General features: G+C 62.2%; 112 protein-coding genes and 2 pseudogenes (1 of these 114 running past the window's edge). 67 read left to right on the forward strand and 47 right to left on the reverse strand.

Features of this window, described 5'->3' with window-relative positions:
* From betA to betI, 3 genes and pseudogenes are all read right to left on the reverse strand, one after another.
* Positions 1 to 1027, reverse strand: the 5' portion of a protein-coding gene (betA, locus tag HX898_RS21720) for a choline dehydrogenase (RefSeq protein ID WP_180195699.1). 623 nt of this gene lie to the left of the window's left edge; only the first 1027 of its 1650 coding nucleotides appear in the window; its start codon is at positions 1025 to 1027; its stop codon lies off the left edge, out of view.
* A gap of 171 nt (positions 1028 to 1198) precedes the next feature.
* Positions 1199 to 2662, reverse strand: a complete 1464-nt coding sequence (gene betB / locus HX898_RS21725; RefSeq protein ID WP_180195700.1) for a betaine-aldehyde dehydrogenase — start codon at positions 2660 to 2662, stop codon at positions 1199 to 1201.
* Positions 2663 to 2820: 158 nt separating this feature from the next.
* Positions 2821 to 3411, reverse strand: a pseudogene (gene betI, locus HX898_RS21730) (transcriptional regulator BetI); the annotation flags it as partial.
* Positions 3412 to 3549: 138 nt separating this feature from the next.
* Here betI and HX898_RS21735 point away from each other — a divergent pair.
* The 4 genes from HX898_RS21735 (at position 3550) to HX898_RS21750 (ending at position 7675) form a co-directional block, all read left to right on the forward strand.
* Positions 3550 to 4098: an HdeD family acid-resistance protein gene (locus HX898_RS21735; protein WP_180195702.1), complete on the forward strand. Its 549-nt coding sequence runs from the start codon at positions 3550 to 3552 to the stop codon at positions 4096 to 4098.
* Between the two features lie 218 nt (positions 4099 to 4316).
* The gene (locus tag HX898_RS21740) at positions 4317 to 4559 is read left to right on the forward strand and encodes a type II toxin-antitoxin system ParD family antitoxin (RefSeq protein WP_138328617.1); all 243 of its coding nucleotides are present in this window, start codon (positions 4317 to 4319) and stop codon (positions 4557 to 4559) included.
* A gap of 113 nt (positions 4560 to 4672) precedes the next feature.
* Positions 4673 to 6550: an EAL domain-containing protein gene (locus HX898_RS21745; RefSeq protein ID WP_138328616.1), complete on the forward strand. Its 1878-nt coding sequence runs from the start codon at positions 4673 to 4675 to the stop codon at positions 6548 to 6550.
* Positions 6551 to 6676: 126 nt separating this feature from the next.
* Positions 6677 to 7675, forward strand: coding sequence for an NAD(P)H-quinone oxidoreductase (locus HX898_RS21750; RefSeq protein ID WP_180195703.1), 999 nt, complete (start codon positions 6677 to 6679; stop codon positions 7673 to 7675).
* Positions 7676 to 7802: 127 nt separating this feature from the next.
* Here the strand turns inward: HX898_RS21750 and HX898_RS21755 are convergent, their stop codons facing one another.
* Positions 7803 to 9248 carry an MFS transporter gene (locus HX898_RS21755; RefSeq protein WP_180195704.1) on the reverse strand — a complete coding sequence of 482 codons (1446 nt, stop codon included), beginning with the start codon at positions 9246 to 9248 and terminating at the stop codon, positions 7803 to 7805.
* A 101-nt stretch (positions 9249 to 9349) separates the two neighbouring features.
* On the opposite strand from HX898_RS21755, the gene HX898_RS21760 reads away from it, so the two are divergent.
* On the forward strand, positions 9350 to 9973 hold the full coding sequence (locus tag HX898_RS21760; protein ID WP_180195705.1) for a metalloregulator ArsR/SmtB family transcription factor: 624 nt from the start codon (positions 9350 to 9352) through the stop codon (positions 9971 to 9973).
* A gap of 25 nt (positions 9974 to 9998) precedes the next feature.
* Here the strand turns inward: HX898_RS21760 and HX898_RS21765 are convergent, their stop codons facing one another.
* Positions 9999 to 11210 carry an MFS transporter gene (locus HX898_RS21765; RefSeq protein ID WP_180195706.1) on the reverse strand — a complete coding sequence of 404 codons (1212 nt, stop codon included), beginning with the start codon at positions 11208 to 11210 and terminating at the stop codon, positions 9999 to 10001.
* 231 nt (positions 11211 to 11441) lie between these two features.
* Between HX898_RS21765 and HX898_RS21770 the strand changes: the two genes are divergently transcribed.
* The 3 genes from HX898_RS21770 (at position 11442) to HX898_RS21780 (ending at position 13934) form a co-directional block, all read left to right on the forward strand.
* Positions 11442 to 11780 (forward strand): hypothetical protein, encoded by a 339-nt coding sequence (locus HX898_RS21770; protein ID WP_180195707.1) that lies wholly within the window; start codon positions 11442 to 11444, stop codon positions 11778 to 11780.
* Positions 11781 to 12059: 279 nt separating this feature from the next.
* Positions 12060 to 13067 carry an asparaginase gene (locus HX898_RS21775; protein WP_180195708.1) on the forward strand — a complete coding sequence of 336 codons (1008 nt, stop codon included), beginning with the start codon at positions 12060 to 12062 and terminating at the stop codon, positions 13065 to 13067.
* 126 nt (positions 13068 to 13193) lie between these two features.
* Positions 13194 to 13934 carry a hypothetical protein gene (locus HX898_RS21780; RefSeq protein ID WP_180195709.1) on the forward strand — a complete coding sequence of 247 codons (741 nt, stop codon included), beginning with the start codon at positions 13194 to 13196 and terminating at the stop codon, positions 13932 to 13934.
* On the opposite strand, the gene HX898_RS21785 is transcribed toward HX898_RS21780, so the two are convergent.
* Positions 13909 to 14664, reverse strand: coding sequence for a DeoR/GlpR family DNA-binding transcription regulator (locus tag HX898_RS21785; protein ID WP_180195710.1), 756 nt, complete (start codon positions 14662 to 14664; stop codon positions 13909 to 13911). The two genes, HX898_RS21780 and HX898_RS21785, sit on opposite strands and share 26 nt — an antisense overlap.
* A 140-nt stretch (positions 14665 to 14804) precedes the next feature.
* Here HX898_RS21785 and HX898_RS21790 point away from each other — a divergent pair, with 140 nt between their 5' ends.
* Both HX898_RS21790 and HX898_RS21795 read left to right on the forward strand, forming a co-directional pair.
* Entirely contained in the window at positions 14805 to 15161 is a 357-nt protein-coding gene (locus tag HX898_RS21790; protein WP_012756560.1) for a hypothetical protein, read from the forward strand.
* 375 nt (positions 15162 to 15536) lie between these two features.
* The gene (locus HX898_RS21795; protein WP_180195711.1) at positions 15537 to 16157 is read left to right on the forward strand and encodes a glutathione S-transferase family protein; all 621 of its coding nucleotides are present in this window, start codon (positions 15537 to 15539) and stop codon (positions 16155 to 16157) included.
* Here the strand turns inward: HX898_RS21795 and HX898_RS21800 are convergent.
* Complete coding sequence (locus HX898_RS21800; protein WP_180195712.1) at positions 16142 to 16507, reverse strand: MmcQ/YjbR family DNA-binding protein; 366 nt, start codon at positions 16505 to 16507, stop codon at positions 16142 to 16144. The two genes, HX898_RS21795 and HX898_RS21800, sit on opposite strands and share 16 nt — an antisense overlap.
* Positions 16508 to 16817: 310 nt before the next feature.
* The gene (locus HX898_RS21805; RefSeq protein WP_180195713.1) at positions 16818 to 17012 is read right to left on the reverse strand and encodes a hypothetical protein; all 195 of its coding nucleotides are present in this window, start codon (positions 17010 to 17012) and stop codon (positions 16818 to 16820) included.
* A gap of 174 nt (positions 17013 to 17186) precedes the next feature.
* Here HX898_RS21805 and HX898_RS21810 point away from each other — a divergent pair, with 174 nt between their 5' ends.
* Positions 17187 to 18083 (forward strand): LysR substrate-binding domain-containing protein, encoded by an 897-nt coding sequence (locus HX898_RS21810; protein ID WP_171599302.1) that lies wholly within the window; start codon positions 17187 to 17189, stop codon positions 18081 to 18083.
* A 3-nt stretch (positions 18084 to 18086) separates the two neighbouring features.
* On the opposite strand, the gene HX898_RS21815 is transcribed toward HX898_RS21810, so the two are convergent.
* Positions 18087 to 18752, reverse strand: a complete 666-nt coding sequence (locus HX898_RS21815; RefSeq protein ID WP_180195714.1) for a glutathione S-transferase family protein — start codon at positions 18750 to 18752, stop codon at positions 18087 to 18089.
* Positions 18753 to 19245: 493 nt separating this feature from the next.
* The gene (locus HX898_RS21820) at positions 19246 to 20613 is read right to left on the reverse strand and encodes a TIGR03808 family TAT-translocated repetitive protein (protein ID WP_180195715.1); all 1368 of its coding nucleotides are present in this window, start codon (positions 20611 to 20613) and stop codon (positions 19246 to 19248) included.
* Between the two features lie 254 nt (positions 20614 to 20867).
* Between HX898_RS21820 and HX898_RS21825 the strand changes: the two genes are divergently transcribed.
* Complete coding sequence (locus HX898_RS21825; protein WP_138387800.1) at positions 20868 to 23165, forward strand: EAL domain-containing protein; 2298 nt, start codon at positions 20868 to 20870, stop codon at positions 23163 to 23165.
* 105 nt (positions 23166 to 23270) lie between these two features.
* Here the strand turns inward: HX898_RS21825 and HX898_RS21830 are convergent, their stop codons facing one another.
* Positions 23271 to 24242: a glycerophosphodiester phosphodiesterase family protein gene (locus tag HX898_RS21830; RefSeq protein ID WP_180195716.1), complete on the reverse strand. Its 972-nt coding sequence runs from the start codon at positions 24240 to 24242 to the stop codon at positions 23271 to 23273.
* Positions 24243 to 24346: 104 nt separating this feature from the next.
* Here HX898_RS21830 and HX898_RS21835 point away from each other — a divergent pair, with 104 nt between their 5' ends.
* The 10 genes from HX898_RS21835 (at position 24347) to HX898_RS21880 (ending at position 32956) form a co-directional block, all read left to right on the forward strand.
* A complete protein-coding gene (locus HX898_RS21835) occupies positions 24347 to 25153 on the forward strand; it encodes an alpha/beta hydrolase (RefSeq protein ID WP_180195806.1) in 807 nt (268 codons plus the stop codon).
* 88 nt (positions 25154 to 25241) lie between these two features.
* Positions 25242 to 26252 (forward strand): ligase-associated DNA damage response exonuclease, encoded by a 1011-nt coding sequence (locus HX898_RS21840; protein ID WP_138328598.1) that lies wholly within the window; start codon positions 25242 to 25244, stop codon positions 26250 to 26252.
* A 234-nt stretch (positions 26253 to 26486) separates the two neighbouring features.
* The gene (locus tag HX898_RS21845; RefSeq protein WP_180195717.1) at positions 26487 to 28112 is read left to right on the forward strand and encodes a cisplatin damage response ATP-dependent DNA ligase; all 1626 of its coding nucleotides are present in this window, start codon (positions 26487 to 26489) and stop codon (positions 28110 to 28112) included.
* A 179-nt stretch (positions 28113 to 28291) separates the two neighbouring features.
* Positions 28292 to 29212, forward strand: a complete 921-nt coding sequence (locus tag HX898_RS21850) for an alpha/beta fold hydrolase (protein ID WP_138328596.1) — start codon at positions 28292 to 28294, stop codon at positions 29210 to 29212.
* Between the two features lie 181 nt (positions 29213 to 29393).
* Positions 29394 to 30200 carry a L,D-transpeptidase gene (locus HX898_RS21855; RefSeq protein WP_180195718.1) on the forward strand — a complete coding sequence of 269 codons (807 nt, stop codon included), beginning with the start codon at positions 29394 to 29396 and terminating at the stop codon, positions 30198 to 30200.
* Positions 30201 to 30376: 176 nt separating this feature from the next.
* Positions 30377 to 31111, forward strand: a complete 735-nt coding sequence (locus tag HX898_RS21860) for a L,D-transpeptidase (protein ID WP_003557650.1) — start codon at positions 30377 to 30379, stop codon at positions 31109 to 31111.
* Between the two features lie 350 nt (positions 31112 to 31461).
* Positions 31462 to 31671: a cold-shock protein gene (locus HX898_RS21865; protein WP_003546468.1), complete on the forward strand. Its 210-nt coding sequence runs from the start codon at positions 31462 to 31464 to the stop codon at positions 31669 to 31671.
* Positions 31672 to 31923: 252 nt separating this feature from the next.
* Entirely contained in the window at positions 31924 to 32208 is a 285-nt protein-coding gene (locus HX898_RS21870; protein WP_180195719.1) for a cold-shock protein, read from the forward strand.
* A gap of 78 nt (positions 32209 to 32286) precedes the next feature.
* Complete coding sequence (rpsU, locus tag HX898_RS21875; RefSeq protein WP_003546477.1) at positions 32287 to 32526, forward strand: 30S ribosomal protein S21; 240 nt, start codon at positions 32287 to 32289, stop codon at positions 32524 to 32526.
* A 205-nt stretch (positions 32527 to 32731) separates the two neighbouring features.
* Positions 32732 to 32956, forward strand: coding sequence for a hypothetical protein (locus HX898_RS21880; protein ID WP_138328594.1), 225 nt, complete (start codon positions 32732 to 32734; stop codon positions 32954 to 32956).
* Positions 32957 to 33027: 71 nt separating this feature from the next.
* On the opposite strand, the gene HX898_RS21885 is transcribed toward HX898_RS21880, so the two are convergent.
* A complete protein-coding gene (locus HX898_RS21885) occupies positions 33028 to 33513 on the reverse strand; it encodes a MarR family transcriptional regulator (protein ID WP_138328979.1) in 486 nt (161 codons plus the stop codon).
* A gap of 124 nt (positions 33514 to 33637) precedes the next feature.
* On the opposite strand from HX898_RS21885, the gene HX898_RS21890 reads away from it, so the two are divergent.
* Positions 33638 to 34060, forward strand: coding sequence for an organic hydroperoxide resistance protein (locus HX898_RS21890; protein ID WP_003546481.1), 423 nt, complete (start codon positions 33638 to 33640; stop codon positions 34058 to 34060).
* A 90-nt stretch (positions 34061 to 34150) separates the two neighbouring features.
* Here the strand turns inward: HX898_RS21890 and HX898_RS21895 are convergent, their stop codons facing one another.
* On the reverse strand, positions 34151 to 34597 hold the full coding sequence (locus tag HX898_RS21895; protein ID WP_062940776.1) for a MarR family winged helix-turn-helix transcriptional regulator: 447 nt from the start codon (positions 34595 to 34597) through the stop codon (positions 34151 to 34153).
* 88 nt (positions 34598 to 34685) lie between these two features.
* Between HX898_RS21895 and HX898_RS21900 the strand changes: the two genes are divergently transcribed.
* The 3 genes from HX898_RS21900 to HX898_RS21910 all read left to right on the forward strand — a co-directional run bounded on the left by HX898_RS21900 (position 34686) and on the right by HX898_RS21910 (position 36825).
* Positions 34686 to 35414, forward strand: coding sequence for a thioredoxin family protein (locus tag HX898_RS21900; RefSeq protein WP_180195720.1), 729 nt, complete (start codon positions 34686 to 34688; stop codon positions 35412 to 35414).
* Positions 35415 to 35499: 85 nt separating this feature from the next.
* Entirely contained in the window at positions 35500 to 35967 is a 468-nt protein-coding gene (locus HX898_RS21905; protein WP_138328592.1) for a DUF1579 domain-containing protein, read from the forward strand.
* 78 nt (positions 35968 to 36045) lie between these two features.
* A complete protein-coding gene (locus HX898_RS21910) occupies positions 36046 to 36825 on the forward strand; it encodes a VOC family protein (RefSeq protein ID WP_171599310.1) in 780 nt (259 codons plus the stop codon).
* 57 nt (positions 36826 to 36882) lie between these two features.
* Here HX898_RS21910 and HX898_RS21915 read toward each other — a convergent pair whose 3' ends face one another.
* Positions 36883 to 37500: an outer membrane protein gene (locus HX898_RS21915; protein ID WP_180195721.1), complete on the reverse strand. Its 618-nt coding sequence runs from the start codon at positions 37498 to 37500 to the stop codon at positions 36883 to 36885.
* Positions 37501 to 37665: 165 nt separating this feature from the next.
* Positions 37666 to 39192, reverse strand: a complete 1527-nt coding sequence (locus tag HX898_RS21920) for an ABC-F family ATP-binding cassette domain-containing protein (protein ID WP_180195722.1) — start codon at positions 39190 to 39192, stop codon at positions 37666 to 37668.
* 383 nt (positions 39193 to 39575) lie between these two features.
* Here HX898_RS21920 and HX898_RS21925 point away from each other — a divergent pair, with 383 nt between their 5' ends.
* Positions 39576 to 40073 (forward strand): metal-dependent hydrolase, encoded by a 498-nt coding sequence (locus HX898_RS21925; RefSeq protein WP_180195723.1) that lies wholly within the window; start codon positions 39576 to 39578, stop codon positions 40071 to 40073.
* A 7-nt stretch (positions 40074 to 40080) separates the two neighbouring features.
* Here HX898_RS21925 and HX898_RS21930 read toward each other — a convergent pair whose 3' ends face one another.
* Both HX898_RS21930 and HX898_RS21935 read right to left on the reverse strand, forming a co-directional pair.
* Positions 40081 to 41673, reverse strand: a complete 1593-nt coding sequence (locus tag HX898_RS21930; protein ID WP_180195724.1) for an ABC-F family ATP-binding cassette domain-containing protein — start codon at positions 41671 to 41673, stop codon at positions 40081 to 40083.
* Positions 41674 to 42006: 333 nt separating this feature from the next.
* Complete coding sequence (locus HX898_RS21935; RefSeq protein WP_138328586.1) at positions 42007 to 43572, reverse strand: helicase HerA-like C-terminal domain-containing protein; 1566 nt, start codon at positions 43570 to 43572, stop codon at positions 42007 to 42009.
* 224 nt (positions 43573 to 43796) lie between these two features.
* Here HX898_RS21935 and HX898_RS21940 point away from each other — a divergent pair, with 224 nt between their 5' ends.
* Positions 43797 to 44189, forward strand: a complete 393-nt coding sequence (locus HX898_RS21940) for a hypothetical protein (protein WP_138328585.1) — start codon at positions 43797 to 43799, stop codon at positions 44187 to 44189.
* Positions 44190 to 44360: 171 nt separating this feature from the next.
* Here the strand turns inward: HX898_RS21940 and HX898_RS21945 are convergent, their stop codons facing one another.
* Complete coding sequence (locus tag HX898_RS21945; RefSeq protein WP_138328584.1) at positions 44361 to 44675, reverse strand: type II toxin-antitoxin system RelE/ParE family toxin; 315 nt, start codon at positions 44673 to 44675, stop codon at positions 44361 to 44363.
* Between the two features lie 3 nt (positions 44676 to 44678).
* The gene (locus tag HX898_RS21950; protein ID WP_138328583.1) at positions 44679 to 44945 is read right to left on the reverse strand and encodes a type II toxin-antitoxin system ParD family antitoxin; all 267 of its coding nucleotides are present in this window, start codon (positions 44943 to 44945) and stop codon (positions 44679 to 44681) included.
* A 164-nt stretch (positions 44946 to 45109) separates the two neighbouring features.
* Here HX898_RS21950 and HX898_RS21955 point away from each other — a divergent pair, with 164 nt between their 5' ends.
* A complete protein-coding gene (locus tag HX898_RS21955) occupies positions 45110 to 45565 on the forward strand; it encodes an NUDIX domain-containing protein (RefSeq protein WP_138328582.1) in 456 nt (151 codons plus the stop codon).
* 77 nt (positions 45566 to 45642) lie between these two features.
* On the forward strand, positions 45643 to 45984 hold the full coding sequence (locus HX898_RS21960) for a hypothetical protein (protein WP_138387786.1): 342 nt from the start codon (positions 45643 to 45645) through the stop codon (positions 45982 to 45984).
* Between the two features lie 32 nt (positions 45985 to 46016).
* Here HX898_RS21960 and zwf read toward each other — a convergent pair whose 3' ends face one another.
* The 3 genes from zwf to HX898_RS21975 form a co-directional block, all read right to left on the reverse strand.
* Positions 46017 to 47525 carry a glucose-6-phosphate dehydrogenase gene (gene zwf, locus HX898_RS21965; protein WP_138387785.1) on the reverse strand — a complete coding sequence of 503 codons (1509 nt, stop codon included), beginning with the start codon at positions 47523 to 47525 and terminating at the stop codon, positions 46017 to 46019.
* Between the two features lie 138 nt (positions 47526 to 47663).
* A complete protein-coding gene (gene tam, locus HX898_RS21970; RefSeq protein WP_180195725.1) occupies positions 47664 to 48434 on the reverse strand; it encodes a trans-aconitate 2-methyltransferase in 771 nt (256 codons plus the stop codon).
* Between the two features lie 125 nt (positions 48435 to 48559).
* The gene (locus HX898_RS21975; protein ID WP_029874296.1) at positions 48560 to 49834 is read right to left on the reverse strand and encodes a hemolysin family protein; all 1275 of its coding nucleotides are present in this window, start codon (positions 49832 to 49834) and stop codon (positions 48560 to 48562) included.
* Between the two features lie 761 nt (positions 49835 to 50595).
* Here HX898_RS21975 and HX898_RS21980 point away from each other — a divergent pair.
* The 4 genes and pseudogenes from HX898_RS21980 to HX898_RS21995 all read left to right on the forward strand — a co-directional run bounded on the left by HX898_RS21980 (position 50596) and on the right by HX898_RS21995 (position 54407).
* A complete protein-coding gene (locus tag HX898_RS21980) occupies positions 50596 to 52977 on the forward strand; it encodes a methyl-accepting chemotaxis protein (RefSeq protein WP_180195726.1) in 2382 nt (793 codons plus the stop codon).
* A gap of 70 nt (positions 52978 to 53047) precedes the next feature.
* Positions 53048 to 53377, forward strand: a pseudogene (locus tag HX898_RS21985) (AAA family ATPase); the annotation flags it as partial.
* Positions 53352 to 53822: a GNAT family N-acetyltransferase gene (locus HX898_RS21990; protein ID WP_180195727.1), complete on the forward strand. Its 471-nt coding sequence runs from the start codon at positions 53352 to 53354 to the stop codon at positions 53820 to 53822. The pseudogene HX898_RS21985 and the gene HX898_RS21990, both read left to right, overlap by 26 nt.
* Before the next feature lie 75 nt (positions 53823 to 53897).
* On the forward strand, positions 53898 to 54407 hold the full coding sequence (locus HX898_RS21995) for an AAA family ATPase (RefSeq protein ID WP_180195728.1): 510 nt from the start codon (positions 53898 to 53900) through the stop codon (positions 54405 to 54407).
* Positions 54408 to 54466: 59 nt separating this feature from the next.
* Here the strand turns inward: HX898_RS21995 and HX898_RS22000 are convergent, their stop codons facing one another.
* Positions 54467 to 54934, reverse strand: a complete 468-nt coding sequence (locus HX898_RS22000) for a cupin domain-containing protein (protein ID WP_180195729.1) — start codon at positions 54932 to 54934, stop codon at positions 54467 to 54469.
* A 434-nt stretch (positions 54935 to 55368) separates the two neighbouring features.
* Here HX898_RS22000 and HX898_RS22005 point away from each other — a divergent pair, with 434 nt between their 5' ends.
* Positions 55369 to 56187, forward strand: coding sequence for a sugar phosphate isomerase/epimerase family protein (locus HX898_RS22005; protein WP_180195730.1), 819 nt, complete (start codon positions 55369 to 55371; stop codon positions 56185 to 56187).
* A 69-nt stretch (positions 56188 to 56256) separates the two neighbouring features.
* Here the strand turns inward: HX898_RS22005 and HX898_RS22010 are convergent, their stop codons facing one another.
* On the reverse strand, positions 56257 to 57300 hold the full coding sequence (locus HX898_RS22010) for a zinc-dependent alcohol dehydrogenase family protein (protein WP_180195731.1): 1044 nt from the start codon (positions 57298 to 57300) through the stop codon (positions 56257 to 56259).
* A 349-nt stretch (positions 57301 to 57649) separates the two neighbouring features.
* Here HX898_RS22010 and HX898_RS22015 point away from each other — a divergent pair, with 349 nt between their 5' ends.
* On the forward strand, positions 57650 to 58537 hold the full coding sequence (locus HX898_RS22015; RefSeq protein WP_180195732.1) for a branched-chain amino acid aminotransferase: 888 nt from the start codon (positions 57650 to 57652) through the stop codon (positions 58535 to 58537).
* Positions 58538 to 58859: 322 nt separating this feature from the next.
* Here HX898_RS22015 and HX898_RS22020 read toward each other — a convergent pair whose 3' ends face one another.
* The gene (locus HX898_RS22020; protein ID WP_180195733.1) at positions 58860 to 59762 is read right to left on the reverse strand and encodes a LysR family transcriptional regulator; all 903 of its coding nucleotides are present in this window, start codon (positions 59760 to 59762) and stop codon (positions 58860 to 58862) included.
* 134 nt (positions 59763 to 59896) lie between these two features.
* Between HX898_RS22020 and HX898_RS22025 the strand changes: the two genes are divergently transcribed.
* The 4 genes from HX898_RS22025 to nadE all read left to right on the forward strand — a co-directional run bounded on the left by HX898_RS22025 (position 59897) and on the right by nadE (position 65212).
* On the forward strand, positions 59897 to 61138 hold the full coding sequence (locus HX898_RS22025; RefSeq protein ID WP_180195734.1) for an HlyD family secretion protein: 1242 nt from the start codon (positions 59897 to 59899) through the stop codon (positions 61136 to 61138).
* Between the two features lie 77 nt (positions 61139 to 61215).
* Entirely contained in the window at positions 61216 to 62835 is a 1620-nt protein-coding gene (locus HX898_RS22030) for an MDR family MFS transporter (protein ID WP_180195735.1), read from the forward strand.
* 30 nt (positions 62836 to 62865) lie between these two features.
* Positions 62866 to 64071 (forward strand): adenylate/guanylate cyclase domain-containing protein, encoded by a 1206-nt coding sequence (locus HX898_RS22035; protein WP_180195736.1) that lies wholly within the window; start codon positions 62866 to 62868, stop codon positions 64069 to 64071.
* Between the two features lie 307 nt (positions 64072 to 64378).
* Positions 64379 to 65212, forward strand: a complete 834-nt coding sequence (gene nadE, locus HX898_RS22040; protein ID WP_180195737.1) for an ammonia-dependent NAD(+) synthetase — start codon at positions 64379 to 64381, stop codon at positions 65210 to 65212.
* A gap of 34 nt (positions 65213 to 65246) precedes the next feature.
* On the opposite strand, the gene gstA is transcribed toward nadE, so the two are convergent.
* Complete coding sequence (gene gstA / locus HX898_RS22045) at positions 65247 to 65930, reverse strand: glutathione transferase GstA (RefSeq protein ID WP_138328548.1); 684 nt, start codon at positions 65928 to 65930, stop codon at positions 65247 to 65249.
* A 115-nt stretch (positions 65931 to 66045) separates the two neighbouring features.
* Between gstA and HX898_RS22050 the strand changes: the two genes are divergently transcribed.
* Positions 66046 to 66660: a TetR/AcrR family transcriptional regulator gene (locus tag HX898_RS22050; protein WP_180195738.1), complete on the forward strand. Its 615-nt coding sequence runs from the start codon at positions 66046 to 66048 to the stop codon at positions 66658 to 66660.
* On the opposite strand, the gene HX898_RS22055 is transcribed toward HX898_RS22050, so the two are convergent.
* Complete coding sequence (locus HX898_RS22055; protein ID WP_180195807.1) at positions 66657 to 67889, reverse strand: multidrug efflux MFS transporter; 1233 nt, start codon at positions 67887 to 67889, stop codon at positions 66657 to 66659. The genes HX898_RS22050 and HX898_RS22055 overlap by 4 nt on opposite strands.
* Positions 67890 to 68222: 333 nt before the next feature.
* Between HX898_RS22055 and HX898_RS22060 the strand changes: the two genes are divergently transcribed.
* Positions 68223 to 68567, forward strand: coding sequence for a nuclear transport factor 2 family protein (locus HX898_RS22060; protein ID WP_180195739.1), 345 nt, complete (start codon positions 68223 to 68225; stop codon positions 68565 to 68567).
* Positions 68568 to 68637: 70 nt separating this feature from the next.
* Here the strand turns inward: HX898_RS22060 and HX898_RS22065 are convergent, their stop codons facing one another.
* From HX898_RS22065 to HX898_RS22075, 3 genes are all read right to left on the reverse strand, one after another.
* Positions 68638 to 69369 (reverse strand): sulfite exporter TauE/SafE family protein, encoded by a 732-nt coding sequence (locus tag HX898_RS22065; RefSeq protein WP_138328544.1) that lies wholly within the window; start codon positions 69367 to 69369, stop codon positions 68638 to 68640.
* A gap of 60 nt (positions 69370 to 69429) precedes the next feature.
* Complete coding sequence (locus HX898_RS22070; protein ID WP_138387753.1) at positions 69430 to 70083, reverse strand: class I SAM-dependent methyltransferase; 654 nt, start codon at positions 70081 to 70083, stop codon at positions 69430 to 69432.
* Positions 70084 to 70357: 274 nt separating this feature from the next.
* Entirely contained in the window at positions 70358 to 70684 is a 327-nt protein-coding gene (locus tag HX898_RS22075; RefSeq protein WP_138328542.1) for a hypothetical protein, read from the reverse strand.
* Positions 70685 to 70909: 225 nt separating this feature from the next.
* Between HX898_RS22075 and HX898_RS22080 the strand changes: the two genes are divergently transcribed.
* Entirely contained in the window at positions 70910 to 71512 is a 603-nt protein-coding gene (locus HX898_RS22080; RefSeq protein ID WP_003557728.1) for a superoxide dismutase, read from the forward strand.
* Positions 71513 to 71624: 112 nt separating this feature from the next.
* Positions 71625 to 72470: a metallophosphoesterase gene (locus HX898_RS22085; protein WP_171599335.1), complete on the forward strand. Its 846-nt coding sequence runs from the start codon at positions 71625 to 71627 to the stop codon at positions 72468 to 72470.
* 368 nt (positions 72471 to 72838) lie between these two features.
* Here the strand turns inward: HX898_RS22085 and HX898_RS22090 are convergent, their stop codons facing one another.
* On the reverse strand, positions 72839 to 73531 hold the full coding sequence (locus tag HX898_RS22090; protein WP_138387750.1) for a YafY family protein: 693 nt from the start codon (positions 73529 to 73531) through the stop codon (positions 72839 to 72841).
* Positions 73532 to 73658: 127 nt separating this feature from the next.
* On the opposite strand from HX898_RS22090, the gene HX898_RS22095 reads away from it, so the two are divergent.
* The 3 genes from HX898_RS22095 to HX898_RS22105 all read left to right on the forward strand — a co-directional run bounded on the left by HX898_RS22095 (position 73659) and on the right by HX898_RS22105 (position 75976).
* A complete protein-coding gene (locus HX898_RS22095; RefSeq protein ID WP_180195740.1) occupies positions 73659 to 74294 on the forward strand; it encodes a LysE family translocator in 636 nt (211 codons plus the stop codon).
* Between the two features lie 191 nt (positions 74295 to 74485).
* Positions 74486 to 74926, forward strand: coding sequence for a cytochrome c (locus HX898_RS22100; protein WP_180195741.1), 441 nt, complete (start codon positions 74486 to 74488; stop codon positions 74924 to 74926).
* A gap of 135 nt (positions 74927 to 75061) precedes the next feature.
* Positions 75062 to 75976, forward strand: coding sequence for a cytochrome c (locus tag HX898_RS22105; protein ID WP_180195742.1), 915 nt, complete (start codon positions 75062 to 75064; stop codon positions 75974 to 75976).
* Positions 75977 to 76102: 126 nt separating this feature from the next.
* Here HX898_RS22105 and HX898_RS22110 read toward each other — a convergent pair whose 3' ends face one another.
* The gene (locus tag HX898_RS22110) at positions 76103 to 76732 is read right to left on the reverse strand and encodes a glutathione S-transferase family protein (RefSeq protein WP_180195743.1); all 630 of its coding nucleotides are present in this window, start codon (positions 76730 to 76732) and stop codon (positions 76103 to 76105) included.
* A 183-nt stretch (positions 76733 to 76915) separates the two neighbouring features.
* On the reverse strand, positions 76916 to 77410 hold the full coding sequence (locus HX898_RS22115; RefSeq protein ID WP_180195744.1) for a GNAT family N-acetyltransferase: 495 nt from the start codon (positions 77408 to 77410) through the stop codon (positions 76916 to 76918).
* Between the two features lie 269 nt (positions 77411 to 77679).
* On the opposite strand from HX898_RS22115, the gene dmeR reads away from it, so the two are divergent.
* From dmeR to bla, 3 genes are all read left to right on the forward strand, one after another.
* Positions 77680 to 77952 (forward strand): Ni(II)/Co(II)-sensing transcriptional repressor DmeR, encoded by a 273-nt coding sequence (dmeR, locus tag HX898_RS22120; protein ID WP_180195745.1) that lies wholly within the window; start codon positions 77680 to 77682, stop codon positions 77950 to 77952.
* Between the two features lie 105 nt (positions 77953 to 78057).
* A complete protein-coding gene (gene dmeF, locus HX898_RS22125) occupies positions 78058 to 79068 on the forward strand; it encodes a CDF family Co(II)/Ni(II) efflux transporter DmeF (RefSeq protein WP_180195746.1) in 1011 nt (336 codons plus the stop codon).
* Between the two features lie 126 nt (positions 79069 to 79194).
* The gene (gene bla / locus HX898_RS22130) at positions 79195 to 80112 is read left to right on the forward strand and encodes a class A beta-lactamase (RefSeq protein WP_180195747.1); all 918 of its coding nucleotides are present in this window, start codon (positions 79195 to 79197) and stop codon (positions 80110 to 80112) included.
* Positions 80113 to 80345: 233 nt separating this feature from the next.
* Here the strand turns inward: bla and HX898_RS22135 are convergent, their stop codons facing one another.
* The 4 genes from HX898_RS22135 to HX898_RS22150 all read right to left on the reverse strand — a co-directional run bounded on the left by HX898_RS22135 (position 80346) and on the right by HX898_RS22150 (position 86817).
* Positions 80346 to 80810 carry a hypothetical protein gene (locus tag HX898_RS22135; protein WP_180195748.1) on the reverse strand — a complete coding sequence of 155 codons (465 nt, stop codon included), beginning with the start codon at positions 80808 to 80810 and terminating at the stop codon, positions 80346 to 80348.
* Between the two features lie 71 nt (positions 80811 to 80881).
* On the reverse strand, positions 80882 to 83221 hold the full coding sequence (locus HX898_RS22140; protein WP_180195749.1) for a glucose/quinate/shikimate family membrane-bound PQQ-dependent dehydrogenase: 2340 nt from the start codon (positions 83219 to 83221) through the stop codon (positions 80882 to 80884).
* A gap of 219 nt (positions 83222 to 83440) precedes the next feature.
* Entirely contained in the window at positions 83441 to 85159 is a 1719-nt protein-coding gene (locus tag HX898_RS22145) for an ABC transporter ATP-binding protein (protein ID WP_180195750.1), read from the reverse strand.
* Positions 85160 to 85314: 155 nt separating this feature from the next.
* On the reverse strand, positions 85315 to 86817 hold the full coding sequence (locus tag HX898_RS22150; protein WP_180195751.1) for a protein adenylyltransferase SelO: 1503 nt from the start codon (positions 86815 to 86817) through the stop codon (positions 85315 to 85317).
* Between the two features lie 240 nt (positions 86818 to 87057).
* Between HX898_RS22150 and HX898_RS22155 the strand changes: the two genes are divergently transcribed.
* A complete protein-coding gene (locus HX898_RS22155; RefSeq protein ID WP_180195752.1) occupies positions 87058 to 88506 on the forward strand; it encodes a DHA2 family efflux MFS transporter permease subunit in 1449 nt (482 codons plus the stop codon).
* Between the two features lie 302 nt (positions 88507 to 88808).
* Here HX898_RS22155 and HX898_RS22160 read toward each other — a convergent pair whose 3' ends face one another.
* Both HX898_RS22160 and HX898_RS22165 read right to left on the reverse strand, forming a co-directional pair.
* Positions 88809 to 89033 (reverse strand): hypothetical protein, encoded by a 225-nt coding sequence (locus tag HX898_RS22160; protein WP_246697968.1) that lies wholly within the window; start codon positions 89031 to 89033, stop codon positions 88809 to 88811.
* 30 nt (positions 89034 to 89063) lie between these two features.
* Positions 89064 to 90011 carry a homocysteine S-methyltransferase family protein gene (locus HX898_RS22165; RefSeq protein ID WP_180195754.1) on the reverse strand — a complete coding sequence of 316 codons (948 nt, stop codon included), beginning with the start codon at positions 90009 to 90011 and terminating at the stop codon, positions 89064 to 89066.
* 218 nt (positions 90012 to 90229) lie between these two features.
* On the opposite strand from HX898_RS22165, the gene HX898_RS22170 reads away from it, so the two are divergent.
* The gene (locus HX898_RS22170; RefSeq protein WP_180195755.1) at positions 90230 to 90898 is read left to right on the forward strand and encodes a TetR/AcrR family transcriptional regulator; all 669 of its coding nucleotides are present in this window, start codon (positions 90230 to 90232) and stop codon (positions 90896 to 90898) included.
* Positions 90899 to 90909: 11 nt separating this feature from the next.
* Here the strand turns inward: HX898_RS22170 and HX898_RS22175 are convergent, their stop codons facing one another.
* Together HX898_RS22175 and HX898_RS22180 are read right to left on the reverse strand one after the other, a co-directional pair.
* The gene (locus tag HX898_RS22175; protein WP_180195756.1) at positions 90910 to 91434 is read right to left on the reverse strand and encodes a DUF1697 domain-containing protein; all 525 of its coding nucleotides are present in this window, start codon (positions 91432 to 91434) and stop codon (positions 90910 to 90912) included.
* Positions 91435 to 91653: 219 nt separating this feature from the next.
* The gene (locus HX898_RS22180; protein ID WP_180195757.1) at positions 91654 to 93762 is read right to left on the reverse strand and encodes a S9 family peptidase; all 2109 of its coding nucleotides are present in this window, start codon (positions 93760 to 93762) and stop codon (positions 91654 to 91656) included.
* A gap of 254 nt (positions 93763 to 94016) precedes the next feature.
* Here HX898_RS22180 and HX898_RS22185 point away from each other — a divergent pair, with 254 nt between their 5' ends.
* Both HX898_RS22185 and HX898_RS22190 read left to right on the forward strand, forming a co-directional pair.
* Positions 94017 to 94406 carry a DUF930 domain-containing protein gene (locus HX898_RS22185; protein WP_003557772.1) on the forward strand — a complete coding sequence of 130 codons (390 nt, stop codon included), beginning with the start codon at positions 94017 to 94019 and terminating at the stop codon, positions 94404 to 94406.
* Between the two features lie 102 nt (positions 94407 to 94508).
* On the forward strand, positions 94509 to 95303 hold the full coding sequence (locus HX898_RS22190) for a polysaccharide deacetylase family protein (RefSeq protein ID WP_180195758.1): 795 nt from the start codon (positions 94509 to 94511) through the stop codon (positions 95301 to 95303).
* Between the two features lie 46 nt (positions 95304 to 95349).
* On the opposite strand, the gene HX898_RS22195 is transcribed toward HX898_RS22190, so the two are convergent.
* The 3 genes from HX898_RS22195 to HX898_RS22205 all read right to left on the reverse strand — a co-directional run bounded on the left by HX898_RS22195 (position 95350) and on the right by HX898_RS22205 (position 98889).
* Positions 95350 to 96642, reverse strand: coding sequence for an FAD-dependent oxidoreductase (locus tag HX898_RS22195; RefSeq protein ID WP_180195759.1), 1293 nt, complete (start codon positions 96640 to 96642; stop codon positions 95350 to 95352).
* Positions 96643 to 96660: 18 nt separating this feature from the next.
* Positions 96661 to 97827, reverse strand: a complete 1167-nt coding sequence (locus HX898_RS22200) for an AI-2E family transporter (protein WP_180195760.1) — start codon at positions 97825 to 97827, stop codon at positions 96661 to 96663.
* A gap of 201 nt (positions 97828 to 98028) precedes the next feature.
* The gene (locus tag HX898_RS22205) at positions 98029 to 98889 is read right to left on the reverse strand and encodes a VOC family protein (RefSeq protein ID WP_138328518.1); all 861 of its coding nucleotides are present in this window, start codon (positions 98887 to 98889) and stop codon (positions 98029 to 98031) included.
* A 296-nt stretch (positions 98890 to 99185) separates the two neighbouring features.
* On the opposite strand from HX898_RS22205, the gene HX898_RS22210 reads away from it, so the two are divergent.
* From HX898_RS22210 to HX898_RS22225, 4 genes are all read left to right on the forward strand, one after another.
* Positions 99186 to 99605, forward strand: coding sequence for a universal stress protein (locus HX898_RS22210; protein WP_003546608.1), 420 nt, complete (start codon positions 99186 to 99188; stop codon positions 99603 to 99605).
* A 113-nt stretch (positions 99606 to 99718) separates the two neighbouring features.
* Positions 99719 to 100387: a hemolysin III family protein gene (locus HX898_RS22215; protein ID WP_029875311.1), complete on the forward strand. Its 669-nt coding sequence runs from the start codon at positions 99719 to 99721 to the stop codon at positions 100385 to 100387.
* Between the two features lie 66 nt (positions 100388 to 100453).
* Positions 100454 to 101005, forward strand: coding sequence for a GNAT family N-acetyltransferase (locus tag HX898_RS22220; RefSeq protein ID WP_138387731.1), 552 nt, complete (start codon positions 100454 to 100456; stop codon positions 101003 to 101005).
* Between the two features lie 199 nt (positions 101006 to 101204).
* Positions 101205 to 101906 carry a pentapeptide repeat-containing protein gene (locus HX898_RS22225; protein WP_138387730.1) on the forward strand — a complete coding sequence of 234 codons (702 nt, stop codon included), beginning with the start codon at positions 101205 to 101207 and terminating at the stop codon, positions 101904 to 101906.
* Positions 101907 to 101926: 20 nt separating this feature from the next.
* Here the strand turns inward: HX898_RS22225 and HX898_RS22230 are convergent, their stop codons facing one another.
* Together HX898_RS22230 and msrB are read right to left on the reverse strand one after the other, a co-directional pair.
* A complete protein-coding gene (locus HX898_RS22230) occupies positions 101927 to 102454 on the reverse strand; it encodes a GNAT family N-acetyltransferase (RefSeq protein ID WP_180195761.1) in 528 nt (175 codons plus the stop codon).
* Between the two features lie 102 nt (positions 102455 to 102556).
* The gene (msrB, locus tag HX898_RS22235; RefSeq protein WP_017959622.1) at positions 102557 to 102970 is read right to left on the reverse strand and encodes a peptide-methionine (R)-S-oxide reductase MsrB; all 414 of its coding nucleotides are present in this window, start codon (positions 102968 to 102970) and stop codon (positions 102557 to 102559) included.
* A gap of 189 nt (positions 102971 to 103159) precedes the next feature.
* Between msrB and HX898_RS22240 the strand changes: the two genes are divergently transcribed.
* The 9 genes from HX898_RS22240 (at position 103160) to HX898_RS22280 (ending at position 110681) form a co-directional block, all read left to right on the forward strand.
* Positions 103160 to 103375: a hypothetical protein gene (locus tag HX898_RS22240; protein WP_130667720.1), complete on the forward strand. Its 216-nt coding sequence runs from the start codon at positions 103160 to 103162 to the stop codon at positions 103373 to 103375.
* Positions 103376 to 103563: 188 nt separating this feature from the next.
* A complete protein-coding gene (locus HX898_RS22245) occupies positions 103564 to 105921 on the forward strand; it encodes a putative monovalent cation/H+ antiporter subunit A (protein WP_180195762.1) in 2358 nt (785 codons plus the stop codon).
* 4 nt (positions 105922 to 105925) lie between these two features.
* Entirely contained in the window at positions 105926 to 106345 is a 420-nt protein-coding gene (locus HX898_RS22250) for a Na(+)/H(+) antiporter subunit B (protein WP_003557795.1), read from the forward strand.
* The gene (locus HX898_RS22255; RefSeq protein WP_138328974.1) at positions 106345 to 106722 is read left to right on the forward strand and encodes a Na+/H+ antiporter subunit C; all 378 of its coding nucleotides are present in this window, start codon (positions 106345 to 106347) and stop codon (positions 106720 to 106722) included. The genes HX898_RS22250 and HX898_RS22255 overlap by 1 nt, the downstream gene beginning before the upstream one ends.
* Positions 106723 to 107109: 387 nt before the next feature.
* Positions 107110 to 108660 carry a Na+/H+ antiporter subunit D gene (locus tag HX898_RS22260; RefSeq protein ID WP_180195763.1) on the forward strand — a complete coding sequence of 517 codons (1551 nt, stop codon included), beginning with the start codon at positions 107110 to 107112 and terminating at the stop codon, positions 108658 to 108660.
* On the forward strand, positions 108657 to 109130 hold the full coding sequence (locus HX898_RS22265; protein WP_171599351.1) for a Na+/H+ antiporter subunit E: 474 nt from the start codon (positions 108657 to 108659) through the stop codon (positions 109128 to 109130). The genes HX898_RS22260 and HX898_RS22265 overlap by 4 nt, the downstream gene beginning before the upstream one ends.
* A complete protein-coding gene (locus tag HX898_RS22270; protein ID WP_180195764.1) occupies positions 109127 to 109480 on the forward strand; it encodes a cation:proton antiporter in 354 nt (117 codons plus the stop codon). Before HX898_RS22265 ends, HX898_RS22270 begins: the two co-directional genes overlap by 4 nt.
* The gene (gene mnhG, locus HX898_RS22275) at positions 109477 to 109809 is read left to right on the forward strand and encodes a monovalent cation/H(+) antiporter subunit G (RefSeq protein WP_171599353.1); all 333 of its coding nucleotides are present in this window, start codon (positions 109477 to 109479) and stop codon (positions 109807 to 109809) included. Before HX898_RS22270 ends, mnhG begins: the two co-directional genes overlap by 4 nt.
* A gap of 440 nt (positions 109810 to 110249) precedes the next feature.
* On the forward strand, positions 110250 to 110681 hold the full coding sequence (locus HX898_RS22280; RefSeq protein ID WP_003546634.1) for a MucR family transcriptional regulator: 432 nt from the start codon (positions 110250 to 110252) through the stop codon (positions 110679 to 110681).
* 242 nt (positions 110682 to 110923) lie between these two features.
* Here the strand turns inward: HX898_RS22280 and HX898_RS22285 are convergent, their stop codons facing one another.
* Complete coding sequence (locus HX898_RS22285; RefSeq protein WP_171599354.1) at positions 110924 to 111346, reverse strand: SufE family protein; 423 nt, start codon at positions 111344 to 111346, stop codon at positions 110924 to 110926.
* Between the last annotated feature and the right edge of the window lie 126 nt (positions 111347 to 111472).

Raw genomic sequence — 111472 nt, forward strand, 5'->3', positions numbered from 1 at the left:
AGCGCAGGAAGGCGCAGGCCTCGAATTGGTTGGAGGCGCCGAGCCCGCCGCGCGAGAGCAGCCATTGGGCGCCCGCCACCCCCTGCCAAAACCATGGCAGCCAGGAATAGAGCGACACCGGCTTGGTGCTCACCTGCTGGAAGTAGAATTCCATATGGTCCTGCAGGTTGGCGCCGACGCCCGGCCGGTCGGCCTTCACCGCAATGCCCATGTCCTGCAGATGTTGGCCCGGACCGATGCCCGACAGCATCAAGAGCTTCGGCGAGTTGAACGAGGAGGCCGAGATGATCACCTCGCGGTTCGCCTTGACCACCTCGATCTTGCCGTTGCGTTCGATCTCGACGCCGGTCGCCCGTCCGTCCTCGATCACGATCCTCTGCGCAAAGCCGTAGACGATGCTGACATTGTCCCGCTTCAGCGCCGGTTTCAGATAGGCATTGGCGGCAGACCAGCGGCGGCCGGAAAAGATGGTCTGCTCCATCAGCCCGAAGCCTTCCTGCTTGCTGCCGTTATAATCCTCCGTCGTCTCGAAGCCGGCCTGTTTGCCGGCCTCGACGAAGGCTTGGAAGAGCGGATTGGTGAAGCCGCCGCGCTGGACATGCAGCGGCCCGTCGGTGCCGCGCCAGCCTTCTTCGCCGCCATGCGAATGCTCCATCCGCTTGAAATAGGGAAGCACGTCGGCATAGGCCCAGCCGCTGGCGCCGAGCTCCTCCCAGCGATTGAAATCCTCGGCATGGCCGCGCACATAGACCATGCCGTTGATCGACGAGGAGCCACCGATCACCTTGCCGCGCGGCGCGGTGATGCGCCGGTTGTTGAGGTTCGCCTCCGGCTCGGACAGATAACCCCAGTTATAGCGCTTCATGCTCATCGGCCAGGCAAGCGCTGCCGGCATCTGGATGAACGGCCCAAAATCGCTGCCGCCCGCCTCGATGACGATGACACTGTTCTTGCCGTCTTCCGACAAGCGGTAGGCGAGGGCGGAGCCGGCGGAGCCCGAGCCGATGATGACGAAATCTGCTTGCATAGTCTTGTCTTTCCTAGAGCCTGCCCCTCATCCGGCTGCCGCCACCTTCTCCCCGCTCGCGGGGAGAAGGGATATGCCGCACCGTTTCGGCATTCTTAAGCGCCCCGTATGCCACGTCCCCTCTCCCCGCGAGCGGGGAGAGGGTTAGGGTGAGGGGCAACCAGATGTTCTTCAATAAGGCGCCACCACCGGCCCCATGCCCACGTAAACCGTCTTCAGTTCGGAGTAATGCTCCAGCGCCGCAAGCGAATTTTCGCGGCCGAAGCCGGATTGTTTCGAGCCGCCGAAGGGGATTTCCACCGGGCAGAGATTATAGGTGTTGATCCACAGCGTGCCCGCTTCCAGCCGGTCGACGACGCGGTGGGCGCGGGTGAGGTCGGCGGTGAAGACGCCGCCGGACAGCCCGAATTCGCTGGCATTGGCCCGTGCGATCACCTCGTCCTCGGCGTCGAAATCGAGTACGCACATGACAGGGCCAAAGATCTCCTCGCGGGCGATGGTCATGTCGTCGGTGACGTCGGCAAACACCGTCGGCTGCACGTAATAGCCTTCGCCGGAGACGTTGTTCGGAATGCCGCCGCCGGCAATGAGTGTTGCGCCCTCGGCCTTGCCCTTCTCGATGTAGGAGATCACTTTCTCGCGCTGCGCCCAGGAGACCATCGGCCCTACCTGCGTCGCCTCGTCCATCGGATCGCCGATCAGCATCGCCTCGGTGCGGACCTTCAACCGCTTGAGGAATTCGTCCTTGATCGCCTTCTGCACGAAGACGCGTGTGCCGTTCGAGCAGACCTGGCCGGTCGAATAGAAATTACCGAGCATGGCGCCGCCGACCGCCGAATCGAGATCGGCATCGTCGAAGACAACAAGCGGCGACTTGCCGCCGAGTTCCATCGTCACGTGCTTGAGGTTGCCAGCGGCAGCCGCCGCGACCCTGCGGCCGGTCGGCACCGATCCTGTCAGCGACACCTTGGCGACATCGGGATGGTTGACGAGCAGCGGCCCGGTGTCGCGGTCGCCCTGGATCACATTGAAGAGCCCCTTCGGCAGTCCCGCCTCATGCAGGATCTCGGCGATCTTCAATGCGCCGAGCGGCGTATTCTCCGACGGCTTGAACACCATGGCATTGCCGCAGACAAGCGCCGGCGCAGCTTTCCAGCAGGCGATCTGCTGCGGATAGTTCCAGGCGCCGATGCCGACGCAGACGCCGAGCGGCACCCGCTTGGTATAGGCAAAATCCTGGCCGAGCGGGATCTGCGACCCGTTGAGACCGGCCGGCGCGATACCGCCGAAGAATTCGAAGGCATCCGCACCCGAGGTCGGATCGGCGACAACAGTCTCCTGGATCGGCTTGCCGGTGTCGAGCGTCTCGAGTTCGGAAAGCGCCCGGTTTCTCTCGCGCATGATGTCGGCCGCCCGCTTCAGGATGCGGCCGCGCGCCATCGGGCTCATCGCCGCCCATTCCGGCTGGGCACGTTTGGCGGCTGCGATCGCCCGTTCGACGATCGCGGGCGTTGCGGCATGCAGCCGGGCGATCACCTCGCCGGTCGCCGGATAGAGGCTCTCGATGACTGTGCCGTCGGTATCCTCGACATATTCGCCATCGATGAAGTGCGAGGCTTTCGGCTGGGCTTTCATGTCATTTGTCCCTTGAGTGGTTCGATGGGATCCCTTCTCCCCTGGGGGAGAAGGTGGCCCGTAGGGCCGGATGAGGGGGCGGCAGTCTCGGCCTTCCGGCCGTTCGCTCCTGCGTCGCTCACCCCCTCATCTGTCCTTCGGACATCTTCTCCCCGCTGGGGAGAGGGGGAGGCGGTGGCCAAAAGCGCATTCAGATAATCTTCAGTCAGCGCGATCGAGGCTTCAATGCCGATCGGCGCCGATTTCAGACTTTGCCTGATATAGAGCCCGTCGATCATCGCTGCAGCGCCCTCGGCGATGCGTTCTGCGGCGTCAGCGGGCAGCAGCACTTTCAGATCGGCGAGCAGATTGGAGCGCAGCCGTCGCGCATAGATCACCAGGAAGCGCCGCGTCTCTTCCGAGCGCTGCGCTTCGGCGTAAAAGGCAAGCCAGGCGGCAATCGTCTCCGGCGCGAACTGATCGGCGTGGAAGCTGACACGGATAACGGCCGAAAGCCGTTCCCGCGGCGTCCTGGCGGCCCTGAGTGCCGCCACCGTATCGCTGCGCAGTTGGCGGAGAAGCGAGCGGATCGTCTCGATCAGCAATTGCTCCTTGCTGCCGAAATAATGATGCGCAAGGGCTGGCGACACGCCGGCCTGCCGGGCGATGTCGGACATGGTGACGGCAAGCGAGCCGTGATCGCCGATCACCCGCAGCGCCGCATCGACAAGCGCCTTGCGGCGCACCGGCTCCATTCCGACCTTCGGCAACAAACCACTCCTTGAAATCAGCGACAGGTTATTTTTGATTGACTGATCAATCAATAAAAATCTTTAGCGATTTGGGCGAACGCAGATCTTTCCCTGCCGAATTGCTGCAACATATTCGAATCTGTCAGGAGGTGCGTCATGGCCGATGTCTTTGAGGGAACGCCGACATCTTCACTGCAGTCGAAATGGATCTGGTTTACCGGCCTCGGCGTGCTGCTGCTCGTCTGCGGTCTGATCGCGCTCGGCAATCTGATGCTCGCCACCGTCGTCTCGGTCTATTATGTCGGCATGCTGATGCTGTTCGGCGGCGTGATCTATCTCGTCCATGCCTTCCAGGTGCGCGGCTGGGATCATGTGCTGTTTTGGATATTGAGCGGCCTGCTCTATGTGCTTGCCGGCATCTGCGCCTTCATCAATCCGATCCTGACCTCGGCGGCGCTGACACTGTTTCTGTCGCTGGCGCTCGTCGTCGCCGGCGTCTTTCGCACCTGGGTCGGCATGCGCATGAAGCCCACCAAGGGCTGGCGCTGGATCGTCGCAAGCGGCGTCATCACCGCCCTTGCCGGTTTCGTCATCGCGCTCGGCTGGCCGGTGAACAGCCTGTGGATCCTCGGCCTGTTCCTAGCCGCCGATCTCATCGTCCAGGGCTCGACCTTGATCGCCTTCGGCCTCGGCATCCGCAGTTGAAACTGATGCCGCTGACCGTTCTTTTTTGACAAGACCCGTTCTTTTTTGACAAGACTAGGACAGGGGATTAGACTTAACGGGTTAGAGGCCGGTCCCGCGCAAGCGAACGGTCTGAGTGCGAATGCACCAAGGCACCGGCGAGATCGCCGAGAATGCTGAAAATGGTCATGCGTCCCCCAGAGGCAGGGTTCTGTCTGATCAGAAAAGGGAGGAAGTTCATGCCGATGGTCACCGTTTCCATCTCTCCGCAACAAGCAGCGGGCATCCGCGCCGCCGTCGACAATGGCGGTTATGCATCGAGCAGCGAGGTCGTCCGCGAGGCGCTCCGCCTGTGGGATACCACCCGCAAGCTCAATGAGTTCCGGGACGATGTTCTCGACGACGAGGGCGTTCCGTCAGGCGGCAGATGCGTCGCCGACATGTTCGCCGATCATGAGGCGGAGCGCCGTCGCTCCGCCTGAACAAGCGTTTGATTGCATTGGAAAAATTGAATAAACGCGGAGCGCGTGCAAGGCCCTTGCGCGTTTCATAAAACTTTCACATTGGCGAAAGAGTTCATTGACCCTTCTGCGGCATGTTCCGGACGAAAAAGAACAAGTCACAGTGGAGATCAGCCCCAATGAAGACCGGCCACGTGAAGACTGGGGTGTCCTTGGCTGCCACCGTCGCGCCGGATGTCCTGCGCCGCTACGCCAGCGATCAGATCGTAACCCTTGCCAAGCTTGTGGTCGAGAATGCCTTCCAGCCGATCGTCGAGGCGGGCACCGGCACGGTCTTCGGCTACGAATCCCTGATGCGCGGCCAGGATCGCATCGGCTACGAGACGCCGGTCGACATCCTCGACGAGGCTCACCAGGCCGGCCAGCTGCTGCAGCTCGAACAGATGGTCGCCAGTCGCGCTCTTGCCAAATTCGCGACGCTGTCGAATTTCTCCACCTCGACGCTGTTCCTCAATCTCGATGTGCGGCTCATTCCGCATGGCGAAAGCCTGGTCGAGACCCTGCTGCAGCATCTGCGGAAGGCGAATATTCCGCCATCCTCCGTCTGCTTCGAATTCTCTGAACGTTTCGACAATACCAGCGTGCCGGAATTTTCCGGCCTGGTTTCCAGGCTGCGCAAGGCCGGTTTCAAGCTGGCGATCGACGATTTCGGCGTCGGTCACGGCGAGATGAAGCTGCTCTGCGATTATGCCGTCGATTATCTCAAGATCGACCGCCATTTCGTTGCCGAGATCGACCGCAGCCCCCGCAAGCGCCATCTCTTGAAGAGCATCGTCAACATTGCCCATGTGCTGGGTACGCGCGTCATCGCCGAAGGCATCGAGACCGAGGCCGAATTCATCGCCTGCCGCGAATATGGCGTCGACCTCGTTCAGGGCTGGTTTATCTCCCGTCCGACGACGCATATATCGGAGCTGGCACCGTCATTCCCGCATCTGCAGGAGCTCGGCAAGAGCAAGCGGGGCAGCCAGTCGCTCGACGAAATCCTCATCCGCAAGCAGATCGAGCTGCTGCCGACGGTCTATGAGAACGACAGCATCGACAGCGTCTTCGAGCTCTTCCGTCGCAATCCACGCCAGGCCTTCTTTCCAGTCCTCAACGCCAATGACGAGCCGCGCGGCATCATCCACGAGCATCACCTCAAGGAATATATCTACCAGCCCTTCGGCCGCGATCTCCTGAAGAACAAGATGTACGAGCGCAGCATCTCGCATTTCGTCGAGATGGCGCCGATCGTCGGCCTCGACAGCGACGCCGAGCAGCTGATGGCGATCTTCGCCAATATGGAGGGCAGCAACTGCCTGATCCTGACCGACAATATGCGCTATGCCGGTGTCGTCTCCGCCGCCTCGCTGATCAAGGTCATCAACGAGAAGCAGCTGAAGACCGCGCAGGACCAGAACCCGTTGACCGGCCTGCCGGGCAATCGTGCCATCCGCGATTTCATGCGTCAGTCCGGCCGCGACGGCGATGAGCTCCGCCACTTCTGTTATTGCGACTTCGACAATTTCAAGCCGTTCAACGATACCTATGGCTTCCATCTCGGCGACCACGCGATCTCGCTGTTTGCCGCGCTGATGCGCCGCTATTTTTTCGCCGAGCGCCATTTCCTCGGCCATGTCGGCGGCGACGATTTCTTCATCGGCGTCGTCGGCTGGACCAAGGAAGAGCTGACGGAGATCCTCGACCGGCTGATCAGCGATTTCCATGACGACGTGCGGGATTTCTATTCCGACGAGGACCGCGCCGCCGGCCGCATCCTCGGTCACGACCGCACCGGCGCCGAAGCTTTGTTCCCGCTGATGCGCTGCTCGATCGGCGTCATCGAACTGCCGGAAGGCCTCGTCATCGACGATATCAACCGCGTCAGCGCCGAAATCGCCATCATCAAATCGGCCGCCAAGGACAGCGAGGAAGGCCTGGTCTTCCACCTGCTGGGCGAGGCGAATTGACGCCTCTGCCACATCAAGCCTTCCCAAGCCCGCGGGCCTGATTTACTTCCTGTGCTTCAGACAAAAAGCAAGAGCGGTTCCGCCCACTTCCATCAAAAGCTGAACCGCTCCAGGGAGGAGCCGGTCATGCCATTGCCTCAGGATATGCGTTTCGTCGATCTGCCGTCCTTCGGCGGGCCGGAGGTGATGACGATCGGCAGGCGTCCGCTTCCTGTGCCCGGCGACGGAGAGGTCCTGGTGCGCGCCGAGGCGATCGGCGTCAACCGCCCGGATATTGCCCAGCGCCAGGGCAACTATCCCGCGCCGAAGGGTGCGAGCCCGATCCTCGGCCTGGAATTGTCGGGCGAAATCGTTACCGTCGGCCCGGGCGTCAGCGGCCATGCCGTCGGCGACAAGGTCTGCGGGCTCGCCAATGGCGGCGCCTACGCCGAATATTGCCTGCTGCCGGCAGGCCAGATCCTGCCCTTCCCCAAAGGTTATGATGCAGTGAAGGCGGCAGCTTTGCCTGAAACCTTCTTCACCGTCTGGGCCAATCTCTTCCAGATGGCCGGGCTGACGGAAGGCGAGACGGTGCTGATTCATGGCGGTTCCAGCGGCATCGGCACGACAGCGATCCAGCTCGCCCGCGCCTTCGGCGCCGAGGTCTACGCGACGGCGGGCTCGAAGGAAAAATGCGAGGCCTGCGAAAGGCTCGGCGCCAAACGCGCGATCAACTACAGGAGCGAGGATTTCGCCGAGGTCATCAAGGCCGAGACCGGCCACGGCGTCGATATCATCCTCGACATGATCGGCGCTTCCTATTTCGAGCGCAACATTGCCTCGCTGGCGAGGGATGGCTGTCTTTCGATCATCGCCTTCCTCGGCGGCGCGCTCGCCGAAAAGGTCAATCTCTCGCCGATCATGGTCAAGCGCCTGACGGTCACCGGTTCCACCATGCGGCCGCGCACGGCGGAAGAAAAACGCGCCATCCGCGACGACCTGCTCTCGGAGGTTTGGCCGCTGCTGGAAGCCGGCATCGTCGCCCCCGTCATCCACAAGGTCTTTGCCTTCGAAGAGGTCGTCGATGCGCACCGGCTGCTGGAAGAGGGCAGCCATGTCGGCAAGATCATGCTGCGCGTCGGCTAGAGCAATTCCAGCAAAAGTGCGCCGCGGTTTTGCGTCCGGAATTGCGAAGAAACAAAGAGCAATTCCAGCAAAAGTGAGCAACGGTTTTGCGTCCGGAATTGCGCCAAAACAAAGAGATAGGGCGCTCTTAGTGCGTCCTATCGGACGCGCGGCGCGGTAATGTCAGCGACACCGCGACCGCGAGAACACCGGGCAACGCCATGAGCAGATAGAGCCAGTGCGCCGCCGACAGCGCGCCTGATATGCCGCCGGGATGAACGAGGCCGGCGCCATTGGCGATGACGCCGGCAAAGGCGGCCCCGAACGCCCCACCGAGCGAACTCATCGTCGGGATCGCGGCAGAAGCCTTGTCCTTCTCGTTGTCGGCGACGAGTTTTATCACCATGGCGACGAGATGCGCCCAGCCGAGACCGATGCCGAAGCCCATCATGAACATGCCGATCGCCGCCGGCACGATGATCAGCATATGCCCCTCGGGATTGTCCTTGGCGAGGAAGACGGCGAGGCAAGCGGTCGCCGCCGCCTCGATGAGGGCGCCAATGACGATTGCCCCATAGGCTCGGTGGCCGGTCCACGAGCCGCTGAGGAAGGCCGCGAAGGTCCAGCCGAGGGCGACGAGCGCCACGAGATAACCCGAGACGATCGCGGGCACCCCATGCAAGGTTTGCAGGAAATAGGGAATGAAGACGTCGCTGACGAGAACGACAGTCACGGCGAGCATCGCCAGGTAGACCCGTGAAATCGGCTGGGAAAGGCTGACGGCGCCGGAGGGCAGCAGCCGGTTCGGGCTTCGGCCCTCGATGAAGATCATGCCGGCGACCGCGACGACCGAAGCGGCGATCAGCGCGACCTTCATCGCTGTCGCCTCGATCGCGCCCGCCGTGCTGACCATCAGCACGGCGGCAAGCAGCAGTCCGATCTGAGCAACCGGCGTCTTTGCCTGCTCGCGGTCATCCTCGACGTCGGGCAACAGCCGCGGCGCCAAGAGCGCCATCAGCAGGCCGAGCGGCACGAGCACGATGAAAGCGTAGCGCCAGGCGTGGCCCGAAGAAAAGAAGCCGCCGAGCGTCGGCCCGATGACGGTCGAGACCCCCCAGATTGCCGCATAGAGCGTCGATGCCTTCGGCCATAGCGGCTCGGGATAGACGAAGCGGATGAAGGCATAGCCGAGCGCGGCAAGTGCGCCTGTTCCGAGACCCTGCACCGCGCGTCCGATCAGCACCACCGGCATCGATGGTGCGGCTGCGGCAATCAGGCTGCCGGCGCCGAAGACCAGTGCCGCGATCACATAAACGGATCGAAGCCCGATGCCGCGCGGCCGCATGGCGACGAAGATCGAGCCGAGCACGGCGGCGGCGACGAACAGGCTGGTGACCCAGGAAAACAGCGCGAGCCCGCCGATATCGCGCACGATCGAAGGCGCGATCGTCGCCATGATGTAACTCTCCACAGCATAAAGCGTCACGCCGCCGGCCAGCATCAATGTTGCCGGCAGGTGCTCGGGCAGGAAGAGGCGGAAGACGGAGCTGGCGCTGGCGCTGGGAATGACTGCTGTCTGGTCGATATTCGACATGGGAGGACCCCGAGATTTTTACTGGCGAAGGATTATTTTCCAAGTTATAAATTGGAAAATTACACGCCGCCTCGAATTAAACAAGACTTGACTTGGAAAATATGCGCCAGTCCCCAGCCAACCGGATCCTGATCCTGATAAAGACCGACGGGCCGCAACTCGCCGCCGCGATCGGCGATGCGCTCGGCATATCGGGCGAGGCCGCCCGCCAGCAGCTGTCGAAGATGGCGGAGGAGGGGCTGGTGGAACCGGTCACCGTTGCTGCTGCCGGCCGTGGCCGGCCGCGCCAGCTCTGGTACCTCACAGCCAGCGGCAACCGCCAGTTCCCGGATGGCCATGCCGAACTGACGGCAAACCTCCTCGGCACGCTCCTCGAACAGCTCGGCCCCGCGGCCCTCAATACGGTCATTTCCGCCCGCGAGGCTGAGACGCTGAAGCGCTATCGGCAGGAGCTCAGCCCGGCGCATGACCTTGCCGCACGCGTCGAGGCCCTTGCCGGCATCCGCACCCGCGAGGGCTATATGGCCGATCACTGGCAGGAGCCGGACGGATCCTTCATGCTGGTCGAAAACCACTGCCCGATCTGTGCTGCCGCCACCGCCTGCGCCGGCTTCTGCCGCTCCGAACTCGAAACCTTCCGCGCCGTCCTCGGTGCAAAGGTCGAGCGCAGCGAACACATCCTCGCCGGCGCCCGCCGCTGCGCCTATCGCATCGCGCCAGGTTGACGCCTGTCGATCGGAACGTCGCACGTCACGCCGGTTGCCGCACCTGCCGCCTGCTGCTTTCGAGATAGAGCAGCACTCCGATCGATGCGAGACCCGCGGCCGCGCCGACGAAGGCGGTGCCGGAATAATCGGTGATCGCGGTGCCGAAGGCGAAGAGACCGGCGCTGATGCCAACCCCAATGAACGTGTTCAGCGAGATTAGCGAGGTTCCGAGCCCCGGCCGGTCCGCGATCAGGTCCTGCAGATAGGTGATCGGCACGCTGAGGATCGCTGCCGCCCCGCAGGCATTGAAGAGGAGGAGTGCATAGACGTGCCAGGGTGCGGAAGCAAAGCCGAGCAGCAGCAGATAGACGCAATAGATCAGCGCGCCGAAGGCAAGCACATGTGCGCTTCGGAAGCGGCGCTGCGCAAAGCCCCACATCATCATGAACGGCATCTCGAGCAAAGCCGTCAAACCTGCCATGAAGCCGACATCGACCACGGTGCCGCCGGCCGCATGGGTGATGATCAGCGGCAGGAGCATGCTGTTCAGCCGCTGCAGCCCGAATAGCATCGCCGTGACGATAACGCGCGACAGCACATGCGGCACGAAAATCCGTTTCAGCGAAGCAAAGAAGCCGACTTGATCGGGGGCAGGGGCGCCGGTGCCATTTCCGGGTGCGAAGAAGAAATACAGGCAGAAACAGGTGCAGCTTGCCAATGCCGCGATCCCATAGGCCGGCGTCATCGACGGCGAACTGACGAGATAAAGGCCGATCAACCCCGGCGCCAGCGCCCATGAGCCGGAAAAGAGCGCCCGCACCGTTGAGGTGATCGCCGCCCCTTGACCGCGGTCCATCTGGTTGGTCCTGGCGCGCAGACTGGCGAACAGCAGCGAATAGGTGGAATTGCTCATCGGCACCAGCAAAAGCGTGGAGAAGATGAAGACCGCGGGGCTATGAATGAGCGCGATCGACCCGAAGCCGAGCATGCCGGCGACGCAAAGCCCCAGCACCAGCGGCCGGCGCTCCTTCAGCCTGTCCGACCAGATGCCGAGCGTCAGGCTCGTCGTGACGTTGACGATCGCCGAGAAGAACACCAGCGCCGAATAGGCGCTGTTGCTCAAGCCGAGTTCGTTGATCCCGATGATCGACTGATAGGGCGCGGTCGACGCATAGGTGAAGGCGAGCGCGACGAGGGTCACGGTTGGGATGCGGATCCTGTTGTCGCGAAGGATCAAGGAAAAGGTGGATGGCATGGGGATGGTTCCTGATGCACCACTCTTAGTCGCATCGGACCCATCAGAGAAACGATAGTTTTCGATCGCCTCAGTCAATTTATGTGATGAATATTTGGACGATGTGATCCCGGTCCGAACCCGCAGTGAGGCTGAGCCTCAAACTGGCCAATTCGCCGTGCTCATGGCCGATTGACTCTATCAATCTTCTGCCCTTAGTGCTCGCCGGGGTTGATCAATTGGATGGGGACAATGAAATTTCGTTTTGTTGGCGCTGTGGCGCTTTCTTTCGCCGTTGCAGGTTGCAGTAGCGTTGCTCCTGACGGTCGGCCGCTCATTCAACACTTCTTTCGGGATCTTGTGATGAGGGGATGTGGTTTCCAGATGACATGGGAATCGGCGAGACAAGCCACAGATACCTTTAAGCCAGTTATACCGACTGACAGAGAACGCATGACTGACAGAGGCCTCATGAGAGCTGCGATTGCAGTTTGCGGCAAGGCGAAACCCGGAAATAAGAGCAAAGCCATCGAAGTCCAGGTTCCTGACAGTGGCGGTCTCCTGCGGAAAATCGTTGTTGAAAGAGAATAGAAAAGCGCAGGCGCTCACCCCAGCCTCCGTCTTCCTCGGGCTTGACCCGAGGACCCACGCTGGCATCCATCAGCACCGGGCATGGATCCTCGGCTCAAGGCCGAGGAAGACGGAATGTGCGGTGACGTCTTCGCTAAACTCGCCGCAGGCGCGCCAGGTGCTCCATCAGGCAGGCACTCGCGCGGCCGCCTAACCCTTGCAAAGCGTCAACCCCGTTGGCTTTCCCCGCGTGACGCGTTATGGACTGCGCTACCCCCGCCAGCATCCGGACAAAAGCTCATGACCAATCCCGTCACCGTCGAAGTCACCCGCGGCCTGCTCGTCGAAAGTCGCCATCGCGGCGCGGTGGCCGTGGTTGATGGTGATGGCAAGCTTGTCTTCTCGCTGGGCGACATCGAGGCTGCGGTCTTCCCGCGCTCGTCCTGCAAGGCGATGCAGGCGCTGCCGCTGGTCGAGAGCGGTGCGGCCGATGCCTATGGCTTCGGCGATAAGGAATTGGCGCTGGCCTGTGCCTCGCATAATGGCGAAGACGAGCATGTGGCGCTTGCCGCTTCGATGCTGTCGCGGGCCGGTCGCGATGCCGAGGCGCTGGAATGCGGCGCCCATTGGTCGATGAGTCAAAAGGTCCTGATCCGTCAGGTCCGCGCGCTCGATGCGCCGAACGCGCTGCACAACAATTGCTCGGGAAAACATGCGGGCTTTATCTGCGCCTGCTGCCATCAGGATATCGATCCAAAGGGCTATGTCAGCACCCAGCACCCGCTGCAGGTCGAAATCCGCGCGGCGATGGAAAGCCTGACCGGCGCGGTGCTCGGAGCAGAAAGCTGCGGCACCGACGGCTGCTCGATCCCGACCTATGCCGTGCCGCTGCGCAGCCTGGCTCACGGTTTTGCCAAAATGGCGACCGGCACCGGCCTCGAACCCCTACGCGCCAAGGCATCCCGCCGGCTGATCGAAGCCTGCATGGCCGAACCCTTCTACGTCGCCGGCTCCGGCCGCGCCTGCACGGCGCTGATGCAGATCGCCCCCGGCCGGATCTTCGTCAAAACCGGTGCCGAGGGTGTCTTCTGCGCCGCCATCCCGGAAAAGGGCATCGCCATCGCGCTCAAATGCGAGGACGGCACGACCCGTGCTGCCGAAGCCATGGTGGCGGCGACACTTGCCCGCTTCTTCGAGACGGAAGACGAGGTGCATGCGGGCCTGATGGCCTTTGCCGCAACGCCGATGCGCAATTGGAACGGCATCCATGTCGGCGATGTCAGGGTCACCTCCGCCTTGTCCGGATGAGTGCGATCCCACGTATATAAGTTACTAAAAAATAAGAATTATCTAATATAAAGGAGGTGCGCCCCGCGATCGCGGATGCACCCCTTCGCGGCGACGTGAGCACAGTCCAAGCCATGAGGGCAGGGCATGTTTGCAGGCCGCTATCTCTGGTGGATGCTGATGGGTATCGGCATCTTCATGTTCGCCGCGCTGAGCCTCGATTATATCACCTGGCTCACCATCCAGCTGTCCGGCTGCGGCGATATGGCCGGCGCCTGCGAACCGGCCCTCCGGCTGATATCGGGCGTGCTCAAACCCGCCTGCATCTGGGCTGCGATCGCCGTGCTCTTCATGGCGACGCTGCTCCGTCTTCACGCTCTCTCGCTCATCTGGTTCTGGGGGCCGATCGTCGCCATCTGGTTCGTTGCTTCCACGCCGATCCTGCTCTTCCTGGCGGCGGATGCGGCGGCTCTGACGCGACCCGCCACCCTGGCGGCGCTGCCCGTCGCCTTGCTGTTTCTGGCGGCTTTCGTCGCCTATCTCATGATTGCCGTCGAGGATGGCGACATGCCGCCGCTCGCAGCCTCGGCGCCGTTGCGCCTCGCACTCCGCCTGACGGCGGTCTATGGCGCGCTTGCCGGTGCAGCCTTCATGCCGGAACTGTCGCGGATCGCCGGGACCCTGCTCGATATGCCGGCTCTTTCCGTCATCATCGCGCTGGCGCAGCCATATCTGCAGACGGTGCTTACCCTTGGAACCGGCAGCATGGCGCCGGCCTATACCGTACTGGCGGCCTTCATCGCGGCCCTTGCCGCAAGCCTCCTGCCGCATGCTGCCGCACCGCAGCCCTCCCGCAGCACCATCATGCTGCGGCGATCGCGCCGTTGAGATCGCGATAGGGTTTCAGCTGTTCGGCGGTCATCTCCATGGGCACGATCAGCCCCGCCACCTCCGAAATGCCAAGCACCGGGCAGGGCGAGACGAGGTCGAACTTCTCCTCGGTCAGCAGCACATGGGTTTCGGCCGAGCAGCGGGCGATATGCCGCTTGATCGCCGCCTCCTCGAAATCGCCGGTGGAAAGCCCGTGCACCGGATGCGCGGCCGTCACCCCGAGGAAGAAGAGATCGGGGCGAAGCTGCGAGATAGCCGCCATTGCCGCCGCCCCCGTCGCCACCATCGAATGTTTGTAGAGCCGCCCGCCGGTGAGGATCACCTCGGCTGTCGGGTGGTGTTCCAGCTCGGCGGCGATGGTCGGGCTGTGGGTCGCAACCGTCAGCGGCATGTCGCGCGGCAGCTGCCTGGCAATTTCCGCCGTCGTCGTGCCGCCGTCAAGGAAGATCATCTGACCGGGCCTCACCATCGCCGCCGCCGCTGCTCCCAGCCGCGCCTTGATCTGCGACGAGACGCTGCGCCGCGCGGTGAAATCAGGCAGGTCTGGCGCCAGCGGCATTGCCCCGCCATGCACCCGTTTCAACAGCCCCTCCGCCGCCATTTCCCTGAGGTCGCGGCGGATCGTGTCCTCGGAAAGCGCGAAATCCTCGGCGACGCGCTTGGCGATGACCTGGCCGTCACGGCGCAGGATTTCGAGAATGAGGGTCTTGCGTTGCGTTGTCAGCATCGGTTCTCTGCACGAAATTATACATAATGACCCGATATTGCACGAAATGACTCGACATTCAAGAAATATCGTGCATTTTCACGAAATCCCGTGCATGAGGCCGGGAGTGCTCACGCATATGCGGAGCGAAGGAGTGGATCATGTTGATTTTGATTGCCGGGCCTTACCGGTCCGGAACGGGCGACGACCCGGAAAAGATGGCCGCTAACCTGAAGCGGCTGGAGGCGCCCTCGCACGCGCTGTTTCAGGCCGGCCATGTGCCGATGATCGGCGAATGGGTGGCCCTGCCGATCTGGCACGCCGCCGGCGGCCGGTCGGTCGGCGACGCGCTCTACGAAGAAATCTTCCACCCGGTCGCCGGCCGGCTGCTGCAGCTCTGCGAAGGTGTGCTGCGCCTGCCCGGCGATTCCAAGGGAGCGGACAACGACGTGCGCATCGCCCGGGAACGCGGCATCCCGGTCTGGCACCGGCTGGAGGATGTGCCGGGCTGCGGCTGAGGGTGCGTGTTTTCTCTCCGGAGGGAGAAGGGGACCTATCGTATCCGGCTGCGTTGGCTGACAAGGCGAGTTGAAGTGCAAGATCTGCCCCTCACCCTAACCCTCTCCCCGTAAAAACGGGGCGAGGGGACGTGCCTTGCGCGAGGTGAGTGGGGAATGGAGAGGTCGCGGCATATCCCCTTCGCCCCGCCTGCGGGGAGAAGGTGGCGGCAGCCGGATGAGGGGTGAGGCACGGCACATTGGTCAGTGCCCTCGCACCCCACGTACCCATCCTTGTCCTAATGGGCTCCGGAGAGGACGATCAAAACCCAATCTCCCCAGTTCCGGCGCACTGACCTCTACGCTATAACCCTTGCCGAAAGGGAGTCGAGAACCATGCTGACACTCTACTACGCGCCGGGAACATGCGCGCTCGCAAGCCTTATTGCCCTGGAAGAATCCGGCCTGGCCTTCAAAGTCAAGAAGATCAGCCTCCGCGATGGCGAGCAGCGCTCGCCGGATTATCTGAAGATCAACCCGAAGGGCCGGGTGCCCGCACTGGTCACCGATTATGGCGTGCTGACGGAAACGCCGGCGATCCTGGCCTATATCGCCCAGAGCGCGCCGGCCGCCAAGCTGGCGCGGCTCGATGATCCCTTCGAATTTGCCAGGCTCCAATCCTTCAACAGCTATATCTGCTCTACCGTGCATGTGAACCATGCCCATCGCCCGCGCGGTTCGCGCTGGGCCGACGAGCCGGCGGCAATCGAGGCGATGAAGGCCAAGGTGCCGCAGAATATGGCCGATTGTTTTACGCTGATCGAGCAGACGATGTTTGAAGGCCCATGGGTGATGGGCGAAGCTTATTCGCTCGCCGATCCCTATCTTTTCGTCATGACCGACTGGCTGCCGTCGGACGGCGTCGATCCCGCCCGCTTCGAAAAGGCTAGCGACCATCACGCCCGCATGCTGCAGCGCCCCGCCGTCCAGCGGGCGCTGGCCTACGATCGGGCCTGATCTCTAAAACGGGTAGCAAGCTTCTTCGGCGCCCGGAACAGCCAGGCGCCGATCAACCGCAGCCGCAATTCCTCGTCGCCGATCATGGTGGCGCGCACCGGCAGATGCGGCCAGCCGACATAATGATCGGTTTGAAAATAGACGTCGGGCGCCATTTCCAGCAGGTGATCCTTGTCGTCGAGCGAAATCGAGATCACGATCGTCTCGGCGTTCTTCACCGCCACAAAACTCTTGCCGCCGACCTTCAGCGCCGGATTGCCGTAGGAAGTGCTCTCCTCGACATCAGGCAAGCCGGCTTCCGCCGCCAGCCGCTTCAGGCGTTCGAAGATCGCATCGACATCGCCGGCCATGGTTCCGCCCTTTCTGCCAGGGCGAAACCTAGAGCCTTTCCGGGTTAGATTGAAGCATTCTGTTGGCTCAAACGGAGTCGGATGGTCGACCGGCCGGCGCGCGTCGTAGCCCGGCTCTACGGCCAAGCCGGCCGGTCGATCAGCCGGCCCGTTTCAGCCAACCCGGTGGGCCGGGCATCTTTCCGCCAGGATCAAAGGCGATCGGCTCGGACGTACCGTGGGGTATGCCCGTCGCCAATCGCCTTTGCCCTGACGAAAACCTGCTCCGGCAGAATGCTTCAATCTAACCCGGAAAGGCTCTCGCATATTTTCAGGCGCATTTCGCCAGCGGCGGCTTGGCCTCCGCCTGAAAGCCGGTCTGCATCCCGAGCGGCAGATCGGCGATTTCGCGCATCGACATGCGCTCGACCTCGGGATGCCGCAGCGGATCGTCCTTCCAGGCCGGGGCAATTTCTGCGCCTCCCACCTGAAGGGCAGCTCTCAAGAAAAACTTCAGCAACGACATGGCATGCCTCGCTTTCTCAGTGGCGTAGAAGGATGATCGCAAGCGGCTGGCGCCTGCTGAGCCGTCCCACCCGCCCACACCCTGCGTTCGAATGGATTGCCTATGCTTGCAATGTCGGCCTCAACAGGCAGATTTTCAATTGAGAATAACGCTGAGGCGGTATAGAAAAACTATATGAAGAACCTGAACATGGTCCATCTCAACGGCCTGCGGGCGCTGGAAGCCGTCGGCCGTCTCGGCTCGTTGCAGGCAGCGGCCGACGAACTCGGCGTCTCGGTCGGCGCCGTCAGCCAGCAGGTCATCAAGGCCGAAGCCCAGCTTGGCCAGGTGATCTTCGAGCGCACAGCCCGGGGAATGATCGTCACCGAAGCCGCTCGGCCGGTACTCCTGGCGCTCGACGAGGGGTTTGCCCGTCTTTCGGCGGCGGTATCGATCGCCAGCCGCAAGGATGATACGATCCTGACCATATCGGTGGCGCCGGTCTTCGCCGCCCGCTGGCTGGTCTGCCGGCTCGATCGTTTCGCCGAGCGTCATCCCGACATCAAGCTGCGGCTGGATGCAACGACCAATCTCGTCAGTCCGGCGCTTTGCGATGTCGATATCGGCATCCGCGTCGGCACCGGTAAATGGCCTGACGTGAAGGCCGAATTGCTCCTGGAACAGGAGGTCTTTCCCGTCTGTTCGCCTGAGATGGCGGCGAAGTTGAAAGAACCCGCCGATATCCTCGCCCTGCCGGCCATCATCGACGGCCATGCCATGTTCACCTGGGAGGTCTGGATGCGCGAGGCCGGACTATCAGGCGCGACGCTTTCAACCCGCCACGTCTTCAACGATGCCTCGCTCTGCCTCGATGCGGCGATCGCCGGCCAGGGCGTCATGCTGGCCTGGCAGACCCTTTCCGGCTTTGCGCTCGCCGAAGGCCGGCTGGCCGCCCCCTTCGGCATTCGCGCCCGTACCGGCTTCGGCCACTACTTCGTCACCGCCGAAGGCATACGCGAGCCGAAGAAGGTCAAGGATTTCAAGGCCTGGATTCGCGAAGAGATGGCCGGCACGCTCGCGCTTTTCCAGTGATTTTCACACCTCGATCGGCTCCTTGCCGCGGATCGCCTGCATCGCCTTATAGGCCGGGCGGGACTGGCAACGCTCGATCCAGGCTTTGACATTGGGATGGGCTTGGAAAAGCTTCTCTTCGCTCTGGGCGTAGCGCAGAACCTCGGCTAGGTTGAGATCGGCGACGGTAAATCGGTCGCCGACGATCCACTGCCTTCCGGCAAGGTGGCTTTCGAGAACCGCCAACGGCTTGCGCAGCGACCGGCAGGAAACCGCGATCGTCTGTTGGCCGCCTTCGCTGTTTTCGAGCCCGTTATCATAGGTGAGCACGATCTTCACCGTAAGCGGTTCGACCTGCGACGCCGCCCAGACCGTCCACATCGTCAGCAATCCGTCTTCTTCGACGGTTTGGCCGGAAAGCGGCCCGCCATGTCTACGCGCCAGGTAAAGATTGATCGCCAGCGACTCGTGCATGATGAGGTCGCCATCCCGAATGCTGGGGATCTGCGCCATCGGGTTGACGGCAACGAATTCAGGCGAATGCGTATTGAGTGGCGCATCCGGAGAGGGCGGATCTGCTAGCCGCCTTGCCTGCAGCACCGGCACCGACTGGAATTCGAGCCCGAGCTCCTCCGCCATCCAGTAAACGCGAGAGGCGCGCGATCGGTAGACCCCGTAGATTGTCAGCATGAACGATATCCCCTCGATATGTCCAAAGACCGTAAATGCCGGATCGGGCTGCGAGAAGTCCCTGGCGCTTATGGGATGATGAAAGCTTTTGATGCGCCAAGCAATTCCGGTAAAAAAGTGCTCAGTTGTACAAACCGCGCGGTGGTTTTCACAGGCCGGAAGAGAGTCGAGTGCCTGACAGACACCAAGTCGGGGTGCCTCCGTAGGCCGGTGCGAGTTTGGCGGAAACGCGCTCCCACCCTCCGTCATCCTCGGCCTTGTGCCGAGGATCTATGCCCGTGGCGATTGATCGATACGGTGCAGATGCTCGGCACAGGGCCGAGCATGACGGAGCAAGGGGCGGGCGAAGGAGCCACTCACGGAACGAATGCCCTTGTCAGGAATGCTATCCGCGCGCGAAACCAAGTAATGCCGCCTTCGGCATAATCTGACTTTATGCCACAAAAACAAAGAGATAGAGCATTTTCGTCTCTCGGGAAAGCAAATGCTCTCCTCAGGAGACGCGGTTTCTCTCGACGGTCAGCTGTGCATAGGGCGAGCCGCCGCCCGCCATCTCGCCGGAGACCTTCTTTTCCCATTGGAAGCCGAGCACCGCCCCTTCGGCGGTCTCCTGGAAGATGTTGTCGGTGATGACGGCAGTGCCTGCGCCATCGGCGACCGAGACGGCGCATCCCACAGGCGCCTTGCGCACCACATTGCCTGTCACAACGACGTTGCGCAGATACGGTCCCCAGCCGATCTGAAGGCCCCACCGCGGCGCGCCCTCGATCACATTGCCTGAAATCAGCGTATCGGCCTCGGCCGCAATGCCGATGCCGAAGCCGACCTCGTGCTGGTATGGGCCGCGCAGCGTCAGGTTGCGCACGACATTGCCGGTGACGCTCGCCAGCCGGCCGCCCTCGTCGAAATTGGCGATCGAGATGCCGTTCGCCGCCCCGTCGATCATGTTGGCGGAAACGACGGCGCCTTCGAAGGCGAATTCGACATAGATCGCCGTCTCGCCGGACCGCCGGCACTGATTGCTGCTGATCTGGATGTCCGAAGCCGAATTGGCGCGGATCGCCGTAAAGGCGCAATCGGAGATCTGGTTATTCACCACCATCACGCCGTCGGCGCGGAAGATGTTGATGCCGTTGCCGTTTTGCCCGGTGCCCCCGTCATTGGCGCGGATGTTGGAGATGCGGTTGCCGAATACGACAGTGCCGTCCTCCGCCTTCTTCCAGCGATGCACCAGGATGCCGCCATTGCCGCAATCCGAGACCGTATTGCCGGTGACCGAGAGGGTGCTGGAATCCACCGCGTAAAGCCCGGATTGGGCAGCCCCCGAGATGCGGCTGCGCTCGATCCGCCCGCCGCAGCGCTCCAGTTGCAGCCCGTGTTTGCGGCTGCCGCCGATCTCGCAATTGTCGATCAGCACCTCGTCGACGCCGGTAAATTGCAAAAGCCCGCCGGCATAGTCGCCAAGCCAGCGGTTGCCGCCGTCGATGACGAGATTGGAAAGCTCGATCCGCCGCACGTTCTCGGCCGCAAACAGATGGCCTTCGCCAGTATAGACGATCCGCGAGGCGCCCGGCACGCCAGTGATACGCGTATTGTCGGGCAAAGTGAGATTGGAGACCCGGTAGGTGCCGGGCGGCAGGAAGACCGGCACGTTCTCGCGCGCCGCTTGTTCGATCATCTGCTGCAGGTTGCGGGTCTTGCGATCGCCGCTGTCGGGAATGGCGCGATAGTCCACCGCGTCGATCGCCCCGCGCAGATTGGGCTGAGCGGCCGCCGTCAGCGGCGAGGCAAGTGCGCGCGATGCCCCTCCCGCAACGGCCGAGGCGGCAAGAAAGAAAAGCATGTCGCGGCGTGAGCGCATCCGGGGATCACTTGTCATAACGCGCCGTAGCAGGAAACGTGCCAAACCCGCATGAATTGTTTTGGCACAAGCTTGGCAAAGGCCGGCGAAATTGCCGTTATGGCCGAGCGCGACGGCAGGATATCGCCGCTTATATTGTCGTCTTGTTCACCCTTTCATTTAAGCAAGCCGAAGGAAATGAGGACTACTTTGAAGGGAATTTCAATGATGACGATTGCGGGATACGGCCTTCGGCCGGCGGGGAGAATGGCGTCATGCACGAATTGGGTGCCAGGCGATGGGAATCGACCGATGCCCTGACGGCCGAAACGCGACGCATCGTCGCCGCGACGGAGGCAATGATGGCATCGACCGCTCATCACCTTTCCGAGGGTATCGAGAACCTGCGCCTCAAAGCGATCGTCCACGAACTGCCGGATTTCCTTTACGTCAAGGATCGTGACAGCCGCTTCGTCTTCGCCAACGCCGTCACCGCCAGCAGCCTTGGCCTGGAGAGTGCCGCGCTGATCACCGGCAAGCGCGATTTCGACCTGTTCGATTTCGAGACGGCGTGCCGCCATTTCGACATCGAACAGCAGATCATGGCGACCGGCGAAGCCCGCATCGACATGGAGGAATCCTACACCCTTCCAGGCGCCCGCAAGCCGATATGCCGGCTAACCTCGAAGATACCGCTGCGCAACGATCGCGGCGAGATCGTCGGCCTGATCGGTGTTTCCCGTGATATCACCGAACGCAAGCGCCAGGAGGATCTGCATCGCGGCCAGGCGAGCCTGCTGGAAATGATCGCCCGCAACGAGCCGTTGCCGATGATCCTCGAGGCGCTCGTGCTGATGATCGAGGCGCAGCTGGATGGGATTGACGGATCCGTGCTGCTGCTCGACGGCGAGGGCACCAGGCTCTATCACGGCGCGTCCCCCAATCTGCCCGGCGGCTATAGCCGCCTGATCGATGGCGTCACGATTGGCCCCAAGGTCGGCTCCTGCGGTACCGCCGTCTGGCGCGGCCAGACGGTGATCGTCGAGGACGTGACGATTGATCCGCTCTGGGAGGATTTTCGCGCGATGATCGCGCCGTTCGGCTTCCGATCCTGCTGGTCGACGCCGATCGCCACCTCGCAGAACAATGTGCTCGGCACGTTTGCGCTCTATTCCCGGGAAGTCCGCCGTCCCACCGAGCACGAGATGACGCTGGTGGCGCTCGCCACCCATATCGCCGGCATCGCCATCGAGCGCAAGCGTGTCGATGACCGCATACATTTCATGGCCCATCATGACGATCTGACGGGCCTGCCGAACCGCGCCTTCCTCAAGGAACGGCTGGCGAGCATTCTTGACCAGGCCCGGCGCAACAACCGCAAGGTGACCGTCGCCTATATCGATCTCGACAATTTCAAGGACATCAACGACGGCCGCGGCCACGCCGCCGGCGACGAGGTGCTGAAAGAGATCGCCGCCCGCATGGCCAACAGCGTCAGGGCGTCCGATATGGTCGTGCGTCTCGGCGGCGACGAATTCCTCGTGGTGCTCGTTCACCAGTCGAGCCACGATGCCGGCATCACGCGCCGCCTTCGCGAGCTGCAGAAGGCGATCAACCGGCCGATCCGCGGGGCGCATGGCGAAATCACCGTCACCTCCAGCATCGGCGTTGCCGCCTTCCCCTTCGATGGCGCGACCTCGGAAGAGCTTCTCGCCAATGCCGACCGCGCCATGTACCGCGCCAAGGAGCTCGGCCGCAACACATTGCAGCATCACGATGGCGGCAGCACGCCTGTGGGAATGCCGCTAGGCGAGCAGGAGGAACTGCATCAGGCGATCACTGGCCAGCAGTTGTTCCTGCAATACCAACCGCAGGTCGACGTCGCCACCGGCCGCATCACCGGGCTGGAGGCATTGGTGCGCTGGAACCATCCGGCAAAGGGCAGGGTGCCTCCGGTCAATTTCATTCCGCTCGCCGAAGAGACCGGCCTTATCGTTCCCCTCGGCCTCTGGGTTCTGAACGAGGCCTGCCGCCAGGCGCGCCACTGGCAGGACATGGGCCTGGCGCCGCTGACGATTGCCGTCAACGTCTCGGCTAAACAGTTCGCCGATCCTGACTTCGCAACCCACGTCGCCGAGGCGCTGGAGCGCCACCGCCTGCAGTCCCGCTGGCTGGAGCTGGAAGTCACCGAAAGCGTGGTGATGCAGAATGCCGAACGCGCGCTTGCCATGATGGAAACGCTGCGGGGGCTTGGCGTGCGCCTGTCGATCGACGATTTCGGCTCCGGCTATTCCAGCCTGGCGGCGCTGAAGACCTTCCCCTTCGACCGCTTGAAGATGGACCGTTCGCTGGTCGAGGCCCTGCCGGGCGACAAGACCGCCGTTGCCATCGCCTCGGCGGTCATTTCGCTGGCGCAGACGCTGAAGCTCTCGGTTCTCGCCGAAGGCGTCGAAACCGACGCCCAGATGGATTTCCTGCGCCAGGCCCACTGCGAGGAGGCGCAAGGCTTCCGCTTCTCCAAGCCGGTCTCCCCGGAGGAGATCCCGGCATTGCTGCAGACTGGCAGTCTCTGATGCAGGTCGCCCAAAACTGTGCAGCGGTTTTGGGAGTACGACATGCACAAAAGGAAACATTGAAAGACCTCGCATCGATCTGGTCGATGTGACGTCTTTCAAACCTCATTTCACGAGCCTGCCGATCGCTTCGATCTCGTTCGTCCATATGCCCGCCGCATAGTCCTCAGGCAGCTGCGCCAGTTGCGCGGGGTCGTCGATGCCGGTGGAAAAATCGCTGCCGCGATAGGGGCCGAGCACGAAAACCTCGGTCCCGGCATCCGCCATCCGGTCGAGAAAACGATCCGGCCAGCCCCATAGCCACGGCGCGATATTGATCGGCACCAGCATCATCGCCTGTTTGCATTCGTCCGGCAGCAGGCCGGTCCAACCATAGCCGATATAGCCGAACAGGCAGCCCTTCAGGCTCTTGCGCGAGGCGGTCTTGATATCGGGTGCCATCAGGCGGAGCACGTCGATCGGCTCGTCGCCGCCATAAACGATGATCTCGGCCCGTCGCTCAGTGGAGAGCCCATTGAGCACGGCGGCGAGCTTTTCACCCTCGGAAGGATCGCGGCTCTTGATGTTGATGAGGAAGCGCCGATCCGGAAAGGTGGACAGCACCTCGGCAAGCGTCGGCATCATGCCGATGCCCCGGCCGCGAAAGGGAAAGGTCTTGCCGCCATCGGCGGTATAGCCATAGCCGATGTCGAGCTTCCTCATGTCAGCCATCGAATGCTCGCGCGTGACGCCATGCCCGTCGGTGCGGCAGTCGAGCGTCCAGTCGTGAAAGACGGCGAATTGCCCATCGGTCGTCGGATGCACGTCGATCTCGACCATATCGGCGCCGGCGGCAAAGCCAGCCTGCATCGATCTGATGGTGTTTTCGAGATAATCGTGTTTCGGCGGCAGCATCCGGCTCGCCGTGCAGGTGTCGTTCTTCAGATCGGTTTCGTCGAACCGCTGGGCGATGCCCCGATGGGCGAGCAACACCGGTTTTCCGGATCGATGCTGCGCTAGCATACTGGTATTGTTGAGGTAAATGCCAGCCGCGGCAATGGCGATCACCGCCGCACAATAGAAAAGCTTCCTGCCCAATGCTGATCCCCCTGGTTGCATCGCAAGGGCTAGAGAGCGATTCCGGTTGTTCTTGGGCTGTTTTCCGGCTTTTCTATGCTGCGGCAACAATGAGTCTGATCGCTATGGAATTTGACGACGACGAGCTCATCCATTTCGAAGCGCATGGCGCCGCCCCGTTGCCGCCGGCAGCAGTCGACGGTCATGTCGCCCATGACGGCGCCCGTATCTGGTATGCGAGCTACGGCGTCGGCCCAGCCGTCATTCTCCTCCATGGCGGCCTCGGCCACAGCGGCAACTGGGGCTATCAGATCCCGGCACTCTTGCGCCGCGGCCGCCGCGTCGTGCTGATCGACAGCCGCGGCCATGGAAGAAGCACCCGCGATTCCCGTCCCTATAGCTATGAGCTGATGGCTTCAGATGTGCTCGCCGTCATGGACCAACTGCATCTCGACAAGGCGGCCGTCATCGGCTGGAGTGACGGCGCCTGCATCGCTTTGATCCTTGCCATGACGGCGCCGTCCCGGGTCGAGGGTGTCTTTTTCTTCGCCTGCAACATGGATCCGAGCGGCACGTTGGAATTCGTTCCGACCCCGGTCATCGACCGATGCTTCAGCCGGCACGCCAAGGATTACGCTGCATTGTCCACCACGCCGGATGATTTTAATCCATTCGTCGAGGCGGTCAGCCTGATGATGCAGACAGAGCCGAATTATCAGGCCGCCGACTTGGGCCTGATCCACGTGCCGGTCGCGATCGTCATCGCCGAGCACGACGAATTCATCAAGCCAGACCATGCCGAATATCTTGCCCGCAGCATTCCGAACGCTGAGATGATCTATCTCAACGGTGTCAGCCATTTCGCGCCGCTGCAGCGGCCGTCGCAATTTAGTGCCGCTGTCGAATCCTTCCTCGATGGAATAGGGTCGTGACGATCGCCGGCGTTGAGCCACGGCGCATTCGCCAGTCCCTTCTTCCCGCCCTCTGGCCTCGCGCCCATTTCCCGCTATCTCTCGTTTCATGAGACCTGATGCGCTGCTTTATCCTGCCCCGGAGGGGCTCTATTGCCCGGAAGGCGGCTTTTATGTCGATCCGGTGCGGCCCGTCGAGCAGGCGCTCGTCACCCATGGCCATTCGGATCATGCCCGGCCGGGCCATGTAAACGTGCTTGCCACCCGCCAGACGCTGGACATCATGCGCCTGCGTTACGGCGACGGTTTCTGCGCCAGCGAGCAGGCGGCAGCCTTCGGTGAGGAACTGCTGGTCAACGGCGTCAAGGTGAGCTTTCACCCGGCCGGCCATGTGCTCGGCTCTGCCCAGATTGCCATCGAGAAGAACGGCACCCGCATCGTCGTCTCCGGCGACTACAAACGTCGCCCCGATCCGACCTGCGCCGCCTATGTGCCGGTTGCCTGCGATGTTTTCATCACCGAGGCGACCTTCGGCCTGCCGGTCTTCCATCACCCCGATCCGATGGACGAGATCGGCAAGCTCTTGGCATCGCTGCGGCAATTTCCCGAGCGCACGCATCTCGTCGGCGCCTATGCGCTCGGCAAGGCCCAGCGCGTCATCCGGCTGCTACGCGATGCCGGCTATGCCGAACCGATCTATATCCACGGCGCCATGGAAAAACTCTGCGACTATTATATCGAGCAGGGCATCGATCTCGGCGAGCTGCTGCCGGCGACGATCGAAAGCCGCGACAAGTCCGCCTTCAAAGGGGCCGTCGTCATCGGCCCGTCATCGGCCTTCGCCGATCGCTGGGCCCGGCGCTTCAGCGAGCCGCTGCCGGCCTTCGCCTCCGGCTGGATGATGGTGCGCCAGCGCGCCAAACAGCACGGCGTCGAACTGCCCCTCGTCATCTCCGATCATTGCGACTGGCCGGAACTGACCGAAACGATCCGGGAATTGCACCCGGCCGAGGTCTGGGTGACGCATGGCCGCGAGGAGGCCTTGGTGCGCTGGTGCCAATTGCAGGGCATCAAGGCAAAACCGCTGCATCTGGTGGGTTACGAGGACGAGGGGGATTGAGGAGATGAGCAGCATCCTGCGTCCAAACCCCTCCCCAACCCCTCCCCACAAGGGGGAGGGGCTTAACCCGCGGCCCTCGCTGCATTCCTCTTTCAGCGCAGAGTATGCGGCCGGCTTGTTGGTTTGCGAGGCGGTGCCACGGCTTAGTCCCTCCCCCTTGTGGGGAGGGGTTGGGGAGGGGTCTTTTCCATATGCCGTTGGGGAGGGGTCTTCCTCAAGAGTCGGGAGGCACCCATGAAAGCCTTCGCCGATCTCCTCGACCGCCTGGTGCTCACCCCCAGCCGCAACGGCAAGCTGAAGCTGCTGACCGACTATTTCCGCGACACGCCGGATCCGGACCGCGGCTACGGCCTTGCCGCCATCGCCGGCACGCTGGAGGTGCGCAACGTCAAGCCCGCAATGCTGCGCGAGCTGGTGCTGGAGCGCATGGACGAGGTGCTGTTTCGCTATTCCTACGACTATGTCGGCGATCTTGCCGAAACCATCTCGCTCGTCTGGGACAATGAGAGGGATATCGACCGCTCGGCCCTTGCCCAGCCGCGTCTCGGCGAGGTCGTCACCAGCATGAATGCGCTCGGCCGAACTGAAGTACGCAGCTATGTCCGCGATCTTCTCGACCGGCTGGATTCGTCCGGCCGTTTCGCCTTCATCAAGCTTGCCACCGGCGCCATGCGCATCGGCGTTTCCGCCCGCCTTGCCAAGCAGGCGCTCGCCGATCTCGGCGACAAGGACGTCACCGAGATCGAAACCCTCTGGCATGGCCTGCAGCCGCCCTATGAGACGCTGTTCGAATGGCTGGCGAGTGGCGGCGAAAAGCCGGTGTTGGCCACACCGGCGATCTTCCATTCCGTCATGCTCGCCAATGCGGTGGAGGAGGGCGATCTGACCAGTCTCGATCCGGTGAATTATGCCGCCGAATGGAAGTGGGACGGCATCCGCGTCCAGCTCTCCCGCTCCGGCGACAGGCGCAAGATCTATTCCCGCTCCGGCGACGACATATCAGGCGCCTTTCCCGATATTCTCGACGCGATCAATTTTTCTGGCGTCGTCGACGGCGAGCTGCTGGTCGGCGGCACCGCCCGCTCCAACAGCCCGACCCGCACCTTCTCCGACCTGCAGCAGCGCCTGAACCGCAAGACGGTGACGGCGAAGATGCTTGGCGATTACCCCGCCTTCATCCGCACCTATGACCTGCTCTTCGATGGCGACGACGACGTCCGCGGCCGCACCTATGTCGATCGCCGCGACCGGCTGACCGAGATCATCGACCGCGCCCCGCACGACCGTTTCGACCTCTCGCCGCTCGTGCCGTTCTCGTCGTGGGAAGAGCTCGATACTCTGCGCGCCGCGCCGCCCGATCCGGTCATCGAAGGCGTGATGATCAAGCGCCGCGACAGCGTCTACCAGGCCGGCCGCATGAAGGGGCCTTGGTTCAAGTGGAAGCGCAACCCCTATAATGTCGATGCGGTGCTGATGTATGCCCAGCGCGGCCACGGCAAGCGCTCCAGCTATTATTCCGATTTCACCTTCGGCGTCTGGGCCGATGACGAGGACGGCGAACAGCTGGTGCCCGTCGGCAAGGCCTATTTCGGCTTCACCGATGCCGAGCTCGAGGTGCTCGACAAATTCGTGCGCAACAATACCACCGAGCGTTTCGGCCCGGTGCGCGCCGTGCGCGCCGACAAGGATTTCGGCTTCGTCGTCGAAGTGGCCTTCGAAGGCATCAACCGCTCGACCCGGCACAAATCGGGGGTCGCCATGCGTTTCCCCCGCATCGCCCGCCTTCGCCCCGACAAACCCTCCTACGAGGCCGACCGGCTGCGCACGCTGATCGCCATGATCGAGGCCAAGCCGGCGTGAAGTTGCATACCCTGCGCAACAATGACGCAGGGCAATATTTTCAACAGCATGTGTATTGGCGGCAACGATCTTCCGGTGCAGATTTTCCCGAGCATGGTGTCGAAAAGTGTAAGCGGTTTTCGGACGACATCATGCTCTGTTTAATTTGGACTGGCCGGGGAAATGATGGATGCTGCGTTATGAGCTCGCGTGAACGAAATTCCCTTTTCCTCCAGCGCCGTGCCGTGCTGGCGGGTCTCGCCGGTGCACTTATCCTGCCGCGCATGGCGGCGGCGTTCGATGTCCCGGACGAGCCACGCCTTGCCAAGCACGACTACGCCAAGGTCCGCCACCATTTCCGCACCAAGCTGCTGCAGAAGGGGCCGGCGCCCGACAAATACGAACCGCTGAATGCGCCTGCCGATGCCGACAAGATCTTCTACCGCTCCGGTTACGGCGAGCTGGAGCTGGCGGCCTGGGTCTCGAAATACAAGCGCGAGCGCGCCGCGAGGCCGGCCGTGCTCTTCCTGCACGGCGGCAATGCCATGGGCATCGGCCACTGGCAGCTGATGAAGCCCTATATGGATGCCGGTTATGTCGTGATGATGCCGTCGTTGCGTGGCGAAAACGGCCAGATGGGCAATTTCTCCGGCTTCTACGACGAGGTCGACGACGTTCTCGCCGCCACCGAGCGCCTGGCGCATCTGCCGGGTGTCGATCCCGAGCGCCTCTTCATCGCCGGCCATAGCATCGGCGGCACGCTGACCATGCTGACGGCGATGACCACCCACAAATTCCGCGCCGCCGCGCCGATTTCAGGCAACCCCGATGCCTTCCGCTTCTTCAACCGCTATCCGCAGGATATCCGTTTCGACGACAGCAACGCGCACGAATTCGAGGTGCGTTCGGCGCTGTGTTACGCCCACAGCTTCAAATGCCCGGTCCGCGTGGTCCACGGCACCGAGGAGCCGCATTTCAACGACCGCGCCGATCTGCTGGCCCGCCGCGCCCGCGGCGCCGGCGTTCATATCGAAACGGAAACCGTCGCTGGCAATCACACCTCGGCGCTGCCGGCCGAGATCGAACAGAGCATCCGCTTCTTTCACGGAGTGGCGGCTTGATTTTTCGCCGATATCAGCAACAGCGATGAAGTGTGACGGCTGAGATCCCGCCGCCCACGGTGGCGGGCTCATCGTTTCCTGATCTTGCTTTTCCCACCCTAACGCCAGCCTCGCGCCAGCCGCGGATGCCATCGTTCCGGCAGATATCGCTGTCTCGCCGATCGTTGATAAGGGTGGTTCCATGAATTTTCTGCGCCGGGTCTTCCCGCTTGCCGGGCTCGTGATTGCGGTTGCGTCGCTGAGCGGCTGCAACATTCTCATTCCCGATGTCGCCGCCGATTCGCCCGCCCGCTTCGTTCAGGAAACCTCGCCTGTCTTCTATCAGCCGCCCGGCGTCGATCCGCGCCGGGTGCGGCCGATCCCCGATCAGCCGGTGCCGCAGACGCGTGAGCTCTACAAGACCCAGTTCCACCAGACCTATGGCCTGCCGGTTACCAATCCCGTGCATATGGCGATGTATGGCCAGGTGCGTGACGAGGATTTCACCCTGCCGGCGATCCCGGTCAGCCGCGTACAGCCGCAGTTCCTGCGCCAGGAGGTCGATTATCAGACGACCGAGCGTCCCGGCACCGTGGTCATCGATACCAAGGCGCATTTCCTCTATTTCGTCGAGGGCAACGGCAAGGCGATGCGTTACGGCGTCGGCCTTGGCCGCGACGGTTACGCCTGGTCCGGCCGGGGCGTCATCCAGTGGAAGCAGAAATGGCCGCGCTGGACGCCGTCGGTCGAAATGGTCTCGCGCCAGCCTGAAGTCCGCCCGTTCGGAGCGGAGAATGGAGGCATGAATCCAGGGCTGATGAACCCGCTCGGCGCCCGCGCCATGTATATCTTCAAGGACGGGCAGGATACGCTCTATCGCATCCACGGCACACCCGACTGGCAGTCGGTCGGCAAGGCCACCTCGTCGGGCTGCGTGCGCATGCTGAACCAGGACGTCATCGATCTTTACGACCGCGTTTCTGCCAAGGCCGAGATCGTTGTGATGTAGCGCTGCAACAGCGCTTCCCATATCGTCCGCTCCGAGCTGGACACGTCTGCGTGAAGCTATGGTTTATTTGGCGCAAGCCGATAGATCTCTTGATGTTGTTATCGGCATTGGACGAATCACCGGTTTATCCGGCGTCCCGTCCGGCTTCCCGCATCAGAGGAAATCAGTCCCGCGTCATGAGCTTCGATAGACATCTTTCCCGCCGCAGCTTTCTTTCCTTTTCGGCGTTGACCGCAGCCTCCGCGCTCGCCGGCTGCGCCTCCTCAGCCAACACCGTGACATCAGGCGATACGACGATCACCTACCGTTCGCCAATGCGCCTGTTCCAGTCCCCGGGTGCGTCGAGCGTGCCGAGTGGGGCCGAGCTTGCCGTCATGTATGGCCCGATCGAAGACGGGGGCTTTCTCATTCCAGCCGTTCCCTACGAGCAGATCGATCCGCGCTATTATCGCCAGCGCGTCGTCGATCCCACCGGCCAGCCCCCCGGCACCATCGTTGTCGATACGCCGTCGCGCTTCCTCTATCTCGTCCAGGGCGATGGCATGGCGATGCGTTACGGCGTCGGCATCGGCCGCGAGGGTTTCGCCTGGCAGGGGTCGGGCGTCATCCAGTGGCGTCAGAGATGGCCGCGCTGGAAGCCGCCGAACGAGATGGTCGCCCGCCAGCCCGAACTCGTCAAATATTCGATCGAGAACGGCGGCATGGAGCCGGGTCTGAAGAACCCGCTCGGCGCCCGCGCGCTCTATATCTTCTCGAATGGAGAGGACACGCTCTACCGCCTGCACGGAAATCCCGATTGGCGCTCGATCGGCAAGGCCGTCTCGTCAGGCTGCGTGCGGCTGATGAACCAGGATATCATCGATCTCTACGACCGCGTTCCCACAAAGGCGCCCATCGTCGTCTGGCAGTAATCGTCATCGAGGCGGCCGCAATCCGGCCGCCTCGGATCGATCGCTTTTCCCAGGCAAGCTGGCGCTTTGCCTCGGGCAAGCGGTTGCTTTGCCCCGGGCGAGCGAGTGCTTTGCCCCGGGGGAAAAGGGTGCTTTGCCCCTGGGGCAAGAGCTTCATTTTGCGCCCGCGAGAGAATTATTTTCCGAAATACCATTGCTTAATTCGGTAAATATCCTACATGGTGCGTATCGAATTGCTTGCGACCTTTGTCCACGCGCTTGAGCGCTCCGTCAGATATCCTCTCAACATCGATACGGCTTGTCGGATATCTTTCCGCAGGCGAACACAAACGGTTGAAAAGGAGATCGTTATGAATTCAGGCGTCGTAAAGTGGTTCAATGGCACCAAGGGTTTTGGCTTCATTCAGCCTGATGATGGTTCTACGGACGTTTTTGTCCATATCTCAGCGGTTGAACGCGCCGGAATGCGCGAACTCGTTGAAGGTCAGAAGATCCGCTACGATCTCGTCCGCGACAAGAAGTCCGGCAAGAATTCGGCCGACAACCTTCAGGCCGCATGATTTGTCATTCGCCTCTGCTGACCATGAATATGGCAGCGGGCTGGCCATGTGCTGGCAGCAAGCTGACCACGGATGTACTGGCAGCGAGCTACCGATACCGGCGGCGGGCTGAGTGACTGGAAGAGGTCGGGTACCAGCCCGGCCTTTTTGCTTTGATCGCAGGCTTTTCCGGAATGCCCCGGTCGGTCCTGAATGACCCCCGGTCGTTCTGATTGACCGATTGAGCAGCCGTAGAGTCGAAGGGACGCTGAAATGGGCAGACCAAACTATAAAGTCGGCGACATGATCGTGCTGAAATCCGGCCTCACCCGCACGGCGAAAGCCGACAAGCGGTGCCGGATCTCCAGCATCCTGCCCAACGACCACGGGCATGTGCAATATCGCGTTCAGTTCGACGCGGAGAATTTCGAGCGCCGCATCACTGAGGCCGACATCGATACCGGTGAATCGCCGTCGAGGGCTTCCCCCGAGGCGGTGGCCAAGTCCGACGGCGCCGAGCCCTGGCTGAAGTCTTCGAGCATCAAAATCGGGAAGTAGTTCCGGGTTTTTTATTTTGGCCCGGGTTTTTAATTTTGGACAGTGCGGCTTCGCCGCCGCAACAGGAAGGATATCGTTTTGCAGGTACTCGTCAGAGATAACAATGTCGATCAGGCGCTCCGCGTGCTCAAGAAAAAGATGCAGCGGGAAGGTCTGTTCCGGGAAATGAAGGCTCGCAGCGCCTTTGAAAAGCCGTCCGAGAAGCGCGCCCGCGAAAAGGCCGAGGCCATTCGCCGCCAGCGCAAGCTCGCTCGCAAGAAGCTGCAGCGCGAAGGTCTGCTGCCGGCACCGAAGAAGGTTCTCCGTCCCACCCGCTAATCCCGGGCGTGGCATCACGGCCTACCGTGGAATCACGGTTCAGCCGTGAATCATGGTTTCTGCCGTGGAGCCATGACTTACAGCGCCGCGCGCCTATTCCAGACGCGCAAGGGGCTGTAACACTTGTATTTCAGCATAATTCCTTGAACCGATTTCGATTTGAGGAACTATGCGGTAACGCCGCCATCACCTGGGAAAGGGGCACATGACCGCCACCAAGGGAGAATTCTTCAATCCCGCCAAGCTTTCGTCTCGCGACAAGGCGGAAGCGACCGATCACACGGCGCGCGCCATTATCGCCGCCGAGGCAACGGCCCGTGACAAGAAGACGGAGAAGCTGAAGGCGCTGCGTTTGCAGCAGGAGGCCGAGGCCGAACCTAAGGCGGCGCCTGCAAAGAAGCGCCGGTCGCCGGCTAAGCCGCGGTCCTGATCTCTCGGCGCGTACGCCGGCTCTACCGGGTGCCGGCTCTACCGGGTGCCGGCTCTACCGGGTGAGTGCGTTCAGCCGCCCGCGCCGGCCCGCCCGAGATTGCCCCGCAGCCGATGCAGCATGTCGCGCATCTCGGCCATTTCCTCAAGCGTGCAGCCTGCGGCTTGCCCGATCGCCGTCATGATCGTATCGATCTCCCCCTTCATTGCCTGACCTTGCGGGGTCAGCGACACGATCACCTGCCGTTCGTCGCGCAGGTCGCGGATGCGCTTGAGCAGCCCGCTCTGTTCGAGCCGTTTCAACAGCGGCGATAGCGTGCCGGAATCGAGATCCAGCTGCTCGCCGATCGTCTTGACCGGCAGTTCGCCGCGTTCCCACAGCACCAGCATCACCAGATATTGCGGATAGGTCAGGCCGACCCTGTCGAGGATCGGCTTGTAGGCGCGGGTGAAAGCATGCGCCGTCGCGTAGACCGCGAAGCACAACTGCTTTTCCAGCCGCTTCTCCTCTTGCGGTATCTCCATCGTCTTCGTCGTTTGCGCTTTCATATCTATTATCCCTGAAGCCCGATTGTCCTCTTTTCGAATCCGAAATGCAATTTGCAAAATTCACTTGCGTACAATTTAATTGTGCGATAATAAAAATCCAACCCGATCGAAGGGCCAACCAAAGGAGATCGTCATGCCTATTCTCTATACGACCAAAGCCTCTGCCACCGGCGGCCGCGCGGGCCGCGCCGTTTCCGAAAACGGCGTTCTGGACGTGACGCTGACCGTTCCCAAGGAACTCGGCGGCGACGGCGCGACCGGCACCAATCCCGAACAGCTTTTCGCTGCCGGCTACTCCGCCTGCTTCCTCGGTGCATTGAAATTTGTCGCGGGCCAGCAGAAGGTCAAGATTCCCGAGGACACGACGGTCTCCGCCAAGGTCGGCATCGGCCCGCGTGAAGATGGCGGCGGCTTCGGCATCGAAGTGGCGCTGACGGTCAACATCCCGGGTCTCGACCGCGAAACCGCTGAAAAGCTCGCAGCCGCAGCCCACATCGTCTGCCCCTACAGCCACGCGATGCGCACCTCGACCGAGGTCCCGGTCACCGTCGCCTGATCGGCTTAAAACTTGGTAGCCGTATCGGCTGCCGTCATCTGCCGGCCGGGCGGCGTTCAGCCCGGCCGGCCTCGGCGTTTCTATCGTCATTCATGACAGCGCCTGCAGATCCTGTCGCAGCCGGGCGGAGCCGCCTTCCGGCAGCTTTCCGTCGATCATCGCATGTGTGCTTTTCCAGATCGGCAGCGCTTTTGCCAGCACCGCCTTGCCCTCAGGGGTGAGGCTCAGCAGCCGGCCGCGCCTGTCTCTGGGGTTCTCCATCACCGTTACCCAGCCCTTGCGCTGAAGCGGCTTCAACGCCGCCGTCAGCGTCGTCTGGTCCATGGCGAGCAGGGCTGCGACCGGCCCCATCGGCGGCGGCTCCGGCCGGTTCAGCGACATCATCAGCGAAAACTGCCCGTTGGTCAGGCCGGCCGGCCTCAGCGCGTCGTCGAACAGCCGGGCAAGCGCGCGTGCTGCCCGCTGCACATGCAGGCAGAGGCAGGTGTCGCGCACCATCAGCGTCGTGGAAAAGGGAATCTCGATCGAATTTGACATGCTTCATTTCTATTGATATCAATGTATTTAGTCAAGGAGAAGGAGATGAGCCGGCTTCACCGGCAAGCGCCGGAGGAGGGCGCATTCCATGCAGAATGAAGTTGTGTCCCGCGAAGAGTGGCTCGAAGCCCGCCGTGTCCTGCTGGCAAAGGAGAAGGAGGCGACGCGGCTGCGCGACAGCGTCAACGCCGCCCGTCTGGCGCTGCCCTGGGTGAAGGTCGACAAGGATTATGCTTTCGAAACGCCGGAGGGCAGGAAGTCGCTCGCCGATCTCTTCGATGGCCGCAGCCAGTTGCTGATCTACCATTTCATGCTTGGCCCGGATTGGGATGCCGGCTGCACCGGCTGCTCCTTCCTGTCCGATCATGTCGATGGCGCCTTGCCGCATCTGAACCATCACGACGTCACCTGGGTCGCCGTTTCACGCGCGCCGCTCGACAAGATCGCCGCCTACAAACAGCGCATGGGTTGGCAATTTCCCTGGGTCTCTTCCTTCGGCAGCGATTTCAATTTCGATTATCTCGTTTCTTTCAGCCCCGAGGATCTTGCCAAAGACAAGGTCTTTTACAATTTCACACCGATGCAGCCGGCTGATGCCAATGACGAACTGCCGGGCCTCAGCGCTTTCTACCGCAACGACAAGGGCGAGGTCTTCCATACCTATTCGAGTTATGCCCGCGGGCCGGAAGAACTGATCGGCACCCTGATGATCCTCGACCGCGCGCCGAAGGGCCGCAACGAGGACAGCACGATGAATTTCGTGCGCCGCCACGACGAATATGAGGAGGCCGCCAAGGCGCCATCCTGCTGTCACTGAGCCGGAGCATGATGCCGAAAAGTGTAAGCGGTTTTGCGTCCGGAATGCGGAAAACAAACACCACCATCACTCAAGGGAGAAGAGGATGATGAAGACCGCTGAAGTGCTGAAGGAACATTCCTTCCTGGAAAGACTGGTCGGCGACTGGACCGTCACCGCACCCGACATGAGTGGCGGCGAGCCCTGGACGGAGACCGTCCGCTCGCTGCACGGCATCTGGTTCGTCGCCGAAGGGACCGGCCGTATGCCTGATGGTAAGGAGGCGACCAGCATCCTGACGCTCGGTTACAACGACGCAAAAGGCAAGTATGTCGGCAGCTGGATCGGCAGCATGATGGACTATATGTGGGTCTATGAGGGTGCGGTCGACGCGTCAGGCAATGTGCTGGACCTCTATACCACAGGCCCCGACTTCAATGGCGAGGGGCTTGCCGACTACCGCGAGCAGATCATCTTCGTCGACGCCGATCACCGCACCTTCGTCTCCAGCGCCAAGCAGCCGGACGGCTCCTGGAAGCAGTTCATGGAAGCACATTACGCCCGCAAGATCTGACAATCACGGCGTTCAACCTCGAGAAAGGGGCCTCGCAAAGAGGCCTCCGAAGAGGGGCGTCGAAAAAGGGAGAGTATGATGTCTGAGACGCATGGAAAGTTCATCTGGTGCGAGTTGATGACCCCCGACACATCGGCTGCCGCGAAATTCTATAGCTCGGTCGTCGGCTGGACCACCTCCGAGATGAAAATGGAGGGCATGCCCACCTACACGATCTTCGAGGCGAACGGCATCGGCGTCGCCGGCCTGATGGAATTTCCGGCCGAACTCGAAGGCAAGGGCATTCCGCCGAACTGGACGGGTTATGTCGACGTCGACGATGTCGACCAGACTGCCAAGGATTTTGCCGCCAATGGCGGTTCGGTCCGCCGTCCGCCGGAAGACATCCCGACCATCGGCCGCTTCGCCGTCGTTGCCGATCCGCATGGCGCGGTGCTCTGCATCATGACGCCGGCGCCGATGGAGAAGCCCATGCCGGAACTGGCCTTCGACGCCCCCGGCAATATCGGCTGGCGCGAACTCTATGCCGGCAACGGCAAAGACGCTGTTTCCTTCTATTCCAAGCTGTTCGGCTGGACGAAGGACAGCGAAATGGACATGGGTCCGATGGGCGTCTACTACCTCTTCGCCCATAACGGTCGGCAGATCGGCGGCATGATGACCAAGCCGGAAAACATGCCGATGACCTTCTGGTGCTATTATTTCATCGTGCCGACCCTCGACGCCGCGATCGAACGCGTCACCTCAGGCGGCGGCAAGGTCGTCAACGGCCCGATGGAAGTCCCCGGCGGCAGCTGGATCATCCAGGCCACCGACCCACAAGGCGCCTTCTTCTGCCTGGTCGCCCCGAAGCGGTAGGTTTTTAGGCGTGGCAGCGTGCGGCAGGACCCTCATACGGCTGCCGCCGCCTTTCCGTCAGAACTTGTAGCTGGTCCCGAAGAGGACCTTGTCCTGCGTGGCGCCGACATCGCCGATGGTCGAGCCGAAGTCCTTGTTGCCGAAATCGGAATGGCGATACTCGCCGCGCACCAGGATATTGTCGGTGACCGCATGTTCGATGCCGCCGCCGGCCGTCCAGCCGATCAGGATGCCGTCCTTCTTTCCGGCAGCGGGAATGTCGACCTTACCGCCGCCGGCTGCCACGCCTGCCGTTGCGAAGAACAGGGTTCGATCCCAAGCGTAACCGACCCGAGCTCTGCCGGAAGCGTCCCATTTGAGGTTCGCATTGTCATTTTTCTCGAAGTTGTAGTTAAAGTCGTTCTCGATGCCGAAGACGATATTTCCGGATTGGAAATTATAGCCGGCATGCAGGCCGGATGTGCCGCTGTCGATATCCTGGTCCGAGCCGAGGATCTTTGCCTGGCTCCAGGAATATCCGCCCTGGGCGCCGAGATAGAAGCCCGACCAGTCATAGGCCGAAGATACTTGCTCGGCGGACGGCGCCGACGGCGTTTCATAGGTAAGATCGGCGGCAACGGCAGGAACGGCAACCGAAAGCGTCAGGGCGGCGCAGGCGACTAATCTGATATGCATGGAGATGCCTCGTGTTCATGGGAAGAAAAGTCGAGAGGCGATCGCGACACCGCCCGGCTCTCAAGAAACCATGCCCCGCGCCGATGTTGCGGAGTGTCCTTTAACATTGAGATTTGTTGCGAACCCTCGCAAAGGACGGGGCGGCGCGGCACGCCCCGTCGCCCATTACACGCGTGATCCCACCGAAGCAAAGAACCCCTCCGGGCTCTCCACCTCCACCAGCCGCTTCCTCTCGATCAGCCAGAACCGGTTTCCCACCGCCCGCACGAAACTGCGGTCATGCGAGACCAGCAGGCAGCTCGCTTCGTGCGCCATCAGCTCGCTCTCCAGCGCCTCCTGTCCGTCGATGTCGAGGTGGTTGGTCGGTTCGTCGAGCAAGTAAAAGTTCGGCTCCGTCAGCCGCAGCACCAGCATGCCGAGCCTGGCCTTCTGGCCGCCGGAGAGCTGGCCAATCGGTTTTGCCTGCATGTCGATCGTCATGCCGGCGCCTGCCAGCAAGCCCCGCGCCCGCTGATCGCCGACATCGAAGCGGCGGATGATCGTGCCGATCGGCGTGTCGGTGTCGGCAAGATCGGCAAGCGCCTGGTCGCCATAGCCTAGCACCAGCGAAGGCGTCGCCTTGATGCTGTCCCGCGCCGTCTCCGGCTTTTCGATCGCCTGCTTCAGCATCGACACCAGCCGCGACTTGCCGGCGCCGTTGAGGCCGAGCAGCACGATGCGGTCGCCCTGGCAGATGAATTGCCGGCCGGTCTTGAACAGCAGCGTTCCATCCGGCGTCGTCACCGCCGCATCCTCCAGCGTCACCAGCACCTTGGCATGCGTGCCGCGATTGGCAAGCCGGATGGCGCCGGCCGAGCGCTCCAGATGCGCCGGTTTTGCTGCGTCCTCAAGCTTCTCCGCACGCTGCTTGAGCTGCTTTGTCTTGACGACGAGCAGATCGCTGCCGGAGTTGATGCCGATATTGTTGAGCTTCGCCGCCTGCTTGCGCAATTGCTCCGCCACCTTCATGTCGCGCTCGTAGCGCCGGGCTTCGGAAGCGTCGGCCTCGTCCAGGGCGGAGCGTGCCCGGGTATAGGGCAGGGCGAAGGCCGGCGATTGCTCCGGCCGCAGGAACAGCGTCCGGTTGGTCGTCGCATCGAGGAAGGCGCGGTCGTGGCTGGACAGGATAATCGGCACGTCGCGCGGCAGCGCATTCAGCCAGCCCTCCAGCTGCGCAATCTTTTCGAGGTCGAGATGGTTGGTCGGTTCGTCGAGCAGAAGCACGTCGGGCTCGCTCACCCAGGTGCGGGCAAGCATGGCAAGCCGCTGCCATCCGCCGCTCAACTGCTTCAGCGGCCGGCCACGCATGGCCTCCGGCACGTCGAGCGATTCCAGCACCACGTCGACCCGCCAGCTCTCGCTTTCGGCCTGATCGGCCGGCAACGCCTGCAGCACCGCGTCGTAGAACGGCGTGTCGAAAAGGGCAGGGGGCACATTTTGCGCGACATGGCCGACGGTCAGCCCGCGCGCTTTGGTGATCTCGCCCTCGCTCGGCTCCAGCGCGCCGGTGATGCAGGCAAGCAGCGTCGATTTCCCCCGCCCGTTGGCGGCGACGAGACCGATGCGGTCGCCGGCATTGACGACGAGATTGAGCTTGGAAAACAAGGGATTGCCCAGCGTCACGCCGAGATTGCGGATATTGATGAGTGTCATGATCGTTCTCTGGTCTTGACCGGGTATTCGAGTGCGATCCGGGGCGTTCAGCCATCACGGGATTGCGCGGTTCGGACCCGGGAAATGAGAGGAATGCGCGCTGTCAGCTACGGCGCCGCATTGGCCACGAAGGGCAGACCAGGAAGAGATGTCGAGAAACGGTCTCTGGTCAGCCCTGCAAACGCATTTGCAGGGCGTTGACGGGACCACGCTGGCGATTAAACCGAAAATAATATTGCATTGCGTGATCCTCCTTTCTCGAAAGCTTGCGGGATTCCAATAACATTGCCCGCAAAAAGAGGCAAGAGAGCCGGACCTGTGCCGATTCTAGCCATAAACCGCGCATAGAGGATTCTTCGGGACCGCCCGGGAGAATAAGACGCATGCTCATTGCCCATTTGCCGGCAGGCTACCTTCTCGGGAGCGCCGCGCGGCAGCGGTCCGCCGCACCCGGCATCATGACCGCAGCCTTGATCGGCAGCGTATTGCCGGATTTCGACATGGTCTATTTCTTCCTGACCGGCGGCAAAGTCCACCATCACGACTATGTCTCCCACTGGCCGCTTTTTTGGCTCGGCTTCGCCGCCACGGCCCTGCCGGCGATCGGTCGACTGGCGTCGGACTGGCTTCCCACGGCCGCCGTCTTTTTCGCAGCCGTCATGCTTCACATGGTTATGGATACCGTCGCTGCGCCGATGCTTTGGCTCGCGCCATTCGATTGGTCGAAATTCGAGCTGACGACGGTGCCGCCGACCTACAGCAATTGGGTCGTGAGTTTCATGTTGCATTGGACCTTCGCTTTTGAACTCCTGATCTGTGTCACCGCGTTGATCGTCGCCGTCTGCCGGAACCGTCGCGTCGGAGGCCGGCAGCAGGCATGAGCCGGAACTATCCCGCGCCGGCGGGCGACAGTTCCAACCGCCGTGTGATCCCAATGCTCTGAAGGAACGTTTCGTCGTGGCTGACGACGAGCAGCGCGCCGTCATAGGCGCGCAGTCCGGCCTCGACCGCGGCGATCGAGTCGATGTCGAGATGGTTGGTCGGCTCGTCGAGGATCAACAGCGGCGGCGGTGCCGAGCCGAGGACGCAGGCAAGGCCCGCCCGCAGCAATTGCCCGCCGCTCAGCGTCGATACGGTCTGCAGCGCCGCATCCGCCCTGAACATGAAGCGGGCAAGGGCGGCCCGGCAGGTATTTTCATCGGCCTGCGGATTGATCCGGCGAAAATTGTCGCGGATCGAAGCTGACGGATCGAGAAGGCTCACCTTCTGATCGAGCATCGAGAAAGCGGTCTTGACGCTGACCGTGCCGGCCCAGGGTTTCAGCGCGCCGGTAATAAGCGCCAGCAAGGTCGTCTTGCCCGAGCCGTTGCGGCCGGTGACGGCGATACGCTCTGGTCCCGTCACGTCGAAGGAGAGATTGCTGATGACAGGATCATCAAGCTGATAGCCCGATGTCACGGCATCCAGCTTCAGTACGATCTTGTTCGCCGGCAGTCCGGTCGGCGGCAGGGTGACCGACAAGGGCTGCAGGATCTCGATCTTCTCGCGCGCTGCTGTTGCCTCTTCCCGTGTCTGGGCGCGCCGGCGTTCAGCGATACGGGCATTGTCGCCACCCGTCGTTTCGCTCCGCTCCTTCATGCCGCCGAGCATGATGCGTGGAAGGCCGCCTTGGGCGGCCGTCTTCCGGCCCGCGCTGTCTCTGTGCGCCTGACGCTCCACCGTCGCCTGCGCCTTCCGCGCTACCTCGGCCATGCGTTTTTCGGCTTCAGTGAGATCATGCTGTGCCGCCGCGAGCTCAAGAGCCTTGCGCTCGCGGTAATGGCTCCAGTTGCCGCCATAGCGCGTGGCGCCGAGCGACGTCAGTTCAACGATCGCATCGACGCTTTCGAGCAGTTCCCGGTCATGGCTGACGATGATGGCGCCGGCCCGCCAGCCTGACATCAGCGCGATCACCGCCTCTCGGCCTTCGCGATCGAGATTGTTGGTCGGTTCGTCGAGCAACAGGAAATCCGGCTCGGTGAAAACAAGCGCCGCAAGCCCGGCACGGGTCCGCTGCCCGCCGGAGAGCACGGCAAGCGGCGTCTCCGGCGGTGCGTCGAGCCCCGTCCGATTGAGCGCTGCGGCAATGCGCGCCTCCAGCATCCAGTCCGCCGATCCAAGCTCGTCGGCCGTTGCCTCGCCGGCTTCGGCGCGGCGAAGAATAGCGAGCGCATCGGTCACGCCGAAGAGATCGGCGATCGTTTCCTCGGGCGCCACCTGAACGCTCTGCCGCAGCACACCGAGGCTGCCGCCGACGGATACCGTCCCGGAATGTGGCTGGATCTCACCGAAGACGAGTTTGAGCAGCGTCGTCTTGCCGACGCCGTTGCGACCGACAAGACCGGTACGCTCAGCCCCAAAACTCAGGTCGAGACTGGAAAAAAGCGACCGCCCGTCAGGAGCGGACCACGAAACTTGGGAGAGAGTGATGGATGCAGGCATGGATATGGATGTCCCGGTTGGCAAGGCGAACTGGCGTTGCGATCGGGTTGAAATCCATTGCGGCACACATCCTGTTGAAATGGTCGATGGCAGGTAATTTAGGAGATAAAGGCATCAGGTTCAAGAAGGAGAACGATCTTGCATTCTTCGGGGGGAAGGCCGTGGGAAGTTGCCCCTCACCCTAACCCTCTCCCCGTAAACGGGGCGAGGGGACGTGCCCTACGAGAGGTGAGCGAGGAAAGGAGAGGTTGCGGCTATTCCCCCTTCGCCCCGCGAGCGGGGAGAAGGTGCCGGCAGGCGGATGAGGGCAGGTGGCACTCTGCTGCGAAACGCCTACCGCTTCAAGCTCCCCAAGATCCCGCGCACCAGCGCCCGGCCGACCTGTGTCGCCACCGTGCGGGCCACGCTCTTCATCGCCGCTTCCACCACCGTTTCGCGCTGATAGCCGGACGCCCGGCCGCGCGATTGGCCGCGGCCCTGGTTGTCGTCGTCATTGCCGCCGCCGAAGCCCGGCAGGTTCCAGCCGGAGGTCGTGTTGCCCTGTTGCTGTGGTGCTTCTTCCTGCGCCCGCTTGGCGGCGTCGGCATCGGCCGCCTTCTTCGCCCGTGCCGCCAGCAGTTCGAAGGCGGATTCGCGGTCGACATCCTCGTCATAGACGCCGAGAACCGGGCTCCTGTCCATGATCTGCCGGCGCTCGACATCCGTCACCGGGCCGACGCGGCCGGATGGTGGGCGGATCAGCGTGCGCTCGACGATCGAAGGCGCGCCCTTGGCCTCAAGCGTCGAGACCAGTGCCTCGCCAGTGCCGAGATTGGTGATGACGGTGGCGCAATCGAAGGCGGGATTCGCACGGAAGGTATCGGCGGCCGTCCTTACCGCCTTCTGTTCGCGTGGCGAATAGGCGCGAAGCGCATGCTGCGCCCGGTTGCCGAGCTGGGCGAGCACCGTTTCCGGCACGTCGAGCGGGTTCTGCGTCACGAAATAGACGCCGACGCCCTTGGAACGGATCAGCCGCACCACCTGCTCGACACGTTCGGTCAGCACCTTCGGCGCGTCGTTGAAGAGCAGATGCGCCTCGTCGAAGAAGAAGACGAGCTTCGGCTTTTCGGGATCACCCACCTCGGGCAGTTCCTCGAAGAGTTCCGAGAGAAGCCAGAGCAGGAAAGTGGCGTAAAGCCGCGGGTTCATCATCAGCTTGTCGGCGGCCAGCACCGAGATCTGGCCGTAGCCATTATTGTTGGTGCGCATGATGTCGGTGATCTTCAGCGCCGGTTCGCCGAAGAAGTGCTCGGCCCCCTGCTGTTCGAGAACGAGCAGCGCCCGCTGGATCGAGCCGACCGAGGCCTTGGAGATCAGCCCGTATTGGTTGGAAAGTTGGCTGGCGTTCTCGCCCATATAGTTCAGCAGCGAGCTGAAATCCTTGAGGTCGAGCAACGGCAGCCCGCCCTGGTCGGCGATCTTGAAGGCGATGTTGATGACGCCTTCCTGCGGTTCGGAGGCATCCATCAGGCGGGCGAGCAGCAGCGGTCCCATCTCGGCGATGGTGGTGCGCACCCGGTGGCCTTTCTCGCCGAACAGATCCCAGAAGATCACTGGAAACTGGTCGAATTCGTAGTCGGCAAAGCCGATCTGCTCGGCGCGCTTCGTCAGGAAATCCTTGGGCTCGCCCTTGGCGGCGATGCCGGAAAGGTCGCCCTTGATATCGGCCGCAAACACCGGAACGCCGGCCCGGGAGAAGCCTTCGGCCAGCACCTGCAGCGTCACGGTCTTGCCGGTGCCGGTGGCGCCGGTGACAAGGCCGTGGCGATTGCCGAATTTCAGGTCGAGATATTCCGGCTTGTTGATGCTGTCATCGGGATTGCGGCTCGCGCCGATGAAAATCTTGCCATCCTCGATCATTCGGAATGCTCCCTTGGGGCTCTGCCGCCATTTGTATGAGAAGGCGTGTTCTGCCGCCTTCATCGAACCATCGTTTCCCTGTTATAAGCAGGCATGCGCATGCGGACAACTGTTTGCATTGAAAGCAAAACCGGACAAAGTGCGGCACGGGGAGGGGCCGGCTTGAGTTGCGGTCGAATCTCGATTAACGTTGACGTTAACGTCAAAAAAACAGGAGGCTAACGATGAATGAAATTGTGACCCAGATCGCCGATCGCGTGGGTATTGCGCCTGATCTGGCCGAAAAGGCGCTCGGCATGATGCTCGGCTTTTTGCAGCGTGAGGCCGCCGATGGCCCGGTTGCCAAGATGATCGAAGCGATCCCCGGCGGCGCCGATCTCGTTGCCCAGTTCAATGGCGCAAGCGCTGGCGGCGGCGGTCTGCTCGGCGGGCTGATGAGTTCGCTCGGCGGCGGTGGCATCATGGGGCTCGGCCAGCAACTGATGGGCGAAGGCCTCGGCATGGGCGAGATCACCTCGCTTGCCAAGGAAACCATCGCGATCGCCAAGCAATATGCCGGCGAAGGGGTCGTCGACGAGGTCGTCGCTTCCGTCCCGGGCCTCAGCCAGTTCGTCTGAGACGAGGGATCGGCAAGAGCCTCGCGTCGTTGCGGGGCTCATTATATCTTGTCCTGAAATCGCCGGGGCAAAGGCCCGTCCAACTTGAAGAAATGGCCGGTCGGCGGCAGGCGAGCTGAACCGAAGGGGCCTGCAACCTACGGTCCATGCGGAGGAGGCTCGCCTGTCGGCTTACCCTTGTCGCTCTTCCAGAATCTCGTCAGTGATATCACGCCCACGCGCAAACACGCCCAATATGTTGACGTCACCGCCACTGACCGAGAACGCCACGCTGACGCTGCGCCGGTAGCCGATAACACGAAGGCCGGGAATCCGGCTTTCCCGCACCGTGCCCCGTTCCGGGAACATCTCCAGGGCCTCGATGAAAGTGATCACTGTGTGGACGAAGTCGCCGGCGATGCCCGTTCCCGCCTCAACGGCGATATCGGCATAGAGCTTGTCGAGTTCGGCTTCCGCCTTCGGATGATAAATAATGCGGTAGGCCATGCCCTACTTGGCTTTCGCCGCATCAATCCGGCGCTTGGTTTCAAAGCGGGCGCGTACTGTCTCGGCCGGGATGCCAAGGCTCGGGTTGTTCACTAGGTCGTCGTAGCGCGCCGGGATCTCCTCATTGAGCCAGCGTTCGCGGGCCGCCTCATGATCCTCCAGCAGCCGCAGTCCTGCCCGAACAACTTCGCTGGCATTGTTATAGCGGCCGGAGTCCAACTGCTTCCGGACAAATTCCTCGTAGTGGTTTCCGAGCGCGACGTTGGGCATGGTTTTCCTTTCGTTGTCACGAATATGGGGCAGTCGGCCCCCTATGGCAATAGATGTCAAAGATTGACCTAACATGATCATCGGCGCGCTGGCTTTGATCGCCCTTGCATCGCAGCCTCTGCTCACTAGTTAACGGCTGCCCCATTGGAAGGAAGGAGAGTCTTATGACCATCTGGCGCCCATCGCAGCAGATCAGGGTGAAGGTGATCGGCCTCGCTTGGCGGAAAGACCAGTTGCTTGCCGCCGAAGTGGAGGATGACAGCGGTCGCATCAAGGGCGTTCGCCCGCTCGGCGGCGCGATCGAATTCGGCGAAAGCCGCGAAGAGGCGCTGCACCGCGAATTCGGCGAGGAGCTCGAGACCGATATCCGCATCGTCGGTCCCTGGCATCTGCTTGAAAACATCTACGAGCATCATGGCGCAATCGGTCACGAATACATCTTCGCCGCCGACATCGAACTGGCCGATGCATCTCTCTATGAGCGCGATGAAATCCGCTACTGCGAACTCGACGAGACGGCGGCGACGGCGCGCTGGTTCGGCCGCGACAGGCTGCGGGACGCCGGCATCGATCTCTATCCGACAGGTCTCGACAGGCTGCTGTCGCGCTGGCGCGATTGAGCCGGAGATCGCCCGCTCTGAGGCGCCATATTCCGATCGCTAAACTTTGATCGTTCGCCCCCGCTTCCGGGGGAACAATGAGGTCGTCCTGCTGTTTCTGTCGCATCGCTGAAAACATAGGAAATAGCATCATGCGTATGTTTCTTGCAGCAGCCTCGATCATTCTCCTCGGCTTCGCCGCTCCGGCTTTCTCCCAGGCCCTTGCTGATATGGATTCTAGCGGCCGCTTCGGCGGCATGCCACCCGGCACGGTGCCGGGGGCGGAATCCAATGGCGGACTCATGATTCCGCTGGATCCAGTCGAAACCGGTGATATCACCGTCGTCATTCCGTCCGATCGGACCGTCTGCCCGCGGCCCGGAACGCGTCAGTACCGCGCGGCCGAGCGCGACGGTACGCTAGGCGACGCCTGCCGCTGACGGGATAGGCCCAGATCAGCAAGCAGGACCGGCTATTTGTCGTTTCCGTGCAGTATGACGCCGAGTTCATGCCACTGCCGTCTGTCGCGCTGGATCAGTTCGTCGGCTGAGGCCGGTCCCATGCTGCCCGGCGCGTAGGCGTCAGGCACGCTCTCATCCTTGGCCCAGATATCGAGGAAGGGTTGCACCGCCGCCCATCCGGCCTCGATGCCGTCGGCGCGCTGGAACAGGGTCTGGTCGCCGATGAAGAGATCGTAGAGCAATGATTCATAGCCGGTCGTCTTGGCAATATCGAATTTGTCGGAATAGCGGAAATCGAGCGAAACCGGCACGGTGTCGACCGAAAGCCCCGGCGATTTGATCGAGATTTCCATGCTCATGCCCTCGTCCGGCTGCACTTGGATCACCAGCCGGTTCGGCGGTAGGCGGCGCTTGACGTCGGTCTCGCGAAACTGCGCGAAGGGCACCGGCTGGAAGGTGATGACGATCTCGGTGTCGCGCGCCGTCAGCGCCTTGCCGGTCCTGAGATAGAAGGGCACGCCGGCCCAGCGCCAAGTATCGGCATAGAGCTTCAGCGCCACGAAGGTCTCGGTCCTGCTGTCGGGCGAGACGTCCTTGGTATCGCGATAGGCCGGAAGCTGAGCCCCATTGAGCGGGCCCGCAGCATAGGCGCCGCGCACGCCATGCGTCTTGGCCTCATCAGGTGTATAGACGCGCAGCGCCTTCAGCACCTTGCTCTTTTCGTTGCGGATTGCCTCGGCATCGAAGCTGTTCGGCGGTTCCATGGCGATCATCGCCAGCAGCTGGAAGAGATGGTTCGGCACCATGTCGCGCAGCGCGCCGGTAGCATCGTAGAATTTGCCGCGGCTGCCGACATCGACGATTTCGGCGGCGGTGATCTGTACATGGTCGATGTAGCGGCTGTTCCACAAGGACTCGATCATCATGTTGGCGAAACGCGCCGTCATCAGGTTCTGCACCGTCTCCTTGCCGAGGAAATGGTCGAGCCGGTAGACTTGGCCTTCCCCGACCTGCGCGAGGATCTGTGCATTAAGCGCCTGCGCCGAGGCGAGATCGGTGCCGAACGGTTTTTCGATCGCGACGCGGCGGAAGACGCCGTCGCTTTCATTGGTCAGACCATGGGCGGCGAGCTTCTCGACGATCGTCCCGAAAAAGGATGGCGGCACCGCGAGATAGAAGGCGGCATTGGCATGCGGCCCCAGCCGCTTGCCGATCTCGACGAAAATATCGTCCTTGGTGAAATCCCCAGACGTGTAGGAAATGCGCCGGCGCAGGCTTTCCCAGGTCTCGTCCTTCACCGGCGGCTCTTCACCGCTCAGATGGCTGAGGAATTGGTCGAGCCGCCCGCGCAGGAACTCGTCGTCACCCGGCTCGATGCCGATGCCGAGAATGTGGAGATCCTCGCCGACAAGGCGACTGCGCGTCAGATTGATGATCGCCGGCACCAGCAGGCGGCGCGTCAGGTCTCCCGTGGCGCCGAAGATGACGAGGGTGACCGGCGGGGTAGGGACAGCGTCCATGTGTCATCTCCTTGGATTTTCCGGCCGACTATACTGCGTGCCGGTCTCGCCGCAAGCACCATGCGGGCGAGGGATAACAAGCATTTGACACCATCCGGGGCGCCCAAGCTCGCGTCACCTTGCTTGGCGCGGCCGGCTTTACCGTTTCACCGCCACCATGAAAATTCTCGGAAACCGCAGCAGCACCCGCCCGTCCGACATCTTGGGATAGGACTTTTCCACCTGCTTGAGGTAATCGGCCAGGAATGCCTCGCGATGCTCCTCGCCGGCATGGGCGAGATAGGGCATCAGCCCGGTTCCCTTCACCCATTCGACGATCGCTGCAGCATCCGCCATCGGGTGATTGTAGATGGTGTGCCAGATATCGACGCGAGAGGATTTGGCGATCAGCCGGCTGTAATAAGTGGACGGCGGGGGCAGCCCCTTGCGGCGCACGCTCTTCGCCTCGAAGGCGGATTTCCACGGGCCGGCATGCGCCGTCTCCTCCATCGCCAGATGCGAGGGTTCGCCGAGATTGTCGGGCATCTGCACGGCCAGCACGCCGCCTTCGGAAAGCCCGTCCATCAGCCGGTCGAAGATATCGAGATGGTCAGGCAGCCATTGGAAGACGGCATTGGCAAACAAAAGGTCGGCGGGCTCAGTCGACTGCCAGCGGGTGAGATCGGCCTCGACGAAGGCAGTGCCCGGAAGCCGCTTGCGCGCCGCCTCCAGCATGTTCATGTCGCTGTCGACGCCCGAGACGCCCTGCGCCCCGTAGCGCTCGATGATCAGCTCGGTCGAATTGCCCGGGCCGCAGCCGAGATCGATGGCATGACGAATGTTTTGCAGCGGCACCTGTGCCAACAGGTCGCGCGCCGGTCGCGTGCGCTCATCCTCGAATTTCACATATTGATTGGCGGACCATGCCATGGCGTTCACTCCTGCTGTCAGGCCACATCGTCCAAGTGGTGGATGCGGATCTTGTCGATGTTGCGGCCGTCGAGATTGACGACCTCATCGGCGAAGTCGCTGGCGAAGAGGGCGCCCGCCGGTCTTCACTCAGCCGACACAAGTATTTTGTCCACGCGCCTCCCGTCGAGATCGACGACTTCGAAGCGCCATCCATCTCTCGTGAAGCTCTCGCCCAATTCCGGCAGATGTTTCAACTCTTCCAACACCAGGCCGGCGACAGTCTGATATTCCAAGTCGCCATCGAGCTTGAGGTTTAAGAATTCAGCGAACTCGTCAATTGGCGTCCAGCCCGACACGAGATAAGAGCCGTCGTCTCGACGAGCGATGGCCTGTTCATCGACCGGTCCCTCCTGCAGAGCCCCCATGATTGCTTCCAATATGTCACCTGACGAGACAACCCCCTCGAAGTGGCCGTACTCGTCGAAAACCAGCACCATGTGAACGGGCGATTTCCTGATGGCTTCAATCACATTGATGGCAGTTGAAAGGTCTGAAACCACCGGGACGTCTTGCGTCAGAGCCGTAATGTCGGCACTGCCGTGTTCGGACATCGCGTCGTAGAAGTCCTTGACCGGAAGGATGCCGATCACCTCGTCCGAACTGCCTTTTCGAACCGGCAACCGCGACCGCTTCGTCCTGTGCAACTGGGTCCGAATTTCATCAAGGCTGTCGTCGATATCAATAATTTCCACGTCCCGTCGGGGCGTCATAAGCGCTCGGGCAGTGCGGTCCGCAAGCCGCATGACACCTGATATCATCGCGGACTCTTCGCTTTCGATCACTCCAGCCGACTGCGCCTCGGCCAGAACAGTTTTGATCTCTGCGTCGGAGACATTGTCGCCACCTTTTCCTGTTTGGCCCAAGAGCTTAAGCACAAGATTTCCGGAGGCGTTTAGAAGCCACACGAGTGGCAGCGCGATTTTTGAAAGTACCGCCATGGCTGGTGCGACCTTGGCCGCAACCGCTTCGGGTTCCCGCAATGCGATCTGCTTTGGAACAAGTTCGCCGACGATCAACGAAAGATATGTGATTGCGACGACGACTGAACCTACGCCAATGGCATCAGCGGCCGTCGATGACATTCCCTGGGCTTCCAGCCATCCGCTCAGGCGACCGCCGAGCGTGGCCCCTGAGAAAGCGCCAGATAGAACGCCGACCAGCGTGATGCCGATCTGCACCGTAGAGAGAAAACGACCGGGGTTTTCGGCAAGTTTGATCGCTTGAGCTGCACCCTTACTTCCATTGTCGGAGAGAACCTTTAGGCGAGCCGTTCGAGAATACACAACGGCCAGCTCCGACATGGCGAGCACACCATTCAGGATGGTGAGAAACGCCACAATTCCAATTTCCAGAAACACAGGGACCCTATTCGTTGAGGTTGTCATACCGAATTCATCAGGCGACGCGGCGAGGCATTCGAAGGGACGCTACTATAGACCCATCGCCTATCGTCTTTCTATCATCGCGTTACATCAGTGTAGGTTCCATCAGTTTTCAGAAATCCGTGAGTGACAACGCCGACCCATGCGGAAGGGTCGAAATCCAGTCGGAGAACATCAATCATCAAAGGCGGTCGTCGTCATGGCGGACCGCTCCTCTGAAGTGAAAGTCATATGCCGTCGGTACAAGCGGGCCGGCATGTGGCCGCCCGTCATTCTCAATGATGTGGAAAGCGGCTGCTCTCTGCGGGAGCCGTGATATGCTTGAGGCGAGGCGGAGGTCATCGCACCGTCTACAAGGGTCGCCTGCTTCCTCGGCCGGGAGATCCCGGTTGGAAGGGGCGGAGCTTGTACTGGATGGGTCGCTGTCAGGCATGTCGCAATTTTGACGGTGAAACAGTGCCGACGCAAGAGGCGCCGGGCGAAAATTCTTATAGCGTCTTGATGTGACAGTTTCGCCAACGGCAGCCGCACCGCATCTGCGCGTCTTAAAAGAGGCGCAGCAGTGAAAGCTGCCGCAATACACCGTAAATTAACAGCCGCTCCGTATTTTCTTTAAATTGCGAACGATTTCCGTGACGTGCAGCCACGTCCTGAAATCAGTTCTCGGTCTGGGGGAAGCCGGGACGGAATAGATCGGTGCGCGATCGACGACCTGCCCGCTTGAGGAGGTTAAGCGCATGCAGTTCAAATCGGCGACCGGACGCAACATTTTTTCCGTGGCGGCCTGCGGTGTCATCGCCACGATCGCGGCATCGGGCGTTCTTTTTTACATCGCCTACAACGATATGCGCAAATCGAGCCTCGATCAGATGCTTCAGATCGCCGCCACCAATGCGCTCAACGTCGAGAAATCCATGAGCGTGGCACTCGGCATCGTCAATACGCTGGAAACGTCGCTGTCGACGATGAAGGACGGCGGAAACGCCAATCGTGCGACTGCCGACGACTTGCTGAAGAACATGCTGCAGGATAATCCGATGGCGCTCGGTGTTTGGACCGGCTGGGAGCCGAATGCCTTCGACGGCAAGGACAAGGATTTTGTCGGCAAGGAAGGCCACGACACGACCGGCCGCTACGTGCCCTACTGGGTCCGCAGTGGCGACAAGATCCAGCACACGCCGCTGGTCGATTATGGCGTGTCGGGCGCCGGCGATTACTACCAGCTGCCCTTTACTCAGAAAAAGACTGTCGTCATCGAACCTTATGTCTATGCGGTCGACGGCAAGGACGTGCTGATGACCTCGGTCGCCAAGCCGATCATGGTCGATGGCAAGGCGCTCGGCGTCGCCGGCATGGATATTTCGCTCGACGACGCCAACAAGGTGATCTCGGCAGTCCACCCGATGGAGACTGGCTATCTCAGCCTCGTGACGGGCGCCGGCAGCATCATCAGCCATCCTTCCGCAGAACTCGCAGGCAAGAATATCAAGGACGGCGGCGATCTGACCGCCGGCTGGGATCAGTTGATCGCCAAGCCCGGCGTCGCGCAGGAGATCGCAGGCCCGGACGGCCAGACCTATTTCTTGGTCGCCTATCCGGTAGAGCTGACGAATGACCTGAACTGGTACGCCGTCGTCTCGGTGCCCAAATCCACCGTCTTTGCCCAGCTCAACAACATGGCCTGGAGCGCCGTTGCGATCACCGCCATCGCTGCACTCCTGCTCGGTCTTTCAGGCTGGCTCATCGCAGCCAAATTCATCCGCCGCATTGAGGGCGTGATCGCCGAGACCGATCGCATCGCCCATGGCCAGCTCGATGTGCAATTGAGCGACAAGAATGCCAAGGACGAAATCGGTGACCTCTCGCGTTCCCTCGCCATCCTGCTGGAAGGCAATCGCCAGAAGATCAAGCTGGAAACGGATGCAGAAAACTCCCGGTCCCGCGAAGAGATCGAACGACAGGAACGTTCGGTCCTCCATGCTGCCCGTGAGGATTCGATCAAGTTCGCGGTGAGCGAACTCGGCAACGGACTGGCCAGCCTTTCCAACGGAGATATGACCGTCCGGCTGGAAAAGCCGTTTACCGACTCCCTTGACGAAATCCGCGTCGATTTCAACGCGTCTGTCGAAAAGCTGCAGGCAGCCCTCATTTCCTTCTCCGAAAACGCTGCCGTCATCCAGGCCGGTTCGGAAGAAATCCGCTCCGGTGCCGACGATCTCGCCCGCCGCACCGAACAGCAGGCCGCTTCCGTCGAGGAGACCGCCGCTGCGCTCGAGCAGATCACCACCTCGGTCAAGGACTCCACCCTTCGCGCCGAAGAAGCAGGCGCGCTCGTCAGCCGCACCAAGGATGGTGCGGAAAAATCCGGAGAGGTCGTTCGCAAAGCCGTTGACGCCATGACCGGCATCGAGCAATCCTCGCAGTCGATCTCCAACATCATTGGTGTGATCGACGATATTGCCTTCCAGACCAACCTGTTGGCCCTCAATGCAGGCGTTGAGGCAGCACGTGCAGGGGAGGCCGGTAAGGGCTTTGCCGTCGTCGCACAGGAAGTGCGTGAACTGGCGCAGCGCTCGGCCACCGCCGCCAAGGAGATCAAGGCGCTGATCACCTCGTCCGGCGACCAGGTCAAGCGCGGCGTCGATCTCGTCGGCCAGACCGGCAAAGCGCTGCAGGCGATCGTTGCCGAAGTCCAGCAGATCAACAGCAATGTCCAGGCGGTCGTTCAGGCCGCCCGTGAACAGTCGACGGGTCTCCTGGAGATCAACACGGCAGTCAACCAGATGGACCAGTCGACCCAGAAGAATGCCGCAATGGTCGAGGAATCGAATGCCGCCTCGCACACGCTGGTGACGGAGGTGTCTGCCCTTTCGGAGCGTCTGGCACAGTTCAATCTCGGCCAGGCGGCCAACGCGGCCCCTGCCGCCCGGACGACTGCCAAGTCGCTGGCGCGCCCGGCCGCGGCGACGCTTGCGGCGCGCAGAGCGGTCCCCGACTCGGCCACCGATCATGCCAGGCCTGCTCCCTCGCCGGCCCGCGCACTCGGCGGCAAGCTCGCAGCCGCCTTCGGCACATCAGCCGCACCGGCTTCCACCGAGGGCAACTGGGAAGAGTTCTAGGTATTTGGCGCGCGTCCTCGAAGGCGGCAGCCATTGTTTTTCCTCAAGCGGACAGTGCCGCAGGATGGCGTACGGGCAATTGGTGAACATGGTCCTCAACCGCACGACGAGCATGATCTGGATTGATCTGCCGGAGGAGGAATGCATCATCAACATCAAGGAGCGAGGCATTCAGGGCGGCGAGACCGGAACCCAGTTCGATGGCCTTTTGAAGTGGGTGGCCGAATACCGGAGTAGAATGAACAACTGGAATTCCTTCGAGACGCACGCGCGATTGTTCTCGGTCTTTTCCCGTCCGAAGTTCCTGTTATCGAGCCGTGAGGCCGTCACCGATTTTGCCGGCCGGTTGTCCATGAGCATCGACGAGGTCATCGATGAACGAACCCAGATTTCCGAATGACGAGGGCGAAGACGCCTGGATGGTCGTCCAGGTTTCTGCGGATGAACACTGGAATGCCTATCACGACATCCGCCGCGCTGTCCTTTTCGAGGCCCGCGGATTGATTGGCTATGATGCGAACCACCCGGATGATCGAAGGGATGGACATTTCCCTTTGCTGCTTCTGCTTGAAAAGACGCCGGTGGGTGCGGCCCGCCTCGATCTGATGGACGATGCGACAGCATGCGTGCGAACCGTCGCGATCAGGGCGGAGTGCCAGGGAAAGGGGTACGGGCGGATGCTCATGACCGGCCTCGAAAAATTCGCGTCACAACACGAGGTCAAGAGACTGCTTGTGAATGCGGCGCGAGACGCCGTGGGGTTTTACGAAGCGCTCGGATGGACCGTCATCGAGGCCGGCGGTGAAACCCCGGTTCTGACTAAGGAATTGCGAACCGGGCCTTAATGGTGAAGTATTGCGCTGACCGCGAGCTGCTCTGACGTTCTCGTGGAGCTTCTCCAACCAAATGCCGAGGTCACGATGCTCATTATCTTTGGCGGTCTGCCTGGCAGTGGAAAGACGACGATTGCCCGCGCCTTGGCTGAGCGGTTGAATGCGGTCCATGTGCGCGTCGATACCATCGAGCAAGCAATCCGTGCCTCCGGAATAGCCGATGATGCCGGACCTGCAGGCTATATCGTCGCTTACGGTATCGCCGGAGATAATCTGACCCTCGGCAGGACCGTTATCGCCGACTCCGTCAACCCGCTCCGGATAACTAGGTCAGCATGGCGTTCGGTCGCGCAGGCTACCGGGGTGACAGCGGCGGAGGTCGAGGTCGTTTGCTCGGATAAAGCCGAGCACCGCAAGCGTGCTGAAACGCGCCTCACCGACGTCGAAGGTCTGGTGAAACCGACATGGCAAGAGATTTCCGAAAGAGCCTATGACGAATGGCACGATGCAATCGTCATCGATACGGCTTCGAAAACGGTCGAAGCCGTTTTGGATGAACTGGTGAGCCGATTGAAATCGCTGCCGCCAAAACCGTAGCATTGCTGACGAAGGAGAGCCTGATGTCGTCCGAAAAGCGGCATCAGGCACTCGCGCCGTCACGCCGCGAGGATGGTGATCCCGTAAGCATTGGCGGCCGCGGTCATGCGGGCGATGGTTTCGGCCGAAGGGCTGGCCTTCGGAGGCTCGGTTGTGCCTTCCGCTTCGATGAATTCGGCCATGTCCCGATCGACGACCGCGGAAAAGACCACGGGGATGGTTCCACGGTTGGAATAGCCGTGCACCATGAAGGGCGGGATGGTGACGATGTCGCCGGCGGTGGCTTCGATCTCTTCGGGGCCGCTGTCGCCCAGGCGCCAGATCGTCAGCTTTCCCTCGATGATGCGGAACACTTCCGGGCTCGCATGCGCATGTTTCGGCGTCCGGCTGCCTGATGGCACGGTGACGTCGAAGAGATTGAGCCAGGTTCCGCTGATTCTAAGCCGACGCTCGACCCGGTCGCCGAGGACGAAAAACCGCTTGGCCTCGTCGCTTGTATGCATTTTCACAAATGAGTTGGACATCATGTCTCTTTCTTTTTCTTACAGGGCTTCTTCTGATCGGCTTTTTCTTGCGGGCGCAGCCGTTAGACCTTTGCGCCGTCTTTGACAAGCCGCCCTGTTGTTGGGGGTAACATCGCCGAAGGCTTTCAAAGAAGCGCGCTGCATCGGCCGAAGCGCTGAACAAACGGCTCCGTTGCCAGGGGTTCAACGCCGCTCGCGCGCCACTGCGTCACGAGACTGTCGAGGCCGATATCGGTACTTCGGGGCGTTTCCGCAAGGTCCGTCAATGCCGCATCAGCTATGCGCAAATGACTGAGGCCGGAGGGATGCGAAAGGCTCGGCGCCTGTAATACCGCCGACACAGAAGGGGCGCATAGAACGCGGCGGCCGTTCTTGGAGCCGTCCTTCCACGCCGTCCCGGCATTCACTTTGATCATTCACATTGATGGAGCGCATCCATGTCCTCTCTTCCCGTCGTCGGCGCCGCCATGACGCTCGATGAAGTCGAACTTCACCGTGATTGGCTCTTCGAAAAGTCCCGCGATCTCGAATTGCAGAGCTTTATCGATGCCGAGATTCTGAACGGCGACTGGGCGCCGCTTGCCGCCCGCACCAGGCGGCTTCTCGACGGTCATGGCGGCCGCCTCGGCATTCACGGCCCGTTCTGGGGCTTCACCATCGCCTCGGAAGATCCCGATATCCGCGCCATCGTCACTAGGCGCCTGCTGCAGGGGCTCGACGTCTGCGCCGTCATCGGCGCGACCCATATGGTCATCCACAGCCCTTATACGTCCTGGTCCTACAACAATCTCGACGACAATGCCGGCGCCCGCGAAGCCCTGGCCGAGCGCACGCACATGACGCTCCGCGACGCCGTCCGGCGCGCCGAGGATATCGGCTGCACCATGGTCATCGAGAACATCGAGGACAAGGATCCGCATATTCGCGTGGCGCTTGCCGAAAGCTTCAACTCGCCTGCCGTCGCGGTCTCGATCGATACCGGCCACGCCCATTATGCCCACGGCTATACCGGTGCGCCACCGGTCGATTATTACGTCAAGGCCGCCGGCAATCGCCTCCAGCATGTCCACCTGCAGGATGCCGACGGATATGCCGACCGCCACTGGAGCCTCGGCGAAGGCACGATCCGCTGGCATGCCGTCTTCGCGGCCCTTGCCAAGCTCGAAAGCAATCCGCGCCTTATCATCGAGATCAAGGACAAGTCGAAGATACCGGCTTCATCAGCCTTTCTCGCTTCGATCGGCGTAGCTCAATAGGGTCTTGTTGCTCTTCCCGCTCTCCCTCATTCCCGTGCTCGCCACGGGAGGGGAGGGTGGAATTATGCTTCATGAAAACCGGGTAATGACGCTGATGCCCGTGGCCTCAGCCTTGTCGAGCGCCATCAGCGCTGGCACGGCCTCCTCGAGGCTGACGCGGCGTCCGATCAGCTTCTGCGGCGCGATCTTGCCGGCCGAAAGCATCGACAGCATGGCGTCGTAGCGCCAGGCCTGCATGCCGTGGCTGCCGTAGATTTCCAGCTCGTGGCCGATCACCTGCGCCATTGGAATCTGCGGCGTCGCGTGTTCACCGAGCATCAGCCCCACCTGCACATGCCGTCCGCGCCGGCGCAGATTCTTGATCGAGTTGAAGCAGGTGACGGGATGGCCGAGCGCGTCGATCGAGACATGCGCGCCGCCCTTGGTGATTTCGCGCACTGCCTCCGCCACGTCGGCAACACCTGACGCATTGACCGTCGCCACCGCCCCGCACTCCTGCGCAAAGGCGAGCTTCTCCTCGGATATATCGATGCCGATCGCATTCGCCCCGAGCGCGGTGGCGATCATGATCGCCGACAGACCGACGCCGCCGCAGCCATGCACGGCGATCCATTCGCCAGGCCCGGTGCGCGCCTGGTCGGCGACGGCGCGAAACGAGGTAGCGAAGCGGCAGCCGAGGCTTGCCGCCGTCGCATCGTCGATCGTATCGGGCAGGTGCACCAGATTGGTATCGGCATAATCAATCGCCACATATTCGGCAAACGATCCCCAATGGGTGAAGCCCGGCTGGAACTGGTTCGGGCAGACCTGCTGGTTGCCGGAATGGCATTCGCTGCAATGGCCGCAGCCGGAAACGAAGGGCACCGTCACCCGGTCGCCGACCTTGAAACGCATCACGCCGCGGCCGGTGGCGACGATCTGCCCGGCAAGCTCGTGTCCCGGCACATGCGGCAGGCGGATATCCGGGTCGTGGCCCATCCAGCCGTGCCAGTCGCTGCGGCAGAGCCCGCTGGCGCCGACCGCTATGACGACACCGTCCTCTGTCGGTGTCGGATCGGCAACGGTGCGGATTTCGGGCGCCTGTTCGAAGGCTTCGTAGAACATGGCTTTCATCGGCGTTTTCCTTGCTGCCGAATGCATGGCGCCCGGAGGTGTGCAGCGGTTCCGGGATAACGGCATGCATAAAACAAAGAGCTTAAGAGCGTCGCATGGATCAAAGTCGATGGACGCTCTTAAGCGGCGGTTCCACCCATCATCGCATGCTGCAGCCAGCCATTCCAACATTCCATTCCATCATTTTTGCTGATGCACCCATCGCTGAAGCCGCTGTTGCTGCGCACGAATATTGCGGCCTGGCGGCATTCCCTGGCATTTTCTTGCTTCCGTGTTTCCGTTCGGGATTTGTCCTTGACCCGGCTTGCCGCGGCGGTTTTTCCTTCTCCGGCTTCAGGAGGAAACCATCATGGCCGTCGATACATCACCCCGTTCAACCACCTGGACTCATGTCGATGGAGAATGGCTCCCCGGCAATCCGCCGCTGATCGGGCCGACCTCGCATGCCATGTGGCTCGGCTCCACCGTCTTCGACGGCGCCCGCTGGTTCGACGGCATCGCGCCGGATCTCGACCTGCACTGCCAGCGCATCAATCGCTCGGCGCTCGCCATGGGCCTGAAGCCAGTGAAATCAGCCGAGGAGATTGCCGCACTTGCCTGGGAAGGCGTCGCGAAATTCGATGGCGCGACACCGATCTACATCAAGCCGATGTATTGGGGCGAACACGGTTCGCCGGGCAGTGTCGTCTCCGTTGACGCGGATTCCACCCGCTTCGCGCTCTGCCTGTTCGAGGCGCCGATGGGCGGCCATGGCGGCACCAGCCTCACCGTCTCGCCCTATCGCCGTCCGTCGCCGGAAACGGCGATGACCGAGGCGAAGACCGGCTCGCTCTATCCAAACAGCGGCCGCATGATCTCTGAGGCACGCAGCCGCGGTTTCGACAATGCGCTGGTGCGTGACCTGAACGGCAATGTCGTCGAGACCGCCTCCTCGAACGTCTTCATGGTCAAGGACGGCGTGGTGATGACGCCCGCCGCCAACCGTACCTTCCTCGCCGGCATCACGCGTTCCCGCGTCATCGGCCTGCTGCGCCAGGCCGGTTTCGACGTGCACGAAGCAACGCTCTCGGTCGAAGACTTCCTCGGAGCCGACGAGATCTTCACCACCGGCAACTACTCCAAGGTCGTCGGCGTCATCCGCCTCGACGACCGCGACCTGCAGGAAGGCCCGGTCACCCGCAAGGCGCTGGAACTCTACATGGACTGGGCCCACGGCAGGAGTGAGAGCGAAGAGTGAGCAGCGGTTCGGCGCAGCCGAAGCAATCGATCCAGTGAATCGATTGCAGCTGCGAACGCCCGGAGCGCAAGCGCAGGGCAGGCGCGGTTCGGCCTGACAGAATCCAATCCGCCCGCCGATGTGGCGGGTGGTGATTTACGTGAGGGGTGTGCTGGTCCGCCCCCTCATCCGCCTGCCGGCACCTTCTCCCCGAGGGGAGAAGAGATTCGCGGCGACGTCCCGATTCCCTCTTCTCCCCAGCGGGGAGAAGGTGCCTGTAGGGCGGATGAGGGGGCCGGCGAAGCCGGTCTTGCCCAACACGAGGTGAACGCCCACAGCACCCTCATGTCATCCACTTCCGATGTTCCGCAAATCTCTCCGCCAAGAGATCGATGAACAGCCGCACCTTCGTCGGCAGATGGCTGCGGTTGGGATAGACGGCGTTGATGTTGAACTCGATCGGCCGGTAGTCGGGCATGATCTTCACCAGCCGCCCTTCGGCGATGTCGTCGAACACGACGAAACTCGGCGCCAGGAAGATGCCCCGCCCGGTCAGCGTCAGGAAGCGCAGCATCTCGGCACTGTTTGAGACGACATTGCCGCTGATCTTGACGCTCTCCTTGTTGCCTTCGCCATCCTCGAAGCGCCAGTCGTCGCCATAGGGGTAATAGGCATATTGTAGGCAATTGTGATCGGCGACGTCGGTCGGCGTCTTCGGCATCGGATGGCTCTCGAAATAGGCCGGTGAGCAGACGAGCATATGGCGCCATGGCGTCAGCTTGCGCGCGACGAGCGACGAATCCGGCGGCGGTACGGTGCGCATCACCAGGTCGTAGCCATCCTCGATCATGTCGACCATCCGCTCGCCGACGCTGAAATCGAGTGAGATCGACGGATAAAGCTCCATAAACTCGCTGACGACGGGCAGCAGGAAACGCACGATGGCACTGCTGGTATAGACCTTCAGCGTGCCGCGCGGCGTCGTGCTCAGCGCGCCGGCCGTCCGGTCCGCCTCATCGAGTTCAGCCAGGATCTGCGACGAGCGCTCATAATAATATTTGCCGGTTTCGGTCAGGCTGACCTTGCGCGTCGTGCGGTTGAGCAGCCGCACGCCGAGCCGGTCCTCCAGCGATTGCACGTGATTGCCGACCATCGTGACGGACATGTTGAGCCGGCGCGCGGCGGCGGAAAAACCGCCGCATTCCACCACGCGGCCAAACACCATGAGGCTTGTCAGCCGATCCATATTGCCCCCGGATTATCCGCTGAGAGTTGATGATCCTTCCCGATTTAAGCAGATTATCAGAATGAATGGCAGGGTGCATTTTCCTCCACATCGAACAGGGCCTCAGAGAAGGCCAACGGTGAAGGAGAATTGCGATGGTCGAGTTACCCCACAGGCAAGCTTTCGAAACTGCCAGGCAGGCTGAGCAGATCTTGGCCGAGGAAGCCGCAAGGGCGCCGGCCGCCGAGGCGCCCCCCATGCCTGTCTCCGAAGCACCGGTCGCGGACGCACCGGTCGCGGATACTCCCAAAAAGACCGGCCGTCGCATCGTCAAGCGCGCCGTCATTGCCGCCGCGCTGCTTGCCTGCGTCGCGTTTGCAGGCGATTTCGGCTACCGCTACTGGACGGTCGGCCGCTTCATCGAATCCACTGACGATGCCTATGTGAAGGCCGATTACACCACCGTCGCCCCGAAGGTCGCTGGCTATATCAAGGCAGTGCTCGTCAACGACAATGACGCGGTCAAGGCCGGCCAGGTTCTCGCCCGTATCGACGACCGCGACTTCCAGGCCGCATTGTCGCAGGCGAAGGCCGATGTGAAGGCGGCCGAGGCTGCCATCACCAATATCGACGCCCAGATCGCCCTGCAGCAATCGGTGATCGAGCAGGCGAGGGCGACGATCGATGCCTCGCAGGCATCGCTGGATTTTGCCGTGTCCGATGCCGCCCGCTCGGCCCGCCTGATCACCAACGGCGCCGGCACCCAGTCTCGTGCCGAACAGACCCAGTCGGCCCGCGACCAGGCCGCTGCCGCCGTCGAGCGCGACAGGGCAGCCCTCGTCACGGCTCAGAATAAGGTTCCGGTGCTGCAGACTGAGCGCGAACAGACGGTTGCCCAACGCGACCGTGCGGCCGCCGCCGCCCACCAGGCAGAGCTCAACCTCTCCTATACCGACATCGTCGCCGCCGTCGACGGCACGGTCGGCGCCCGGTCGATCCGGGTCGGCCAGTATGTCACCTCGGGCACCCAGCTGATGGCCGTCGTGCCGCTGCATGCGGTCTATGTCGTCGCCAACTTCAAGGAGACGCAGCTGACCCATATCAGCCCCGGCCAATCGGTCGAAATCAAGGTCGACAGCTTTCCCGACATCTCGATCAAGGGTCATGTCGACAGCGTTTCGCCGGCAAGCGGCCTGGAATTCTCGCTGCTACCGCCGGACAATGCCACCGGCAATTTCACCAAGATCGTCCAGCGCATCCCGGTCAAGATCGTCATCGACGACGAGGCTCTGAGCGGCCTGCTGCGCTCGGGCATGTCGGTCGAGCCCGAAATCGATACCAAGGCTGCCCAGACCTCCGCGGCAGCTAAGGAGGGATCATCCAACCCTGCTGGATGATCCTTTCCCTTTTTCCGAATTATCACCCGGACCCCGTCATGAGAGAATTTTCCGCAAGAGCCGGAAGGAGATAGGTCATGGCCACTCTTCAGATCGCCGCCAACAGCAATGCGCTGGCGCCCCCCGCCGCTGCAGCGCCCGCGACACCTGCCGCCATGAGCCCGCTTCGCATGTGGGCAGCCGTTGTCGGCTCGACGCTGGGCGCCTTCATGGCCGTCCTCAACATCCAGATCGTCAATGCCTCGCTTGCCGATATCCAGGGCGCGATCGGCGCCGGCACGGATGACGGCGGCTGGATTTCGACCTCCTATCTGATCGCCGAGATCGTCGTCATTCCGCTCAGTGCCTGGCTGGCGCGCGTCTTCTCGCTCCGCAACTACCTGCTCACCAACGCCATCCTCTTCCTGATCTTTTCTGTTGCCTGCGCCTTCGCGGCCAATCTGCAGCAGATGATCATCCTGCGCGCCATTCAGGGCTTTTCCGGCGGCGTGCTGATCCCGATGGCCTTCACCATCATCATCACGCTGCTGCCCAAGGCCAAGCAGCCGATCGGTCTCGCACTCTTTGCCCTGTCGGCCACCTTCGCGCCGGCGATCGGCCCGACCATCGGCGGTTACCTCACCGAGAACTGGGGCTGGGAACATATCTTCTATGTCAACCTGGTGCCCGGTGCGCTGATGGTCGGCCTGCTCTGGGCCTCGCTCGACCGGGCGCCGATGAACCTAAAGCTGCTCGCCAAGGGCGACTGGCCTGGTATCATCACCATGGCGATCGGCCTGGCAGCCCTGCAGACCGTGCTGGAAGAGGGCAACAAGGAAGACTGGTTCGGCTCCGACTTCATCCTCCGCCTGTCTGTCATCGCCGCCGTCTCGCTGACGCTGTTCCTGATCATCGAGCTGAAGACTGCCAATCCGCTGCTGAACCTCCGCCTGCTGGTGCGCCGCAACTTCGGCTTCGGCATCGTCGCGAACTTCCTGCTCGGCATTGCGCTTTACGGCTCCGTCTTCGTGCTGCCGATCTATCTCACCCGCATCCAGGGCTATAATTCCGAGCAGATCGGCATGGTTCTCGCCTGGACCGGCATCCCGCAGCTGCTGCTGATCCCGCTGGTGCCGCGGCTGATGAAGCATTTCGACGTCCGCTTGCTGATCGTCGTCGGCTTTGCCCTCTTCGCCGCTTCGAACTTTATGAACGTGCACATGACCGGCGATTATGCCAGCGACCAGCTGTTCTGGCCGAATATCGTCCGTGCCATCGGCCAGGCGCTCGTCTTCACGCCCCTCTCGGCGATCGCCACCGCAGGCATCGAGCGGGAGAATGCCGGTTCCGCTTCCGCACTCTTCAACATGATGCGCAATCTCGGCGGCGCCGTCGGCATCGCCTCGCTGCAGACCTTCCTGTCGAAACGCGAGCAGTTCCACTCGAACATCCTGACCCACTCGGTCTCGATCTTCGAGGAAGCCACCCGCGATCGCATCGCCAGGCTCACCGGTTATTTCATGAGCCATGGCGTCAGCGATCAGGCGCTTGCCGGCCACAAGGCCGTCGTCGCCATCGCGCTCAAAATACGCAAGCAGGCCAATATCATGGCCTTCAGCGATACCTTCTTCCTGCTCGGCGTCGCTCTGGTCGTCGCCCTGGTTGCAACCCTGCTTCTGAAAAAACCCGGTCAACTCTCCGGCGGCGGCGCCCACTAGCGCCGTGCGGCCCTCAAGGAGGAGAAAGCCATGACGTCAGCGATCTATGCTCCCGATGCCGACAGGCTCCAGCCCAGGGCCGCCGGCCATGCCGTCAGCGTCGGCGCACTACTCTCGATCATCGAGTGGCTCTCCGGCGATGAATGCCACGCGCTCGATGAAGCGGGCCTGGTCTCCGGCCTCGGCCGCAGGCTTCAGGCGCTTGGCCTGCCGGTCGACCGGTTGACGCTGCATCTGATGACGCTGCATCCAGAATTCATCGGCCGCACCATCGCCTGGGCGCCGGGCGAACCGGTCGAGATCCACGACCGGGAACACGGCGCGCGGGTCGCCATCGCCAATACGCCACTGCGCAAGGTCATGGAGACCCGCGAACCGCTGGTCGTCGATACCGGCGAAAGCGTACATGGCCGCTGGCAGCATATCGATGTCTTTGCCGATCGCGGCTTGATGCAGCTCGTCATCGCGCCGCTCTGCAATGTCGACGGCCCGGTCAGCGCCGCCGTCTTCGGCACACGGCGACCGGGCGGCTTCACCGCCTCCGAGCGTGAGGTGATCGAGCGCATCCTGCCGGCGCTGCGCAACACCAGCGAACTGCGCATCCTTCGCCAAGTCGAGCTCAGCCTGCTCGATACCTATATCGGCCCGCTGACGGCAAGCCGCATCCTGGCCGGCCGCATCCGCCGCGACGAGATCGAATCGATGGAGGCGGCACTCCTGCTCTGCGATCTGCGCGGCTTTACCGAGCTGTCGAACCGGCTGCCTGGCAGCACCGTGCTCGGGCTGCTGAACGCCTATTTTGACAGGATCGTGCCGGCCATTACCCGCGAGGGCGGCGAAGTGCTGAAATTCATGGGCGACGCCGTGCTTGCCTTCTTCCCGGGTTATGATGCCGCCCATTCCTGCGGCGCCGCACTGGCATCGGCCCGCGCCATCCTCGAGGAGATCGACCATTTCCAATATGAGGGTATCGGCGTGAAGGCTGGCATCGCCCTGCATTACGGCGAGGTCAGCTACGGCAATGTCGGCTCCGGCCGCCGCCTCGATTTCACCCTGATCGGCGGCGACGTCAATCTGGTCAGCCGCATCCAGACCGCCTGCAGCGAACTCGGAGAGGCCGTGCTGATGTCGGCGCCGTTTCGCGACGAGGCCGGGGCAGGGGATGTGGTGTCGGTCGGGGCGCACAGGCTGAAGGGTTTTGCTGATCCGGTGGAGCTGTTCACGATCGTGCGGTAGGTGCGCGACGCCACCCCCTCTGCCGGGCATCTCCCCCACAAGGAGGGAGATTGGATGGGCGCGATGGCTTCCCCAAACAACTGACCGTCACGTGAATCGCAAATTGAGGGCGAGGCATGGCTTCTTGCCGATCTCCCCACCTGTGGGGGAGATGGCCGGCAGGCCAGAGGGGGTGCTGCACCCACCGAGATACCAAACCGCCCACTTGCATAAAATGCATGGCAGGTCTGCCGGAAACGGCTTCGTCTTCCCCCCATCTTTTCGCCATAGTGGCGCCGAAATTCCGTAAGCGGGGAGGAAGAGGCTTATGACTGTGCTGTTCGACGAACAAGGCGAGATCATCCGCGAACTGGGTGTCGCCGCCGACATCGACCCTGAGCGGGAGATCGAACGGCGAACCGCTTTCCTCAAGGATTATCTCGTCGCCTCGGGCATGCGCGGCTACGTCCTCGGCATCAGCGGCGGCGTCGATTCGCTGACGGCGGCGCTGCTGGCTCAGAAGGCGGTGCGCGAGCTGCGTGACAGCGGCCATGCGGCCGAATTCATTGCCGTGCGCCTTCCCTATGGTGTCCAGGCGGACGAGGCCGATGCGGGGAGGGCGCTGGAAACGATCGGCGCCGACCGCGCGATGGTGGTCAACATCAAGGCGCCGGCGGATGCGATGCTTGCCGCCGCGCAGGATGGCGGCCTCGCCTTTGCCGATGCCGGCCGGCAGGATTTCATCCTCGGCAATATCAAGGCGCGCCAGCGCATGATCGCCCAGTTCGCCCTGGCCGGCGCCCTTGGCAGCATCGTCATCGGCACCGATCATGCGGCCGAGGCGGTCATGGGCTTCTTCACCAAGTTCGGCGATGGCGCAGCCGATATCCTGCCGCTCGCCGGCCTCAACAAGCGCCGCGTCCGCCTGCTGGCAAAGCGGCTCGGCGCCCCGGACGAACTGGTGTTCAAGGTGCCCACAGCCGACCTCGAGGACCAGCGGCCGCTGCGCCCCGACGAGGAAGCCTATGGCGTCAGCTATGACGAGATCGACGATTTCCTCGAAGGCAAGCCGGTCGGCGAGATCGCCCGCCGCCGCATCCTCGCCGCCTATCGGGCGACTGCTCACAAGCGCGCTTTGCCGGTGGCGGTCAGCGCGCTCTGATGCCATCCGTGTCGCGGTGTGGCAGACCTCGCGTTTACGGCCTGACCGGCGAGCCGGTCCGTCCTGATGAGGCGAGATAGGCGTGCGGCGCGAAATAGACGCCGTCGGCATCGAAGGCCTCGAGGTCTTCGGCCTGCAGCGCCTCGCGTACCTTCGGTCGGGCCGCCACCCGGGCCATGAAGCCGTGCAGTGCCGGCCATTGCTTGAGATCGATGTCGGTCCAGGGCGACCAGTTCAGGCAGACGAAGAGATAGGCATCCGCCACCGTAAAGACATCGCCGGTGAGATAGGGTCCGGCAAGACGGCCGTTCAGCCAGGCGAGCCGCTTCGAGATCAGCGCGCGGACCTCGCCATGAACGCTGGAATAAATCGGATTGAAGAGCAACACCATCGGCTTGTGCAGCTCGGCGGTGATGAAGTTCAGATAGGACTGCACCTCGTTGCGGCGGATGTTGCCGACCTCAGGCAATAGGGCTGCGCCTTCCGGCACGCTGTCGGCGAGGAACTGGACGATCGCCGGCCCCTCGGTCAGCACCTTGCCATCGTCGAGCATCAGTGCCGGCACATAGCCGTTGCCGTTGATGGCGAGGTAATCCTCGCCGCTGCTCGTCCTGTGGGTTTGCCGGTCGACCTGGACGAGCTCGATATCGAGCCCGAGCTCCCGGCAGATGATGTGCGGCGAAAGCGAACAGGCCGCGGCGTGCATGTAGAGTTTCATTGCGGTTTCCTCTCCTTGTGAAGGCGGTCGATGCCGCCGCCGATAGCGTTGAACATTTGTACTGTTTCGCATAAAATAACTCTCGTCAAGAATTTAATGCGAAACGGTACAGAATATGAAGGACGAGAAGAAGCGCGGCCGCCCGAGGGCCTTCGACGCCATGGCGGCGCTCGGCAAGGCGCGGGATGTCTTCTGGGACAGGGGGTTTGCCGCCGCCTCGCTCGACAATCTGAGCGCGGCGACCAACCTCAACCGCCCGAGCCTCTACGGCGCCTTCGGCGACAAGGAGGATCTCTATCTCGATACGCTGGAGGGGTATCGGCAGGACGGCATGGACGTGCTGACTGAGGCGCTCGATCCGTCACTGCCGCTTCGCGACAATATCGCCCGCGTCTATGCCGGTGCGCTGGCGATCTATCTGCATGGTGAAACCGCCGCTCGCGGCTGTCTGCTGATCGGCACGGCATCGGCCGAGGCGGTCCAGCATGAGCGGGTCCGCGAGGTGCTCGGCCGCAGCCTCAACGATTTCGACGACGAGATCGAAAAGCGCATGCGCCTTGGCGTGGAAAGGGGCGAGCTTCCCCGAAGCGCCGATCCGCAGATGCTTGCCAGGCTCGCCTCCGCCGTCATGCATTCGCTCGCCGTCCGCGCCCGCGCCGGCGACAGCCGCGAGACGCTGGAAGCGATCGCCCGGTCGGGCGTCGAGCTGATCTGCGGGAGCGCCCCTTAGCTCGATGTCTCCCCATCCTTCGGCCGCACTATCCAGGCATAGGCCGCACCGGCGAGAAGCAGCACGGAGGTGCCGAGGAAAACCGCCCGCATGCCGATATGCCCGCCGACAAAACCGCCAAGGATGGGGCCGGCCACCTGACCGACATATTGCGAGGAAATCGAAAGCCCGAGAATGCTGCCGGCCGCACTATCAGGTACGCTGTGGCGGATGACCGCGGCGATGCAGGGCAGCAGCCCGCCGAGTGCTGCGCCCATCAGGAAACGCAGGATGATCAGCTGCCAGGAACTGGTGACGAAGGCCTGCGGGATCAGCAACAGTCCGGCGACGGCGAGTGCGCCTGCAATCACCGGCCAGTGGCCGATCCTGTCGGCGAGCTTGCCGAGCCATGAGGCTGACAGAATGCTGCCGAGGGCGGCCGCCGACATGACGACGCCCGATACCATCGTCACCTGGGATTCGACGGGCACGAGCTGCGCGACATAGACGGTGATGATCGGCTCGATCGACATATTGGCAAACATCAAGAGCATGCCGGTCGCCAGCATGGCGATGACGGGCCGCTTGTCGGCAATGGATTTCCAGCCACCGCTTGCCTTGGCCGCTTTTTTGCGGGCCGGCGATTTCTCCTCCTTGATCAGGAAGGCTGTGGCGAGGAAGGCGAGGAAGATCATGCCGCCGGCGGCGAGGAATGTGCCGCGGATGCCGATGATGGGCGGCAGCGCGCCGCCGATCAGAGGCCCGACGAGATTGCCGGCCATGATGCCGGAGGAAAGCACGCCGAGCGCCCAGGCCGAACGATCCTTCGGCGTCTGCGTCGCCACCAGCACCATCGAGCCGGAGGCATAACCGCCGGCAAGCCCGACGAAGAGGCGCAGCGCCACCAGCTGCCAGACATTGCCGGCCATGCCCATCAGCGAGATCGCCAGCGTCATGCCGAGGCTGGCACGCACCAGCATCAGCTTGCGGCCGTAAATATCGCCAAGCCGGCCCCAGAGCGGCGCGACGAGAGCCGCGGCGAAAAAGGTGGCGCCATAGGCGATGCCCGACCATTGCACGATGTCAGCATGGTCGCTGACGCCGAGTTCCTCGACATAAAGCGGCAGGAAGGGAAGCAGCAGCGTCATCGCCACGATCGTGGTGAAGGAGCCGATCAACGAGATGGTGAGATTGCGCTTCCAGTAGATCGAGCCCGGCCTGGCGCTGGCGTCCCACTGCGTATCGGTCATTCTCTCGGCCTCGGCATTGATGGTGCGGCGCGGTGTCGCCGCCCTGATGGAACGATGTACCCATTGCCGCGGCGAAGAAATCGGCGCGGGTGAAGCTGTCCTGAGATCGAGCTTTTCGAGGTCGAGCGCATAGGCCGTAGCGGTGCATGCACTCGCCGTTCCAGGGCGGGCACGCACGGATATAACCGCGCTATGGCCCATCCTTCAAGACGGCGCTTTCGCATCGGTGACCTATCTTTGGAAATGAGAGCCGCAAATCTGGACCCTCTCGGGCAAAAGTGCTAGAAACATGACTGATTGCATGATGCAATCAGTTAAGCCAAGGACATTGCCATGAGCGACATGCGCACATCCCGAGAGCAGACCATCCGTCATCTCTATGCCGCCTATCTCGACGACCGCAAGGATATCGTCGGCGCCATGTTGACGGAGGATTTCACCTTTTCCAGTCCGCGCGACGACCACATCGACCGAGCGACTTATTTCGAGCGCTGCTGGCCGAAGGAACCGGTCTTCCGCGGCTTTGACATCGAATTCCTGGCGATCGACGGTGACGAGGCGGTCATTCGTTACCGTGCCGAAAAAAGGGACGGCGGCAGCTTCCGCAACATAGAGAGCTTTCGCTTCCGCGGCGACAAGATCGCCTCCGTGGATGTTTATTTCGGCCGGAATCTGTAACCCTACAGCGCCGCGCGTCTTTTCAGACGCGCAAAGGACGCTGCAGCACTATGCGCTAGCGAGGCGGTCTTTACAGGAGCCGTATCGCCGACGTGCCGATGATGATCATCGACACCGCCACCATCAGCGGCCGCACCGGCAGCCGTTTGACGAGGATCGCGCCGAAGGGGGCAGCGATGACGCCGCCGATGATCAGGCCGATCGCCGAATTGAGTTCCGACCAGCCGAGCGTCAGCATGAAGGTCAGGGAAATCGTCAGCGTCACGGCGAATTCGGTGAAATTGGTCGAGCCGATCACCCGTTTCAGGTCATGGCCGCGGCTGACCAGCGAACTGGTGACGATCGGCCCCCATCCGCCGCCGCCGATGGCATCGAGCACGCCGCCGCAAAACCCGACCGGCGGCACGATCCAGTCGCGGACATCCCGCTTCGGCGGTGGCCGAAAGGCCTTGTAGAGGATCACCAGTCCGATCGCGATCAGATAGGCCGACACGAAGGGCGCGATCACCTTGCCGTCGATATTGGCCAGCAGATAGGCGCCGATCGCGCCACCGATCATGCCGGCCGGTGCGAGCCGCGCCACCAGGCGCCAGTCGACGTTGCGATGATAGGCATGCGAGAGGCCCGACGCGGCGGTGGTGAACATTTCCGCCACATGCGTCATGGCGCTGGCATTGGCGACCGGCACCCCGAAGGCGAGAAGGCTCGTCGTCGACAGCACGCCGAAGGCCATGCCGAGCGCACCGTCGACGATCTGCGCGCAGAAACCCACGACGATGAAAAAGAAGAAATCCGATGTCATGCAGTCCCCTCAGACGAACGGTAGCATCAGAATAAGCGACGCGGGAAAAAATTTCCGCTCTTAACCGGCAAGTCCACGCTGCTTCAGCCGGATGATCTTGAAGAAGCCGTTCGGAAAGACCGGCAGGATATCGGCAGCGGCAAAATCGCCGCGGCGCTCGGCCCAGGCGACGATGCGGTGAATGCGGAAGGCGGAGGACCAGCCGATGTGACGCACCAGCGGCGCCACCGCCGTCTCGATCGCGCCCTGCAGACCGGCGCCGTCGCCAAGCTTGCTGGCGAGGATGATCTCGCCGCCCGGCCTCAGCACCCTGGCGCATTCGTCCAGCGCCCGTTCGGGTTCGGGGATGAGCGTGATGACGAAGGGCAGGCAGACCGCATCGAAAGACCGGTCGGCAAAGGTGAGCGCATGCGCATCCATCACCTCCAGCGCCTGCACATGCTCAAGGTTTTCGCGTTTCGCCTTTTCACGCGCCCGCTCAATCATGTGTTTGGAGATGTCGATGCCGGTCACCCGGCAGTGGCGCGGGTAATGCCCGAGCGTCAGGCCGGTGCCGACGCCGATCTCCAGAATGTCGGTGCCGGCCGCGGCGGCGAGGGCAGCGAGTTTGCGGTGGCCATCGCGCAGGATGCCGCGATAGACCCGGTCATAGACCGGTGCCCAGTGCTGATAGATTTTTTGCTGATCTTCCGCCCTGCTGCGAAGCTCTGACATGCCGGCACCTCCCACAGCGCCACGCGCCTTTCAGACGCCCAAAGGACGCGAACACTTTGAATTGCTGCATAATTCCAGGAAAAGGGGTTTTCCAGGAATTGCATAAAACAAAAGATTTGAGCGGTTCTGCGCTTCCATGAAAAAGCCGAACCACCCTAAAGCCCAGCCTTTCAACTCCTAAGGATAGGCTCCGGTTCCCCACGAAATGTGACGCAGGGCACAGATTCTCACTTGCGATCACTTTGAGGGAACCTGGGGGCAATCCCGCGGCAGCCTATTTTGCCGGCGCGAGACCGAGCTGTTTGGCGTCCAGTTCGCTGCCGATCTCGACGGTTTTCTTTTGTTTGTCGTAGACGCAGATCTGGGCGATCAGTCCCTTGGCGCCCTTCGGCTTGCCTGTCACCAGGGCAAGGCCATAATGCGAGCTGCCGAAGGGATCGACGGTGGCGCTGGGTTTTTCGATGCTGACCGCTGCCTTCTTGCATTTGGCCTCGACGTCTGCGGCGAGCTGCTTCCAGGCCTCATCGGAGGAGGCATGCGCCGCACCTGAAAGTGAAAGCAGCGCGGCGGCAGCGAGAGGCTGGATTATATTCCTGTTCATATCGGGTCTCCGTTGATCTTCATAAAGGCAAAAGTGGTTTTCGGCGTGGGTATTCCCATTGATTTGCCCAAGCGATTTCTACGCGCGACTCCAACCCTGCAACTGAGGCAAATTTTCCTCCGGCCGGTCGTTTTTTGATAATTCGCCGGTTGCCTCTCCCCCTTTCCCCTCCTATGTTCCGCCTCACCTGCCGAGACGCAATCTATTGCCAAGAGGAGATCTGACATGGCTTTCGAATTGCCTGAACTTCCCTATGATTACGAAGCGCTTGCTCCCTTCATGTCGAAGGAAACGCTGGAGTTCCACCACGACAAGCACCACAAGGCCTATGTCGACAACGGCAACAAGCTCGCCGCCGAAGCCGGTCTTTCGGACCTCTCGCTCGAAGACGTCGTCAAGAAGTCCTTCGGCACCAATGCCGGCCTCTTCAACAACGCGGCCCAGCACTACAACCACATCCACTTCTGGAAGTGGATGAAGAAAGGCGGCGGCGGCAACAAGCTGCCGGGCAAGCTCGAAGCGGCCTTTGCCTCCGATCTCGGCGGCTACGACAAGTTCAAGGCCGATTTCGCCACTGCCGGCGCCACCCAGTTCGGCTCCGGCTGGGCCTGGGTATCCGTCAAGAACGGCAAGCTCGAAATCTCCAAGACCCCGAACGGCGAAAACCCGCTGGTTCACGGCGCCACCCCGATCCTCGGCGTCGACGTCTGGGAACACTCCTACTACATCGACTATCGCAACGCCCGCCCGAAGTATCTCGAGGCCTTCGTCGATAGCCTGATCAACTGGGACTACGTCCTGGAACGCTACGAAGAAGCCACGAAGTAAACGGCGTCAGCCTGTTTGAATTTGACACCCGGCGCCCCCAAAAGCGCCGGGTGTTTTGTTTGGAGAGGCAAGCCGTCACATGCCTGTCATCGGCCACTACTAATCACGCCCTATGTCTTCCTCTGCTTCTCCCCTGTTCCGCTTCGGCATCATCGCCGACCCGCAATATGCGGCGATCGCGCCGCATGTGGCGATGGATCGTTATTACGCCAACAGCCTCGCCAAGGTTGCCGCGGCGATCGAGGTCTTCAACGACGAAGAGCTGAGCTTCGTCATGACGCTCGGCGATGTCATCGACCGCAGCTTTTCAAGCTTCGACGATATCCTGCCGGTCTATGAGAAGCTGAGGCACGAGGCGGTCTTCCTGCTCGGCAACCACGATTTCTCCGTCTCTGCAGGACACTTGTCTGAAGTCGCCGCGCGCCTCGGCATGCCATCGCCCTATTACAGCTTCTTGCGCCACGGCTGGCGCTTTATCGTGCTCGACGGCAACGAGGTCAGCATCTTCGCGCCGCCCGAAGGCCATCCTCATCGCGCCCTTGCCGCTGAGATGCTGGCGGAGTTGCAGGCAAAAGGTGCGAGGAATGCCCATCGCTGGAATGCCGCGCTGAGCGACGAACAATTCGCCTGGCTTGGCGATGAAATCGCAAAAGCGGCCGTGGCTGGCGAGAAGGTGATCGTCATGAATCACTATCCGGTGCATCCGCCCGGTGAGCACGACATGTGGGACAGCGACCGCATCGTCGCCCTGCTCGCCTCTGAGCGCAATGTCGTCGCCTATCTCAACGGCCACGACCACGTCGGCAATTACGGCATGGCCGGCGGCTGCCACTTCGTCAATTTCAAGGGCGTGGTCGACACCGAGACGGAAAACGCTTTCGCCATCGTCGAGGTCCATCCCGACCGCATCGAAATCCGCGGCTTCGGCCGGGAAGAGAGCCGTACGCTGGCTTATTAGCGGCGAAAGATTGCTGACAAGGTCTGCCTACCTCGTCGTGCTCGGGCTTGTGCCACGTATCCATAACAGGAATTGACCGAGGTAATGCGGGGCGCTTCCCCCGATAAAGCACCCAACGCGCCGGCGGCGAGTTTAGCGGAACGCACCCCCACCCTCCGTCATCCTCGGCCTTGAGCCGAGGATCCATGCCCGCTGCTGATGGAGGTCGGCGTGGATCCTCGGGTCAGGCCCGAGGATGACGGAGGGTGGGGCAAATGTCGGCAGTCCTCTCGGCAGGTGTCCAAGATCGTGGCGTTGAATCTCGGGAAAGAGGCCTTCTGGTGTCAAAGGTGACATTGACGCCCTGCTCGTACCTCAAACGCCACGCATCAGGCAGGCACAGCCTTCTCCGTCCACCCACTCGTCCACAATTCCCGCAGCCTATCGCCGTCGCCCTTGAAGAAATCTTCGCTCGTCGCGCAGCGCTCCACCCGGTCGCTGCGGAAATTGCGGATCGCCTGGCGCAGCTCGCACCAGGCGACGATATTGGCGGTCTGTGAATAATAGATCAGCGCGACCGGCCGGATTGTTCGCTCGCTGGCGCGGCCGAACTCGTCGCGGTACCCGAGCATCAGCTTGCGTTCGTCGCGGATCGCGCGGCGCACGATCGCAAGGTCGAAGCCTGCCGGCTGCGCGATCGAGCCCCAGGCGTAAAGCGCCTTGTTGTCCATCGCCTGGCGCAGCGGCGCCGGCACGGCGCCTGATATCTTCCGGTTGACCCGGCGCGCAGCCTGCTTCAGCTCCTCGTCCGCCGTCCGTTCAAGCAGCGCCAGCGACAGCACGATCGCCTCCATCTCCTCGATCGAGAACATCAGCGGCGGCAGGTCGAAGCCCGGCCGCATGATGTAGCCGATGCCGCGCCCGCCCTCGATCGGCACCCGCATCGCCTGAAGGGCGGCGATGTCGCGATAGATCGAGCGCACGGTTACCTCAAGCGTCTCCGCCATCGTCGCCGCCGTCATCGGTTTTCTTGCCAGCCTGAGGATCTGAATGATCTCGAAAAGCCGCGAGGCCTTGCGCATTTACCTCTCCCATCCGCCACGCTCCTGACAATACACTGTCAGTTGGGTTCCCGTATAGAGCCGCCTATCGGATTGAAATCAATCAGGGTCTTTCAAAACGGCCCGCAGACTGAAGGCGGTAACTGACATGAACTACCATGAAAACCTCTGGCTCTTCTTCACCCTTCTCTTCGGCATCATCATCGTACCGGGCATGGACATGCTCTTCGTGCTCGCCAATTCGCTGACCGGCGGCGTCAAGCGCGGGCTGGCGGCGACCGGCGGCATCATGGCCGGCGGCGCCGTGCATTCGGCCTATGGCGCAGCCGGCGTCGGCGTGCTCGTCACCATGCTGCCGCAGCTTTTCAACGTGCTGCTCTTTGCCGGCGTCGGCTACATGATCTGGATCGGAATTTCGCTGATCCGCAGTTCGATCACCGTCGAGGCGGTCGGCCCGGGAACGGCACGCTCCGGCTGGCGCGCCTTCCGCCAGGGCGCCGTCACCTGTCTGGTCAATCCGAAGGCCTATATTTTCATGTTTGCCGTCTATCCGCAGTTCCTCAGGCCGGAATATGGCCCGATCTGGATGCAGGGGCTGATCATGGGCGCCATGACCGTCGTCACCCAGTTCGCCATCTACGGCACGCTGGCGATGACGGCCGGCCGCAGCCGCGACCTGCTCGTCGCCAATCCTGAAGTCACGGCCTTTGTCGGCCGCTTCGCCGGACTGCTGCTGGTTGTCGTCTCCGCCTTCAGCCTCTGGCAGGGGTGGAAAAGCGCTTGAGCGCCACTGCATGTCGCCCGGAAGTGTGCAGCGGTTCCGGGATAACGACATGCATAAAAGCAGAGAACGGCCTATCACATTGTTTTTATGATGATCCGGCAAAACGTGACTGCCAGGACGCATGGATTTTGTCATGCTCCCGGTGCAGATTGGCCATCGGCCATCTTGGCCGAGGAAAAAGGGAGAGCAATATGAATTGGAAAGCAATAGCTGCGGCTGTAGCGATGGCCGGAATGGCCGTCGGTTCGGTGACCGCCGCCGACGGCACCCATGATTCGCGCGTTGCCTTGATGAAGCAGATCGGCGGTTCGGCTGGTGCGCTGGCAGCCATCGCCAAGGGCACCAAGCCCTATGACGCCGAAGCGGTGAAGGCGGCGCTGACGACGATCGCCGCAACGTCCAAGGTCTTCCCCGACCAGTTCAAGCCGGGCACGGAGACCGGCGACGAGGGCGCGAGCCCGAAGATCTGGGAAAATATGGATGACTTCAAGGCGCGCGCCGCCAAGCTCTCCGCTGATGCCGAAACCGCGCTGGCTCAGCTTCCGGCAGATCCTGCGGCCATTGGTGTCACGATGAACACGCTCGGCGCCAATTGCGCCGGCTGTCACAAGGCCTATCGCCTCAGCAAGTGAGCGATAGGCCATCTTCATCCGGATATATGACACGCGCCGGCCTTGCCGCCGGCGCGGTTCGCCTTATTCTCCGCGTTCGCGGACTGGTCGCGGCATCGATCGGTGGGGAAATGTCGGCAAAAGGGGAGGCGGCGCATGGTCCGCAGGTTCATCCGGGTACTGCTCTGTCTGATCGGCGTCGCCGTGCTCGGCGGGGGCGCCTTCTATCTCGTCACCGCACCCGATCCGCTGCCGGAGAGCCATTGGGCGGGTCTCGGCGCCCCGGATACGGCAAACGGCCAGGCGGTCTTCTGGGCGGGCGGCTGTGTCAGCTGTCATGCGGCGCCAGGGTCCGAAGGCGATGCCAAGCTGACACTTGCAGGCGGGCTGGCACTGAAGAGCCCTTTCGGGACCTTCCACGTGCCGAACATCTCACCCGATGAAAAAGCCGGCATCGGCACCTGGACGCTTGCCGAGTTCGGCAACGCGATGAAGCGCGGCGTCGGCCCGGACGGGCAGCATCTCTATCCGTCTTTTCCCTATGGCTCTTATTCCCGCATGAGCGACAAGGACGTCAACGATCTCTATGGCTTCCTGAAAACCCTGCCGAAGAGCGCAAACGTGGCGCCGCCGCATGAACTGCCGTTCCCCTTCAACATCCGGCTGGCGCTCGGCGGCTGGAAATTCCTCTATCTCAACGACCAGCCGCGCGTCGCCCTGGCAAAGAGCGACGACAAGATCAAGCGCGGGCAATATCTCGTCGAAGGCCCCGGCCATTGCGGCGAATGCCATACGCCGCGTGATGCGCTCGGCGGCTTCAAGGCGGATCAGTGGCTTGCCGGCGCGCCCAATCCGGAAGGCAAGGGTCGCATACCCGATATCACCCCGGCCTCCGAGAGCATCGGCTCCTGGAGCGAGACCGATATCGCCAGTTACCTCGAAACCGGCTTCACCCCCGATTTCGATTCCGTCGGCGGCTCGATGGTCGATGTGCAGCAGAATATCGCCCATCTGCCGGCCTCCGACCGCGAGGCGATCGCTGCCTATCTGAAGGCCGTACCAGGACGCTAAAGCATGTTGCGAGCAACGACATGCGTAAAAACAAAGATCCAAAGCGCGTCGCATGAATCAAGTTTGATGCGACGCGCGCTTTAAAGTGCGGTTGTGCTTGGCGCCTTCGCAAGGTCCCACGCCTATTTATAGGGAGGTGGGACCCGGCATCAGATCATAGGGATGGCGCCAGCCGGGCATCTTGCTGATACGATCTTTCCAGGCTGCGATAGCCGGGAAGGCGCTGTGATCTATCCCGGTTTCCTCCGGCATGAAGACGTAGCCCGCCAGAGAGAGGTCTGCGATCGTCAGCCGGTCGCCGACAATGAAGGCCCGGTGCGCCAGATGTTCGTCAACAATGGCATAGGCAGCTTTGGCCCTCAGTCTCAAAAACTCGACGACGGGCGTCTCGCCGCTCTTCTGCAGGCCATACATGAACCTCAGCGTCGCGTAGTAGCTCGTGAATTTATGGTTGTCGAAAAGAATCCAACGCATGATGTCACGCCGTTCTTCGGCTGTCTGCGCCCCAAAGTGGCCTGTCATCTCTGACAAGTAGTCCAGGATGATCCCCGATTGGCTGATCTTCGTTTGCCCATGTTCGAGCACAGGCGCCTCGCCCTGTTCGTTTATGGTTTTTCGCCATTGTTCGGTTCGCGTTTCGCCGCCGAGATAGTCAACGAAAATGCTCTCCCACTCGATGCCGGCAAGTGTGAGGAAGAGCGCGACCTTGTAACAGTTCCCCGAGAGAGCGAAGCAATGTAGTTTGAAATCTGGCATGAAAGCTCCTCATGCAATTCGATAATTGTCAGGCTGAAACCGGACCCTACATAGTCCCGACCGGCCGCTCCATGATCTCCAGCCCTGAAGCGCGTCGCAATCTTTCAGATTCGCTCGTCGCGCTTTAGGCCTTTATGTCAACGCAGCCTGTTATCGCAACACCGCTCACTTTGCGCACGCGCTTTAGGCGATCGACTGCATGTAGCGCATGCCGGTCACCGGACGCGGGGTGAAATCCAGCTGTTCGTAGAAGCGGTGCGCCAGCACGTTTCCGGTGGCGGCGCTGACGGAGAGGTAACCGCAGCCGGCATTGCGGGCGGTCTCGCGCGCCCGGTCGACGAGCAACTGGCCGGTGCCGTGGCCGCGATGGCCGTCGCGCACGAAGAGGTGGTGCAGGTCCATGCCGCGCTTGCCTTCCTGCGCCCTGTAGAGCGGTACGAGAATGGCGTAGCCGATCAGCTCTCCGCCGGTCTCCGCGACGAGCGCGTTGATCCAGGGCAGGTGCCCGAAGAGGTCGCGCTCCAGCTGCTCCGCCGTTGTAGCAGCCGCATCGCCGTGATGGGCGGCAAGCAGGGCGATCATCTCGTTAAGTTCGGGCAGGTCGCGCGGCTTGGCGGCGCGGATCGTCACCACCGATGGGCGCATCAGTGAAATTTCGCTGTCTTCGATTTCGGTCATGGTCTTCGCGTCCTTTGATAGTCTGCCGTCAGGACGCTGCCGATACAACAAAGCCGCCTGACGGCGGCTTGTTGACAATATGATCTTGTCCAGCCGCCCTTTACAGGTACAGCCAAAAATACGAGCGGCTCTGGTGCGCGTTCTTGATCATGGATCATAGATCGTCGGAAACGCGGGCTTTGTCAATGGCGGATCGGAGCCCATCAGAGGCATTGAGCTCTGGCCTCACCCTTGATAGTATACCCCCCTATGCTATATGAGAGCCCATCGTGTCCCACACCACCCTGCAGAAAAAGAAGCTCGTCGCCCGCATCAGCCGCTTGAAGGGGCAGATGGAGGCGGTCGAGCGCGCGCTCGAGGCCGAGCGCCCCTGCGGCGAAATCCTGCAACTGCTCGCCTCGATCCGCGGCGCCCTGAGCGGGCTGACCGGCGAGGTGCTCGATGATCACCTGCGCGAGCATGTGCTGAACGCCGCCGACGATGCGGCCAGGGCAGAGGCGGTCGAGGAAATATCGGAAGTCTTGAGAACCTATATGCGCTAGAGCAATTCCAGGAAAAGTGTGAAGCGGTTTTCCCAGGCAAAGCGCGAAGTGGTTTTGCCTAGAAATCTGTAAAAACAAAGAGTTAAAGCGACGAGGGAGCCTGTCATGAGTGCCGGAATCGACAAAGCTGGAATTGATGCCCTGGAACACGATCACGTCTTCCTCGGCACTGATCATGCGCGCAACGAGCGGCGCATCTGGCTGGTGATTGCGCTGACGGCGGTGATGATGGTGGCGGAAATCGCTGCCGGCACCGTCTACGGCTCGATGGCGCTCGTCGCCGATGGCTGGCACATGTCTACCCATGCCAGCGCACTTCTGATTTCCGCACTCGCCTATCTCTTCGCCCGTCGGCAGGCGCGCAATCCGCGCTTCACCTTCGGCACAGGCAAGCTCGGCGATCTCGCCGGCTTCGCCAGCGCCATCGTCCTCGCGCTGATCGCCCTGCTGATGGCCTGGGAGAGCCTGCTGCGCCTGTCCAATCCCGTGCCGATCGGCTTTGCCCAGGCAATCGCCGTGGCGGTCATCGGCCTTGCCGTCAATCTGGCCAGCGCTTGGCTGCTGGCCGGCGGCGGCCATGTCGCGCATGGCGATCACGCGCACCATCATCACGGGCATGGCCACCACGCGCATCACAGTCATGGCGACCACGCCCATCACGGCCATGGCGACCATGCCCATCACGCAAAGACCGGCGACAACAATATCCGCGCCGCCTATCTGCATGTCATCGCCGATGCCCTGACCTCCGTGCTCGCCATTGCGGCGCTGACGCTCGGCAGTCTTTACGGCTGGCTCTGGCTCGATCCCCTGATGGGCATCGTCGGCGGGTTGGTCATCGCCAATTGGTCCTGGAGCCTGATGAGATCCTCGGGCGGCGTTCTTCTCGATGTCGTTCCCGAAGGCGAGACGCTGCCGGCGGAAATCCGCGGCGCCATCGAGACGGAGGACGACCGGATCACCGATCTGCATGTCTGGCAGGTCGGCCCCGGCCACCATGCTGCGATCGTCGCCGTCCTCACCTCGCAGCCGCGCGATCCGGCTTTCTACAAGGGCAGGCTCTCGGCGCTGGAGGAATTGTCGCATGTGACGGTCGAGGTCACACGCGCCGCATGATCGGGGCGGGCGGGGACGCTCGACGGACGATTAACATCGCTCGGCGGACGATTAACATCGCCGTGGGGACGACAAGTCGCCGCAATCGCTGCTTAGCTCTGTCCTCCTGATTCGCCGGAGGATTTCATGGATCTCAGTCTGACTCGCCGCATGCTGATAGGCTCGGCGTTGTGCCTGCCTGCGATGGGCTTACCCGCGCTGGCGATTCCCGCTAATGCCGAGGAGGGCGCCAAGGAGAGTGCCGAGGAGGGCGACGACAACATCGACCGCCGCCTTGCTGCGCTGGAAAAACGCACCGGCGGCCGCCTCGGCGTCTCTGTGCTCGACACCCAGACGAGCATCTCTTTCGGCTATCGCGGCAGCGAGGCCTTTCCGATGTGCAGTACCTTCAAGGCGCTGGCCGCCGCGTTCGTGCTTGCCCGTGCCGACAAGGGCGAGGAGAACCTCGACCGGCGGGTGAGCTACGGCAAGGACAAGCTTGTCGATTATTCGCCGATCAGTGAAAAACACGCCGGAACCGATGGCATGACCCTTGCCGAACTCTGCGAGGCGGCGGTGACCGTCAGCGACAACACTGCCGGCAATCTGCTGCTCGAAAGTTTCGGCGGTCCGGCCGGGCTGACCGATTGGCTGCGCTCGATCGGTGACGGCACGACGCGTCTCGACCGCACCGAGCCGACGCTGAACGAGGGCAGGAAGGGTGATCCGCGCGACACGACGACACCGGATGCGATGCTCGACACGCTCGGCAATCTGACGCTCGGCTCGGTCCTCACTGAGGCCTCCTGCGACAGGCTGATCGCCTGGCTGGTGGCAAGCACGACGGGCAAGGAGCGGCTCAGGGCCGGCCTGCCGGCGGATTGGAAGGTCGGCGACAAGACCGGCACCGGCCCGAATGGATCACTCGGCGATATCGCGGTGATCTGGCCGCCGGATCGCGGCCCGATCGTCGCCGCCGTCTATATCAGCGAGACGACCGTGCCGGTAAAGGAGCTCAACCCGGTCTTTGCCGAAGTCGGCCGCATGATCGTCGAGATGGTATGAATCGGGAAAATGCGAAGGGCATCATCGACAGCTGTCCGGTTCGCGTCGGAAAACCCCTCCCCACAAGGGGGGAGGGACTAACCTGAGGCGAGATCCTGCCACCAAAATACGCTGCCACACGCTGCATCGTCAGGAATGAAATGCAACGCGCGCCACACAGCAGCCCCTCCCCCTTGTGGGGAGGGGTTGGGGAGGGGTCTTTCTCAAACGCGGGCAATTCGAAATGCTCCCGCTCAAGCAGCCGGAACGTCGTCCGCCGTCTCGGTGCCGTCATCCTCGATGCCGGCCATCTCGCGCTTGATCTGCTCGGCGATTTCCTTCTCGATCGCGGCGCGTTGGTCGGCCGGCATGGCGGCCAGATCGGCCTCGGTCAGATCGTGCTGCTCGAGGTAGCGGGCCCGGATATATTCCGCCGGCGTCATATTGCCCCATTTGGAGAATTCGTCGACCAGGGCGTCATGCGCCGCACTGGCCGCCGCTTCTTCGTCGGAGGGCGGGTTGATATAAGGGCCTTCGGCGCTTTGAAGAGCCCAGATCGTATTGGCGATCGAAGGCGGCGTGCTGCTAGGTTCGAGACCGGGCGCGGCACCGGGCGCCGTTTTGGTGAAGTCCGCCGTCTGCTGATTCTTGGATTTGGCCGGCTGATCGAAAAGGCCGCCGATGCCGTAATAGTTGCGAATATTGCTAGAGATTTCCATAAAAACTCTCCCCGAAAACCGGGGAGAGAATGAAGCGATAAACCTGCGCAGAGCTTGCGGGAAGCTTCGCGTCACGGCAACGTATAGGCGATCACATAATCACCGGGCTTGGTGCCGACCGAGCCGTGGCCGCCGGCGACCATGACGACATATTGCTTGTTGTCGTCAGCCATATAGGTCATCGGCGTCGCCTGGCCGCCGGCGGGAAGCCGCGCCTGCCAGAGCTCTCGGCCGTTCGTCACGTCATAGGCGCGCAGGTAGTTGTCGACCGCGGCCCCCAGGAAGGCAACGCCACCCTTGGTCAGCATCGGCCCGCCGATGCCGGGTACGCCCACCTTGAAGGACAGGGGCAATGGCGTCATGTCGCGCACGGTGCCGTTCTTGTGCATATAGGCGATCTTGCCGGTACGCAGGTCGACGCCGGCGACATAGCCCCAGGGCGGCGCCTGGCAGGGGATTTTGAGCAGCCCGAGGAAAGGACCCATGAAGACGCCGTAGGGCGCGCCGTCATTGCGGTTCAGCCCCTGTTCGCTGCCCTTCTCGTCCTGGCCTCTCGGCGGAATATCGGCGGACGGCACCAGACGCGAGGTGAAGGCGAGATAGGTCGGCATGCCGAACATAATCTGCCGCTCCGGATCGACCGCCACCGAGCCCCAGTTGAAGGTGCCGAAATTGCCGGGATAGACGATCGTGCCTTTAAGCGAAGGCGGCGTATAGCGGCCCTCATAGTGGTAGCGGTGGAAGTCGATGCGGCAGGCCATCTGATCGAATAGCGACACGCCCCACATGTCCTTTTCTTGGAGAGGCTCCGGCGAGAAGGTGAGGTCCGAGATCGGCTGTGTCGGCGAGGTATGATCGCCCGAGACCGCGCCGCCTGGCGCCGGGATTTCCTTGACCGGTATGATCGGCTCGCCGCTGCGCCGGTCGAGCACATAGATATCGCCCTGCTTGGTCGGGCCGACCAGGGCCGGAACCACGGTGCCGTCCTGCTTCGTCAGGTCGATCAGCGCCGGCTGGGCCGGCACGTCCATGTCCCAGAGATCGTGATGCACCGTCTGGCGCACCCAGCGCAGCTGGCCGGTGGCGATATCGAGCGCGACGATCGAAGAGGAGAATTTCTCGACATTGTCGCTGCGGCCGATGCCGAGCTGGTCGGGCACCTGATTGCCGAGCGGGATGTAGACCATGCCGAGCGCCTCGTCGACGCTGAAGACCGACCAGCTGTTCGGCGAGTTGGTCGTATAGGTCTGGCCCTCGGAGATCGGCGTCGTCACGTCGGGATTGCCGGAATCCCAGTTCCAGACCAGGGCGCCGGTGTTGATGTCGAAGGCGCGGATGACGCCGGATTGTTCCTCAGTCGAATAATTGTCGTTCACCGCCCCGCCGACGATGATCTTGCCCGCCACCGCGACCGGCGGCGAAGTGGAATAATAATAGCCGGCCGGATTATAGCGCATGCCGGCTTCGAGATGCAGCACGCCCTGGTCGGCAAAGCTGGTGCAGACCTTGCCGTCCGCAGCATCGAGCGCGATCAGCCGGGCGTCGGAGGTCGGCAGGTAGACGCGCTCGGCGCAGGGCTGGCCGGCGGCAACGGCAGGATCGGCATAATAGGTGACGCCGCGGCAGGTCTGATGCTGCCGGTCGGGGTTCATGCCGGAGTTGGCGTCGTACTTCCATTTCTCCTTACCGGTCTTGGCGTCGAGCGCGATCGCCCAGTTATGCGGCGTGCAGAGATAGAGCGTGTCCTTCACCTTGAGCGGCGTCACCTGATAGGTCGTCTCGCCGACATCGTCCGGCCGCTTGACGTCGCCGGTCTGGTATCGCCACGCTTCCTTGAGGGTGGAGACGTTTTCGGCGGTGATCTGGTCAAGTGGCGAATAGCGCTGACCGAAGGGCGTGCGGCCGTATTGATGCCATTCGCCATCCGGCACGCTGCCGCCGAAGGCGGGATTGGCGGCGACCGTATCCTTGGGCAGTTCGCCGGCGAGATCATGCGGGTCAGTCGTCATCGAATAAAGGGCGACGAGAATGGCGAGAATGACAGGCACGGCAAGCGGCCAGGGGTTTGCGGCGTAGGTGATGCCGGTCGGGCTGCGCAGGCCGAGCGGCCGGCGGATCCATGGCGTCAGCAGCCAGAGCCCGAGCAGGATGATCATGCCGCCGCGCGGGCCGAGCTGCCACCAGTCGAAGCCGACCTCCCAAATCGCCCAGGCAAGTGCTGCGACGACGAGCACCGCATAGACCCAGAGCGCCACCGCCTTGCGCATCAGCAGCAGCCCGGCGGTAATCAGGAACATCAGCCCGGCGAACAGATAGAAGGCGCTGCCGCTGAGCGTGACGAGCCAGAGCCCGCCGCCGCCGAGTGTGAACCCGACGATGATGAAGAAGATGGAGGTGACGATGATCGCCATAAGGCTGTCTCCCGCTGAGGTTAGCCGGGGTGAGGGATCGGCGGAAAAGTCCCGCCGATCAGCCAGATAGCGCGAAGGAGATGCCTTTCAACGGCCACAATTGCCGCAGGGGTTACAGCGCCGCGCGTCTTTTCAGACGCGCAAAGGACGCTGTAACACTTTGAATGCTGCATAATTTTAGCCTTAAATCGGTTCCGATTTAAGGAATTATGCAGTCGGTCAGGATGCACCGAACTGGGCTTGATGCAGCCCGGCATAGCCGCCTTCGCGCGCCAGCAGCTGGCTGTGCGTGCCCTGTTCGACGATGCCTGCCGTTCCCACCACGACGATGCGGTCGGCATTGCGGATGGTGGCGAGGCGATGGGCGACAACCAGCGTGGTGCGTCCCTTGGACAGTGCCGACAGCGACTGCTGGATGGCATATTCGGTCGCCGAATCAAGCGCCGAGGTGGCTTCGTCGAGGATGAGAATCGGCGGGTTTTTCAGGAAGATGCGGGCGATCGCCAGGCGCTGCTTCTGCCCGCCGGAAAGCTTGACGCCGCGTTCGCCGACGACGGTGTCGAGCCCGTTCGGCAGGGACAGCACGTATTCATCGAGGGCGGCGCGCCGCAATGCGTCGATAATCGCCTCGTCGTCGGCGCCGAGCCGGCCATAGGCGATATTGTCGCGGATGGTGCCGCCGAACAGGAATACGTCCTGAGCGACGATGCCGATCTGCGAACGCAGCGACTTTTGCGTCATGTCGCGGATGTCGATGCCGTCGATCAGGATCGAGCCGGAATCCACCTCGTAAAAGCGCGGCAGCAGCGAGCAGATCGTCGTCTTGCCGGCGCCGGACGGGCCGACGAAGGCGATCGTCTCGCCGGCCGCGATCGAAAGATCGAGCCCGTCGAGCACCTTGCCGTCGCCGGTATAGCCGAAGCTCACATTCCTGTAGACGATGTTGCCGGCAAGGTGATCGACGCTGATCGCATTCGGCCGGTCGGCGATATCAGGAGCGGTGTCGATCAGCTGCGTGAAACGCTTGAAGCCGGCGATGCCCTTCGGATAACTCTCCAGCACCGAGGTGATCTTGTCGATCGGCCGGAAGAACACGTTGACGAGCAGCAGGAAGCCGACGAAGCCGCCATAGCTGAGTTCGCCCGATATCACGAACCAGGTTCCCGATATCATCACCACCAGCTGCACGAAGCGCGTGCTGAAATAGCTGAGCGTGATGCTGGCGGTCATATAGGCATAGGCGTTGAGTTTGGTCGCCCTGTAGCCCTCGTTATTGCGGGCGAACAGATCCCGTTCGTGATCCTCGTTGGCGAAAGCCTTGACGACGCGGATGCCGCCGACGCTCTCATGCACGCGTGTATTGAACTCGCCGACCTGCCGGAACAGGTCTCGCCAATTGAGCGTCATCTTGGCGCCGTAGCGGCTGACCAGCCAGGTCATGAACGGCACGATGGCCGTCGTCAACAGCGCCAGCTTCCAGTGCACGGTAAACATCAGGACGAAGGCGCCGATGAAGGTCATGATCGCGATGAACAGATCTTCGGGACCGTGATGGGCGACCTCGCCGACTTCTTCGAGATCCTTGGTCACATGGGTGATCAGGTGGCCGGTCTTGTTGTTGTCAAAATAGCGGAAGGACAGCTTCTGGATATGGTCGAAAGCCTGCCGGCGCATATCGGTCTCGATGCCGATTCCGAGCGCATGGCCCCAATAATTGACCACCGCCATCAGCGCCGTGTTGAACAGGTAGATGACCAGCAGCAGCCCGGCCGTTGCCGCAATCAGCCACCAGTCCCTCTGCGGCAGCAGGGTGTCGACGAAGAGCTTGACGGCGATGGGAAAGCCGAGTTCGAGCAGCCCGGCAACGACCGCGCAGCCGAAATCGAGAAAGAACAATTGCTTGTAGGGACTGTAGTAGCGAAAGAATCTGAGCAGCATGGACGGCCCCACGGGAAATGCAGAAGGAGGCGCCGCTCCTCGTCAAGAACGCTGTAGCGGCGGCGATCCTGCAAGGACAGCCCTATTCGCCGCAGGGCGGATGGAAGCGGATCGCTGTGGCGCAACTGCCGCACCGAAAACGATCAAAGCGCCTGTCACGTTCCGCAGAAGGTCGCAAGCACCCGTTCGCTGGGCTTCGGCGGTTCCCTATAGGCGGCAAAGCCCGGCTGGTCCTCATAGGGTTTCGAAAGCACGCTCAGCAGCGCCTCGAACAGCGAAAAATCGCCATTCTCGACCGCGGCCTCGATCGCCTGTTCGACGCGGTGATTGCGCGGAATGAAGGCCGGATTGACGCTGCGCATGGCAATGGCGCGCTCACTGGCCGTCTGTGCATCGCGTGACAGCCGCTCGCGCCACCGCGTGAGCCACGCGCCGCAGGCTTCCGGCTCGCGGAAACTCGCTGCAAATTCATGCTCTGCGGTGTCATCGCCGGCAAGATCCGACAGCCGCCGGAAGGTGAGGGTGAAATCGGCACCCTGCGCCTGCATCAGCGACAGCAGCGCCTGCACCAGGTCGAGATCGCCGTCCTCTTCGCCGGTAAGGCCGATCTTTTCGAGCATGCCGGCCAGCCAATGCGCCTGAAACCGTTCGCCGTAACTCTTTATAACCGCATTCGCCTCGTCGACCGCGCTGTCGGGTTCGGCGTCGATCAGCGGCAGCAGCGTTTCGCCGAGCCTTGCGAGGTTCCATTGGCCGATGCCGGGCTGGTTGGCATAGGCGTAACGCCCGTGCTGGTCGATCGACGAAAACACGGTCGCCGGATCATAGGTATCCATGAAGGCGCAGGGGCCGAAATCGATCGTCTCGCCGGAGACGGTCATATTGTCCGTATTCATCACGCCATGAATGAAGCCGACATGCAGCCAGCGGGCAATCAGCGCCGCCTGGCGTTCGGAGACCGCTTCGAAAAGCGCGAGATACGGGTTCTCGGCCTCTTTCAGCGCGGGATAATGCCGGTCGATCACATAATCGGCCAGTGCCCGCACGCCGTCGGTGTCGCCCCTGGCCGCGAAATACTGGAAGGTGCCGACGCGGATATGGCTGGCCGCGACGCGGGTGAAGACCGCACCCGGCAGCACCTCTTCGCGGTAGACCGGCTCGCCTGTCGTCACCGCCGCCAGCGCCCGCGTGGCCGGAATGCCGAGCGCAAACATCGCCTCGCTGATGATATATTCGCGCAAGACCGGCCCGATTGCCGCCCGCCCATCGCCGCGGCGCGAAAAAGGCGTCGGTCCGGCGCCCTTCAGCTGGATGTCGTAGCGCTTGCCGCTGCGGTCGACCACTTCGCCGAGCAGGATCGCCCGCCCGTCGCCGAGCTGCGGCGAGAAGCCGCCGAACTGATGTCCCGCATAGGCCATCGCCAGCGGTTCGGCTCCTTCGGGAACGAGATTGCCGGAAAAGATCGCCGCGCCGTCGCGGCGCAAGGCCTCGACGTCGAGCCCGAGCTCGGCGGCGAGCGCCTCGTTGAGCTTGATCAGCCAAGGCTCCGCCACCGCGGTCGGCGCTTGCGCCGCAAAGAAGTGCGGCGGCAAACCGACATAGCTGTTGTCGAACGGAAAGGCCGCGCCGGGCCGGTTTTTCTGCAGGGCGGAGGTCATGGTCCATAGGTAGGGCCGGGGTGCCCGCGGCGCAAGCCGGACCTTCACGAAGATCGAGCCGATGCAAGGAATCGTGACCTGCCTTTACCTCTCGTCAAAGCAGCTTTGCCATAAAGGACATAGCGCCGCCATGATCGCGGGCGTATAGCAAATCGTCTCCCCTTGGCTTTGCGCCATGTCATCCCCCGCGGCCCTGCTGCCTTGTGTGCTCCGCCGCGCCACCGCGAGTGATCCCGGACGATGTCGGATCAGATTTACCAGGCGCCGATGGTTCGGCGCGCCACGCCCAATTTCCGGGTGATCGCGATGATTGTCGCGAGTGCGATGCTGATGGAAAACATCGATGCGACCGTGCTTGCGACCGCGCTGCCCACCATGGCGCGCGATTTCGGCGTCAGCGCCCCGGCCATGTCGATCGCACTGACCTCCTATCTCCTGAGCCTTGCGATCTTCATTCCGGCAAGCGGCCGGATGGCCGACAGTTTCGGCTCCCGCACGGTTTTCCGCTCGGCCATCGCCGTCTTCGTCGTCGGCTCCATCCTCTGTGCGCTCGCGCCGACGCTGTCCTTCCTGGTGCTGGCGCGGCTGTTGCAGGGCATCGGCGGCGCGATGATGATGCCGGTCGGGCGCTTGGTGCTGATGCGCAGCGTCGACCGCAAGGATATGGTCAGCGCCATGTCCTGGCTGCTCGTGCCGGCGCTGATCGGCCCGATCGTCGGCCCGCCGCTCGGCGGCTTCATCGTCACCTATCTCGACTGGCGCTGGATTTTTTATATCAACGTGCCGATCGGCATCATCGGCATGATCTTCGTCTCGATCTACATCGACGAGGTCAAGGGCAAGGCAAGCGGTCCCTTCGATACGATCGGCTTCATCCTCTCGGGCATCTCGCTCGGCTCACTGCTCTTCGGCTTCGAAATGTCGAGCCATGAAGGCGAGGGCGCCTTCTCGATCTTCCTGATCGCACTCGGCCTGCTCTTCGGCATCGCCTATCTCAGACATGCCCGCAAGCATCCGTCGCCGATCATGGATTTCTCGCTGATGAAGGTGCCGAGCTTCGGCACGTCGGTCATTGCCGGTTCGCTGACCCGCATCACGCAAGGGGCGCAGCCCTTCCTGCTGCCGCTGCTCTTCCAGATCGGCTTCGGCCTGTCTGCCGCCGCGGCCGGTCAGATCATCATCGCGACCGCGCTTGGCGCTCTCGCCATGAAGCCGATGGCGAAGTTTGTCTTCCGCCGGCTGGGCTTCCGGCGAAGCCTCATCCTCAACGGCATCCTCGGTACGATCGGCTATGGCCTCTGTGCCGCCTTCCGGCCGGATTGGCCGATGCCGCTGATCTTCGTCGTCCTGGTGCTCAGTGCCTTCTTCCTGTCGTTCCAGTTCACCGCCTATAACACCATTGCCTATGACGAGATCAGCAAGGAGCGGATGAGCTCGGCCACGAGCTTCTACACCACCTTCCAGCAGCTGATGCTGTCGCTCGGCATCTGCATCGGCGCCTTGGCGCTGCACGGCTCCATGGCTTTCAACGGTGCCGAAACGCCGGCCCTTGGCGATTTCTCGGCGGCCTTCATCGTCGTCACCATCATCTCTATCACCGCGACCTTCTGGAACCTGCGCTTCTCGCCGACCGCCGGCGAGGAGATCACCGGCTACAAGGCCAAACAGAGGAAGGGCGCCGAAGGCTGACGTTGCCCGCGGCCCGTCCACCGCCGTCGCCATTTCTGTTGTGCCGTGCCGGCCCCCCTCTGCCCTGCCGGGCATCTCCCCCACAGGTGGGGAGATCACAAGTGGCCTGAACGTCCCGCCGATCTACCGTTCGCCGTGCTGGACGCCGATTGTTTGGGGAAGCCGATGCCCCCAGCCAATCTCCCCACCTGTGGGGGAGATGCCCGGCAGGGCAGAGGGGGGCACACACGGCACGCCCTAGCCGGCCCGGGTAGGGGGGTGAAAGGCGCCGCCGCCGAAGGCTGACGCCGCCTTTCCCTTCGTCAGAAGCCGACCGGCTCCCGCGGCTGCCTGCGTCGCAAGGGCCGGCCCTCGCGCCGGTCCGCCTCGAGTCCGTAGGTCATCAGGCCGTCGAAGCCCCCGAAGGCAAGATCACTATCCCGCAGCGCCACCTCCACGGCCGCCTCAGGCTCAGTGCGCCTCTGCCGTCCCGTGATCACAAGCCACAGATCGTGCCAGCGGTGCTCACGCATCATCGTCCCCATCATCGACAATGTCTTTTCCTCCCTCTGAGGTCGTCATGCCGCCTGCGGCAGGCATGCCTCGCATATCGCCGCGACATGGCGGTGGTCGGTGCCGCAGCAGCCGCCAAGCACACGCACCGCAGGCATGCGGTCGATGAGCTTGCGGTAGCGGCGGCCGAGATCTTCGGGATCGCCCGCATCCAGCGTTTCGCTATTGTCCAACTGCTCATGGCTCATGGTCGAGGCATTGGCGCGGATGCCGGAAATGCGCTTCACCCAGGCGCTTCCGGGATCGAGTGCTGTTTCGAAATGCGTCGGATGGGCACAGTTGATCATGTAATAGGCCGGCGCTCCGCCGGTCGCCGCATCCGTCGTCTCGATGGCGTCCTGAATGCTCCGGCCCGTCACCAACCGGCCATCCGTCTCCAGCGTGAAGGAGATGGCCGAGGGCATGCCGAGCGACTGTGCCGCCCGCGCCACGCCGATCGCCTCGTCGATATTGGTCAGCGTGAAGGCGCTCACCATGTCGGCTTCCGTGCCGGCAAAAACTCCGATCTGAAAGGCGTGGTAGTCTTCCGCTTCGGCCGCATCCATGAAGCCTGCCTTGTAGCCGTCGCCGCGCGGGCCGATCGCGCCGCTGATCACGATCGGCTGCTCCGGCCGCTCATAGGCGCTGCGCAAGCCGACCAGCAGGTCGACGGCCTCCTCGTTGACCGCCTTCAGGGCTTCGCTCGTATAGCCGAGCTTCTGCCCCCAGTCCGGATTGGCCCGCCATGTGGCGGTATCGAGCACGAAGCCCGTGCCGTGCCGCCGGGCGACATCGAGATAACGGCGATAGTAATTCCGCATCCGCTGCCGCCCGTCTTCGGAAGCCAGCAATATGAAGGCGGCGAAATGCGGAAGTTCGACCCCTTCCTGGAAGATCATCGTCGTTTCCATGCCGCCATCGGTAATGAAGGTGCCGCCTTTGAGCTGCGGCAAACCGCTTCTGTACTTTGCCATTGTTGAAGCCTCTCCCTCGCGACACCCGATTGGCTGTCGTCGATGAATGATGTTCTGGCGCTTAATCGGCTGCCAAACTAGGCGACTTGCGGTATACTCCAGGCGGTTTTGGTTTTTGCGGATTGATATCAATCGCTTGCTTCAACCGATCCTGCCCGGGGCGGAGGCGGGTCCAACCGTGCAACACTGAAAACTGTACCGCCGGTACAGGAGGGGACATGCGAAAGGGCGAGGAAACGCGGACCCGCATCCTCGATGTGGCCGAAGCGGCAGTCTTGCAGAAGGGTTTCGGCGGCACCTCCATCGAGGAGCTGATCGCCGAGACCGGCATCACCAAGAGCGGCTTCTTCTATCATTTCAGGGACAAGAACGAGCTCGCCAAGGCACTGCTCAACCGCTACATCGAAAATGACGAGCGCATTTACGATGAGATCTTCAGCCGCGCGCGCGAGCTGACCGGCGATCCGCTGCAATCCTTCCTGCTCGGCCTGAAGCTGCTGTCCGAACTGCTCTCCGACCTGCCGAACGGCCATCCCGGCTGCCTCGTGGCGACGGTCTGCTATTACGAGCGGCTGTTCGACCGGGAGATACAGGAGACCAACCGGAATGCGGTGCTTGCCTGGCGGCGGCGTTTCGGCCGCATGCTCCGGGAGATCGTGGAGGTCTATCCGCCGCGCGAACCCGTCGACGTCGACCAACTCGCCGACATGGTGTCCTCTGTCCTGGAAGGCGGCATTGTTCTGTCTAAGACGCTGAAGGAGCCGAACACGCTGGCCGAACAGGTGCTGATGCTCCGCACCTTCGTGAAGATGCTCTTCCTGCCGGTGGCGGAGATGCCAAGGGTGTCGAGCGGTTCCGCCTTTCATGGAGGCGCAGAGCCGCACTAACTTTTTGGGCGTCACGCCTTGCCTTCCATCGCTGCGGCCATTTCCGCGAGCTTGCGAACCGTATTGAGATTGCGCGAGGTTCCCGGCTTCAGCGCCGGCAGCTTCAGCTTCGAGCGGCCGGAGCCGTTGGGATAATGCACATAGATTTCCCGGCCGGCGAGTTTCACCTCCTCGCCGTCGGGCGCCACCATCGTCTCCAGCGCATCGCCAGGCGGCTTTTCAGGCAGGAAATAGACGAGCAGGAAGTTTGGCTTGGCATCGGGAAAGGGTGCGTCGTCGACGATGCCGTCGAGTTCCTTGCGGCTGCGCACCATCACTCCTGGCCGCTTGCCCATCTTCTTGCCGAGCGCCTCGTCGAGCCGCTCCTCCACCGTCTTTTCCGCTTCATCCGAACGGAAAAGCACGTTGCCGCTCTGGATGTAGGTCTTGACGTCGGAAAAGCCGAGGCCTTCGCAGATCGTCTTCAACTCGGCCATCGGCAGCGCGCCGGTGCCGCCGACGTTCACCGCGCGGAGTAGGGCGATATAGACGGGCATTTCTCTCTCCTGGTGCCGTGTGAGCCCCCCTCTGCCCTGCCGGGCATCTCCCCCACAGGTGGGGAGATCACAAGTCGGTTGGCCTTCCTGCTCATCCACCGTTTCGCCGTGCTGCAACGCTGATCGCTTGGGAAGCCGGTGCTCCCAGCCAATCTCCCACATTGTGGGGAGATGCCCGGCAGGGCAGAGGGGGGTGCCACTAGGCACTCCCCCAACCCTTCACATCTTGCCCGCTACCTTGATCGCAAACGCATACTCAAAGGCGATCTCTTCCAGCCGCTGGAAGCGGCCCGAGGCGCCGCCATGGCCGGCATCCATATTCGTCTTCAGCAGGATCGGCGCGTGCCCCGTCGTCTTGTCGCGCAGCTTCGCCACCCACTTGGCCGGCTCCCAATAGGTGACGCGTGGGTCCGTCAGGCCGCCGAGCGCCAGGATCGGCGGGTAGGCTTTTGCGTCGACATTGTCGTAGGGCGAGTAGGATGCGATCTGCTCGTATTCTTCCTTGCTGTCGATCGGGTTGCCCCATTCCGGCCATTCCGGCGGGGTGAGCGGCAAAGTGTCGTCGAGCATTGTGTTGAGCACGTCGACGAAGGGAACGGCGGCGATAAGGCCGGCGAACTTCTCCGGCGCCATGTTGGCAACTGCACCCATCAGCATGCCGCCGGCCGATCCGCCCTCGGCGATGATCTTCGCGTAAGACGTGAACTTCTGTTGATTCAGATAGTCGGCGGCTGCGACGAAGTCCTTGAAAGTGTTGGTCTTCTTGTCCATCTTGCCGTCTTCGTACCAGGAAAATCCCTTGTCCTTGCCGCCGCGGATATGGGCAATCGCATAGACGAAGCCGCGATCGGCGAGCGACAGGCAGTTGGTGTTGAAGCCGGCCGGAATGGTGATGCCGTAAGCGCCATAGCCGTAGAGCAGGCAGGGCGCGCTGCCGTCGAGCGGGGTATCCTTGCGATAGAGCAGGGTAACCGGCACCTTCTCGCCATCCCATGCCGGGGCAAAGACGCGGCGCGTGACGTAGTCGTCGGGATTGTGGCCGGACGGCACTTCCTGCGTCTTCAACAGCGTGCGCTCGCGCGTCACCATGTTGTAATCGTAGAGCTGCGACGGCGTCGTCATCGAGGAATAGGAGAAGCGGATGATATCCGTGTCGTATTCCGCCGCACCCTGTAGTCCCAGCGAATAGGCTTCCTCGGCAAAGGCGATCGCATGTTCCTCGCCGGTCGCCCGATCGCGGATCATGATCTGCGGCAGCCCGTCCTTGCGCTCCAGCCACAGAAGGTGGCGGGCATAGGCCATGTGGCTGATAACAAGCGTGCCGGGCTTGTGGGCGACCACTTCGCGCCAGTTTTCCTTCACCGGATTATCGACCGGCGCTTCCATGATCTTGAAATCCTTGGCGTCGCCGTCATTGGTGAGAATGTAGAAGACGTCGCCGCCCTCGGTCAGCGAATATTCGATGCCTTCCTCGCGCGCCGCCACCAGCTTCGGCTCGGCTGTGAGGTCCTTGGTCGACAGCAGCCGGTATTCGCTGGTCTCGTGGTCGTGAATGTCGATATAGATGAAGTCGTCGAGCAGCGAGCCGCCGACGCCCATGAAGAAGCCGGCATCCGGCTCCTCATAGACCAGCCGGTCTTCCGACTGCGGCTGGCCGAGAATATGGTGGAACACCTTCGACGGCCGGTGGTTTTCGTCGAGCGCCGAATAGAAGAAGCTCTTGCCATCAGGCGCCCAGACGCCGCCGCCGCCGGTATTTTCGATCCGGTCGGCAAGGTCTTGCCCGGTCTGGAGGTCGCGCACCTGCAGCGTGAAGAACTCCGAGCCCTTGTCGTCATAGCCCCAGATGCCGCGGCTGTGGTCGCTGGTATGGTCGAGGCCGGCGAGGCGGAAATAAGCCTTGCCGGCGGCCTCCTTGTCGCCGTCGAGCAGCACCGTGCGGATCGCCTCATCAGCGACATTGCCATCGCGGGCGATGCGGAAATAACGCGGCTGTTCGCCGCCTGTGACATAGAATGTGCCGTAGGCATAGGCGCCATCCTTCATCGGCACCGAGCTGTCGTCTTCCTTGATGCGGCCGCGCATTTCGGCAAACAGCGCCTTCTGCAGCGGCTTGGTGTCTTCCATCGCCGCGTTCATATAGGCGTTTTCGGCTTCGAGATGGTGGCGGATCTCAGGATCGAGGATCGACGGATCCTTGAACATCGCCTGCCAGTTGTCGGCGCGCAGCCAGGCATAGTCGTCCGTGCGGGTGATGCCGTGGCGCGTATCGGAGATCGGCTTCTTCGGTGCGGCAGGCGGTGTCGGCAGGCTTTTGAAAACGGACAAGGAATGGCTCCGGTGGGAATGTCGGGTTGGCAAGAGATAGAGGCGCACTGGTCCCGGATCAAGCGGCAAGGCTGCGCCAAGGGTAGAGGTGCCCTTCCACAGACAAGGAGGACGCTTTCCAGGCGCTGCCTTGATGTCACCACAATATTTAAGAAAGTCCGCTCTCGTCGCGCGAAATTTGCACGCGCCAAGCCTCCGGCAAGCCGCCTGTGGGCAGGGTGAAGAATGGACAACAGTAAGGGATTTTCTCCACGATGCCGAAACGTCTGCTCCTGTTTGTATCCCTCGCAAGCCTTGCTGCCCCCGCCTTTGCCGTCGATCCCGCCATCAAGAAGCAGCTGGAAAAACTCGACCCCTCGACCCGCCTGGAACAGAGTTGCGACACCGAGGCGATGAGCCGCATCAACAAGGACAGCACCGGCTTCAAGCCCGACAAGGTGATCGCTTACACCTTCAAGGACCCGATCCCCGGCGACAATTCGCTGGACGCGCCTGGTGCTGTCTTCCGCAGCAAGGGCGACTGGTACCATCTTTCCTACAATTGCATCACCGGTCCGCAGCATATCAACGTGCGCGAGCTCAACTACGAGATCGGCGAGAAGGTGCCGCGCGAGAAGTGGGACAAGTATTATCTCTATGATTGATGCTGCCGCGTCCGTCCAAGAGGCTGCGGTGACATCCGGCCGCATGGCGCCGGGTGAGAGCCGCCGCTAAAATCGGCAGCTCGAATCATAGAAATCCATCGTATGAACCGCATCCTGCTCGCTTCGGCGTTTCTTCTGGTCAGCATCTCCGCTGCATTCGCGAACGGAATTCCGTCAGCGCTGCCCGCTCCGGCAGTCAGTCTGGCCCCGAAGGCGCCGGCGCCAAAACTCGTCGAGCCGCATCTGCATATCGCCCGTTCCAATGTCGTCGGCCATGCCCGCATTGCGCTGACCTTCGATGCCTGCATGGGCCAGGCGGACGAGCGGATCCTTTCGACCTTGGTGCGGGAACGTATCCCGGCAACGATCTTCGTCACCGCCCGCTGGCTGAAGCGCAATCCCGCTGCGGTCGCCGTGTTCCTGCAGAATCCCGATCTCTTCGAACTCGAAAATCATGGCCAGAACCATATTCCGGCCGTCGACACGCCGACGCTGATCTATGGCATCGCGTCTGCCGGCTCGCCGCAGGCGGTGCGGCAGGAAGTCGAAGGCGGCGCTGCCGCCATGGTCGCGGCCGGCATCGCGGCGCCACGCTGGTTCCGCGGCTCGACCGCCAAATATGACCTTTCCGCCATCGGTGAAATTCGCGCCATGGGCTATCGCATCGCCGGTTATTCGGTGAACGGCGACGGCGGCTCGCTGCTCGGGGCCGTCATCACCGAAAAGCGCATCGCCTCGGCCAAGGACGGCGATGTCGTCATCTCCCACATCAACCAGCCGACCCATGCGGCCGGCGAGGGGGTGGCCAAGGCACTGGTCGATCTCAAGGCCAAGGGCACGCAATTCGTCCGCCTCCAGGATGTCGAGGACACCGGCGACGACAAGACGACCGAGTGATTGAAGGCGTGCCGTGAGGGGCACGCCACGACAGTCAATCTAAGGTTTACCTCAGCTCCTTCCGGGCCTGCCCCACATCGTCTCCAAAACGGCGCAAACCCGGCCCGTCGCGGTCGAGCGCGAAATCCTCGAACCAGTCCCGTTGCATGCCGGCGAGCATGGCGCCGATCATCTGCGCGGCGAGGTAGGAAAAGGTAATGCCGTTGCCGCCGTAGCCATAGGCAGCGAACACGTGCGGTATCTCCGGCACCGGGCCGATCAGCGGCAGACCGTCGACCGTCTCGCCGAAAGTGCCGCACCAGGTGTGTTCCACCCGCGTATCGGCTTTTGGCCACAGCCGCTTCATCTTCTCCTGGATCGCTATGATCTTTGCCGGCAGCTTGCGGTCGCGCGCCTCCGCATCGATCGTCTCGTCATCCTCGCCGCCGGCGACGATGCGATTGTCCGCCGTCGTGCGCATGTAGAGATAGGGGTGGCTGTCTTCCCAGATCAGCGCCCTGTCGCGCCAGAAATTTGCCGGGTCCTGCGGCACGGTGGCGAGCGCCCAGCTTGAACTCGAGCGGTGCAGCGTCGGCATGTCGAGACCCGGCATCGAATAGCCGGTCGCCAGCACGACACGCCGCGCCTCGATGACGTGGCCTCCATCGGTCTCTGCCGTGACATGATCGCCTTCGCTGTGAAGCGCGGTCACGGAAGCGTCGACCAGCCGTGCGCCGCGCCGCACTGCCATCTCGATCAGGGCCCAGGTCAGAAGTAGCGGATCGCACTCCGCCGAACCCGGCGAATAGATCGCGCCATCCCGGTCGAGCTCGAATTGTGTGAAGAGATCGGGATGTTCGAGATAGACGCCGGGCAGGCCGGCCCGGCGGCGAAGCTGGCGCTCCTCCAAGAGGTCGCGCGCGCCTTCGCGGCCGTCGGCCAGATAGAGCGTGTTGCGCGGCCGGAAGCTGCAGGCGATGCCGTTGGCGGCGATCAGCTTGGAAAGGCCGGCGACCGCGGCACCGCTGCGGCGGTAGATGCCGGCCGCGCGCTCGAAGCCGTAATAGTCCTCGAGTTCGGTGAGCGTGCTGTCGATTTCCCATTGCAGCATCGCCGTGCTCGCCGCGGTACTGCCGAAACCGGGCTCCTCCCGGTCGATGAGCGCCACGGAAAAACCGCGCGCCGTCAGATGTTCGGCAACCAAGGCGCCGGTGATGCCGCCGCCGATCACGGCGACGTCGGTGGAAAAGCTCTGCTCGGTCGGCCGCCATTCCGGCCGTATGCCGCTCTTCCCCCAGAGAGAACGGCCGCTGACCATCTGGTCGTGATCGGATTCGGCAAGATCGAGATCAGATGCCACTGACGTCTCCCCGGTTGATCATTTCGGCAACTGCGGCTGCTGCTTTTCCTCGATCAGCAGTTCGTCGATAATAGTCATGACGATCAGCGAAAGCGGCAGCGCCAGCATGGCGCCGACGGCGCCCCACATCCATGTCCAGAACAGGATGGCGAGGAAGACGACGAAGGGATTGATCTCAAGCCGCCGTCCCATCACCGCCGGGAAGATCAGGTTCTCCATGAGGAGATGCACTGTGAAGAAGGCTGCGGCCGGCATCAGGCCGATAAGAAGACCATCATGGGTCAGGATGCCGGCAATCGCGACGGCAAGCGTCATCAGCGTGATGCCGAGATAGGGGATGAAGCTCGACAGGAAGGCGAAAAAGCCCCAGAGCACCGGGGCCGACAGCCCGCCGGCATAGGCGATGACAGTCATGACCACGCCGAGCCCGACATAGATCAGCGATGCCGTGGCGAAATAGAAGCCGAGCACCTGCTCGACGGCATTGATGACACGGATTGCCGCCAGGCGCTGCGTGCGCGTGCGGAAGGTCATGATGATCGTCTTGCGCAGGTTGACCCGACCAGCGAGGAAGAACAGCAGCGCCGCGAAGAAGATCATCCCCTGCACCAGCGCCGGTGTCAGGCTAGTCGTCACCACGTGCAGCACGTTGCCGGTGTTTTCGAGCAGCGCACCAATCGACATCGACCCGCTTTCGAATGTCGCCGGCGTGATATGCAGCCATCTGATGCGCTCCAGATAAGGCATGACGCGGTCTATGGTTCGCTCGGCGAAGGCCGGGCCCTCATTGGCAAGCGTCATTAGCGGGTCGGCGAGCGAGTTGATCACCAGGAAGATCACCAGCGCCACGCTGCTCGACAGGATGAAGGCGTTGGCAAGCCGCGGCACGCCCATCTTGCTGAGCTTTTCTGCCGCCATGCCGAGGATCATGCCGACGACGACGGCCAGCGTGATCGGGATGAGGATGAGCGACATGAAATAGACGGCGGCAAGGAAGAGAATGCCGAAGATGCCGATGATCGCCCAGGCCATGGTGACATCGAGCCCGTCCTTTTCCAGCCGGTGCAGCGGTGGCGGCGGCAACTCTTCGGCCGCCTCCTTCAGCGACTGTGCCCAGGCGCTGGTGTGACGTTCGCCGATCGCGATCTTCTTTGCTTGTTTGCGGATGCCATTGGCGATGCCCATGCGGTGAGGTCCCCGAAGCCCCATTGCTTCCTCACGGAAACGCGCCGATGCGGTTCCGGTTCCTCAAGGGTGTGACAATGTGGCGCGGTGCATGTGAAGGCGGACGGCATTGGCGCCCGTTGCCGTCTGGCGTGCAACCGAAGCAGGCCGACTTCCGCCCTTATTCCTTCAACCGATAGGGCTGATCCGTTGTTGCAGGAGTTACGCCGAAAGCGTCAGGCCGATACCCCAGGGATCTTTCAGGAACACGCCGCCGTCGCGCTTCTCGCTGTTGATCTCCAGCGCGTCGAGCTTGGCGACCGCCGCATCCAGCGTCGCCTTGTCATTGAAACGGACCTTGTAGTCCGAAAGCCCGGTCATATTGCCGGCGCGTGCCATGGCGCCACGGCTGTTCCAGATATTGGCGCCGAGATGGTGGTGGTAGCCGCCGCTCGCAAAGAAGCTCGCGCCCGGATAACGCGCCATCAGCTTGAGGCCGAGGACGTCGCGGTAAAAGGCGTCTGCCTGCGGGATGTCGCCGACCTGCAGATGCAGGTGGCCGATCGCCGTCCCCGCAGCCATGCCGTCCCAGCGCTCATCAGGCGCGCTGTTGTAAAGCGCCTGCAGGTCGAGGCGCAGCGTCGCCATCTCCACCATGCCGTCCTCATGGAATTTCCATTGTTCGTGCGGCCGGTCGGCATAGATCTCGATGCCGTTGCCTTCGGGGTCGGAAAGATAGATCGCCTCGCTGACGAGATGGTCCGAGGCGCCGTCGAGCGCGACGTTATTCTGTGCCGCATGGCGCAGCCAGCGCGCGAGCTCCGTCCGGTCCGGCATCAGGAAGGCGGTGTGGAAAAGGCCGGCGGCATTGCGCGGCGCGATGGTCGCATTCTTTGCGGTGGTCAGCGTCAGCAAAGGCAGGTCGCCGACACCCAGCACTTCGCCGCTCGCCGTTTTCTCGATCACCTTCAGGCCGAGCATCGATTGGTAGAAGCCGGAAACCAGACCGAGGTCGGTCACGACCAGGTGCGATTGGTCGATATAGGCGGGCCGCGTCAGCGCATAGGAAGTTTCGGTCGTCATGGCTTGTTCTCCTGCCTCTGAATTGGCCCGTAGGATAGAAGGCGTACCGGCGGTGGCGGCAAACATGCCGCCCGTGGCAAGCCCGAGGAAGTTTCGCCGGTTCATTAGCCTCTGATCTCCCCTCGGTTGCCGTACTTGATCCCTATATGGCGCATTCCGATTGTTCACAGAAGACCCGTTTTTGAGGATGAAGCGTTGAGCAGATGTTGACGATGACTTGCGCCCACTTGATTGCGATCAATGCGTTCATATCTTCTTTAGAGGAAGCTTATGCATCGCAGTCATGGAGGGAAGCCATGTACAGAAAGATCATCGTAGCGATCGCGCTCGGCGGCATCGAAAAGGGAGAAAAGATCCTCCGCAAGGCCGCGTCCTTGCTCGATGACGGCGGTGAGATCATCGCGCTCAACGTCATCGAAGATGTGCCGAGTTATGTCGCGATCGAGTTGCCGGCCAATATGGTCGAGGACGTCATGAAGGACAGCCGCGAGCAGCTGCAAGCACTGCTTGCCGCAGCCGGTGTTGCGGCAACTGTCGAGATCGGCAACGGCCCGCCTGCCAAAGCGATCATCTCGGCCGCCGAAAGCCACGGCGCCGACCTGATTATCGTCGCCTCGCACGTTCCCGACTTTTCCAACTACTTCATCGGCGCCACCGCCGATCGGGTCGTGCGCCATGCCAAATGCTCGGTGCTGGTTGACCGTCAGAAGGTTTGACTTTTCACCCTGCTGCCTGTCACGAAGATTTACCGCCCGTGCGCTTTGCCGCAGTTGCGCGCCCGTCCGTTCGATGCGACGATTGCAATCGGGTATGAAACGGATTGGCGTGCATGGGCGAGTTCAACGGCATTCGCTGGGCTTATGATAGATACGAATTGATCGCCGACGGTATCGTCCATGGCGTCGGTCTCGTGCTGGCGCTGATCGGGGCCACCGTGCTGATCTTCTACGCCACGGTCTGGAGTTCCTATGGCGCGCTCGCCGCCGCCTGGATCTATGGCGTCGGGCTGGTGCTGACGCTTGCCATTTCCTTTTCCTACAACGCCTGGCCGGTCTCGCGCACGAAGTGGTATCTGCGCCGCTTCGATCATTCGGCGATCTTCCTCTTGATCGCCGCCACTTATACGCCCTTCCTCGAACGTGGCGCCGACGATCCGCTGCTCTTGTTCATGCTGGTCGCGATCTGGCTGTTTGCCGCCGTCGGCATTGTCCTGAAATGCGCCTTTCCCGGGCGTTTCGACCGTCTTGCCATCCTGCTTTATCTCGCCATGGGCTGGAGCGGCGTGCTCGTGGCCGAGCCCGTCGCCTCGCGCATTCCCGCCGCCTCGATGCTGCTGATCGTCATCGGCGGTGTCATCTATTCGCTCGGCGTCATCTTCCATGTCTGGGAGAAGCTGCGCTTCCAGAACGCCATCTGGCACGGCTTCGTCGTCACCGCCGCGGCGGTGCATTATTCGGCCGTCTTCACCTGTTTCAGCCTGTCGGCGCCGGGCCTCTGAACGACTGATGTGCCCGAAGCCGTTCCTAGTGCGCATCCGCCGTTTACATCTTTGCAGGCGGGGCGTATGCCCGCCTTCGCAAACAATATGAACCCGAGCACCATGACAGACACTGTCCTCCTCCGCGACGCCACCGAAGCCGATCTTTCCGCCATTCGCGATATCTACAATCACGCTGTCGAGCATACGACGGCGATCTGGAACGACACGCTGGTCGATCTCGAAAACCGGCTGGAATGGTTCAGGGCGCGCAGGGCGCGGGGCTTTCCCGTCATCGTCGCCGAAATGTCGGGCAAGGTCGCAGGCTACGCCTCCTATGGCGACTGGCGGCCTTTCGACGGCTACCGCCACACGGTCGAGCATTCCGTCTATGTCGACAAGGATTGCCGCGGTGGCGGCATCGGCGAGCGGCTGATGCGGGAACTGATCGCGCGTGCTGCGGCCGGCAATATCCATGTGATGATTGCTGGCATCGAGGCGGAGAACACCGCCTCGATCAGGCTGCACGAAAAGCTCGGCTTCCGCATCGCCGGCAGATTTTCCGAAGTCGGCACCAAGTTTGGCCGCTGGCTGGACCTCACCTGCATGGAGCTTCGCCTGCCAGGCAAGGCGGATTGATCCACGTGCCCGGCAAGGCGGACTATCCGCCTGCCCGGCAAGGTAGATACCGCCTTCCAGGAAAAGCCGGACCGCAATCCATTGTGAACGGCGCGCGCCATCTTTTTATTGTAGTCTGAGCTGTGTAAGAAAATGGAAGGCTGCTTCGCGAAAGGCGGCCTGAAAGCGTCATGTAAGCGTCATGGGGGTGAATAGTTCAATGGCAATGCACGGATCGTCGCTCGGTCTCCTTGCCCTCGTCCTTTTGGCATTTCCGCCGGTTGCCGCACGAGCCGCCGATTGCGGCAGCCTGGCCTCGCCGAAGCTCGACTGGCAGGATTGCACCAAGAAGAACCTGATGTTGCAAGGCAGTGATCTCGAAGGCGCCAATCTCGTCGGCACCGATTTCTCGTTGACCGACCTTGCCGGTGCCAACGTCAAATCCGCCAATCTGGAGAAGGCGACACTGGTGCGTGCCTCATTGGAGGGCGCACACGCTGAAGGCGCCAACTTCGCCAAGATCGAGGCCTATCGCTCCAGCTTCGCCAGTATCGCCGCCGATGGTGCATCCTTTGCCGGCGCCGAGCTGCAGCGCGCCAATTTTGCCGGTGCCCGACTTGCCGGCGCAAGCTTCGAAAAGGCCGAGCTCGGCCGCGCCGATTTCGACAAGGCGGTGCTGACGGCGGCGAAATTCTCTTTCGCCAATCTCTCCCGTGCCGACCTCTCCGGCGCCACTTTCGAAACAACGCCGATGTTCGACCGCGCCTTCATGTTCCTGACCCGCATCGAAGGCCTTGACCTCTCGGCCGCAACCGGGCTCGAACAGGCGCAGATCGACCTTGCCTGCGGCGATGCCTCGACCAAGCTGCCGGCCGGCCTCTCCGCACCGACAACCTGGCCCTGTCCCGCCGAGCACGAGTGATCAGGCGGGTCTGAGCCGCTCTATGTCCGGTCCGTGATGTAGAGGTAGAATTCGATCATGCCGCCATCAGGGTTGCCGGCCTTGGCGAATGTTTCCCGCCGCCGATGCACCCGCTCCGCAACGCGCTGCGAAGGAATGTTGTCTGGCCTGACGATGGAGACGATGCGCGCCAGGCCAAGGGTGTGAAGCGCGTGATCCCGGCAGGCGGCCGCCGCCTCGGCCGCATAGCCCTTGCCCCAATGGTCGCGCCAAAGATGGTAGCCGATCTCTGGTTCCAGCCCGGCGGACGTTTCCTGCAGCGTGATGCCGCAATCGCCGAGCAAAGCGCCGCTCTGCCGGTCCGTCACCGCCCAGAGGCCGAAGCCGTGACTGGCATAACTGTCGAAGGCGAGCCTTTGAAACCAGCGCGCGGTTTCGTCGAAGCTCTTTATCCCGGGGTAATAACGCATGGACTCGGCATCGCCGAAAATGCGGTGAAGAAACGGCAGGTCGGCAGGGGTGATCTCCCGCAGCGTCAGCCGGTCCGTCGTCAGGATATCGCGCGCCATCGGCCTTCTCTCGGGATCATCGATCCATCGATAGTGTGAACGACAGGGAAAGTCAGCGACCCATCGCACCGGATGAGCCGCATCGATTACGGGGCCGGTCGCTTATTTCCCGGGCTCGAACACCATGGAGTGGCCGTTGATGCAGTAGCGCAGGCCGGTCGGCGGTGGGCCGTCGGGAAAGACGTGGCCGAGATGGGCGTCGCAGCTGCCGCAGCGGATTTCGGTGCGCACCATGCCGTGGGTCGTGTCGCGATGCTCGATCACCGCTTCGGGTGACACCGCTTCGAAATAGCTCGGCCAGCCGCAGCCGGCATCGAATTTCGTATCGGAGCGGAAAAGCGGCGCGTTGCAGCCGACGCAGCGGTAAAGCCCTGTCTCGAAGGAATCCCAGTAGGGGCCGGTGAAGGCGCGTTCGGTGCCGTGCTGGCGCGTGATGCGGTACTGCTCGGGAGTGAGCTGCTCTTTCCATTCGGCGTCGGTCTTGTGGATCTTGGCGGTGGTCGCAGTTTCGGACATGAGGTGCTCCTTTCGCCGAGGGGCGGGTTCCGTTTCGCGAGAAATGTGGTGCGCCGCGTTCAGTTCATCAAGTCTCCCGCTGGCGCGCCATGAGATTGGCCGCATACCCAATTAGGGGAAGAGGCTTGCTTTTACATCCGTTAGGGGTTTTCTGTTAGGGTTAATGTTGCGTGCATTGGAGAATCACTGGTGTTTGAAACAGCAATCGTCCTGCTCTACGGCCTCGTGGCCGTGGCAGCCATGGCGGTCACACTGTTGGAAGGCTGGGCCAACCATGACGGCGTGACGCTTCATCGTCTCGCCGGGCTCGTCGCCTGTCTGCTCTGGCCGCTGACGCTTGTGGTCTTCATCCTCCACGGTTGCATCGCTCGGCTGCTGACGCGTCTTTCGAGATCGACGGCCTGATCGGCTTTGAACATCACCATGCAGTGCGGCTCGCGGCCGAAATCACTTGAGACGCTCCCCCGTTTCGCCTAAGCCAGAGGACAGGCCGGTTTTCTCCGGGTTTTCGTCTGTTGCCTTTACAGCGCCGCGCGCCTTGTCGGACGTGCAAAGGACTGTAACATTTTGAATTATGCAGTAGAGGAGGGGACATGGCCGATGTCACGGCTCTGACATTTCTGGCCCTGTGTCTGCCGCTCGTCGGCGCTCTTGCCGCCCCCTTCGTCATCCGCATCTTCGGCGCAAACGGTGCCTGGCTCCTGGCGATCGCTCCCTTGCTCGCCTTCCTGCATTTCCTGCGTTTCATTCCCAAGATCGCGCGCGGCGAGGTCGTTACCGGCGGCTATTCCTGGGTGCCGAGCTATCATCTCTCTTTCTCCTGGTTCCTCGATGGCCTGTCGCTGGCTTTCGCGCTGCTGATCACCGGCATCGGCACCTCGATCGTGCTTTATGCCGGCGGCTATCTCAAAGGACACAAGGATCAGGGCCGCTTCTTCTCTTTCATCTTCCTCTTCATGGGCGCGATGCTCGGCGTCGTCGTTTCCGACAGTTTCCTGATGCTCTTCGTCTTCTGGGAACTGACGTCGATCACCTCCTTCCTGCTGATCGGTTTCGATCACGAGCGTGAGGCGGCTCGCCGCGCCGCCCTGCAGGCGCTTGTTGTGACCGGCGGGGGAGGGCTCTGCCTGTTGGCCGGTCTGCTGCTGCTCTGGAACATCTCAGGCGTCACGGAGATGTCACAGCTCATCGGCGCAGGCGATATCGTGCGCGAAAGCCCGTTCTATCTGGCTGCCCTCCTTCTGGTCCTGGGCGGCGCCTTCACCAAGTCGGCGCAATTTCCCTTCCATTTCTGGCTGCCGAATGCCATGGAGGCGCCGACGCCGGTTTCCGCCTATCTGCATTCAGCCACCATGGTGAAGGCAGGCGTCTATCTGCTGATGCGGCTCAATCCCGTCATGGGGGCGACCCCTGCCTGGGAGATCCTACTGCCCTTCTTCGGCGGGCTGACGCTGGTGGTCGGCACAGCGCTTGCCATCCGCCAGACCGACCTGAAGCTCCAGCTCGCCTATACCACCGTCTCCTCGCTCGGCCTGCTCGTCATGCTGATCGGCTTCGGCTCGGACCATGCGGTGGAGGCGGCGGCGCTCTATCTGGTGGCGCATTCCCTCTTCAAAGGCGCGCTCTTCATGGTCGCCGGCATCATCGATCACGAGACCGGCACGCGCGATATTACCAGGCTCAGTGGCCTGATGCGGGCGATGCCGGTCACCTGGATGATCGCCCTTGCGGCGGCCTTCTCGATGGCCGGCCTGCCGCCCTTCTTCGGCTTCCTCGCCAAGGAGGAGATCTATACGGCGCTCGTCAGTGGCGATGTCCGCGCACTCACCTTTACCGCCATAACCGTCTTCGGCAATGCGCTGATGTTTGCCGTCGCCTTCGCCGTGGCGCTGAAACCCTTCATCGGCCAACCGGTGGAGACGCCGAAACCGCCGCACGAAGCGCCCGTCCTGCTTTGGCTCGGCCCGGCCGTTCTCGCCCTCCTCGGCCTGCTCGCGGCGATCTTTTCGACCTTCACCCATATCGTCCTATCCTCGCCGATCGCATCCGCCATCCGCCAGACACCCGTCGAAATCGACATTTCGCTGACGCCGCATGTCGGCCTGCCCTTGGCGCTCTCTGCCCTGACCGTGCTGCTCGGCATCGGCGTCTACTGGCAGCTCGCCCGCGCCCGTTTCCTGATGGCCGTTTTCCTGCGCGCGGCCGGACCTGGGCCGGACCATGGTTTTGATGTTGCTATATCCGGCCTTGTCCGCTTTTCCGGCCGCCTCATGCGTGTGCTCCAGCCGGGGAGGCTGGAGATCTATGTCACCTGCACCTTCCTCTGCGTCGCCGCCATCCTCATCGTCCCGCTCGTCGTCTATGGCGAACTGCCGCGTCTTCCGGCCTGGCCGGCCGATGTCAGGCTCTATGAATGGGCGGTCTTCCTGATCGCCGCCTTCGGCCTTGCCGCCGTGCTCGTCGCCCGCGATCGGCTGACAGCGATCGTCTCGCTCGGCATCCAGGGTTTCGCCGTCGCCATCATCTTCCTGCTGTTCGGCGCGCCGGATCTGTCCTTCACCCAGTTCATGGTCGAAACCCTTTCGGTGGTGATTCTTGCCCTGGTCATGACCAGGCTCCGTCTCTCGCCCGCCGATCGGCGGCCGCTCGGCCGCAAGCTCTTCGACGGCGCGCTGGCGCTCGCCTGTGGCCTCGGCTTCACGCTTTTGCTGATGCGCGCGACCGAGGCGCCGTTCAACGATGCGCTGACGGCCTTCTTCAACGCCTATTCCAAATCGATCGCCCACGGCGCCAATGTCGTCAACGTCATCATCGTCGATTTCCGTGGCACCGACACGCTCGGCGAAATCGCCGTCGTCGCGGTCACCGGCCTTGCCATTCTGGCGCTGATCCGCATCCGCGCCGGCAGCGAGCGCAAGCTTGCCGCCAACGATCCCGCGGCGGAGGGCTGAGCGCGTGAACACCCTCATCTTCCGCACCGTCGCCCCGTTCCTCACCGCGCTGATGCTGCTGTTTTCCGTCTTCGTGCTGCTGCGCGGCCATAACGAGCCGGGCGGCGGCTTCATCGGCGGGCTGATCGCCGCCTCGGGACTGGCGATCTACGGCATTGCCCGCGGCGTTGGCGCCGTTCGCCGGGCGCTGTTCTTCCATCCGCTGTCGATTGCCGGCTTCGGCTTGCTGCTGTCGACGGCGGCCGGTCTTCTCTCCATCCTGTTTGCCGTTCCCTTCATGACCGGCCTCTGGATCTATCCGACGCTTTTCGGCGCCGAGGTGCCGCTGTCCAGCGTCATGCTCTTCGATATCGGCGTCTATCTTGTCGTGCTCGGCGCCATCACCTCGATCGCACTGGCGCTCGAGGAAAAGGAGGTGGAATGATGGAGCCGCTTCTGGCGATCCTCGTCGGCCTGTTCTTTGCCGCCGCCATCTATCTGATGTTGTCGAAATTCTCGATCCGCATCATGCTCGGCATCGCCATCCTCGGCAACGCCGTCAATCTGCTGCTCTTTACCGGCGGCCGGCTGACGCGCGAGGTGCCGCCGATCATCCCGGCGGGTCTCGACAGTCTGCCCGCAGGCACGGCCAACCCGCTGCCACAGGCGCTTATCCTGACGGCGATCGTCATCTCCTTCTCCTTCCTCGCCTTCCTGCTGGTGCTGACCTACCGCGCCTATCAGGACCTCGGCACCGACGACACCAACGACATGCGCGCCGCCGAGCCCGACGACCGGCCGCTGCCGCCATTGGGGTATTGAGGCGGATGTTAGTGCGGATGCTCACCCCACGGCAGGCCCTCTCTCGCGGTAGCAGAGGCACCACTTGATGGCCGCCCCCACCTCTATCATCGACCTTTCCACTGCCCGGATCGCCACCGCGGTGCGGATGCTCACCCCCCTCTGCCCTGCCGGGCATCTCCCCCACAAGGGGGGAGATCGGCAAGTGGCGAAGCCTCGTCTAGGCCGATCGGCGTTGATCAGTTTGCGGGGTAATGACAGCAGCCATAGAGCTACAGGCGTCGACGCCGATGTTAGGGGAAGCCTTGGCCACCTATCGATCTCCCCCCTTGTGGGGGAGATGCCCGGCAGGGCAGAGGGGGGTGCCCCACGGCGGGCCTTCTCTCGCGACAGCGGAGGCGCCATCTGATGGCCGCCCCCACCACCGTCGATCTCTCTGCCGCCCTGATCGCCGCCCCGGTGCCGATCGGGCATTGGCTCGCCGTCCTGCCGGTCGCCCATTGCATTACGCTGGGTGCCGTCCTGCTGATGCTGCGCGGCTATCCCCGTCTGCAGGCCTGGCTTGCCATCCCCGGCCTTGCGGCGCTGGCGCTGATCGATGCGGCGCTGCTTGCCAAGGTCGCGGCCGAGGGGCCGCTGACCATGGTCATGGGCCGCTGGCTGCCGCCCTTCGGCATCGCCTTCACCGTCGATCTCTTCGGTGCGTTGATGGCCTTCACCGCGGCCCTTGCCGCGCTCGCCGGCGGCATCTATGCGCTGGCCGATATCGGCGAAAGCGGCCGGCGATACGGCTTCTTCCCACTGCTCATGCTGCTGATGGCCGGCGTCACTGGCGCCTTTCTCACCGGCGATATCTTCAATCTCTATGTCTGGTTCGAGGTGCTGCTGATCTCCTCCTTCGGGCTGATCATCCTCGGTTCCGAACGTGAGCAGATCGACGGCGCGCTGAAATATGCGGTGCTCAATCTGATTGCCACGACCCTGTTCCTGGTCGGCGTCGGTATTCTCTATGCCGCCTTCGGCACGCTCAACATGGCCGATATCGCTGCAAAAGCTGGGGATTTGCGCGGCACAGCGCCGCTGATGACGCTGGCAAGCCTCTTCCTGCTCGCCTTCGGCATGAAGGCGGCAGCCTTCCCGGTTAATTTCTGGCTGCCCGCCGCCTACCACACGCCGCGCATCGTGGTCTCGGCGCTGTTTGCCGGCCTGCTCACCAAGGTCGGCATCTACGCGCTGATCCGGGTGATGGTCATGCTGTTGCCGATGGAGAGCCAGGAATTGAGCCCGGTGATCGCGCTCGCCGCCGCCGCGACGATTGTCGTCGGCGCTCTCGGCGCGCTTGCCGAAAACGATATCCGCAGGCTGTTCGGCTATGTCGTCATATCGGGCATCGGCAACATGCTTGCCGGCGTCGCGCTCGGCGGCCTTGGCGGCATCAGCGGCGCGGTCTTCTATGCGCTCCATTCCATGGTGCTGATGACCGCACTTTATCTTGCCGCCGGCGAGATCGCCCGGCGCGGCGGCGGCTTTTCGCTGTCGTCGCTCGGCGGGCTCTACAGGCAAAGCGGCGGCTTCACCGCGCTCTCCCTCGTGCTCTTCCTGGCCGCCTGTGGCCTGCCGCCCTTTTCCGGCTTCTGGCCGAAAGTCATTCTCGTCAAGGCCTCGCTCGATCTCGGCGCCTGGTGGCTGGCAACCTCGATCCTCGTCGGCGGTTTTCTGACGACGATCGCCTTCGGTCGTCTCTTCCTGCTCGCCTATTGGCGCCCGGCGGCGATAGCACTGACGCCGTCCGGACCGAGGTGGCGCACGGGCCTGCCGCTCGCCGCGCTGACCGCGCTGGTCATCGGCTTCGGCATCTTGCCGGAACAGTTGCTGGCGCTATCGCAATCGGCCGCCGCCGGCCTGGCCGATCCCCAGGCCTATCTTCATTCGGTCTTCCCGGAAGGGCGCGCGCCGTGATCTTCTTCCTCTTCAACCTGCTGCTTGCCACTGCCTGGGTCACTGTTACCGGCAGCGCCTCGCTGCACAATCTCGTCCTCGGCGTCCTGCTCGGGGCCCTGGCGCTGGTCATCATCCGCGAATCCTTCGGCGGCAAGGGACGTATCCCCCGCGTCCTCCCGGTACTCTCGCTCGCCGCTCTGTTCCTCAAGGAATTGTCGCTCTCGGCCTGGAAGGTCACGGTCACCGTGCTCTCGCCCGATATGAAGCTGAAGCCCGGCATCTTCGCCTTCCCGCTGACGGTGACGAGCGATTTCGAGATCACCCTGCTTGCAAACCTCATCACGCTGACTCCAGGCACGCTTTCGGTCGACGTCTCCACAGATCGCCGCACGCTCTATGTGCACGCGCTTGATTGTTCCGATCCCGAGACGACCAAGCGTGATATCGCCAACGGTTTCGAACGCAAGATCATGGAGGCCTTCCGGTGATCACACCTGCCGCCATCGTCGCAGCCGCATCCTCGGCCGCACTCGTCATCCTCGGCCTGGCGCTGATTCTGACCGTCTGGCGCGTCGTTGCCGGCCCGACATTGCCGGACCGGATCCTCGCCCTCGACATGCTGACCGGCATCGCCATCGGCTTCATCGCCGTCATCGCGGTCAAGACCGGCTTTTCGCTTTATATCGATATTGCCATCTCGCTCGGCCTCGTCGGTTTCCTGGCGACCGTCGCCTTCGCCCGATTTGTGCTGTCGCGCGGCAACATCAAATCGAAGCCGCCCGCCGCTGCGGCAAATGGCAACCCGCAAAAGCGCCGGGCAGGGGGGAAGAAGCGATGATCGATTATATCGTGGCTGCCATCACCGCCCTGCTTTTGATCGTCGGTGCGCTCTTTGCGCTTGCGGCAGCGATCGGCCTGGTCCGGCTGCCTGATCTCTATACGCGCATGCATTCGGCCTCGAAGGCGGGGACTGTCGGCTCCGGCCTGTTGCTCCTTGCCGCCGGCCTTTATTCGCAGGACCCGGCGATTCTCGCCCGCGCCATTGCCGGTTTCGTCTTCTTCCTGCTGACGGCACCGGTGGCGGCCCATCTGCTTGCCAGAGTTGCCCATCGTTCGGGATATGATCTCGGTGCACTCTCGGTCCGTGACGATATCAGGGATCGTTGAGCCTATGCTGTTCGGCGACTTTACCAGATTTATGCAAAACTTATGCACAGGAAGCTGTGAGTAAAGCTTGCCGAAGAGCCCCTCAATTCTTCATCTGTCATTTTTTCTCAAGAAAAACGACAAATAATAATTGGCCTTTCGACCAAACGATGGTATTTGAAAATGCAAGTAGAGTTCTGATTGTGAATTGCAATCGTACTGCTTCCAAGTCCCTCAGTTTTGATTTTTAATGTCTAAACTGAGGCCATCGCCTGGGGCATGACGTAGTGGTTTCCAGTCAGGCAGTATAAGAACAGGTCACGCTCTTCGGAATCTAGGGGTGGATTTCGCGTTTTTCGAAACAGAAGGTCGCTTCCTGTGCTTTTGCTGTTCGCTTCTACGAGGCGGGTCTTTGGCGTGTCAGTCAAAGACCGTTTGAGCATGCTAACAGGAGAAATAATATGACGGATATAGCGACCGGCAGTGCGCCGGAGCTGCTTGTGGAACTGACAGCCGACATCGTCGCGGCCTATGTCAGCAACCATGTTGTACCGGTCAGCGACCTGGCCAATCTGATTTCCGACGTGCATTCGGCACTGAGCAACACGTCCGTACCGCAGCCTGCTGCGGCGATCGTCGAAAAACAGAAGCCTGCAGTTTCTGTCCGCAAGTCCGTACAGGACGAGCAGATCACGTGTTTGGAATGCGGCGGCAACTTCAAGTCCCTCAAGCGTCACCTGATGACGCATCACAGCCTCTCGCCGGAAGAATACCGCGAGAAGTGGGACCTGCCGACCGATTACCCGATGGTAGCGCCCGCTTATGCCGAAGCGCGTTCGCGCTTGGCAAAGGAGATGGGCCTCGGGCAGCGCCGCAAGCGCGGCCGCGGCTGAGCTTTTTCGAAAGCATCGACGACAAAAGCCGGGTCTTGTGCCCGGCTTTTTTGTGCCTTCGCAAGACGAAGAAATACCTTTCGGGTATTTCGAGCGTCGCAACTGATTCGGCCGGACGCCCACGGCAGCGTAAGACATCCCGTCTTATGCTTTGCCGACAGGCTTAGAATGTATTCCTATACTATGAGCAAGTGTTAATATACTGGATTGCGGCTCTCAAAGCCGGCCAGCCACGATCGCGGTCAAGCCGCAGCGCGGACTCTTGCCTCTTCGCGGATCCTGTTCACCATCGAGCGCAATCCGTTCGAGCGCTGCGATGACAGGTTCTCCACCAGGCCGATCTTCGAGAATATCTCGAAGGCATCGAGCCCGGCGATCTCGGATGCTGTCTTGCCGGAATAGGTGGCAAGCACGATGGCGACGAGACCGCGCACAATATGGGCGTCGGAATCACCCTCGAAGCTCATGACCGGGTTGTCGGGATCGCCTGTCGTATGGCTCACCAGCCACACCTGGCTGGCGCAGCCCATCACCTTATTCTCCGAGGTACGCTTCTCCTCCGCCAAGTCGGGCAGCGCCTTGCCGAGTTCGATGACGTAACGGTAGCGATCTTCCCAATCGTCCAGGAAAGCAAAGTCGTCGATGATCTGGTCGAGGGATGCCATGGAGAAGCCTTTCACTAGTAAAGCAGTTCCAGCAAAAGTGCGCAGCGGTTTTGCGTCCGGAATGCGTCAGGAAGTGCTCTAAGACTGCATATAGGTGAAAGACCGGCAGATTTGAACCGTTAAAAA

This window comes from Rhizobium sp. WYCCWR 11128, assembly GCF_013416305.1.
Lineage (GTDB): Bacteria > Pseudomonadota > Alphaproteobacteria > Rhizobiales > Rhizobiaceae > Rhizobium > Rhizobium indicum.

Excerpts from the sequence above, each read along its gene's own strand:
- HX898_RS22115 (WP_180195744.1), bottom strand. The coding sequence starts at position 77,410 with ATGACCGAAATCGAAGACAGCGAAATTTCACTGATGCGCCCATCGGTG.
- HX898_RS21940 (WP_138328585.1), top strand. The coding sequence starts at position 43,797 with ATGAATGAAATTGTGACCCAGATCGCCGATCGCGTGGGTATTGCGCCT.
- HX898_RS22215 (WP_029875311.1), top strand. The coding sequence starts at position 99,719 with ATGGGCGAGTTCAACGGCATTCGCTGGGCTTATGATAGATACGAATTG.
- HX898_RS21805 (WP_180195713.1), bottom strand. The coding sequence starts at position 17,012 with ATGTCGTTGCTGAAGTTTTTCTTGAGAGCTGCCCTTCAGGTGGGAGGC.
- HX898_RS21790 (WP_012756560.1), top strand. The coding sequence starts at position 14,805 with ATGTTGATTTTGATTGCCGGGCCTTACCGGTCCGGAACGGGCGACGAC.
- HX898_RS21955 (WP_138328582.1), top strand. The coding sequence starts at position 45,110 with ATGACCATCTGGCGCCCATCGCAGCAGATCAGGGTGAAGGTGATCGGC.
- HX898_RS21835 (WP_180195806.1), top strand. The coding sequence starts at position 24,347 with ATGGAATTTGACGACGACGAGCTCATCCATTTCGAAGCGCATGGCGCC.
- HX898_RS22085 (WP_171599335.1), top strand. The coding sequence starts at position 71,625 with ATGTCTTCCTCTGCTTCTCCCCTGTTCCGCTTCGGCATCATCGCCGAC.
- HX898_RS22230 (WP_180195761.1), bottom strand. The coding sequence starts at position 102,454 with ATGGCGCGCGATATCCTGACGACGGACCGGCTGACGCTGCGGGAGATC.
- HX898_RS21750 (WP_180195703.1), top strand. The coding sequence starts at position 6,677 with ATGCCATTGCCTCAGGATATGCGTTTCGTCGATCTGCCGTCCTTCGGC.
- HX898_RS21775 (WP_180195708.1), top strand. The coding sequence starts at position 12,060 with ATGACCAATCCCGTCACCGTCGAAGTCACCCGCGGCCTGCTCGTCGAA.
- HX898_RS22070 (WP_138387753.1), bottom strand. The coding sequence starts at position 70,083 with ATGTCAGAGCTTCGCAGCAGGGCGGAAGATCAGCAAAAAATCTATCAG.
- HX898_RS22020 (WP_180195733.1), bottom strand. The coding sequence starts at position 59,762 with ATGGATCGGCTGACAAGCCTCATGGTGTTTGGCCGCGTGGTGGAATGC.
- HX898_RS22075 (WP_138328542.1), bottom strand. The coding sequence starts at position 70,684 with ATGAACAGGAATATAATCCAGCCTCTCGCTGCCGCCGCGCTGCTTTCA.
- gstA (WP_138328548.1), bottom strand. The coding sequence starts at position 65,930 with ATGAAACTCTACATGCACGCCGCGGCCTGTTCGCTTTCGCCGCACATC.
- HX898_RS21960 (WP_138387786.1), top strand. The coding sequence starts at position 45,643 with ATGAGGTCGTCCTGCTGTTTCTGTCGCATCGCTGAAAACATAGGAAAT.
- bla (WP_180195747.1), top strand. The coding sequence starts at position 79,195 with ATGGATCTCAGTCTGACTCGCCGCATGCTGATAGGCTCGGCGTTGTGC.
- HX898_RS22150 (WP_180195751.1), bottom strand. The coding sequence starts at position 86,817 with ATGACCTCCGCCCTGCAGAAAAACCGGCCCGGCGCGGCCTTTCCGTTC.
- HX898_RS21815 (WP_180195714.1), bottom strand. The coding sequence starts at position 18,752 with ATGCTGACAATCTACGGGGTCTACCGATCGCGCGCCTCTCGCGTTTAC.
- HX898_RS22165 (WP_180195754.1), bottom strand. The coding sequence starts at position 90,011 with ATGGCAAAGTACAGAAGCGGTTTGCCGCAGCTCAAAGGCGGCACCTTC.
- HX898_RS21800 (WP_180195712.1), bottom strand. The coding sequence starts at position 16,507 with ATGGCCGGCGATGTCGATGCGATCTTCGAACGCCTGAAGCGGCTGGCG.
- HX898_RS21840 (WP_138328598.1), top strand. The coding sequence starts at position 25,242 with ATGAGACCTGATGCGCTGCTTTATCCTGCCCCGGAGGGGCTCTATTGC.
- HX898_RS22145 (WP_180195750.1), bottom strand. The coding sequence starts at position 85,159 with ATGCTGCTCAGATTCTTTCGCTACTACAGTCCCTACAAGCAATTGTTC.
- HX898_RS22280 (WP_003546634.1), top strand. The coding sequence starts at position 110,250 with ATGACGGATATAGCGACCGGCAGTGCGCCGGAGCTGCTTGTGGAACTG.
- HX898_RS21995 (WP_180195728.1), top strand. The coding sequence starts at position 53,898 with ATGCTCATTATCTTTGGCGGTCTGCCTGGCAGTGGAAAGACGACGATT.
- HX898_RS22210 (WP_003546608.1), top strand. The coding sequence starts at position 99,186 with ATGTACAGAAAGATCATCGTAGCGATCGCGCTCGGCGGCATCGAAAAG.
- HX898_RS22175 (WP_180195756.1), bottom strand. The coding sequence starts at position 91,434 with ATGCCCGTCTATATCGCCCTACTCCGCGCGGTGAACGTCGGCGGCACC.
- HX898_RS22190 (WP_180195758.1), top strand. The coding sequence starts at position 94,509 with ATGAACCGCATCCTGCTCGCTTCGGCGTTTCTTCTGGTCAGCATCTCC.
- HX898_RS21910 (WP_171599310.1), top strand. The coding sequence starts at position 36,046 with ATGTCTGAGACGCATGGAAAGTTCATCTGGTGCGAGTTGATGACCCCC.
- HX898_RS21920 (WP_180195722.1), bottom strand. The coding sequence starts at position 39,192 with ATGACACTCATCAATATCCGCAATCTCGGCGTGACGCTGGGCAATCCC.
- HX898_RS21735 (WP_180195702.1), top strand. The coding sequence starts at position 3,550 with ATGGCCGATGTCTTTGAGGGAACGCCGACATCTTCACTGCAGTCGAAA.
- HX898_RS22005 (WP_180195730.1), top strand. The coding sequence starts at position 55,369 with ATGTCCTCTCTTCCCGTCGTCGGCGCCGCCATGACGCTCGATGAAGTC.
- HX898_RS21860 (WP_003557650.1), top strand. The coding sequence starts at position 30,377 with ATGAGCTTCGATAGACATCTTTCCCGCCGCAGCTTTCTTTCCTTTTCG.
- msrB (WP_017959622.1), bottom strand. The coding sequence starts at position 102,970 with ATGTCCGAAACTGCGACCACCGCCAAGATCCACAAGACCGACGCCGAA.
- HX898_RS21845 (WP_180195717.1), top strand. The coding sequence starts at position 26,487 with ATGAAAGCCTTCGCCGATCTCCTCGACCGCCTGGTGCTCACCCCCAGC.
- HX898_RS21785 (WP_180195710.1), bottom strand. The coding sequence starts at position 14,664 with ATGCTGACAACGCAACGCAAGACCCTCATTCTCGAAATCCTGCGCCGT.
- HX898_RS21900 (WP_180195720.1), top strand. The coding sequence starts at position 34,686 with ATGCAGAATGAAGTTGTGTCCCGCGAAGAGTGGCTCGAAGCCCGCCGT.
- HX898_RS21780 (WP_180195709.1), top strand. The coding sequence starts at position 13,194 with ATGTTTGCAGGCCGCTATCTCTGGTGGATGCTGATGGGTATCGGCATC.
- HX898_RS21810 (WP_171599302.1), top strand. The coding sequence starts at position 17,187 with ATGAAGAACCTGAACATGGTCCATCTCAACGGCCTGCGGGCGCTGGAA.
- zwf (WP_138387785.1), bottom strand. The coding sequence starts at position 47,525 with ATGGACGCTGTCCCTACCCCGCCGGTCACCCTCGTCATCTTCGGCGCC.
- HX898_RS22220 (WP_138387731.1), top strand. The coding sequence starts at position 100,454 with ATGCCCGCCTTCGCAAACAATATGAACCCGAGCACCATGACAGACACT.
- dmeF (WP_180195746.1), top strand. The coding sequence starts at position 78,058 with ATGAGTGCCGGAATCGACAAAGCTGGAATTGATGCCCTGGAACACGAT.
- HX898_RS21895 (WP_062940776.1), bottom strand. The coding sequence starts at position 34,597 with ATGTCAAATTCGATCGAGATTCCCTTTTCCACGACGCTGATGGTGCGC.
- HX898_RS21890 (WP_003546481.1), top strand. The coding sequence starts at position 33,638 with ATGCCTATTCTCTATACGACCAAAGCCTCTGCCACCGGCGGCCGCGCG.
- HX898_RS21915 (WP_180195721.1), bottom strand. The coding sequence starts at position 37,500 with ATGCATATCAGATTAGTCGCCTGCGCCGCCCTGACGCTTTCGGTTGCC.
- HX898_RS22245 (WP_180195762.1), top strand. The coding sequence starts at position 103,564 with ATGGCCGATGTCACGGCTCTGACATTTCTGGCCCTGTGTCTGCCGCTC.
- HX898_RS21870 (WP_180195719.1), top strand. The coding sequence starts at position 31,924 with ATGGGCAGACCAAACTATAAAGTCGGCGACATGATCGTGCTGAAATCC.
- HX898_RS22135 (WP_180195748.1), bottom strand. The coding sequence starts at position 80,810 with ATGGAAATCTCTAGCAATATTCGCAACTATTACGGCATCGGCGGCCTT.
- HX898_RS21990 (WP_180195727.1), top strand. The coding sequence starts at position 53,352 with ATGAACGAACCCAGATTTCCGAATGACGAGGGCGAAGACGCCTGGATG.
- tam (WP_180195725.1), bottom strand. The coding sequence starts at position 48,434 with ATGGCATGGTCCGCCAATCAATATGTGAAATTCGAGGATGAGCGCACG.
- HX898_RS21760 (WP_180195705.1), top strand. The coding sequence starts at position 9,350 with ATGCGCCAGTCCCCAGCCAACCGGATCCTGATCCTGATAAAGACCGAC.
- HX898_RS21745 (WP_138328616.1), top strand. The coding sequence starts at position 4,673 with ATGTTCCGGACGAAAAAGAACAAGTCACAGTGGAGATCAGCCCCAATG.
- HX898_RS22260 (WP_180195763.1), top strand. The coding sequence starts at position 107,110 with ATGGCCGCCCCCACCACCGTCGATCTCTCTGCCGCCCTGATCGCCGCC.
- HX898_RS21850 (WP_138328596.1), top strand. The coding sequence starts at position 28,292 with ATGAGCTCGCGTGAACGAAATTCCCTTTTCCTCCAGCGCCGTGCCGTG.
- HX898_RS22100 (WP_180195741.1), top strand. The coding sequence starts at position 74,486 with ATGAATTGGAAAGCAATAGCTGCGGCTGTAGCGATGGCCGGAATGGCC.
- HX898_RS22155 (WP_180195752.1), top strand. The coding sequence starts at position 87,058 with ATGTCGGATCAGATTTACCAGGCGCCGATGGTTCGGCGCGCCACGCCC.
- HX898_RS22015 (WP_180195732.1), top strand. The coding sequence starts at position 57,650 with ATGGCCGTCGATACATCACCCCGTTCAACCACCTGGACTCATGTCGAT.
- HX898_RS22255 (WP_138328974.1), top strand. The coding sequence starts at position 106,345 with ATGGAGCCGCTTCTGGCGATCCTCGTCGGCCTGTTCTTTGCCGCCGCC.
- HX898_RS22010 (WP_180195731.1), bottom strand. The coding sequence starts at position 57,300 with ATGAAAGCCATGTTCTACGAAGCCTTCGAACAGGCGCCCGAAATCCGC.
- nadE (WP_180195737.1), top strand. The coding sequence starts at position 64,379 with ATGACTGTGCTGTTCGACGAACAAGGCGAGATCATCCGCGAACTGGGT.
- HX898_RS22025 (WP_180195734.1), top strand. The coding sequence starts at position 59,897 with ATGGTCGAGTTACCCCACAGGCAAGCTTTCGAAACTGCCAGGCAGGCT.
- HX898_RS21880 (WP_138328594.1), top strand. The coding sequence starts at position 32,732 with ATGACCGCCACCAAGGGAGAATTCTTCAATCCCGCCAAGCTTTCGTCT.
- betB (WP_180195700.1), bottom strand. The coding sequence starts at position 2,662 with ATGAAAGCCCAGCCGAAAGCCTCGCACTTCATCGATGGCGAATATGTC.
- HX898_RS21865 (WP_003546468.1), top strand. The coding sequence starts at position 31,462 with ATGAATTCAGGCGTCGTAAAGTGGTTCAATGGCACCAAGGGTTTTGGC.
- HX898_RS22170 (WP_180195755.1), top strand. The coding sequence starts at position 90,230 with ATGCGAAAGGGCGAGGAAACGCGGACCCGCATCCTCGATGTGGCCGAA.
- HX898_RS22200 (WP_180195760.1), bottom strand. The coding sequence starts at position 97,827 with ATGGGCATCGCCAATGGCATCCGCAAACAAGCAAAGAAGATCGCGATC.
- HX898_RS22055 (WP_180195807.1), bottom strand. The coding sequence starts at position 67,889 with ATGACCGATACGCAGTGGGACGCCAGCGCCAGGCCGGGCTCGATCTAC.
- HX898_RS22160 (WP_246697968.1), bottom strand. The coding sequence starts at position 89,033 with ATGATGGGGACGATGATGCGTGAGCACCGCTGGCACGATCTGTGGCTT.
- HX898_RS22080 (WP_003557728.1), top strand. The coding sequence starts at position 70,910 with ATGGCTTTCGAATTGCCTGAACTTCCCTATGATTACGAAGCGCTTGCT.
- HX898_RS21825 (WP_138387800.1), top strand. The coding sequence starts at position 20,868 with ATGCACGAATTGGGTGCCAGGCGATGGGAATCGACCGATGCCCTGACG.
- HX898_RS22185 (WP_003557772.1), top strand. The coding sequence starts at position 94,017 with ATGCCGAAACGTCTGCTCCTGTTTGTATCCCTCGCAAGCCTTGCTGCC.
- HX898_RS21950 (WP_138328583.1), bottom strand. The coding sequence starts at position 44,945 with ATGCCCAACGTCGCGCTCGGAAACCACTACGAGGAATTTGTCCGGAAG.
- HX898_RS22095 (WP_180195740.1), top strand. The coding sequence starts at position 73,659 with ATGAACTACCATGAAAACCTCTGGCTCTTCTTCACCCTTCTCTTCGGC.
- HX898_RS21935 (WP_138328586.1), bottom strand. The coding sequence starts at position 43,572 with ATGATCGAGGATGGCAAGATTTTCATCGGCGCGAGCCGCAATCCCGAT.
- HX898_RS22285 (WP_171599354.1), bottom strand. The coding sequence starts at position 111,346 with ATGGCATCCCTCGACCAGATCATCGACGACTTTGCTTTCCTGGACGAT.
- mnhG (WP_171599353.1), top strand. The coding sequence starts at position 109,477 with ATGATCGATTATATCGTGGCTGCCATCACCGCCCTGCTTTTGATCGTC.
- HX898_RS22060 (WP_180195739.1), top strand. The coding sequence starts at position 68,223 with ATGAGCGACATGCGCACATCCCGAGAGCAGACCATCCGTCATCTCTAT.
- HX898_RS21795 (WP_180195711.1), top strand. The coding sequence starts at position 15,537 with ATGCTGACACTCTACTACGCGCCGGGAACATGCGCGCTCGCAAGCCTT.
- HX898_RS21740 (WP_138328617.1), top strand. The coding sequence starts at position 4,317 with ATGCCGATGGTCACCGTTTCCATCTCTCCGCAACAAGCAGCGGGCATC.
- HX898_RS22140 (WP_180195749.1), bottom strand. The coding sequence starts at position 83,221 with ATGGCGATCATCGTCACCTCCATCTTCTTCATCATCGTCGGGTTCACA.
- HX898_RS22030 (WP_180195735.1), top strand. The coding sequence starts at position 61,216 with ATGGCCACTCTTCAGATCGCCGCCAACAGCAATGCGCTGGCGCCCCCC.
- HX898_RS21770 (WP_180195707.1), top strand. The coding sequence starts at position 11,442 with ATGAAATTTCGTTTTGTTGGCGCTGTGGCGCTTTCTTTCGCCGTTGCA.
- HX898_RS22205 (WP_138328518.1), bottom strand. The coding sequence starts at position 98,889 with ATGACGACCGAAACTTCCTATGCGCTGACGCGGCCCGCCTATATCGAC.
- HX898_RS21905 (WP_138328592.1), top strand. The coding sequence starts at position 35,500 with ATGATGAAGACCGCTGAAGTGCTGAAGGAACATTCCTTCCTGGAAAGA.
- HX898_RS21765 (WP_180195706.1), bottom strand. The coding sequence starts at position 11,210 with ATGCCATCCACCTTTTCCTTGATCCTTCGCGACAACAGGATCCGCATC.
- HX898_RS22035 (WP_180195736.1), top strand. The coding sequence starts at position 62,866 with ATGACGTCAGCGATCTATGCTCCCGATGCCGACAGGCTCCAGCCCAGG.
- HX898_RS22050 (WP_180195738.1), top strand. The coding sequence starts at position 66,046 with ATGAAGGACGAGAAGAAGCGCGGCCGCCCGAGGGCCTTCGACGCCATG.
- HX898_RS22105 (WP_180195742.1), top strand. The coding sequence starts at position 75,062 with ATGGTCCGCAGGTTCATCCGGGTACTGCTCTGTCTGATCGGCGTCGCC.
- HX898_RS22000 (WP_180195729.1), bottom strand. The coding sequence starts at position 54,934 with ATGATGTCCAACTCATTTGTGAAAATGCATACAAGCGACGAGGCCAAG.
- HX898_RS22225 (WP_138387730.1), top strand. The coding sequence starts at position 101,205 with ATGGCAATGCACGGATCGTCGCTCGGTCTCCTTGCCCTCGTCCTTTTG.
- HX898_RS21925 (WP_180195723.1), top strand. The coding sequence starts at position 39,576 with ATGCTCATTGCCCATTTGCCGGCAGGCTACCTTCTCGGGAGCGCCGCG.
- HX898_RS21945 (WP_138328584.1), bottom strand. The coding sequence starts at position 44,675 with ATGGCCTACCGCATTATTTATCATCCGAAGGCGGAAGCCGAACTCGAC.
- HX898_RS21930 (WP_180195724.1), bottom strand. The coding sequence starts at position 41,673 with ATGCCTGCATCCATCACTCTCTCCCAAGTTTCGTGGTCCGCTCCTGAC.
- HX898_RS21755 (WP_180195704.1), bottom strand. The coding sequence starts at position 9,248 with ATGTCGAATATCGACCAGACAGCAGTCATTCCCAGCGCCAGCGCCAGC.
- HX898_RS22090 (WP_138387750.1), bottom strand. The coding sequence starts at position 73,531 with ATGCGCAAGGCCTCGCGGCTTTTCGAGATCATTCAGATCCTCAGGCTG.
- HX898_RS21855 (WP_180195718.1), top strand. The coding sequence starts at position 29,394 with ATGAATTTTCTGCGCCGGGTCTTCCCGCTTGCCGGGCTCGTGATTGCG.
- HX898_RS22110 (WP_180195743.1), bottom strand. The coding sequence starts at position 76,732 with ATGCCAGATTTCAAACTACATTGCTTCGCTCTCTCGGGGAACTGTTAC.
- HX898_RS22065 (WP_138328544.1), bottom strand. The coding sequence starts at position 69,369 with ATGACATCGGATTTCTTCTTTTTCATCGTCGTGGGTTTCTGCGCGCAG.
- HX898_RS21980 (WP_180195726.1), top strand. The coding sequence starts at position 50,596 with ATGCAGTTCAAATCGGCGACCGGACGCAACATTTTTTCCGTGGCGGCC.
- HX898_RS21820 (WP_180195715.1), bottom strand. The coding sequence starts at position 20,613 with ATGCGCTCACGCCGCGACATGCTTTTCTTTCTTGCCGCCTCGGCCGTT.